We start from the raw sequence: 115,093 nt of genomic DNA on the forward strand, positions 1-115,093 counted from the left end.
GCCAGCGTGCAGCCAGTACCGTGCCCTTCGGCCTTGATGCGCGAATGGCTGAACCAGCGAGCACCACGCTTGCTCACCAGTACGTCGTGTACTTGCGACCCTGCAAGGTGTCCGCCTTTCAGCAGAACAGCGGCTGCGCCCAACTGATGCAGCTCCAGCGCGGCCTCAAGCAGACTGTCGCGGCTGTCCAGAGTGCGCCCCAGCAACTGTTCGGCCTCGGGAAGATTGGGTGTGAGCAGATCCGCGCGACCGACCAGATGTTGCCGGATCGCCGCCACCAGCCGGCCACGCGCAAGATTTGCACCGCTGGTGGCGACCAGAACCGGGTCGACAATGACTGGAACATGCCGGTGCCGGTCAAGCGATTCGGCGACACAACGGGCATTCGTGGCCGTCCCCAGCATGCCGATCTTGATCGCGGACACCGGAAAATCGTTCAGAACGGCGTCGATCTGGGCGCGAATGATACGCGCCGGGAGCATCTGCAAGTCATTGACTGCACAAGTGTTCTGGGCCGTGACGGCGGTGATTGCGCTGGTCCCGTGCACGCCGAAGGCGGCAAACGTGCGCAGGTCGGCCTGAATCCCCGCGCCCCCGCCCGAATCGGAGCCCGCGATGGTCAGTGCCACGGGGGGGTTGGATCGCTGCTCTGGCATGCCTGACCCTGTTGGTTTTACACAACATCATGGCCGGTTGGCCAGTCGCAGGATATTTCGATCCGCGCTTGAAAATTACTTGTGGAACCAAGCCACAGGGATGCGCATCCGATGATGTTGCGTGCTTGACCCGTTGTTGCTTTTACGCCAATATCCGAACTGAATTAGAACACACCTCCTTCCCCAACCGCAGCAACAGGGCAATGCAGCGGGCAAAAGCAGCAGCAGAAACAAGATTGATGGGAGTGCTCGGCATTGTGCTGACACTCCCGCTTTCCTTTTTGGCGAGTGCGGCAACTCCTTCAGGGATGCCGCAGCAGTCTTCTTTTGCCGTTTCCAGCAGCGAAACGGTGCCGCAGCGCTGGCGCAACTATGCCCTGTCCAGTATCACGCCCGGTTTCTCCTGGGCTCCCGCGCCGACGGTCGAGCCGCCGAGCGTGACCGACGCGAACGATATCGAAGCGCAGGTTGCGCTGGCCTTTGGTTCGACGAGCGGTCGGTCAGGCTCGAGTCTGAATCTTTCCGTGGCCGAAGTGCGGGTCGGGCAACGTGCCCACGCCTTGTCGAGCCCACAACTGGATGTCAGTTCACAAATACCGGGCGTCGGGCTTACCCGGACCGTAATCGCTCCATCCTGGGTTACGCGCTGGGGTGAACAGGGTCTGGTCGGTGTCACCGCCGTGCTCGCCTACCAGCGTTACGCATCGCTCGGAATGGGCGAGGCCTATCTCAACGAAGGAATGCCACTGTGGCCCGTGGTCCCGGGCGAGACATCCTACGGTGCGGGCTTGCGCGTAGACGTGGGCAATGCACTGGTCGACAAGCTGAGCTGGAATGCCAGCATCCAGTCGACCATCGACATGGATTCGCTGAATTCGCTTCGCGGTGTCTATTCGGATCCGGGCCAGTTCGATATTCCGGCCAGTGCCAGCCTGGGTCTGAGCTATGCCCTGTCGCCTGCGTTGAGTCTTGACGTCGGTGCGGAGCGTGTCATGTACAGTCAGGTGACCCCGTTCACGAGTCCGGCCTTGCCCCGTCACTTCCTGGCCTTGCTCGGAAGCGGCGCGAGCCCTGACTTCGCCTGGGAAGATCTGACCGTCTACTCGGCGGGATGGACTTTCGCCGATGCCCGCGCCGGCATTTTCGAATTGCGCTACACGACACGTCAGCAACCGCAACCGACCTCTGCGCTTCTGCGCACGGCGCTCGGCGTGGACACGGCTGACCACACGGTCGGGTTCGGCTATACGAAGATCACCGGGCCGCTCTCGAAATTCAGCGTGCAGGCCGTGTATTCCAGCGCTCCGTACTTCCTGGGCGTTCCGAGCTACCGGTCGAGCAATCGCTATACCGGCAGCCAGTTCGAATATGAGGCGGCCTGGACGATGCAGTTCTGAGCGATCGCTCGAACTCTCCCGTCGTTTCCGAAACAGAATCAGTAGCGGCTTCCGACCGGCGCAGCGCGCCGGGCAGATCTTCTTCGTTCCTGCCAGCCGCTTCGCGCAGACCAGCCGAGCAAGGCCAGGCCGGCTGCTGGGGCAACGCTGAACAAGTGGCGCAACCGTCACGACGTCTGTCTGCGCGCAGATCGCGGCGCGCTGACGCAGATGGACCGGCCGTCTCGGCAACTGCTCCTGCGTTGCTCTACCTCCTGCATCCATGCAGTCGCTTCAAGGCAGCGCAACAAGGAGCTGCGCGCAGACAGGCGCCGCCTGACCGATTGATTCTCTATTGAATCAGGTGGCTTTCAGAAGGCCCGCCAGCCGAACCGCGAGTCTTGCCAAGGCCACCAGCCTTCACTTCGCCTCGCAGCACGACTGGCAGACCTTCTGAATGCCATGACGATTGTGCCACTTGTTCAGCGTTGCCCTAAAGCACTTCCGAGGCGATGTCGGCCAGTCTTGAGCGCTCACCGCGACGCAGCGTCAGGTGTGCAGAGTGTTCCCAGTTCTTGAACCTGTCGACTGCATAAGTCAGGCCGGAAGTGGTTTCGGTCAGGTAAGGCGTATCGATCTGTTCGACGTTGCCGAGACACACGATCTTGGTTCCCGGGCCGGCTCGCGTAATCAGGGTCTTCATCTGCTTCGGCGTGAGGTTCTGTGCCTCGTCGACGATCACGTAACGATTGAGGAAGGTGCGCCCGCGCATGAAGTTCATCGCGCGAATCTTGATCCGCGACGCGAGCAGGTCGTTGGTCGCGGCACGGCCCCAGGCGCCACCTTCCTGCGGGGACGTCAGCACTTCAAGGTTGTCGGTCAAGGCGCCCATCCAGGGCGTCATCTTTTCCTCTTCGGTACCTGGCAGGAAACCGATGTCTTCGCCAACCGAGACCGTGGCACGAGTCATGATGATTTCCCGGTAGCGCTGCTGATCCATGACCTGCGCGAGTCCGGCTGCCAGGGCGAGCAGGGTCTTGCCCGTTCCGGCAGTGCCGAGCAGGCTGACAAAATCCACATCGGGATCCATCAAGGCATTCAGGGCGAAATTCTGTTCGCGATTGCGGGCCTGGATGCCCCAAACCGTATGTGAGCCATTGAAGTAGTCATCCACGATCTGCAGAATCGCCTTGCCATCGTTCAGCCCCAGCACGCGCAGTTCGATCTCGTTCTCGCCGGGCAGATACAGGAACTGGTGCGGATGCCAGTCCTCGTCTTCCGCCATCGATACTTCGTAATAGGTGTGGCCGCGTTCGGACCACGAGCGCAAGTCCGTATGACGGTCCCAGAAATCCTCCGGTAATTCGTTGTGACCGGCATAGAGCAGGCTGAAATCGTCGAGCGCGCGGTCGTTCTCGTAGTCTTCGGCGGTGATGCCTGCGATCGACGCCTTGATGCGCAGGTTGATGTCCTTGGTGACAAGGACGACGGGTACTTCCGGATGCGCTTCGCAAAGCGTCACGACCGAGGCCAGTATCAGGTTGTCGGGCAATCCGCGCTTCTTCCCGTGCCCGTTCCCGTTTTCCGAGGCCAGGGTCTGAAAATGGAGTCGACCGACCTTTGGGCTCTGGTCGAGTCGAAGGCCCTGGGGCAGGCGCAGGTCGAGGCCTTCGGCAATCTTTCGCCCGCTGTCGTTCTCGATCAGCTCGTTGATGAATCGACTGACCTGCCTGGCATTGCGCGATACCTCGGATTGCCCTTTTTTCGCCGCATCCAGCTCTTCTAGTACCGTCATCGGAATGAAGACATCGTGCTCCTCGAATCGGAACAGCGAGGTGGGGTCATGCATCAACACGTTGGTGTCGAGTACGTAAATGCGCTTGCCTCGAGTCATGCACGAGCCTCAATGGGAAATGGAAGGGTTGCGTGCCGGCTTCGACACGGAAATACATCGGGAAGAATGGTCGGCAGGCAGGTCACGCGGCAGCCAGTCGCTCCAGTACCGCCGCCGCGTGTCCGGGTACCTTGACGCCCCGCCACTCGGCGCGCAGGACACCATCAGGATCAATCAGGAAGGTACTGCGCACCACGCCGAGATGACGCTTTCCGTACAGCACCTTTTCGTGAATCACGTCAAAGGCCTTGCACCAGGCTTCGTCGACATCGGCGATCAGGTGAAATGGAAGTTCCTGCTTCTCGCGGAAGCGTGCGTGGGATGCTTCGGAGTCCCGCGAGACGCCAAGTATTTCGCAGTCCAGTTTCGCGAATTTCCTGTACAGCGAAGCAAAGTCGCGAGCCTCTGTCGTGCAGCCGGGGGTAGCGTCTCGAGGATAGAAATAGACCACCAGCCATTGGCCACGAAATGATTTCAGTTCAAGCGTATTGCCTTCATCGGTTTTTCCCTTGAGGGCAGGCACGCGCCTGTCGATCTTGATCGCTGTCTTTTCGCTCATTTGAGGTGGGTCAGCTCCTTCAGAATTTCATGGGGTCCATGATGGCATCGAGATTCAGTCCATCACAGAATTCGAGGAAGTCGTCGCGCAACGCGGCCAGGTGCATGGAATTTGGAATGCCGATGGTGATCTGGGCGGAAAACATGTCGGCACCCGTCTGCATGGCCCGGTAGCGGGTCGAGTGCAGCTGCTCGATACTGATATTGTGGTTGGCGAAGAATTCAGCCAGCTGGAAGAGGATGCCGGGCTTGTCTGCGGCGATCACTTCGACCACATAGGGCAGGAAGGTGACCTGCTGGGGCTTGGCGCTGGTACGGAAATGGGTCAGCCGCAATTCGCCGTCGCGATCAAGCTTGGCGAGTGCGTTCTCGAGTTTGGCGATGGCGTCCCACGAGCCCTGCGCGAGTACCTGGATGCTGAGTTCGGAGCCCAGCGCTGCAACGCGCGATTCGGCCACATTGCAACCGCAGTCGGTGACGCGCTTGCACAGCGCGAACAACGGGGAGTGTTCGAGATTGGCGAACACGCTGATCAACAAGTGATTGTCGTTCGCGGTAGGGCGTGGCGCGCGATCGCTCAAGATCTGCTTTCCTGCCTGCTTCACTGCTTCTTCGGCGCCATCAGGGTAACTGCATCAGGAGCATACTGGCCACTTCGTGGGGTAGCAAGGGAGCCTGGAATCAGGCCCGGGCGTCCTGTGGATTTGCGGATGGACTTCCACTGCGCTTCACCCTAACATCCCGGGATCAGCATGCGCTTTCACCCAACGCCTTGAATCTTTCCGGAAGCATCTGCGCTCTGGCCACGCCCTTCCATGCGGCCACTGAAGCGCTGGACCTTGACGCATTTGGCCGCCTTATCGAATTTCAGATCGGTGCGGGCACGCGTGGTCTCGTGGTTGCCGGATCTACCGGCGAAGGTGCGGCTCTGGAATCTGAGGAATTCTTCGAACTGGTCAAGTTCGCAGTGAATACCGTTGCCGGCCGCGTGCCGCTTCTGGCCGGATCCGGATTGCAGTCGACACGCAAGACGATTGCCCAGACCAGGCTGGCCGCCCGGGCCGGTGCCGATGCCGCCCTGGTTGTCACGCCGGCCTATGTGCGTCCGACTCAGGAAGGCCTTTATCGGCACTTTGGCGAAGTGGCCGATCAGGGCGGGCTGCCGGTCATGCTTTACAACGTGCCATCGCGTACCGGCTGCGACCTGTTGCCACAGACGGTTGCCAGGCTGCACGCGCAATCGGGCATCGTGGGAATCAAGGAAGCCCGACCGGAGGTCGAGCGCATGAGCGAATTGTTGGCGCTGAAGTCGGGCGAGTTCAGTATTCTCTCCGGCGATGACCCCAGCGCGGCACGCAGCATGCGAATGGGGGCCGATGGAGTCATTTCTGTCGTGGCCAACGTGGCCCCCGCGCAGATGCAGGAATTGTGCGACCTGGCCGGGAAGGGCGATGACGAAGCGCTTGCTCGGGCCGACAAGCGCCTCCACGGTCTGTATGATCTGGTCGGCGTCGAGCCCAATCCGATTCCGGTCAAATGGTGCCTGCAGCGCATGGGCTTCGGCTCCGAAGTCCTGCGATTGCCGCTGCTGGCCTTGAGCGCGGCGTATCATGCGCAAGCGGATCGTGTACTGGCCGACCTGGGTCTGGCTGTTGCGGCTTCATCCTGCGGATGAGCTGAAAAATTACAACGGAATCAAGAATGTGAAACGAAATCTGACCATCCTGATCGGCCTCGTCGCGATGCTGACACTTCTCAGCGGGTGCGCTTACATGCGCTCCAAATTTGGCAGCAAGAGCGAGGAATACAAGGTCGGCGCGCAGGTCAAGCCGCTTGAGGTGCCGTCAGATCTCGATGCCCCCAATAAGAGCGGGACACTTGTCATCCCGGAACCCAGCCCAAATGCGGCCACGGCGGCCGCCGATACCAGCGTGCCAACCGCCGTGATCACAACACAGGCAGCACCGCCACGCACCGCAGCGCCCAGCCTCGGTGGCGAAGGCATGAATGTTGCCGATACTCCGGCCAGTACCTTCAAGCGGGTCGGCCTTGCCCTGACGCGATCCGGCGTGGCCACGATCGAAAAGACCGACGAGAGCGCTCGAACCTACGAGGTACTGACCAACGGCAGTACCACGAAATCTCCCGGCTGGCTCAAGAAGACCGTTACGCTGGGCATGGCCGATGACAAGAAGATCCTGACCCCGGTCAGGCTGCGCATTCGCGTCAGCGGCAGTGGCAACGAGAGCCGGGTGACCATCGAGGGCACAACGTCCGAAGCTGCAACCAGCGCGGCACGCAACATTCTGGAGACGCTGGGGCAGCGCCTGAGCTGATCAGGCAGGATGGAACGTCAGCGCGCCGACCTTCGGGCCGTCGACGCTCAGCGCTCGAGCAGTCCCAGCTTGCCGGGCTTGCCTTCCCACTCCTTGGCATCGTCCGGCGCGTCCTTGCGTTCCGTCAGCACGGGCCAGATCGCCGAAAGATCGGCGTTCAGCTGGATAAAGGCCTCCTGGCCTGCCGGAACGTCATCTTCGGGGTAAATGGCGGTGATCGGACACTCGGGTTCGCAGAGCGTGCAATCAATGCACTCCTCGGGATCGATAACCAGGAAATTGGGGCCTTCGTGAAAGCAATCGACCGGGCAGACTTCGACGCAGTCGGTGTACTTGCACTTGATGCAGTTCTCGGTGACAACGAAAGGCATGGATGAGGCCGTTATTTCTTGGATCGCGGTCCGGAATGGCCGCTTCCTGGTTTCCGATGCCCCGTGGCAGGACCGGTTTGGCGCTCCCTACGAGGTTCGAACTCGTGTTCCCGCCTTGAGAGGGCGGTGTCCTGGACCACTAGACGAAGGGAGCGGTGTTTGGGACAACCGCACGGGGCGCGTAGTATAACCATTTCCCTGGAGTCTGGAAGGCGCGAATATTCGGGCTGCGATTGCGCTCTCATCCATGAGTTGCACCTCTTGGAGGGTGCGCATGGTGGTTCCATGCAAGTCCGACAAGAGCCGCAACTCAAGGCAATGGCACAATCGCGCCATGCACAGTTTCCACCGCCCAGACCCTGCCACCCACCCATGCCCGGCGACGCCTTTGAACTCGAATGTGACCACGGAATGAATCAGACTGCATCGGCTGCGCCTGAGACTGATTCCAGCGTAAAAAATCTTGTACCGCGCATCATTCCGCGAGCCGAACACGGCATCTCGCGCAAGAATATTTCCAACGGCGCGCTGCGGGTCCTCTACCGTTTGCATGAGGCCGGCTACAAGGCCTTCCTGGTGGGTGGCGCGGTTCGCGACCTGCTTCTGGGCGGACACCCCAAGGATTTCGACATCGCCACCGATGCGACCCCGGAACAGACGCGAGCGCTGTTTCGCAACTGTCGGCTGATCGGCCGCCGCTTCAGACTCGCCCATGTCGTGTTCGGGCGCGAGATTGTCGAGGTGGCGACCTTTCGCGGCATTGGTGAAGCCGGTGACAGCGACCGCCACGTCGTTGACGGGCGCATCGTGCGTGACAACGTCTACGGCAGCATCGAGGAAGACGCGATACGCCGTGATTTCACTGTCAATGCGCTGTACTACGACATCTCGGACTTCAGTGTGCGTGACTATGTCGGCGGCATCGCCGACCTGCAACACCGCACCATGCGCCTGATTGGTGATCCTGTGCAGCGCTACCGCGAGGATCCCGTACGCATGCTGCGCGCGGCGCGACTGGCGGCGAAACTTGAATTCAGCCTGGCCGAGGAAACCGAAGCGCCGATTGGCGAACTGGCTGGATTGCTGGCCGATGTGGCTCCAGCCCGCCTGTTTGACGAATCGCTGAAGCTGTTTCTTTCGGGCCACGGTCTCGAGAGCCTGCGCCGCCTGCATCACCTCGGGCTGCTGGGCGAGCTGTTTCCGGCAACAGCCAGGGCCCTGGCCGGACCCCGAAGCGCCGAGTTCGGACGCCTGCTTGGCTATACCTTCACCAGCACCGACGAACGCATTCGCAGCGACAAGCCGGTGACCCCGGCGTTTCTTTTCGCTGCGATGCTCTGGGAGCCGGTCCGAAGCCTCGCCGAGCGCCTTGTGCAAGAGGGCTCGGATGCGGGCGCAGCGTGGCAGATGGCAGTTGATCGTGTCGTGCATCAGCAAGCGGTCCGCGTCGCCATTCCGAAACGCTTCGTCATGGCCATGGAAGAAATCTGGTCGCTGCAACCGCGTTTCGAACAGCGCCAGAGAAAGCGTGTCCTGCGCCTGCTGGCACATCCCAAGTTTCGTGCGGCCTATGACTTCCTGGTGATCCGCTCCCATGATGAACCGGAGCTCCGCGAGCAGGTGGAATGGTGGACCGAAGCGCAGGAACTGGACGCGAAGCAGCTGTCGGAACAACTGCAGTCGACCACGGCAGCGTCGGCCATGGGTGAGCCGGCCAGGAAGCGCAAGCGAACGCGTCGGCGCAAGCGCAAGAATCCGGGCGCACAGGATGGGCCGGGGGCGGACGCGGAAACAGTCCTCGAGTGAGCGCGGTTCTTGCGTATGTGGGGCTGGGCAGCAACCAGAACGAGCCGCGTCGTCAAATCGCGAGTGCCCTCGACGCACTGGGCCAGATTCGCGACACGCGCCTGCTGCGCCGGTCGAGTTTCTACAGCAGCAGACCCTGGGGCATGCTCGAGCAACCGGACTTCCTCAATGCGGTTGCCGAGCTTGAGACGACACTCGGTGCGGCCGAATTGCTGGATGAATTGCTGATGGTGGAGCGCAGAGCCGGACGTCAACGCGACTCGACGCGCTGGGGCCCGCGCATCATTGATCTGGATCTTCTTCTATACGGTTCGCTGCAAATACGCGAAAAGGGCATCGAAGTGCCGCATCCACACATCCTCGAGCGCTCGTTTGTGGTTCTTCCGCTGGCAGAGCTTGCATACGACCTGATCGTGCCCGGACGGGGTTCGATTGCAGACGCGGTTGCGACCTTCGATCCGGAAAGCTGCCAGCGTCTTGCCGAAGGCCCCTGATTGCACAGTGGCGCCGGCACGCGTGATTTCATGCAATCTCGCCAAGGGTTCGGGTTAGGATAGAGGGCTTGTTGTCTTCGTCCACTCAGAACCGCAAGCCATGTACGCAAACCAGGCCAACACGCCAGAACGCGCAGCCATTACGGTCCCTGTTCTCAGGCAGCGCAAATCGGCTGGCGACAAAATTGTTTCCCTGACCTGCTATGACGCGAGTTTTGCCGCGCATCTGGAGTCGGCGGGGGTTGACGTCGTCCTGGTCGGCGACTCGCTCGGCATGGTCGTGCAGGGGCTCTCCAGCACCTTGCCTGTCACGCTGGATCAGATGGTCTACCACTGCGCCGCCGTAGCACGCGGATTGCGCTCGCCCCTGCTCATTGCCGACATGCCCTTCATGAGCTATCGGGATGTGCCGACGGCACTGGCCACGGCGACGCGCCTGCTTGCGGAGGGCGGCGCCGCCATGGTCAAACTCGAAGGCGGCGAATGGGTGACCGGAATCGTGCGCGCACTGGCCGAACGCGATGTTCCGGTCTGCGCACATATCGGCCTGACCCCGCAATCGGTGCACAAGCTGGGTGGCTATCGCGTGCAGGGCAAGCAACCCGCCGATGCAGAGCGCCTGCTGGCCGAAGCCGGTGCGCTGGCCGAAGCGGGCGCCGATTTGCTGGTGCTGGAGTGCGTGCCGGCCGAGCTGGCCTCGAAAATCACGAATGAAATTGCGATTCCCACCATCGGCATCGGTGCCGGTGTGGGCTGCGATGGTCAGGTGCTGGTGCTTTACGACATGCTCGGGATCACGCCCGGGCGACGACCGCGATTCAGCAAGGACTTCCTGCGCGGCCACGATTCCATCGACGCCGCGCTGGCGGCTTACGTCAATGCCGTGCGTCGGTCGGAATTCCCCGGTGTCGAACACTCCTTCTAGCCCGGACTGGCCATGGAAAACACTGGCCCTCTCCGGTCTCTCGAATCCGCACGCGTTTTCGCTCGCTCGCCGTTGGTGTCTGCGATGCGCTCGAGCGCGAAACTGTGTGCGAACCCGATATCTTGCGCAATCACCGCGCGCATTCGCGAATAGGCCGGGCCGGGCATCCCATGCAAGTCATTCGTGAAATCGACCAGCTGCGCGACCTGATTGGCAACGAACGCCGTCTGGGAAAGCGGATCGGTTTCGTGCCGACCATGGGGAATCTGCATGAAGGTCACTACTCCCTGCTGTCGATCGCGCGCGAACACGCGGAACTGACCGTCGCCAGCATTTTCGTGAATCCGACCCAGTTCGGGGTCGGAGAGGATTTCTCCCGCTATCCGCGAACGCCGGAGGAGGATCGGGCCGGTTTGTCCGGGAAAGGATGCGATGTCCTGTATCTGCCGGAGCAGGAGGCCATTTATCCGTTCGGATTGGAACGCGCAGTGAAAATCTGTGTGCCTGAATTGGGCGACATGCTTGAAGGTGCAAAACGTCCCGGCCATTTCGACGGAGTGGCAACGGTCGTGGCCCGCCTGTTCAACCTCGTTCAACCGGATCTGGCGGTCTTCGGCAACAAGGACTACCAGCAGCTGCTGGTGGTCAGGCGAATGACCCGGGATCTTGGCTTTCCGGTCCGGATCATCGGTGCGCCAATCATTCGCGAAGCCAATGGTCTGGCCATGAGTTCCCGCAACCAGTATCTGGACGGTCAGCAGCGTGAAACGGCCGGAGTCATCCACTCAACCCTGCAGCGCATGTGCGAGCGGGCAGTGGCAGGCATTGAGACGCTGGCACAAATAGAGGCCGATGCGTCTGCGAGTCTTTCCTCGGCAGGCCTGAGTCCTGACTATGCCCTGTTTCGTCGCGCTGAAGATCTCGGAGCGCCCTCGGACCGGCGCGGCGAGGATCTGGTCGCACTGATCGCGGCACGTCTGGGCCCGGTGCGACTGCTCGACAACCAGGTTCTCAGGCGCTGAATTGCCGGCTCCAATCCGGCGCATGCAGCGACCTGCTTTTCTTGTGTGACGGATATGGCACTTCGCAACAGTCTGTGGTACCGTTACAACCGTCCTCGGGGTTTTTGCAACGTTCTAGTTGCAACCTCGTGGCCACCAGGGCGCATTGCAGGTAATCGTCACTCCAATTGAACCCTCGCGCGAAACCGCTGCGAGGGTTTTTTTTCGCCTGGTTTTCGCAGGGGATTTACGCGTTATTCGACAATATTGCTCTTACTATCAATAACTTGAATCAATTTCCCGATCGAGCACTGCTTGCCGCCCGGAAGCCACTCGCCGCGGATGGGAACCTGGCCGCCTGGCGATACAGGCCGAACCTGCTCCCTGTATGTTGTGTTTGTGCAACAAGAGTTGGAGGCGCGACCCGCTCCAGGTGTAGCCGCTCAGCCTGTGCGGAATCGTGTCCGGGCGCAGGGCTCAGCTTGGGGGGCGTTTTCCGGCCTGCTCCTGCAGCGCCCAGAGCACATGTTCGCGGACCATTTCATCCGGATGTTGCCGGCGGGCGGCGAGGGCATCCGTCGCCTCTACGGACCACGGCGCGTTGCCGAGGGCAACGGCGATATTGCGCAGCCAGCCCGAGTGCCCCGTGCGTCGGATCGCCGACCCTTCGGTGCGCTTGAGGAATTCCTCTTCGCTCCAGCCAAACAACTCGACCAGGCGGCTGTCATCGAGGTCATGGCGCACGGCAAAGTCCGCTTCCGGACTGCGTTTGGAAAACTTGTTCCAGGGACAAATGAGCTGACAGTCGTCGCAACCGAAAATGCGATTGCCCATGGGGCGCCGCAGCTCCAGCGGAATCGAACCGCGCAACTCGATGGTCAGATAGGAAATGCAGCGTCGTGCATCAACCTGATAGGGACCGGTAATGGCCTGGGTTGGACAGATATCGATGCAACGCCTGCAGGTGCCGCAATGCTCCTTCGCGGGCTCGTCCAGGGGTAGCGGAAGGTCGGTATACAGCTCGCCGAGAAAAAACCACGAGCCGGCATCCTTGTTGATCAGGCAGGTGTGCTTGCCTATCCAGCCCAGGCCGGCGTCGCGGGCCAGGGCGCGTTCGAGCACGGGCGCCGAATCGACAAAGGCGCGATAGCCGAATGGACCGACCATGCCGGTTATCCGGTCCGCCAGCTTCTGCAGGCGATTCCGCATCAGCTTGTGGTAATCGCGCCCCATTGCATAGCGCGCGACATAGGCACTGTCCGGGTCGGCGAGCACCTCCCAGCCATCGCGCGCAGACGAGGGCAGGTAGTCCATCCGAACCGAAATCACGCGCAGGGTGCCGGGCACAAGCTCGGCTGGCCGGCTGCGCTTGCTGCCGTGGCTCTGCATGTAGTCCATTTCGCCGTGATGTCCCGCGTCGAGCCAGTTGAGCAGGTGGGTTTCATCGGCGCCCAGGTCGACGCCGGCAACGCCGAGCTGCTGGAAGCCCAGTTCGCGGGCCCATTCCTGCAACCGCGATGACAGTCTGGAATAGTCGATGGCTGGCATGGGCGAATGGCACTCGCTCGCGTTGTTTCCGGCTCCCTAGCATAGGGGTTCGGCGATTGCCGCGCTGTGCTCCGTATAATCCCGGGCATGCAAACAGGCAATCCTTCGATCGCGCTATTTTCCGTAGAACAGGTGCGCCGTCTCGACCGGATGGCGATCAGCGACCTTGGCGTTGCCGGAGCGGAATTGATGCGGCGTGCAGCAACGGCGGCCTTCGCCTGCCTGCAAGAACGCTGGCCGGATGCGCGCAGTGTCGTGGTGATTGCCGGCAATGGCAACAACGGTGGGGATGCGTTTCTGCTTGCCAGCCTGGCGCGTCAGGCGGGCATGTCGGTGACAGTGATCGCACTGGGCGACAGATCCAGCGGTGATGCAGCAACGGCGCGGGAATCCTGGCTTGCTTCAGGCGGAGAGGTCGTACTGGCGACCGCGAATGCCCGTATTCCTGTTGCCGATCTGCTCGTGGACGGCCTGTTCGGCACGGGACTGAGTCGCGCTCCGACCGGCCCTGCGGCTGACCTGATTGAACAAATGGAGCGCTTTCCCGGGCCCCGCCTGGCCCTCGACGTGCCTTCCGGCCTGGATGCCGACCGCGGCACGGCGCCAGGAATCGCCATGCATGCCGACGCGACGATCAGCTTCGTGGGCTGGAAGCGGGGCCTGTTCTGCGCGGACGGACCCGACTACTGTGGTGCCGTCGAATTGGCCACGCTCGAACTGCCCGGCAGCCTTTACCAGCGAATGCCAGCGGATGCCGAATTGCTCGACGAGCATTGCGTCGAGATTCCCGGAGCACGCAGGCGCAATGTAAACAAGGGTAATTTCGGACATGTGCTCGTCATCGGTGGCGATCGCAGCATGGCCGGCGCCGTGCGTCTGGCCGGAGAGGCGGCGCTGCGCGCTGGGGCGGGCCTGGTCAGCGTGGCGACGCGCGCCGAAAACGCCGTCTCGATCAATGCCGCGCGCCCGGAAATCATGGTGCACGGAGTGGACGGGCCGCAGTCGATCGCGCTCCTGCTGAATCGCGCCAGTGTCGTAGCCCTGGGTCCGGGCCTCGGTCAGACCTCCTGGGCCCACGCCTTGTGGGATGGCGCGTTGCGCGCAGGCAAACCGTTGGTGCTGGATGCGGACGGGCTCAATCTTCTCGCCGCGAAGCCACAACCGCTACCGCAAGCCTCGGTGCTGACACCGCATCCTGGTGAAGCGGCGCGGTTGCTGGGATGTGAGGTGAAAACGATTCAGTCGGATCGCTTTTCTGCCGTTCGCGAGCTCGCCGCACGCTACTCGGCTGTCGTTGTCCTGAAGGGGGCGGGCAGCCTGGTCGCCGACCCCGATGGTCAGGTTTCACTGTGTCCTTTCGGCAATCCCGGCATGGCCAGTGCGGGTATGGGCGATGTTCTCACCGGCGTGCTTGCAGGATTGCTGGCCCAGGGACTTGGACTCCGCGATGCGGCCCGGATCGGAGTGGTCGCGCATGCATTGGCTGGCGATCGTGCCGCAGGCGACTGCCCGCGAGGTCTGCTGGCCAGCGATCTGTTCGCGCCTTTGCGTGCCTGCCTGAACGGCGCATCGTCGTGAGCGCCTCGATGCGATGGAACCATCTCGACGAAGAACAGCTTGTCCAGTTGGCGCACAAGCTTGCCTCTGCAATCGGCAAGGGTGGGGTTGTTTTTCTGGATGGGGATCTGGGTGCAGGCAAGACGACTTTCGCGCGGGCGCTGCTTTCTGCGCTCGGTGTGGGCGAACGCATCAAGAGCCCGACCTACAGTCTGCTCGAGAGCTATGAAGCAGGCGATTTGCGCGCCCATCATCTGGATCTGTACCGGATCGCCGATGCCGAAGAGCTGGAATGGCTGGGGCTCTCCGACCTGTTGCAGGGAGACATGCTGATGCTGGTCGAATGGCCGCAACGCGCTCTTGCCGGGTTGCCGGCTCCGGATCTGCTGCTGCAGCTGCGGCACGCCGGTGCGGTGCGCGATGTTGAAATGAAGTCGTGTTCCGGGCGTGGCGACAGCTGGCTTGCCGCGCTTGCGTCGAATCGGTCCCTGGCCCCTGCCGATACTTGATGTTCATGTTAGGAACATCTCGCATATCGTGGATTTACAAAGGAAAAGACTTGAAATTCGTGGCCGTTTTGGGATTGAATGCAACCCCATGGACGTCCGCGCGCCAACACTGACCTGGTTTGCAGTTGCCTGTGCCTTGCTCCTGGCGGCCCTGCCGTCGGCTCACGCCGCCGAGATAAAGGCCTTGCGCATCTGGGCCGGGCCGGAATACACGCGCGCGGTGTTCGACGTTTCCGGTCCTCTCGAATACCGGATATTTGATCTCAGCGGGCCGGATCGCCTCGTTCTCGATATCGATTCCAGTTCCTTTTCTGCCGGATACGAGGCAGCGGAAGCGGCCGGATTGCTCAAGGCCGTGCGCAGCGGCAAGCAGGGCAAATCGGATCTGCGCGTCGTGTTCGATCTGGATGAAGGCGTTCGTCCGAAGAGTTTCCTGCTTCCTCCCGCCGAAAAATTCGGTTACCGACTGGTCCTTGACCTCTACCCGAAAACTCGGGTCGAGCCGGTCAAGACGGTCGAAGCCGTGCTGCCTCCCGGAACGTCGCGAAACGTGATCGTGACCATCGACGCCGGACACGGCGGCGAAGATCCCGGCTCCATCGGAGCGACGGGCAGTCGCGAGAAAGTGATCACCCTGGCCGTGGCGCGCGAACTCAAGCGCGTGATCGACAGCGAACCCGGCATGACCGCGATCCTGACCCGCGATGGGGACTACTTCATTCCGCACAAGCAGCGTTACCAGAAGGCGCGTGACGCCAAGGCCGACCTGTTCATTTCGGTGCATGCCGACGCCTTCACCAAGAGTTCCGCGCGCGGCAGTTCGGTCTGGGTCCTGTCGCCGCGAGGTGCAACCAGCGAGGCTGCGCGATGGCTGGCGGACAGCGAGAACCGCGCGGATCTGGTGGGCGGCGTGTCGCTGGATTCACGCGATGACACGCTCGCTGCGGTGCTGCTTGATCTCTCCCAGGGGGCGACGATGGAAGCCAGCAACGCCGTGGCCCATCAGGTCCATGCGGCCATGCGTCGGGTCGGTCCCACGCACAAGGATCATGTCGAGAGGGCCAATTTCGTGGTCCTGCGATCGCCCGACGTGCCATCGATCCTGGTCGAGACCGCCTTCATTTCGAACCCGGCAGAGGAGCGCCGGCTCAACGATCCGGCGGAACGGACCAAGCTTGCCGAGGCCATCCTCGATGGTGTGCGCAACTACTTCCGCTCGACGCCACCGCCGGGTACCTGGTTCGCGCTTGAGGAGAATCGTGCAAAGGCCAGTCGTCACGTGGTTTCTCGTGGCGAATCCCTGAGCATCATTGCAGCCAGGCACGGTACCTCGGTGGCAGCGCTGCGCAGCGTCAACAAGCTGAGCCGCGACCAGCTTCACGTTGGCGATGTGCTCGAAATCCCGCAGGGCTGACCCGGCCTGACAAGGTGTGCCCGATTTTGATCCGCTATGATCAGGGTCTCGCCCCGAGCTCTGGTTCCGCATGCCACGCATTCATCCCTTGCCCCCCGAGCTGGTCAACCAGATCGCGGCCGGTGAAGTCATCGAACGACCGGCATCGGTTGTCAAGGAGCTGGTCGAGAACAGCCTGGATGCCGGCGCGAAGCGCATCGAGATCGATATCGAGGAAGGCGGTGCCAGACTGATCCGTATCCGGGATGATGGCGTCGGCATCGATGGCGACGACTTGCAGCTGGCGGTTTCCGCGCACGCCACCAGCAAGATCTCCAGCTTCGAGGATCTTGAAAGCGTCGCCACCCTGGGTTTTCGCGGCGAGGCTCTGCCTTCGATCGCGTCGGTATCGCGCTTTGCCCTGACCTCGAGAACTGCCGAGGCAGAAACCGCTTTCCGAATCGAAGTGGATGGAGGCAAGCCGCAGCCCCGGCGTCCGGCCCAGCACTCGATCGGCTCCTGCATCGAGGTGCGCGACCTGTTCTACAACATTCCCGCGCGACGCAAGTTCCTCCGCGCGGAGCGCACCGAGTTCAATCACATCGACGACCTGGTCAAGTCGATTGCGCTTGCCAACGCCGGTGTCGAATTTCGCCTCGGCAACAACGGCAAGATCGTGCGTCTGTACAAGCCGCTCAGGAACAGCGGCGAAGCGGCGCGTCGCGTTGCGGACGTGCTCGGCGAGGAATTCGTCTCCAACAGTCTTCGCGTCGAACATGCCGGCGCGGGCATGAGTCTGACCGGTTGGGTAGGGTTGCCAACGGCTTCGAGATCGCAGGCTGACCAGCAATATTTCCACGTCAATGGACGCCTCGTGCGCGATCGTGTCGTCAGCCACGCCGTGCGTCAGGCCTACGCCGATGTGCTGTTCCATGGGCGCCATCCGGCCTTCGTTCTTTTCCTCGAAATGGATCCGAAGGGCGTTGACGTCAACGTGCACCCGGCCAAGAGCGAAGTGCGTTTTCGCGAATCCAGACTCATCCATGATTTCCTCTACCGCAGTCTTCACGAGGCGCTGGCGGACGCACGCGCCGGCTCGACGCTGCCCGCCGAAAGCACTCGCACGGGCGCACAGCAGGATATGACCGCCCCATTTCCGCTCCGACACCAGTCGGGCCTGAGGCTGGGCGTTGGCGAACCGCTGGCAGACTATGCCGCCGTGCTCGGCCGTCAATCGGAACCCGGCCATGGATTGGCTGATGCGAGTCAGGATGCGTCCCGTCCGGCACCGCAAGAGGCCGTCACTGACATTCCTCCACTGGGTTTCGCCATCGCACAATTGCATGGTGTCTTTGTGCTGGCCCAGAACGCTCAGGGTCTGATCCTGGTCGACATGCATGCGGCGCATGAGCGCATCACCTATGAACGGCTCAAGCGGGCTCAGCAAGGCGAGGGCATCCGCTCGCAGATGCTGCTGGTGCCGTTGTCGATCGCAGTCAGCGAGCGCGAAGCCGGCATCATCGAAGAACAGGCCGCGCGCTTCAATGAGCTGGGCTTCGAGATCAGCCGCAGCGGTCCGCAGGCCATCACCGTGCGCAAGGTGCCGAATCTGCTCGCCGCCGGTGATGTCACCCGACTCGTCCGCGACGTGATCGCTGACCTCGCCACCCATGGTTCTTCGCGCAGGGTCGAGGAAGCCGGCAACGAGCTGCTGTCGACGATGGCCTGTCACGGCTCGGTCCGCGCCAACCGGCGCTTGAGTTTGCCGGAAATGGACGCACTCCTGCGTGAGATGGAAGCCACCGAGCGATCCGGGCAGTGCAATCACGGCCGGCCCACCTGGGTGCAATTGACCATGCAGGAGCTGGACCGCCTGTTTCTGCGCGGACGCTGATCAAACCGAAAACTCAAGGGAACCTTCCATGTTGCTGACCCCACTGCTACTCGCCGCGAGCCTTTCCGGAGCCGAGCTTGTCTCGGCTCACGCCAGGGATCCCTACGTGGTCGAAATCGAGAAATGGCGCGCACAACGCGTTGAGCGCCTGACCGCGCCAACGGGCTGGCTATCCCTGGTCGGGCTGGACTGGCTCAAACCGGGGATCAGCACGATTGGCAGTGCCGACGACAATGACATCGTCATCGCCAGCGCGCCCGAGCACCTGGGTCAGATCGAGTGGAAAGACGATGTGGTGAGCGTGACATTGAAGCCTGATTCCGCCGCGACAATCGACGGCAAGGCCGCTACCAGTGCGATCCTGCTCGATGATTCGCATGAAAAGCCGACTACGGTGGCTTTTGGCACTACACGCTTTTACCTGATCGATCGCGCTGGCGGAAAAAAGGGCCTGCGCATCAAGGACAGCGAGGCCGAAACGCGCACGCATTTTGTGGGTATCGACTATTACCCGATCGATCCGGGCTGGCGCATCGAGGCCAGATGGATCGCATTCGATCCGCCGCAGACTATGGAAATTCCCAATGTGCTCGGCACCATCGACAGGAATACGGTTCTCGGCAAGGCCGTATTCGAACGCGACGGAGAAACTTTCGAACTGTTGCCGGTTCTGGAAACCGATGATGCGACCGAACTGTTCTATATCATCTCCGACAAGACCAGCGGCAAGGAGACCTACGGCGCGGGACGTTTCTTCTATTCGGACATGCCGAAAGACGGCAAGGTCGTGCTGGATTTCAACAAGGCCTACAACCCGCCCTGTGCATTCACGCCTTTTTCCACCTGCCCGCTGCCGCCGCCTGAAAACAGGTTGAAATTCGCAGTCACCGCCGGCGAGAAAAAGTATCGCGGTGCCGGGCACTGAGCAGGCAGGAATGGCGCGGCGTCAACTGCTGGACAGTCGCGCCGCGCAGGCTTTCAGGTTCCCTTGAAATCAGGCTTGCGCTTTTCCAGAAATGCGGCCGTGCCTTCGCGCATGTCATCCGTCGAAAAGCGCAATGCGAACGTCTTGCTCTCGAACTCCATGCCTTCGGCTGACGGGCATTCACCTCCGACGAGGATTGCATCGAGAATGCCGGCGAGGGCCTGCGGGGCGGACGCGGCCAGCTGATCGGCCAGCTCATTCACGTCCTTGTCCAGCGAGTCGATCGCGACGACCCGGTTGAGCAGGCCCAGATGCTCGGCGCGCGTCGCATTGACTGGCTGGCCGAGCAGGCAGAGTTCAAGCGCGGCTGCGCGTCCGGCCAGTCGCAACACGCGCTGGGTGCCTCCGAATCCGGGAAGCAACCCCAGCGTGACCTCCGGCAGTCCGAGTCTGGCCTTCTCGCTGCCGATGCGCAGATGGCAGCACATGGCCAGTTCGAGACCGCCCCCAAGCGCGAAGCCCTGGATGCGCGCGATGACCGGTTTGCCGAGCAATTCGATGGTGCGCATCATGGACTGACCGGCGCGCGAGAATGCCAGAGCCTCCATCGGTGACAGCGACTGCAATTCTGCGATGTCGGCACCTGCGACGAACGCCTTTTCACCGGCGCCGGCAAGAATGATCGCGCGCACCGAGTTGTCGTCGCGCGCCTCATCGAAGGCAGCGTGAAGTTCGGCAATGGTGGCCCGATTGAGCGCGTTGAGCTTTTCCGGACGGTTGATGGTCAGGGTGCGGACCGGGCCCCGATCGGTGCAGAGAAGATTCTGGTAGTTCATGGAAATCCGGTTCGCTGTCGTTCACATTGGGGCGGAAATGATAGCAGTGCCCGGGGTACGGGCTTTACTTCGGCCAGGAGCCGCCGCATTCGCGATATTCCTGCCAAGCCATTGATTGGAATCGCCCCTTTTGCGGCGCTGAAGAGCTTCCGCCAGGGCGGAATGCAGCGGCTGAAGGCCACATTTCGAACTTTCGGCGGCCTGCGGACTCTGTGGAGAGTGTTGTGCACGCGCCAATTGGAGCGCCGGCCCCGCTCAGGTACACTGATCGGCCTTTTTTGGCTGCCCGGGCCTGTTCCCGGTTTGGCACGGCACGTTCACGGTTTCGGATTCTCACTGGAGGCAGCATGAAATTTGGTTTGTCACTCGCCCTGGCGGCGTTGTTTGCGACAGGTAGCGCAGTAGCCCAGGACGTTACGTCCGAGAAGGGCAAGCTTTCGTATTCTCTGGGTTTCCAGATCGGCAAGGACTTCACCGATCGCGGAATCGCCATTGATATCAATACGGTCATCAAGGCCATGCAGGACGGTTACGCCAAGCGCAACCCGAGCGTATCGGAAGAGCAGATGCGCGAAACCCTCTCGGCATTCCAGACCAAGCTGATGGCCGAGGCCAAGGCCGAGTACGACAAGGTTGCCGGCGCCAACAAGGCCAAGAGCGATCAGTTCCTGGCACAGAACAAGACCAAGAAGGGCATTGTTACGCTGCCTTCCGGCCTGCAGTACCGCGTCATCGAGGATGGAACCGGCAAGCGAGTCGGGCCGACCAGCGAAGTGACCGTGCACTACCGTGGATCGCTGGCCAGCGGTCTCGAGTTCGACAGCTCCTTTGCGCGTGGCGAGCCGGTCAAGTTCAAGGTCAATGAAGTGATCAAGGGCTGGCAGGAATCGCTGTCGCGGATGAAGGTTGGCGACAACTGGCAGATCTTCGTGCCGGCGGACCTGGCTTATGGCGAGCGCGGCCAGCCGCCACGCATCGGCCCGAACGAGGCTCTGGTCTTCGATATCAAGGTTATCGATTCGAACTGATCGACCGGCTTCACCTGCTCGAGAGCGCCGCGGTCTTCCGCGGCGTTTTCTTTTTCACGAGTCTCATAGGTAGTCGCGCATCTCTTCAACGGCGCGTTCCATGTCGAGCTTGATGCGGTTGATGATGCGCATGGCCGGCTCGGCGCTTGCGTCGTCCGCGCCGGTTCCGGCTACGCTGGCCTGGCCGCGGCTGACCAGTTCGGCATCGTCGTCGGCGACAAACTGGGCCAGATAGACAAATCCCTGACGCAATCCCTCCTTGACTTCGGGGTGGTCGGGACCCAACTCCCTGAGCAACGTGAAGATGGCGAAGCGGATCGATTCTCTTGTGTGGGGCAGCAGGCTTTCCGGCAATCCATAGACACCGGGTTCGACCAGCGACAAGACCTTGCCATAGTCGCTCACTACCTTTGTCGCCATTCCAAGCATGCCTTGCACCATACGGACGATCCGTTGCTAATGTAACAGCAGGCTTCGGCTTCACGACAACCTTGAAGAGCGTATGCAGATCGAATTTCCCCAACCGGTTCTCAGTCCGTGCATCGGCATCTGCCAGCTGGACGACCGCGGATTGTGTGTCGGTTGCTTGCGAAGCGGTGACGAGATCGCCCGTTGGCTGGGCATGAGCGCCACAGAGCGCGAACACCTGATGGACAACGTGTTGCCACAGCGTCAGTCCGGGCAGACGTGAGCGAGCATGTCGACATCCAGCGATTGCGCCGCGCCGTGCGCCCGCTGCAGGACATTCCCCAGCCACCGGGTTGGAACGCCAACGAGTTCCCCGAGCTGTGGACCGAGAATACGCGTCTGCGGCAAGCAGCCGTTCTTCTGCCGGTGGTCTGCCGTGCGAATCAACTGAGCATGCTGTTCACGAGGCGCAATGAGGATCTCCGGCATCACGCCGGCCAGGTGAGCTTTCCGGGCGGCGCAGTGGAGCCGTCGGACACGGACGCCATCGCCGCGGCCCTGCGCGAGACGCAGGAGGAGACCGGCATCACTCCGGAATTCATCGAGCCATTCGGCTATCTGGATTGTCTCGACACGATTTCCGGTTTCTGCGTATCGCCGGTCGTTGCGGTCGTCAGCGATGGATTCCGGCTGGCACCGGATCCCGGTGAAGTCGCAGAAGTGTTCGAAGTTCCTTTGGACTTCATTCTTGAGCCTGGCCGCATGCGGCGGTCGGAAGTCGTCTGGCGCGGTCGAGGCCGCGAGATATACGAGTTCGATTACAGCGGCAAGCGAATCTGGGGAGCCACCGCAGCTATCCTGCAGAATCTGCTGCGCCGCCTGGAGGCCACGCGATGAGCGCCGGAACCCTGATCTCAGCCGAACATCTTGCCGCTCGGATCCCTGCGGACAACGTGCTGATCCTGGATTGTCGCTGGGAACTCGGCGATCCGGACAGCGGCCGTCGTGCCCATGAACAAGGTCATATTCCCGGCGCCATCCACGTCAATCTGGATACCGAGTTGTCTGATCTCTCGCGCCAGGGAATGGGTCGCCACCCATTGCCATCCGCCACCGACTTCGCGAACGTCCTGTCGAAATGGGGCTGGCAACCGGGCCGGCACGTCGTCGCTTACGACAATGCCGGGGGCGCGCTGGCTGCAGCGCGTCTGTGGTGGATGCTGCGCCTGGTAGGGTCCGATGTCTGCCGGGTACTCGACGGTGGATATTCCGCGTGGCAACGAAGCGGCCTGCCTGTCGCCACCGATATCGCGGATATCACGCCACGCAGGGTTTCAGTGGTCTTCGATGAGGACAAGGTGGTGGGCTATGACGCCTTGCAGCGGGGCCTGGCCGATGCGTCCATTTGCCTGGTGGACGCACGTGGAGGCCCTCGCTATCGCGGCGAAACCGAGCCACTGGATCGTCTGCCGGGCCACGTGCCCGGGGCGGTCAACCGCCCGTTCGCCGACAATCTCGATGACGACGGTTGCTTCAGGTCGCCTGACCGGCTGGCCAGGGAGTTTCTTGCGCTGATCGGAACTCACCCGGCGGAATCGGTCGTGCACATGTGCGGATCGGGGGTCACCGCCTGCCACAACCTGCTGGCGATGGAACATGCCGGATTGCACGGATCGCGCGTGTTTGCACCCTCCTGGAGCGGCTGGATCAGCGATCCGGCCAGGCCGGTCCGGACCGGGGCGGAGCCATGACGGGCGGCAGCGTTCCAGGCGCTCGGGTTCGAATGCCGGAATCTGTGCCGCAAACTGTCATCGGTTTGCCCCTATACTGCCGCTGCGCCTGCTTCGGCGTGAGCCCCGAGACGAGGTTGATTGCCCCTTGAGTACATCAGATACACGAGTCCGGCCGCGCCGGGCGGGAAACACGACTGCAGCAAAGAAATCCGCACCTGCCCCGCGCAAGACATCGGCCACGAAGGATTCTGCGCGCTTGCCCGCCAAGTCTCCGGCCAAGGCCATGGAGCCTGCCAGGAAGCGAGTCACCAAGCCGGCCGCGGCAAGAAAAGCGGTCGCCAAGCCCGCTGCGAAGGCGGCTGCCAAGGCGACGCGCAAACGGGTCAAGCCCGATCTGGAAAAAGACGTCTACCAGCAGCTTCACAAGGCCGTTGCCACGGCGCTCGATGACCTCAAGGCACGCGACACGCATGAAATAGACGTGCGTGGAAAGACGTCCGTGACCGACCTGATTGTCGTCACAAGCGGTACCTCGACCCGGCACGTGAAGTCGATTGCCGATGAGGTCGTGCGCGCGGCGAAGAAAATCGGATTGCCGCCGATCGGTGTTGAAGGACAGCGCGAAGCCGAATGGGTGCTGGTCGACCTGGGCGACATCGTCGTCCATGTGATGTTGCCGCGGACACGAGAATTCTACGGCCTGGAGCGTTTGTGGACTGTCGGCGACGATGAGCATCCTGAAACGCTGACCGGCTAGCCGGGGCGATTCATGCGGGGCATTGCGCCAGTGGGATATCAAGGGTCGGCGGCCCGGTCGATCGGGTCTCTGCAGGCAGCCAGGATCGGCATCGCATGCGTACGCGCCTGATATCGGTTGGCGAACGCATGCCCTCCTGGGTCTCGGAGGGATTCTCCGAATACGCCAAGCGCCTTTCGCGTGACCTTCCGCTGGAACTGATCGAGATTCCGCTGGGAAATCGCGGAAAGAGTCGCGATCCCGTACGTGCCAGGGCAGATGAGGGAAACGCTGTTCTGGCTGCCGTGGGCAGCGACGTCCACGTGGTTGCCCTGGATGGTCACGGCAAACCCTGGTCCAGCGAACAACTGGCGGAGAGCCTCGCAGCCTGGCGCATGCATGGGCGTGATCTGGCCATCCTGATTGGTGGGCCGGATGGCCACGCCAGCGAGGTGACGGCACGGGCCAACCAGAGCTGGTCTCTGGGCCCATTGACGCTGCCGCACATGCTGGTGCGCCTGATCGTGATCGAGCAGCTTTACCGGGCCAGCACGATTCTGGCCGGTCATCCTTACCATCGTTCCTGAGGCGAGAGGTACGATTCGCAGTCACTTCAATGATGACGTCGCCTAGATGCCGCGAGCATGGGCAATGCTCGCAGGTTCGACTGACCAGGGGTATTCAAGTCATGCTGTTTCTCGCCTCAAAATCACCGCGCCGTCGCCAACTGCTGGAGCAGATCGGCATCCGATTCGACATCGTGGATGTCGACGTGCCCGAAGTGCGCGCGGAGGGCGAGCCCGATGTCGACTACGTCAGCAGGGTCGCGAGAGAAAAGGCCGGTGCCGGACTGCTGCAGGTCGTGGCGGTTCCCGGAGCCATCGTCATGGGGGCGGATACCGAAGTCGAACTGGACGGCGAGATCTTTGGCAAGCCGGCCGACGCGGCCGATGCTGCAGCGATGCTGGGCCGCCTGGCCGGGCGCACGCATCGTGTCATCAGCGTTGTCTGGTGCATCGATGCGGGCAGGGAGGACCACGTCACTTCGATATCGGAAGTCAGCTTGGCCGCAATGGACAGGGCCAGCATCGATGCCTATGTGGCAACTGGCGAAGCCTTTGGCAAGGCCGGGGCCTATGCGATACAGGGCCGCGCGGCGGCCTTTGTCAGTCATCTGAGCGGAAGCCATTCCGGGGTCATGGGTCTGCCATTGCATGAGACCTCGCTGCTGCTGGGACGCTTCGGGCAGGGCGCAGAGTCGCGGGCTCACTGATTCATTCGACAAGGCCGGTCCGCGCCAGCTATAAAACACTTCAATTACTGGTGCTAACATCTTGTCGTGAGCGAAGAAATCCTGATCAATGTAACCCCGCGCGAGACCCGAGTGGCACTGGTCGAGAACGGCATGCTGCAGGAAGTCCACATCGAGCGGGCCAGTCGGCGTGGCTATGTCGGCAACGTCTACAAGGGCAAGGTCAGCCGGGTGATGCCCGGCATGCAGGCGGCATTTGTCGAGATTGGGCTCGATCGGGCCGCATTCCTGCATGCATCCGACATCATTCGTCCAAACTCCAATCTGCTCGGCGAAAACGGAGAAACGGCGTCGACGCCAACACCTCCGATCAATGAATTGCTGCGTGACGGACAGGAAATCGTCGTCCAGGTGGTCAAGGATCCCATCGGCACCAAGGGCGCCCGACTGACGACGCACCTGTCGATACCGTCGAGATATCTGGTCCTGCTTCCCTACAGCACCGTGCTCGGTGTATCCGTCCGCATCGAGGACGAAACCGAACGCATGCGGCTGAAGGAAATCCTGGCCGAGTCGATCGGCGAGAATCCACTCGGTTATATCGTTCGCACCAATGCGGAAGGCCAGACTCGCGAAGCGCTGGCTGAAGACATTGATTACCTCGGCAAGCTATGGGCGTCACTGCAGCAACGCATGGCGCAGGCGCGAATAGGAACCCGGGTCTACGAGGATCTTCCGCTGGCTTTGCGCTCATTGCGGGATCTGATGCGGCCATCGATCGAAAAGGTGCGCGTCGATTCGCGAGAAACGCTGGATCGCGCCATCGAATTCACCAGCCAGTTCATGCCCGACCTGGCAGAACGCATCGAGCACTATCCGGGCGAGCGGCCGGTATTCGACCTGTACGGCATCGAGGATGAAATCCAGCGCGCGCTGAAGAAGGACGTGCCACTCAAGTCCGGCGGCTACCTGATCGTCGACCAGACCGAGGCGATGACCACCATCGACGTCAACACGGGCAGCTACCTGGGCACGCGCAACCTCGAGGAAACCGTGTACCGGACCAACCTCGAGGCAGCGCAATCGGCGGCCCGGCATCTGCGCCTGCGCAATCTCGGTGGCATCATCATCATCGACTTCATCGACATGATCGACGAAGAACACAAGCGCCAGGTCATACGACAACTGGAAAAATCGCTGGCCCGCGACCACGCCAAGACAACGGTCTACGAAATGTCGCCGCTGGGCCTTGTCGAGATGACCCGCAAGCGAACCACCGAAAGTCTTGAGCGCCAGCTGTGCGAGCCGTGTCCGGGATGCGGGGGGCGCGGCTCGATCAAGACAGCCGAGACGGTGACCTACGAAATCTTCCGCGAGATCACCCGCGCCGTGCGCCAGTTCGACGCCGAGAAACTTCTGGTTCTGGCGGCGCCTGATGTAGTCGCACGCATTCTTGACGAGGATTCGACTGCCGTTGCCGAGCTCGAGGAATTCATCGGCAAGACCATTCGCTTCCAGCCCGAGGAGCACTATTCGCAGGAGCAGTTCGATGTGGTGCTGCTCTGAGCATCTGACCTGGCCGATCAATCAGTCGGCATCCTTGTTCCTTTGTCGTGCCGCGCATCGTTCGGAACTTCCGGGTCGCGTTCAATGACTCCTTTCCGCCGGCGTCTGCGCAAGTTCCGTTTTCTCGTGCAGGCGATATTCGTGGCGCTGGTCATTACCGCGGCAGTGCTGGTCGGGTTCGCCCAACTGGCCTTGCCCTGGCTGGCCGACAATCCGCAACGCATCGAGGGCTGGCTGACCGAACGACTTGGGCGCAACGTAACGATCGGCAAGGTTTCAAGCATGTGGACGCGAGGCGGGCCTCGACTGATCCTCGATGATCTGCGCATCGCAAGCGGTCCCGCCAGCGAGACCGAACTGCGCCTGCCTCGTGCCGAGCTGGCGCTTAACCTGTATGCCGCATTCCAGCGCAATCGCGCCTGGAACGAATTTCGACTGGTCGGCCTGGATCTGTCGCTGGTTCGCAACACCGATGGTGTCTGGAAATTGTTCGGTATCGATCCGGCAGCCCGCGCCGGACGAGACGGAAGCTCGATGGGCGTCCTCGGCGCTGTCGTGCTGGTGGATCTCAAGGTCCAGGTAGTGGATGCATCGCGGGACATCAACCTCGACTTTCAGGTGCCCGAGTTGCGCGTGGTCAACCTCGGCCGGATTACTCGCGTTCTTGGCCAGATCGGTCGCAGCACCAGCACCATGTCGCCGCTTGCCCTGGTTGCCGACATCGATGTCGAGGCGGGCTCCGGGCGCCTCTACGCGGGTGGTCAAAGAGTCGATATTGCGGAGCTGATTTCGGGACTTCCTGTCGGCGGCATCAAGCTGGTATCCGCGAATGGCGACTTCGAATTCTGGGCCGACTGGCGGGACGCGCGTGTCGACGAAATCACTCTCAAGATGGACCTCGCCGAAACGGTGCTGGAAGCGCAAACCGAGATCGATACGGGCGAGCAGGTTTCGGTCCGGCCGAGGACCGCGTTCGAGCGTCTTGCCCTGGGCGCCCGACTGCGCAGGCTAGGCGACGACTGGCGGCTTGATGTGGCCGATGCAACGGTAACCCGCCAGGGTGAGGCGACGCCGCCCGCCCACTTTGTGATCGAACAGGAGACGGGTGAGCCCGGCCAGTTCTCCCTGCTAGCCAATGCCCTGGATCTGAATGCGCTCGCCAGCGTCGCGATGCTGGCCGAGTTCGCTCCTTCCGGCTTGCGACGTTGGCTCTACCTCGGTAACCCGCGTGGACGGGTGTCCGCCATGGATGTGCACTGGGAGTCAGCCGGCGATTTTTCGATCGACATGCTGGTCGAGGGAATGTCCAGCAGCGCAGCCCACGCCATTCCCGGCATCGACTCGCTGGATGCGCGAATTCGCGGCGACTCCCAGTCCGTGATGCTGGAGATTCCGAGGCAGGCGACGCGCATCGACTACCCGATGGTCTTTCGCAAGCCATTCGAGCTGGTCCGTTTTGGCGGCGATGTACTGATCTGGCCGGAAGGCTCGGGATGGCAGGTGAAAACCAGTCTGTTCGATTTCAGCGCAATGGACTACACGGTCCAACTTCGCGGTGGACTGGTATTTCAGGGCGACGGGACCAAACCGCTGATAGATGCTGCAGCCCTCGTCAGCAACGCCGATGTGCAGGCAGCCAAGTTGTTCTGGCCGGTCAACACCATGCCGCCACCGGTAGTCGAGTGGCTCGATCGTGCGCTCGTCACCGGAACCGTGGTGGAGGGACGCGCCATTGCTCGCGGCGATCTGGACAACTGGCCGTTCGAGGACAATACGGGTCGCTTCGACTCGCGCGCCGAACTGCGTGGTCTGGAGTTGGCCTTCCTGCCGGACTGGCCGAATGGCGAAAATCTCGATGTGACCGCCCGTTTCATCAACGGTGGCATGCAGGCAAGCGTCGCGAAGGGTCAGTCGATGGGAGTCACGGTGGATGCGGCCGAGGCGACCATTGCCCGATTCAAGGATTCATTGCTGACGCTGTCGATTGATGCCAGCGGTCCGGGCGCCGGTCTTCTGGAATACTTGCGCGCCACTCCGGTGGGCAAGCAGCGTGCCGAATATCTCGACGGCCTTTCGATTGGCGGCAGCGGCGACGCCCACCTGCAGATCGATGTGCCACTCAACGACAACGAACGCATGACACTCGATGGTCGCGTCGATCTCACGGGGTCCGATCTGGCAGAGGCGAATTGGGGATTGCGCTTCGATCAGGCCAACGGTCGCGTCGCATTCAGCCGGACCAGCGTGCTGGCCAACGCCCTGCAGGCGGAATATGCCGGTTTTCCGGTCATGCTGGGCATTGCCATCGGCAGCTCGACGCTGGACACGCAAAACACCTTCGAAGCCAGTCTGCAGGGCGTGCTGCCGGCCGCAACGGTGTTCGGGCGGGCGACCGACCTGGCCTCGGCCATGCCCAGTTTCCCGGGTGAAGCGAACTGGTTGATCGATCTGCAGATTGGCGACGATGCGGGCGCAGCCAAGGGGCGCAAGAGCCTTCGTCTGCAGAGCGACCTGCAAGGCATCGACATGCTCCTGCCTGCGCCGCTGGACAAGCCGGCTGCAGTGGCGATGCCGTTTTCGCTGAACCTGGAAATGCCGATTGCTGGTCAGGAATTCAGTGCACGCCTTGGCGATGTGGTCCGTGCCACGGGTCGCTTGCCTGGCCCTCTGAATCCATTGTCGGCACGACTGGATTTCGGGCCCGGGGATCCTGCCGGAACCGTACCGCCTGCTGGCCTGCAGATTGACGGCAAGGTCGGCTCACTCGATGCCGGTGGCTGGATTTCCCTGTTCAGCGCCGGGGGGGGCGGGGGCGATCTGCTCAAGGGCGTGTCGCTCGATGTCGGCAACATGCAGATCGCGGGTCGCGATATTCCGGACCTTCATGTCGATCTGGTGCCGCAACAGGAGGACACGTCGATACGCATTTCGGGTGAGGCCATGGAAGGCGAGATCAGTGTGCCAGGAGCGGAACTGGACAAGCGCGGGATCACGGCACAGATGAGCCGCATCCTCTGGCCTGACCTTCCGGAAGAGAAAGAGTCCGGCCCCGATGCATTGTCCGACGTCGATCCGAAAGGCATCCCGCCCCTGCATCTGTGGGTGGGCGAGCTGCAGATGGGCGAAACGCGCATGGGTGAAGTGCGCCTCGAAAGCTTTCCTGCCGATACCGGCATGCGTCTGGACCTGCTTGAAGCCAGATCGGCCGACTTCGACCTGCGCGCCAGCGGCGACTGGTATGGCAGCGCCGGTGAAAACGAATCGCATCTGGTCATCGACATGAGCGCCGGGAGTCTTGGCAGCATGCTCGATGCGTTTGGCTATGCGGGCATCATCGAAGGTGGGGAAACCTTTTCCCGGATCGATGCGACCTGGCCAGGCGCGCCCACCGCCTTTGCCCTGGCCAAGACCACCGGAACCCTGGAGATATCGGTCGACAAGGGGCGAATCCTTGACGTCGATCCCGGAGCAGGGGGTCGCTTGTTCGGACTCTTCTCCTTGCGCGAAATTCCGCGTCGCCTTTCGCTTGATTTCAGCGACCTGTTCAAATCGGGCATGAGTTTCAATTCGATCAACGGCAGTTTCCAGCTGCGTGACGGCAGTGCCTACACCGACAATCTGCTGATCAACAGCCCGGCAGCCGATATTGAAATCAGCGGTCGCACCGGATTGCGAGAGAAGGTTTATGACCAGGAAATGGTAGTGACGCCACGCGCCGGGGTCGCCTTGCCGCTGGTGGGTGCGCTGGCTGGCGGACCTGTTGGAGCCGCCGCCGGCATTGTCGTGCAGACGCTGATAGGCAAGAAGATCAACCAGGCGGCGCGATCGCGGTATTCCGTCGAAGGCAGTTGGGAAGCCCCGAAAATCACTCTGGTGAGTCGGGAGGAATACGAGGCAGGAAAGGCGGCAACGGCGACGCAACCAGGCATGCCGGTTGACGGCACGACGGACTCCAGCAACGAGCCTCCTGCGATGCTGGCCCGGCCCGATCCGGCTTCGGAATCGACTGATGGCGATGGCGGTAGTGGCGCGCAAGAAACGGAACTCGAATCCGGCCCTGCGGAGACTGGTCTCGATCCGGTGCCGGAAAGGCCAACACCCGACCCGACTGGTGTGACTGGCGAAGAGCCAGACTCGGGCATCTGAGCCCGACGTCGTGCTACGACTTCGACTTGGACTTCGTTGCACGACGCAGAGGGTGTTTGCCAACCTCCGGCGCGTTGCAACCGCAGGGGGGGGCAGAACTTCCACGAGGCCTGCAATTCCTGCGCGAGGCGGCACTACCAGCAGGCATTCACACGCCTGCGGTGCGCGAGTACCTCCGTTTGCGGGCCCCCGCGCTGCGGGGGTGTGAATGCCATCCTTCATCCGCTCAGGGAAGAGGGCAAACCAGCCACATTCGCGCCGCTCGCCTGCATACCCAGAATGCCTGGAGTTCCCGGTGCATGCCCACTGGATGACGCGTGTCCAGTCCAGGGGATGCTTGCTTGCCGTGACCGGGGCATCCTCGGAAGTACGGCGAAATTTCCAGGCGCCCTTTCAGATGCGCGAATAGTTCCATGACTGCATCACCCCATCCCGATACGGCATGACGCCGTGGAAGAGGCGCGGATCCGCGTCAAACACGAGGGGCAGGAAGTGCGAGTCGCCCTCCCAAAGCGGCAGTTCGGACAGGCGCTCAAGGTCGACCCATTCGAGCAGGCCTTCTTCGTTGCCGGGAGGCGGGGTACCGGCAAACTTCTCGATCAGGAAGATGAAACACAGCCAGTCCTCGCCCTGCTTGCCGAAACCCGGCCAGCTGATCGTGCCGCGCAGACGAAGATCGATGCAGTCGATCGCCGCCTCTTCGGAAAGTTCTCGCCGCATGCAAGTGACCACATCCTCGTCCGGATCCATCTTGCCGCCGAGACCGTTGTACTTGCCGAAGTGCTGGTCAGTGGCCCGCGCATTTCTGTGCACGAGAAGGACCTGGGAGCGGTCCTCGGAAAGTACGTAGCCAAGCGTTGCAACAATCGGGGTGTAGGGCATGATTCGCGCATGAGTTTGCCGGAATCCGGCATTTTCGCAGATTGGTGGCTGATCCTCGAATGCCGAACGCCCGGCATGATCCGATGCGTGGGTCTGGCGACGCCGACAAGGCGCAAACATCGCGCCTTGATCCGGACCGTCGGCGCGATTTGCGAGCGCGGAACTTCCAAACTGACAGGACACTCGCGTTGCAAATCAGCTGATGAACTCCGATCAAACCACACGAATGGCGACCCTGAGCGGCGCGATGGCGATCCTGCTCTGGTCCTCGCTGGCACTGATGACGGTTTTCACGGCCGCATTGCCGCCATTTCAGGTTCTTGCAATCAGTTTTGCCGTCGGCGGAATCACCAGCATGTTCGCTGGGAGTCATGCCGTCGGACGCCTGCGCGGAATGCAGCAGCCCTGGCCGGGATTCGTTCTGTCCGTGGCCGCCCTGTATGGCTATCACGCGCTCTATTTCATCGCGTTTCGGAACGCGCCAGCCGTCGAGGTCAATCTGGTCAACTACCTGTGGCCACTGCTTATCGTGGTGTTTGCCGCATTCCTGCCTGCGGTGCGCCCGCAGCCCGCACAGTTTGCAGGCACTGCGCTTGGCCTTGCCGGAGTGGGCATCATGCTCGGCCACGACCGGGGTTTTTCGTTCGATAGCAGCTACTGGGTCGGATATCTGGCCGCTCTGGGAGCTGCATTGACCTGGTCGACCTATTCAGTGCTGAACCGGCGCTTCCGCGACGTGCCGAGTTCGGCTATTGGCGGTGCATGCCTGACCGTGGCCTTGCTTGCGGGGATCACGCACCTGACTTTCGAAAGCACCATCAGCCCCACTGCCGGGCAGTGGCTGGTCCTGATCCTGATGGGGCTGGGCCCGGTCGGCATCGCGTTCCGGTTGTGGGATCGTGGCACCAAGCATGGCGAAATCGCCGTACTCGGAACCCTCTCCTATGCAGCACCGCTGCTGTCGACCCTGCTTCTGTTGCTGAGCGGAGCGGTCTCCGCCCACTGGAGCCAGGCCGTGGCCGTGATATTGCTGATGATCGGAGCCTGGATCAGCGTGCGCACTCAGGGGTCGAGACCTCCAACCCGTTGAATCGCGGCGAACAATTCGTCATCACACCGCCTGTTTCATCTGTCTGTCTCATTGGCGTAATTCGGCAGCAACCTCGAGCCGTTACGGTTCAGGACTTTGGCCACGCGCTTAACGGCCCTGTCACTGAATGAAACCAGAAATGAAACATGATCTGAAACTGCCTCTTCGGCGCAGTGCCCTGCTGGCGGCCCTGATGCTGGCCCTGTCACCGGTTGCTGCCCGGGCCGACGTTGTTGCGGTCGAGAGTGAAGGCGAGGAATCGGCGGCTGCCCGCCCCGATACACTCGCCGAGGAAGAACTGGTGGCCGGCAGCGATGACCTCGTGGCGGCGGATGATCCGAATGCCGTGGAACTGCGCGGGGTTGAAGTGCAGGGCAAGGTAGGGAACGACAATCAGGTGCTCTATCTCGAGGAAAAGCGGGCGTCGCCGGAGATCGTCGAAGCGCTGAGTTCCGAACAGATCGCACGCACGGGAGATTCCGATGTGGCGACAACGCTGAAGCGCGTGCCCGGCTTGAGCGTCGTCAATGGTCGTTACGTCTATGTACGCGGTCTTGGTGAACGTTATTCAAGCGTGTTGCTGAATGGCGCACAGATTCCCAGTCCGGACTTCACCCGGCGCGTGGTACCACTGGATCTGTTCCCGACCGAGCTGCTCGACGGCATCATTGTGCAGAAGACCTATTCGCCGAATCTGCCCGGCGAATTCGGCGGCGGTGCGGTGATCCTGCGCACACGCGAAGCGCCACAGTCGCCGTTCTTCCGTATCCAGGGAACCATCGGCTATACCAGTGGCACGACCTTCCAGGACGGTCTGAGCTATCAGGGCGGCGACCGTGACTGGACCGGCGAAGACGACGGCACGCGTGCGCTGCCGGGCTCGCTGCAAGCGGCAATTGCAGGGGGCAGCTACCTGCGACCCGCCTCGGCCAACAACCCCGGTGGCGCGACGCCCGAACAATTGCAGGAATACGGTTGGGATCTTGCCGAATCAGGCTTTGCGATCGAGCCTGAACGCATCGGCCCTGATGGCGGACTCTCGATCGGGCTGGGCAACAGCTTCCAGCTCAGCGACGACGTACGTCTCGGACTGATCGGTGCCGTTCGCTATCGGCAGGACTGGGACTCGGTGGCCGAGGTCCGCAACATCTACTCGAACAGCAACAGTGGTTTGACCCAGGTCGGTAATCTCGAGGTCGATCTCACGGATCGCGAAGTCGATTCCAGCGCCTTCATCGGCGCAAACCTTGATCTGGGCAAGTACCACCGGATCGGATTGACCCTGCTCGACCTGCGCCAGACCCAGGACTTGACCCGGATCAGCGACGGTATTGTCGACAGCGTGGATTCGAGCTACTACGAGCTGCGCTGGACCGAGAACGAGCTGATCGCCGAACAACTGGTCGGCACGCATATGTTCCCGAGCATGCACGATCTCGAAATCCACTGGCAGTACACGCACTCCGATGCGAGTCGCGACCAGCCCAACCGTCGCACCTATCGCTACGATCGTGCCGACGACGTGCTCGAATACTCGCGACGTTCGGACGCCAATGCATCCAGCTTCGGCGAGCTCGATGACAGCCAGGACGACTTCGAGATCAGTGCAGTGCTGCCGTTCTACTTCGAGAGCGGGCCGTCCCTGCTGCTGAGCGGCGGCCTCGGACGCACCACACGCGATCGCGATTCCTCGATCCGCACGTTCTCGTATCTGCTCGCCTCGGGCTCGCCACTGAACAGCGAGCCCGGCTTCTTCGCCCAGCCGATTGACCAGATCCTCAATTCGGCAAACATTCGCCCGGACGGGTTCGTGTTGCGCGAGGTGACCCGACCGACCGACAACTATTTCGCCGACCAGACCGTCGACAACTATTTCGTCAATGCCGAGCTGGATCTGGGTACCTGGCGAATCAGCGCCGGCGCGCGCCATGAATCGAACTCGCAATCGGTGACGACATTCGACGTCGGCAATTCGAACTTCGACCCGATCGTCTCCAGCGACGATTCCGACATCTGGCTTCCTGCGCTGGCCGTCACATGGGCATACAGTGACGCTGCACAATTCCGGTTTGCCTACAGCAAGACGCTGTCGCGGCCGGATTTCCGCGAGCTCTCACCGGCGCCGTACACCGATCCCGATCTTGACATCGACACGATAGGCGATCCGGACCTGCTCTCCACGCGCATTCAGAATCTCGACTTGCGCTGGGAGTATTACTTCGGTGGCGCAGATACGTTTTCCGTTGCACTGTTCGAGAAGAAATTCGACAACCCCATAGAAAAGCTACGCATTCCCGGTTCGACGCCGTTGCTGCAATTGTCCAACGCCATGAGTGCCGACAACTACGGAATCGAAGTCGAACTGCAGAAGAACCTCGGCTTCATCGGCGAACGATGGATTGAAAGTCTCGATACCAGCCCGTACAGCATCGGATTCAACTACACGCGCGTGAAGTCCTCGATCGAGCTGGATTCGGAAAGCGCGGGCTTCCAGACCAATCTGTCGCGACCGATGCAGGGCCAGTCGCCCTATGTGGTCAATCTGAATCTCGGTTACACCACCGATCGAAATGAAGCGAACCTGCTCTGGAGCCGCTTTGGCAGCCGCATATCGGAAGTCGGCGTACAGGGTCAGCCCGATGTCTACGAGGAGTCCTACAACAGCCTCGACTTCATCTGGCGCCACTTCATCAACGACAACTGGCGCGCGACTTTCCGGCTGCGCAACCTGCTCGACTCCGAGGTCCGTTTCACCCAGGGCGGTCTCGACACACGCCTCTACCAGAAGGGGCGTGAAGTGCTGTTTTCGCTGGAGTGGCGGCCGCTGCAATAGGGTTGCAACACGATTCGTCGAATCGTAGTGAAAGCATCATTTGACGGAAAGGACGCTGTCATCGGTCTCTGTGCATCCTCTGGAAGCAGTCGCCCGTGCTCGATCCGGCATGCGGCGACGACGCTTCCAATCAACGGAGATCGAGCATGAGATTCAACAAAGCAGCAAGAGCAGCACTCCTTGCGACCTGCGTGGCGGGCGGATTCTTCGCTACCGCTGCAAACGCCGCCGTGACCATGACGGACGCATTTTCAGGCAACTGGAGCGATCTGGATCGTCAAGGCAAGGGTTGGGGCGTCGACGTCCTTACCCGACCCAATGGCGACAGGGTGATATTCCTTTTCGGCTCGACCTTCGATGCCGAAGGCAATCCGTTCTGGATCACCGCCAACTGGGATATCAAGGAATTCGAATTTGCCTGGTCCGGCAAACCGGTGGGCAAGGTGGAGGGAGCGACGTTCTCCGGATCCGAGCCGGTGACGGTCACGCCGATCGGCACCCTCGCGATGAGTGTCGAGAGCTGCGGCGAGATCACGATCAATGTCACGCCCAATGCCGAGAGCGGATTCCAGCCGATTTCACAGACCCTGACGCCGATCCAGTCGCTGGCGTCGGGCGTAGCGCAGAAAGGCTCCAAATGCGTGTACAAGAGGAAGTTCACCGGTTGTCCTGCAGGCACCACGCCCGGCGTGCAGCCGCGCAGTTGCGTGCTGAGTGGCGCGATCACGAGCGACCGTACCCTGACCAACGAGACGACCTGGGTGCTTGACGGCCTGGTCCGTGTGGGCGGCGACAACACCAACAAGACCGTGTTGACGATCGAGCCGGGTACCTTGCTGACCGGCAATGGCGCCACTTCGGATTATCTCTATGTGCAGCCGGGTTCGCGCATCATCGCGGATGGCGAGGCCTATGCGCCGATCATCTTCACCAGCTCCGACGACGGTGTCGACAGCGGCCGCGAACCGGCTCCCAAGGACTGGGGCGGTGTCGTGCTTTCGGGCAATGCTCCGAACAACAAGTGTCCGACTGCGCCGTACGATTGCCGCAGCGAGTTCGATCCGAGCCTGCGCTACGGCGGCAACGATCCGCACGACAGCTCGGGCATCATGCGCTACGTGCAGGTTCGCTACAGCGGTTACATCTTCACCGAAGGTCGTGAAGTCAACGCTTTCACGTTCCAGTCGGTGGGTGATGGCACCGTACTCGAGTACCTGCAGGCCTATCGCGGTGGCGACGATGGCGTGGAATGGTTCGGCGGCACCGTCAATGCCAGCCACCTTGTCGTGATCGACGGCGGCGACGATTCGTTCGACTGGGACGAGGGTTGGGCCGGGAAGGTTCAGTTCGCGTACTCGAAGACCGGCAACGGTTTCGGTGAGGACAACGGCTTCGAAGCCTCGAACCAGGCCGACAACCAGGACGCCACACCGCGCGCTCAACCGACGTTCGCAAACTTCACCTTCATCGGCGGCGCGACCGCCGGCAATGGCATCCTGTTCAAGGAAGGTACGGGTGGCAACCTGGTCAATGGCCTGGTCCGCGGTTATGACAAGGCCGGCAAGGCTTGCCTCAACATCACCAACACACCGACCTTTGCCGCAGCCGGCTCGCCGGCGGCACTGACGGGCACCCTGACCATCGATCACACGTATCTGAATTGCGCCACGGCGTTCGCCCAGTCGGCCGATGCGCCATGGACGGCAGAGGCCTTTTTCAACGCGCAGCCGGGCAACTCGATCGCCGATGCGATGGTCAACGGCTACCTGCCGATGGCCAATTCGCCGCTGCGCACGGGCGGTCGCATGATTCCCGATCCGTTCTTCGCGCCGGCTCCCTATGTCGGTGCGTTCAGCGGTCCGGATGACGACTGGATGCAGACCTGGACCTATCGGGCGCAGTAGCCGTCCGGAACCGGCGCATCGGATGATGTGCCGGTTCGCCACAGGCAGGACCAGCAGGCCCGTGTCACCCTCGGTGACGCGGGCTTTTTTTGGCAGCCGATTACAAGGGGCTGCTATTCATGCGGCGGATGCTTTTTCCTGGCCTCCGCCATGGCTGCCAGTTGTTCGGCACTGGCCTCGGCCTGGTAGCGAGCCTTCCATTCATCGAACGGTTGTCCGTAGATGCGTTCACGCGCCTGTTCGCGATCCAGGGTCAGACCTCGTTCGGCGGCCGCATCGCGGTACCAGTCTGCCAGGCAGTTGCGGCAGAAACCCGCCAGTATCATCAGGTCGATGTTCTGCACATCGTTGCGGGCCTGCAAGTGCCCGACAAGGCGGCGAAAGGCGGCTGCTTCGAGTTCGGTCGTGACATCTGGCATCGGTCGTGCTCCGGTTTGCGAGTGCTGTATCGACTCTAGCGCAGATCGACGTCGAGGCACGCCATGCCCGAGACGGGCTTCGATGATGGTGCTGGTGGCCCGATATGAAATCGCGAATGGAACAGGTCGCTCGCAGGCATTCCGTTTGAGCCTCTCTGGCTGTGCATGGATAATGCGCGGACTTGCCTGGAGACCCGATGAGCGCACGCCTGCTGGACGGCAAACGCATTGCCGCTGAACTGCTCGATCGTCTGGCGGAACGTGTGGACGCCCGCATCAAGGCCGGAAAGCCACGTCCGGGACTGGCCGTGATCCTGGTCGGTGACGAGCCGGCCTCGTCTGTCTATGTGCGCAACAAGCGCAAGGCCTGCGAGCGCGTCGGTTTTTCCTCACTGGCATTCGATTTGCCAGCCGCCACGCCGGAAGCCGATCTGGTCAGCCTCATCGAAAGGCTGAATGCGGATCCGGAGGTACACGGTATCCTCGTCCAGTTGCCCTTGCCCGCGCATGTGGATGCCAACGCCCTGATCAACCGGATTGATCCGCGCAAGGACGTGGACGGCTTCCAGGCCGAGAATGTCGGACGCCTGGTCCTGCGCCAGCGCGGCTTGCGACCGTGCACATCCAAGGGTGTGATGACCCTGCTCGCGAATACCGATCTGCCGGTGCGCGGCAAGCATGCCGTTGTGGTCGGCGTCTCCAACCATGTGGGCCGACCACTCATGCTCGAGTTGCTGCTTGCCGGCTGCACGACGACGGTGTGCCACCGATTCACGCGGGATCTGCCGGCATTTGTCGCCGAAGCCGACATCCTGGTGGTCGCCGTGGGCCGTCCCGATCTGGTCAGGGGCGAATGGGTCAAGCCCGGCGCCATCGTCATCGATGTCGGCATCAACCGGCGCGACGACGGCAGCCTGACCGGCGATGTCGAATTCGCGACGGCTGCCGAACGCGCGGCGTGGATCACTCCGGTGCCCGGTGGTGTGGGTCCGATGACCGTGGCGACGCTGATGGAGAATACGCTGGAGGCGGCAGAAACGTTTTTTGATTGACGCTTCCCTGCTTTCCGCAACGGGGAGGACCGGCCTTGTCGTTCATTTGCCTGTGGCTGCCGCTTCCCGGCCAAGCCTGGCGCGCTGAGCGGCCTCATCGCGCTTAACGTTGATCCAGGCGGCCACGCGATCGCCATCTGCGGGCGGCGTTCCCAGCCATCGGCTGTCGTCGCCATCAAGCAGATAGGCCGAATCCTCGCCGGCGCCGTGATAGACGTCGACCCGGTTGCGATCGTCGCCACGCGCGTGGAAGACCAGCTCCGGCGGCTCGGGATCGCTTCTGAGGAAACTGCCTGCATAGGGCGAACGACACCAGTTCACTCCGAATTGCCAGGCCAGGGAGGGCAGCAGGTCAGTTTGCTGGAAAGCCTCCTCGACCACCTTCGGCATCTGCACATTGCCGATCACGATCATCGGAACGCGAGCGAAGGCGCGTTCGCCAAACTGGCGATACTCGGCTTCATGCAGCGGAGTCATGGTGCGATGGTCGCCCATGATGATCAGCAGGCCGTTGTCGAAGAAGCCTCGTTGCCGGAGCGCCGCGTGCAGCTCGCCGAGCTGCTCGTCGACATAGCGGAACGAACCCTCGGGATCGATCTGGCGCGTGCGCGGGTTTACAAAGGGTGGATGGCTGGTGACGGTGAGCAGGACCGAGACAAACGGCCGGACTGGATCGCGCGTATCCAGCCAGTCAATGATTCGGTTGTAAAAGACCTCATCCGCGACCGCATTGAATTGCCAGCGTTCGTGGCCTTCGTACCAGGGTTCCTCGCTGCCATGCACTTCGGTATAGCCGATGCTGTTCAGCCATTCGCCGACACCCAGGAAGCCGGTGTCGCCCGGGGTCAGGAAGAGCGATTGATAATCCGCTTCGGCAGCCATGCCAGGCAATGAATCGGACCCGGTCCGGTAGTGGTCGAATGTGTACTCGAGCGCATTGGGCGGGTTTATCGGCAAGAGACCGCTGCCAATCGCCACTTCGGCTCCACTGGTGGTAAACCCGTTCGCATAGAAATGGGTGAAATAGTGGTTTTCGCGGGCGAGAGCATCGAGCCGGGGTGTCCAGTCCGCCGGCCCGCCAAGCAGCTTGCTATGCCAGGCCGAAAGCGATTCGGCCAGCACGACGATCACGTTCGGGCGCGTCGGCGAAGGGTTGTTCTCGCAGATCTCGGGCAGGCTCTTGATCTTCTCGCGTTCTCTCTCGATGAATTCGCGGCTGAACGGGCGACTGCTGCTTTGCGAAACATTGATTTCAAGAACGTTCCGGGTCAGCGAGGCATGTACATAGTGGACGGGCGTTATGGCCTGAATGCCGACCGCGGCAACCGCCGACAGCATGGCCAGCCCCCCCAGCCACATGGCCAGGTGCGGACGCCTGCGGTCGGGCAGGCAGGCAAGAACCAGCAGTACGAGCAGCACCAGGGTCGCAGCCAGCTTGAGCCAGCCTGTCGGAGAGGCAAGGCTCGCGCGCAGGACGCTCCAGTTGGCCTCCGTTTCGCCACCGAACCGGATCACGTCGGCGAAATACAGGCGATGGGTCAGCAAGTCGAACAGAATCACGTCCACGGTCGCGACAAGGACAAGGGCCGCGAATGCCACGCGCAGCGAACACTGGACCAGGGCCGATCGGACCAGCCAGGCCACGGCCAGCAGGCCGAGAGCCGCGGCAAGCAGCCAGGCGTCGTGGCCCATGGCCGGCAGGCGGACGCACTCCCTGCACCCGGTATAGGCCCCGACGACCGTGTCGACCCGGTCGGCCCGCAGGCCGAGCACGAGGGCAAGGACCAGGGCCAGCAGCAGCGTGGCAACAAGCCGGCAGTGCGAGCAAAAGCGGACGGATCCCGGGTCACCGGGCGAGGGTGGGGTCGATCGCATTGGCGGCTGGGTGCGGGAAAACGATAGAATAACCGACTTGCTCAGAACCCCATCGCGCCCATGCGTCTTCTCGCCGAAGCCCTGACGTTTGACGACGTCTACCTAGTCCCCGGTCACTCCGTTGTTCTGCCTCGCGACGTCGAGACTTCGTCTCGACTGACACGTACGCTCAACGTGAACGTGCCGATTATCTCCGCCGCCATGGATACGGTGACCGAAGCCCGCCTCGCCATCGTCATGGCCCAGTGCGGCGGGATCGGCATCATCCACAAGAACATGAGCCTTGAGCAGCAGGCCGCCGAAGTCCGCCTGGTCAAGAAATTCGAGGCTGGCGTGATCCGTGATCCACTGACCGTGCACCCCGACGCGACGATCAGCGATGTCATGCGAATCACCCGCGAGCACGGTATCTCGGGCGTGCCGGTGGTCGACAAGGAAGAGCTGGTCGGCATCGTCACCAGTCGCGACATGCGCTTTGAAAAGAAGCACGACGATCCGGTCAAGAACATCATGACCCGCAAGGATCGCCTGATCACGGTCAAGGAAGGTGCCAGCGAAGACGAGGTGCTGGCCCTGCTGCACAAGTACCGCATCGAAAAGGTACTGGTCGTGAACGACGCCTTTCAATTGCGCGGGCTGATCACGGTCAAGGATATCCAGAAGGCCCGCGACAACCCGCACGCCGCCAAGGATGCGCACGAGCGCCTGCGCGTTGGCGCCGCAGTCGGTGTGGGCGGCGATACCGAGCGTCGCGTTGCGGCCCTCGTCGAGGCGGGTGTCGATGTCATCATCGTCGATACCGCCCATGGTCATGCGCAGTCGGTTATCGATCGCGTGGCCTGGGTCAAGAAGAACTTTCCGGATACGCAGGTCATCGGCGGCAATATCGTTACCGCAGAAGCTGCATTGGCGCTGCGCGATGCGGGGGCCGATGCAGTCAAGGTCGGCGTCGGCCCGGGCTCGATCTGCACGACACGCATCGTCACCGGTGTTGGCGTGCCGCAGATTACCGCGATCGACCTGGTTGCCAATGCATTGCAGGACGAGATTCCCCTGATCGCCGACGGCGGCATCCGCTACTCGGGCGATCTGGCCAAGGCCATCGTTGCCGGGGCCTCGACGGTCATGCTTGGCAGCATGTTCGCCGGCACCGAAGAGTCGCCGGGAGAGGTCGAGCTGTTCCAGGGTCGCTCCTACAAGAGCTATCGCGGCATGGGTTCGATGGGTGCGATGGAGAAGGGGTCCAGCGACCGCTATTTCCAGGACGCATCCGACCCCGAGAAACTTGTCCCTGAAGGCATCGAAGGCCGCGTTCCGTATCGCGGTCCGCTGCGCAGCATCATCCATCAGCTGGTCGGAGGATTGCGCGCCTCGATGGGTTACTGCGGCTGCGCCAACATCGAAGAGATGCGCACGCGGCCCCAGTTCGTGCGCGTCACCAGCGCCGGCGTCCGCGAGGCCCACCCGCACGACATCCAGATCGTCAAGGAAGCACCGAATTACCAGTTGAGTTGATTCGGGCAGGGATTCGAGATTCGGAATTCGTCGAAGCGGTACTTCGCGAATTGCCGGGCCCAGCCTGAAATCCGGCTTCTTGCTGTTGCGAATCCCCAATCCCGAATCCCATTGCATGACCAACATCCACCACGACAAGATCCTGATCCTCGATTTCGGTGCGCAGTACACCCAGCTGATTGCGCGGCGCATTCGTGAAATCGGGGTGTACTGCGAGATCTGGGCCTGGGATCATGATCCGGCCGAGATCGCTGCCTACGGGGCCAGAGGCATCATCCTGTCCGGTGGGCCGGAGTCGACCACGCTGCATGGCGCTCCGAGCGCACCGCAGCAGGTGTTTGATTCAGGCTTGCCGATTCTCGGCATCTGCTATGGCATGCAGACCCTGGCGGCGCAGCTGGGCGGCTCGACCGAAGCGGCCGATGCGCGCGAGTTCGGCCACGCCGAAGTCGAGGTTGTTGCCCGCGACGAGTTGTTGCACGGGCTCAACGATCATCCGGGCCAGCCGCCACGCCTGAATGTCTGGATGAGCCACGGTGATCACGTCGCCACGGCACCGCCCGGATTTGTCGTCACGGCACGCACCGATCGCATTCCTGTGGCCGCCATGGCCAACGAGGAAAAGCGCTGGTACGGCGTGCAATTCCATCCAGAAGTGACCCATACCCGCCAGGGCGAGACCTTGCTGCGTCGATTCGTCGCCGAGATCTGCGGCTGTCGCACCCTGTGGACAGCGGCCAACATCATCGACGACCAGATCGCACGCGTGCGCGAAACGGTGGGCAAGGATGAAGTCATCCTCGGCCTCTCGGGCGGGGTTGATTCCTCGGTGGTCGCCGCGCTGCTGCATCGCGCGATCGGCACGCAGTTGACCTGCGTATTCGTCGACACCGGCCTGCTGCGCTGGCAGGAGGGCGACCAGGTGATGGCCATGTTTGCCGAGCACATGGGCGTCAAGGTCATTCGCGTGAATGCGGCAGAGCGCTACTTCAGTGCGCTCAAGGGGATCAGCGATCCCGAAGCGAAGCGCAAGGTGATCGGCAATCTGTTCATCGAGATTTTCGACGAAGAGTCCTCGAGGCTGGCCAATGCGCGCTGGCTGGCGCAGGGCACCATTTATCCGGATGTCATCGAGTCGGCCGGCAGCGGGACCGGCAAGGCCCACGTCATCAAGAGCCATCACAACGTCGGCGGGCTGCCGGCGCACATGAAGCTCGGTCTGGTCGAACCCTTGCGTGAATTGTTCAAGGACGAGGTGCGCCGTCTCGGCGTCGAGCTTGGCCTGCCACGGGCCATGGTCTATCGGCATCCGTTCCCCGGCCCCGGTCTTGGCGTGCGCATCCTCGGCGAGGTCAAGCCCGAGTACGCAGAACTGCTTGCACGCGCCGACGCGATCTTCATCGAAGAGCTGCGCAAGGCGGACCTCTACGACAAGACCAGCCAGGCCTTTGCCGTGTTTCTGCCCGTGAAGTCGGTCGGTGTTGTCGGCGACGCACGCGCCTATGAGTGGGTGATCGCGTTGCGCGCGGTGGAGACCATCGATTTCATGACCGCACATTGGGCGCATCTGCCGTACGAATTCCTCGGTACGGTCTCCAATCGCATCATCAACGAGTTGCGCGGCATCTCGCGCGTGGTCTACGACATCAGCGGCAAGCCACCGGCCACGATCGAGTGGGAGTGATCGCGTTCTGCCGATTCGCGACCGCCGGTCCGGGTTGCTGAGCCTGGAAGGGCGGGTTTCGGCCGACTCTCCTGTCGCAGGGATTCATGCCACCTCCGAGGCACCTCATGTACCTGATTCTGCACATACTGATTGTTGCCGCCGTGGTCGCACGCGTGCTCTTGCGCCGACATCGGGATCCGACTTCGCGGGTCGCCTGGATCGTCGTGGTCCTTGCCCTGCCGTTTCTGGGTGTGCTGGCCTACGTGTTGCTGGGAGAGACCAGCATCGGCAGGAAACGCGCAGAAAGGCTGTACAAGGTCATGTCCGACATGCCGGGCATGGATGAAGTGCCGGGCTGGTCCGGAGCGACCGGAAAGGTTGGAACCGATCCACAGCATGAGTCCCTGTTCCGCGTCGGTGAACACATCAGCGGATACGCTGCGACAGCCGGCAACCAGGCCAGATTGATGGCGAGTTCGGATGCCGCGATCGAAAGCATGATCGCGGACATTGAGTCGGCCGCCGACCACGTGCACCTGCTGTTTTACATCTGGTTGCCCGACAACAACGGGTCGCGCATGGCCAGAGCACTGATTCGCGCAGCCGCACGAGGCGTCAAGTGTCGGGCTATGGTCGACGACATGGGATCGCGGCTGCTGATCAAGTCGACCCTGTGGACGGAGATGGAATCCGCAGGCGTGGCCTTGTGCCGCGTACTCAAGGTCGGCAATCCCTTGCTGCGCATCTTCAATGGCCGCATTGACTTGAGAAACCACCGCAAGATTGTCGTGATCGACAACCGGGTCACCTATTGCGGCAGCCAGAATTGCGCCGACCCCGAATTCCTGGTCAAGAAGAAGTTCGCCCCCTGGGTGGACGTGGTAGTGCGCTTCACCGGTCCCGTCGTCCGGCAGAACCAGCACCTGTTCGCGAGCGACTGGATGGCCTACGCGAATGAGGACATCAGGGAAATCCTGTTGCAACCCCTGGCAACTGTCGGTCCCGGATTCGCAGCCCAGGTGATCGCGAGCGGGCCGACTCTGCGGCACTCGGCCATGCCGGAAATCTTCGAGAGTCTCATTTATGCGGCACGTCGCAGGCTGTTCATAACAACGCCGTACTATGTTCCGCTCGAGTCGCTGCAGGCAGCCATCTGCGCTGCAGGAAACCGGGGCGTGGACACCTCGATCATTTTCCCCGCGCGCAATGACGACTTCGCGGTGGGGGCTACCTGCAGGAGCTACTACGAAGACCTGCTTGCCGCCGGAGTCAGGGTCTACGAATACCAGGCCGGTCTGCTGCATGCCAAGACGTTGACCGTGGACGACGAGCTGACGCTGGTCGGGTCCGCGAACATGGATCGTCGCAGTTTCGATCTGAACTATGAAAACAACATCCTGTCTTGCGACAGGGAGCTTACCCTGCAGGTGCTCGGGCGGCAGCAGGAGTTCCTGGCCGATTGCAGGGAGGTGACTGCCGAGGAGGTCGCCGGTTGGGGTTGGTCAAGGCGGTTGCTGCACAATGCACTCGCGATCGTGGGGCCAGTCCTCTAATGTGGTGGCTTGAAGGTCCGAACAGCTCCGTTGTCAACATGCATTTCACATCGACGGGCCGAAGCCCCGAAACTCCACACATGTCCCGTTGCCACTCACCACGCCGGAATGGCTGTTCGCAGTATGGAAGCTGAAAACGACGGCGCCAAGAGCTCGCCAGGACCAGGCCCGATGGTGGAATTCACGCCCGAGGCCGAGCGCTGGATGCGTCGCGCACTCGAACTGGCGACCCATGCGCGCGATGTCGAGGCGGAAGTTCCCGTGGGTGCGGTTCTGGTCGTCGCCGGCGAAATGATAGGAGAGGGATGGAACCGCAATATCAGCCTGAATGACCCGAGCGCCCATGCGGAAATACTTGCCCTGCGCGCAGCCGGGGCCAGGCTTGGCAACTACCGTTTTCCCGGTTCGACCCTGTATGCGACGCTGGAGCCTTGTGCGATGTGCGCGATGGCGCTGGTACACGCGCGTGTCGGCCGGGTCGTTTATGCAGCGGCAGATCCGAAGACCGGTGCTGCCGGCAGCGTTTTCGACACCCTGATCTCGGAACGACACAACCACCGAATCGCAGTGTCGGCGGGGCTGCTCGCCGAAGAGAGCGCGAGCCTGCTGCGCGAGTTCTTTCGCAGCCGGCGCTGAATCGGTCGCTAGTCGATCGCGCGGCGGAAATCGAGATCGAACCGGGCCCCGCCGGTCAATGAATGCAGGCGCATGTTGGTGATGCGGATCGGCGCACCTGCTTCGACATCGGCGGCATTGGAATCGGCCATTTCACTCGGATCGATGATCGTGACGCCGCCACTGCCGAGGACTTCCAGGGCATTGTCCGGACCGATGATCGCAACGGTCGATGCGTCGATGCCGAGACCCAGTGCGAACGGATTCAGCGCCAGTGCCGCCAGCAATCGGCCGAGACGATCGCTGGCATGGCCGCCCTGGTCGATCACGACACGATTGGTCAAGCCGAGACCCGGCGCCAACGAAGCGCTTCCGACACGCGGTGTCGGGCCGTGGGTGCCCGACGCGAGCATGTGCTCGCAGAGGACCGCGGCGCCGGCGCCGATGCCGCACACGGGCATGCCGGCGGCATTGCGCCGACGCAGCAGACGGGCCAGCGTGCTTCCGCCGATCAGCGTGCTCAGCTTGAGCGGCTGGGCCGCGTTCAGGATGACCATTTCTGCCTGTTCGACCAGGTCGAGCAGGTGTCGATTTTCCGCTTCGGCCCGCGCGGACAATGCATGACGGTGCAACTGCGAACTGCCGGCAGCCACCAGCATCGCCTCGAGTTCGATATCGTCGTCGTCGGTTTGGTCGGGCGCCGAAACCAGGACCACGCGAGGCGAGTCGCCCACGAGTCCAATCAGGCGAGCGAGCAATTGCGGGGTGCGCTGGTTGGCTGGCAGTTCGCCGCAGGCGATGATGGAGCCACGGCTGCGGTCCGGACCGAGTTTGGCGGGCACGAATTCACTCCGCTTGAGAAAGGCCGATAGTACACGCGTCCGGCGGCATGTGGTCCGCGCAGAAGCCCGCGCCCGTTCGCAACAGCGCCGGATGCCGGGCGCGGAGCTCCAGCCGGACCGTACGTTCGGCTGGGAAATTTCTGTGGTCGAGTGCCCTGTTGCGCATCATGGCGACGAATCGAGCGGCGCGCCGGGAGTCTCGGCAGTAATGTCCTTGAGCGTTCCGAACACGCCATGCGCCCTTTCGCCGGATTGCAAGAGGCGCATTCGAATGCGGACGCGTCGCTTGCGGCCAATGGAAGTGGTCAGCAGCGCTTCAAACTGGTCGAAACCGTGCTCGCGCACACTGGCCAGGGCAATGCGAAAGCGGTCGAGATCGCGACCCTGGAAGTGGTCGAGAAATCGTTCTCGCGACAGCGGAATCGCATTGGGTACATCGAGTATCGCGTGCAATTGCGCGGAGCAAAGCAGGGTCTGCGTCTCGAAATCGAGTTCCCAGGTGCCGATCATGTTGAGCGACTGGGAATGGGCAAACATCAGGGCGTCGCGTTGCAGCCGGGTCACCTCGGTGAATACGGTCGCCGCCCTGTCCGGCTCCTCCTGGCCCGGACTGAAGTGCGGGACTGCGCTGACCGAAAGCCAGATCGTCGAAGGCATGTGCGACAGTTGCAAGCCACACATGACTGATTCCTGAGCCCTGCCTGTCTCGAGCGCGCGGATCCAGGGCATTTCCGACCTCGGAATCGGATCCCCTTGCGCGTCGATGATGATCCAGCGTTCCAGTTGATCCGGGGTCAGCGCGAGCAGTTCGGCTTCATTGATCTGAAACGTCCTGCATGCAAACGGATTGCTCGAGAGTATCTCTCCACGTCGGCCCCATACGACCACGCCCTTGTCGATCTCGAGTATCAGCTGGCGCAGCCAGGTTTCCGAATCGCTGAGCTGTTGAATAGCGACTTCACGCGGACCCAGGTCGCGTATCACGGCAATGATTCGGATTCGTCCTGCGTCCAGGTACTCGCGAGCGTGCAGCTCGAGTTGTGAAATGCTGCCGTCGTCGCGCAGGATTTGCGAGCTGGTCGTCAGGCTGCAACCGTTCGCCTGGGTTTCGTGAAGACTGGCCAGGAAATCGGTTCCGAGCTCAGGATTCAGTTCAAGCATGGAAGACTGCAGCAACGAGTCGCGACTTCGGCGATAGAGTTGGCAGGCCGCCTCGTTGGCATCGAGAACATTACCGGCCTCGTCGTGGATGATGACGGCGTCCGGAACCGCATCGACAAGCGCCCTGTAGCGGGAGGCGATCGTTGCGGTAACGCCGCGCAATTCCTCGAAACGGGCAATGGCCTCGCTGACGAGAAGGCGCAATACGGGATCCGATTCGCTGCGTGAAGCCAGCGTGGTCAGTTGGGTCCATATGTCGGCGTCGGCAGCGTTGGCGTTCTGCTGTGCAGCCTGCACTGCCTCGTCTGGCGCCCCCTGTTTCCTCTCCATCGCGCATATCCTTCCGCGAGCCCGTTCGGGCGTCCATCAATCCGATCAGCATAGCATCGTCGTGAACCCTGTCCAGCCCGGATTTCGGAATGGATTCAGGCGCTTGCGCGGGCTACCCGACTCGAGGTTTCGCGTCCGAGTTGCGAGGACAGCCAGAGTCCCGTATCGATCAACCGGTCCAGATCCAGACCGGTCGTGATGCCCATGCCCTGGAGCATGTAGACCACGTCTTCGGTGGCGACATTTCCAGTCGCACCCTTGGCATATGGGCAGCCACCGGTACCGGAAATGGCACTGTCGACCACGGACACCCCTTCTTCGAGGCAGGCCAGCACATTGGCCAGGGCCTGGCCCCGGGTATCGTGAAAGTGAACGGCAAGCGCCTCCATCGGCACCGCTGCGGCCACGGCGCGCAGCATTTCGCGTGCCTTGCGCGGAGTGCCGATGCCGATCGTGTCGCCCAGCGATATTTCGTAGCAGCCCAGCCGGTGCATGCGTTCGGCGACGCGTACGACGTCACTGAGCGGTACCTCGCCCTGGTAGGGGCAACCCAGCACGGTGGATACATAGCCCCGAACCTTGACCTTGTCGGCGGCAGCCCTGTCGAGAATCGGCCGAAAGCGCTCGATCGACTCGTCGATGGAGGCGTTGATGTTCTTCCGGTTGAAGGCCTCGGATGCAGCCGAAAAAACGGCAACTTCGGTGGCCCCGACCTTGCGCGCCCGTTCATAGCCCTGTTCATTCGGAACCAGGACCGGGTAGCTGACACCGGGCAATCGGGTGATTGCAGCGAAAACCTCGGCCGCGTCGGCCAATTGCGGCACCCACCTGGGGCTGACGAAGCTGGTTGCCTCGATGCTGCGCAAGCCGGTCGTGCCAAGCCGGTTGATCAGTTCGATCTTGGTAGCCGTGGGAATGACCGTTTTTTCATTCTGCAGTCCGTCGCGTGGCCCCACTTCGACGATTCGAACGCTGCTTGGTTGTCCGCTCACGGCTTGCTCCGCTCGCGTCTGGCGCTGTAGCTGGCCTCGTATTCGTCGAGGCTTTGCGTGCTGCGTCTGGCCACTGCCTCGGCCTCGGCGTCGAAGAGGTCGTGCTTGCGCAATATCTCGAGGATCTGGGACCGGTCTCCCTTGACGAAAACATGCAGCTCCCTGTCGCCGCTGTCGACCGTGCCGTCGATGGCATCGTCGACAACCAGGTGGGCAACGCGCGTTGTATCGATGTCGAAGAGAGACAGCTTGTCCCCGTTCAATTCGTAGCGCGCAATGAAGAAGGCCTTGGCTGGCGCCGGCTTCATGCGATGTATCGGTCCGACATCGACCACCCCGGCCAGCTGGTTATCGGCAATGACCAGGTAGTGCTTGCCGCGGTCATGGACGAAATTCAGCGGTATGTGGATCTGCTTGAGCGGCCCGTCCTTTTCCGGCCGCTCAAGCAGCAGGAAGCGGCACTCCTGATCGACCAGGAATGCGGCGTTCTCCGCGTCGTCCCGGTTGGCATTTTCGGATGCATCCACCCAGAAGCCCTTCCAGCCGGGGTCGCAGGCTTCGATCTTGTCGCCGGGCGGTGATTCGAAGCGGGTCTCGGTGCAAGCGGACAGCACCAGGAATGCGAACGCGCTGACAAGCAACGGCAGTTTCATACGATCGGCTCCAGACGAACCAGGATGGCATCGGCTTCGACAAAGTCGCCGGCTTCTGCCTGAATGGCCTCGACGCGTCCATCGCGCGGTGAGCGCAGTGTGAGTTCCATCTTCATGGCCTCCATGACAAGCAATTCCGTACCTTCCGCAACGTCCTGACCCGGCTCGGCCTTGATCATCACGATGCGACCCGGCATCGGCGCTACAACGCGATCGGTATCCTCGCTGGTGGCGCCGACAAAGGCGAATGCCGGCGCATGATCAAACTGGCTGCGGCGTTCGCCATCGTGCAGGGTGATGCGCGCTCCATCGACGAAGGCGCGGTGGCGCTTCGAGACGCCATCGTAGTGCGCGCTGAGCCATCCTTTCGACAGCCTTGCGTGGCTGACGTCGATCCGGGTTTCTCCAGTGGCCAGATGGTAGTCGCCGTTGGCACCGCGTGCGGATATCTCGATGCGCTCGTCCCCGTCCAGCAAGACGATCACGCGCTTGCCCGGATGCCCATGGCGCCAGCCGTCGGCGCGGTTCCATGGCGAGTGCGGATCATTGCTGCCGCGAGCAGCCGACATTGCTTCGGCCTCGTCATCGAGGAGGGAAACAATGGCAGCACTGAAACGCGGATCGCTCGAAGGATCTCCTCCTGCCCGCTCAGCGTCTGCACCCACGAGGAACTCGTCGAGGTGACGATCGAGATAGCCGGTATCGATGCTGCCATCGACAACGGCAGGATGCCGCACCAGGCGTTCCAGAAACGCGACATTGGATTTCGGCCCGATCACGATGACCTCGGCCAGGGCGTCGCGCATGCGTTGCAGTGCGGAAGCGCGATCGACATCCCAGGCGATCATCTTGGCAATCATCGGGTCGTAGAAGACGCTGACGTTGTCGCCTTCGATCACACCCGAGTCGATGCGCACATGACTTGAGGGTTCGGGCAGGCGCAAGGTGCGCAATGCTCCCGATCCCGGCAGGAATCCCTGATCGGGATCTTCGGCGTAGAGGCGAACCTCGATGGCGTGGCCATTGGCCGGAATCGACTTGTTGCGGATCAGCGAAGCAGGCAGGGACTCTCCCGCGGCGACACGCAACTGGAGTTCGACCAGATCGAGCCCGAGCACCATCTCGGTGACGGGATGCTCGACTTGCAGGCGCGTATTGATTTCCATGAAATAGAAATCGCCTTGCTGGCCAACGATGAATTCCACCGTACCGGCATTCACATAGTCGAGCGCACGCGCGGCGCCTATGGCGGCTTCGCCCATCCGGGTGCGCAGGTCCGGAGTCAGGAACGGCGACGGGGTTTCTTCAAGCACCTTCTGATATCGACGCTGCGCCGAGCACTCGCGTTCGTTGAGATGGACGATGTTCCCGTGGCTGTCTCCGAAAACCTGGAATTCGATGTGTCGAGGTTTTTCGACGTAGCGCTCGAGCAAGACGCGGTCGCGACCGAATGCGTTGCCAGCTTCCCGCTGGCAGGATTCAAGGTTTGCAGAAAACTCTTCCGCGCTGCGCACGATGCGCATGCCCTTGCCGCCGCCCCCGTAGGCCGCCTTGATCATCAGCGGAAAGCCGATGCGCCGTGCCTCGCGGGCCAGCAGGGCAGGGTCCTGGTCTTCACCGGTATAACCGGGCACAACCGGCACGCCATGCGAATCCATCAGGTCCTTTGCACCGGCCTTCGATCCCATCTTTCGCATCGATGTGCCGGAAGGGCCGATAAACGCAATCCCCGCCGCAGCGACCGCGTCGGCGAAATCGGCATTCTCGGACAGGAATCCGTAGCAGGGATGAATCGCCTGTGCACCGGACTTGAGGGCGACTTCGATGATGGCTTCGCCACGCAGGTAGGAGTCCCTGGGCGCCGGCCCGCCGATCGGATAGGCCGCATCCGCCAGGCGCACGTGCTGCGCCGTGGCATCCGCCACGGAATAGACCGCGACCGTGCGAATGCCGAGCCGGCGGCAGGTTCGAATCACGCGGCAGGCGATTTCTCCGCGATTGGCGATCAGGATCGTGCTGAACATCTGTTGTGGAATCCTTGTATCCGTGACTCGTTGCGGCGACATCGAACCGACTGCGCGGGTCGATCCTGCATCCGCTTCAGCCTTCCGAGATCCAGCGCGGCGGACGCTTCTCCAGGAACGCGGTGAGGCCTTCCTGACCTTCCTCCGAAACGCGCAGGCGTGCAATCAGGGCTGCATTTTCAATGTCGATTCTGAGCGATTCTTCGCGGGTCAGTCCGGCGACTCGCAGGGCCAGAGCCTTGGCCTCGGCCTGTGCATGTGCTCCGCACTTGCGCAGGTGGTGCAGGGTGTGGGCAACCGCGTTGTCGAGCTCGGAGCGTGAAACGGCCTTGTGCAGCAAGCCGATGCGAAAGGCTTCTTCGCCATCGATGATCTCGGCACTTACAAACAGGCGGCGCGCGTGTCGGACGCCAATGGCAGCAACCACATAGGGCGATATCACGGCGGGCACCAGACCGAGCTTGGCTTCGCTCAGGGAAAACTTCGCATCGTCGATGCCGATGGCGATGTCGCAGCAGGCAATCAGGCCGACGCCGCCGCCATAGGCCGAGCCATTGACCCTGGCTACCGTGGGCTTGGGCAGGAAGTTGAGCGTGCGCATCAACTCCGCAAGACGCAGCGAATCGTTGCGATTCTCCAGCTCGCTGGCACTGGCCATGGAGCGCATCCAGTTGGCGTCGGCTCCGGCGGAAAAGGTCTTGCCTTCACCGGTCAGGACGACGCCCCAGATCGATGCGTCGTTGTTGGCGGCCTGCAGGGCAGCAGTGAGCTCGCTGATCAGGCCGTCATCAAACGCGTTGTGCGTATTGGGCCGATCGAGGCTTATCTCACAAATGCCATTGCGGTTGGCGACGCGGATTGAATCACTCATGCCTGCTTTCCATTGTCTGCTCGAATTGTTGGGGCGTCCGGCGCCAATGCCGACCCCCGGCGCCTGGATCGAGAGTCTCCGGGATATTCCCGACCGATCCCGGATTGCGCGGCTGGCCCTGTTGCGCCAGCGCATGTCGATCATAGAGTTTCCGGCGAAAACCTGCAGAGGCGGAGGGCTGGGAGGGATCGCCGGAACGTGATGTTAGGAGTATAATGCGAACCATTCTTATTTGACGTGGCCTTTCCATGCGGTTGTCCGAGCTGGCCCAAGGGTCCGATGCGGTGGTACTGGAAGTCAAAAATGTGGGCGAAAACGACGCGATAGCGCGTCGTCTGCGCGACTATGGCTTTGTCCGCGGCGAGCCGGTCAAGCTGGTCGGGCGGGGGCCCATCGGTGCCGATCCCCTGTTGGTCCAGATCGGTTTCACGCGCTTTGCACTTCGTAAAGCGGAAGCGGCACGCGTCATCATCGAGTTGCCGGCATGAGCGAGGCCGTATCCAGTCTGCGTCTCGCCCTGGTGGGTAATCCGAATTGCGGAAAGACCGCCTTGTTCAACCAGCTCACGGGCGGTCACCAGAAGGTCGCCAACTATGCCGGCGTGACCATCGAGCGCAAGGAAGGTCGATTCAGCGGTCCTTCCGGACGCCAGTTCCAGTTGCTGGATTTGCCCGGTGCCTACAGCCTGCAGGCTGCCAGTCCCGACGAGGTCATCACCCGCGATGTCTGCCTCGGACATTTCCCGGGGGAAACGGCGCCCGATGTGATCGTCTGCGTCGCCGATGCGACCAATCTCCGCCTGCATCTGCGATTCGTGCTTGAAGTCCGCCAGCTGGGTCGACCGATGGTGCTGGCGCTGAACATGATGGACGCAGCGCGCAGACGGGGCATCGTCATCGACGTGCAGAAGCTCGAAGCCGCGCTGGGCATGCCGGTGGTCGAAACGGTGGCCGTGCGCCGCGGGGGTGCTGCCAACCTGGTTGCGCGGCTCGATGCCGACATCCCGGCGATCAGCAGCGTGCAAGGCGGCGATGACCTGCATGCCGAGGTGCGCAGCATGATTGCCGATGCCGTGCAGATGCCGCGGCGTACCGCCGAAATCGATGACGCGATTGATCGCATCGTGCTGCATCCCCTGCTCGGACTCGGCCTGCTTGCCGTGATCATGTTTCTGATTTTCCAGGCCGTGTTCTCCTGGGCGGCTCCGCTGATGGACGGCATTGATGCCGGCATCGGCTTGCTCGGCGGCTGGGTCGGTTCCGCGCTGGGCTCGATGCCTCTGCTGCAAAGCCTGGTGGTCGACGGCATTTTTGCCGGTGTCGGCGGGGTACTCGTGTTCCTGCCGCAGATCCTGATCCTTTTCCTGTTCATTCTTGCGCTGGAGGAGTCGGGCTATCTGCCGCGTGCGGCATTCCTGCTCGATCGATTGATGCTCAAGGCCGGCCTGACCGGGCGCTCATTCATTCCGCTGCTGTCGAGTTTTGCCTGCGCCATTCCCGGCATCATGGCGACGCGCAGCATCCAGGATCCGCGCGATCGCCTGACCACCATCCTGATCGCGCCCCTGATGACCTGCTCGGCACGTCTGCCGGTGTACGCCTTGCTGATCGCCGCCTTCATTCCGGACCGCACGGTGGCCGGCGTATTCAATCTTCAAGGTATCGTGCTGTTCACGCTCTATGTGGCCGGCATCGTCAGTGCGCTTGTCGTCGCCTGGATCATCAAGCTTCTGCGTCGGGACAAGAGCGAGCATGCGCTGCTGATGGAGCTGCCTTCCTACCGCGTGCCGCATCCGCGCGATATCGCGATCGGGCTCTGGGAGCGCGCCAGCATTTTCCTCAAGCGTGTCGGCGGCATCATCCTTTCCCTCACTATCATCCTGTGGTTCCTGTCGAGTTTTCCGGCACCGCCCGCAGGCGCCCAGGATCCGGCCATCAACTTCAGCTATGCGGGGCAGCTCGGACATCTGCTGCACACGGTGTTTGCGCCGATCGGATTCAACTGGCAGATCTGCATCGCGCTGGTGCCCGGTCTGGCTGCGCGCGAAGTGGCGGTTTCGTCGCTGGCGACGGTCTACGCGCTGTCGGGCAACGAAGATGGCTTGCAGGCGGTTGTCGCCACGCAATGGTCGATGGCTACCGCACTGTCGCTGCTGGCCTGGTACGTGTTCGCGCCGATGTGCCTGTCAACCCTGGCCACGGTACGGCGCGAGACGAACTCCTGGCGACAGGTCTGGATCATGGCGGGCTACCTGTTTGCGCTGGCCTATCTCGCCTCGCTGCTGACCTATCAGATGGCCCTGGCGGTGGGCTCATGAACGCCCACGCACTGCAGACCCTGTTGCTGGTGCTGATCCTGCTGGTCAGCGCCGTGGTTGCCGTGCGCCATCTGCTGCCGCAGGCGTTCCGGCGAGCGCAGAGCGGGATAGCCCGTTCGCTTGGCAGACCCGGGCGCCATCGAGTGCTCAGAGAGTGGGGCCGGAGGATGCAGCCGGCCGAGGCCAGGAGAGGCGGATGTGGCAGTGGCCTGGGCTGTGCCAGTTGCGCTGGTTGTGCATCGACCGGCGCTGAATCCGCGGCGGCCATCCCGCTGAAATTCAGTCGACCGCCCATTCGCCCGGCTGGCTGAGTGCGCTGCCGATCTCTCTTGCTCTGAATTCCAGCGACCTCGTGGAGTGTTCGGGCTAGACTGCGGGCATGAACACTTTCACGTTGCACCCCGGCAGCGAAGCGCTGCTGATCAGCCTGCCTCACGATGGCGAGGCGATTCCCAGGGAAATGCTCGGCCGGATGACTGCATCGGCGCGGCGTGTTCCGGATGCCGACTGGCATGTTTCAAGGCTGTACGCGTTTGCGCGCGGGTTGGGTGCGTCGATTCTGGCGCCGCGCTTTTCGCGCTACGTCGTTGATCTGAACCGACCTCCTGATGACGTTTCACTCTACCCCGGCCAGAACACCACGGGTTTGTGCCCGGTCGTGCAGTTCTCGGGCGAGCCGGTGTACCAGGACGGCATGCAACCGACGGCGCAGGAAATCGGCGAGCGGGTCGACACCTATTGGCGTCCCTACCACGAGGCGCTGGCTGCCGAGATCGAGCGCATTCGAGGCGAGCACGGTCGCTGCGTGCTCTGGGAGGCGCATTCGATACGCAGCGTGGTTCCATTCCTGTTCGAAGGCAGGCTGCCGGATTTCAATCTGGGTACTGCCAGCGGGGCGAGCTGCAGCGTGCAACTCGAGCAACGCCTGCTCGGCGTGCTCGAAGCGCAGTCGGAATACAGCTTCGTCGCCAATGGCCGTTTCAAGGGTGGCTACATCACTCGAAACTACGGCAACCCCGAGCAGGGCATCCATGCCGTCCAGCTTGAGCTGGCGCAGTGCAACTACATGGACGAGGATTCATTCGCCTATGACGCCGCACTCGCTGCACCAACCCAGGCTCTCATACATCGCCTTCTTGAGGCGGCACTGGAACTGGAGTAGGTGGGTACTGCCGAACGGGCAGTGGCGCAGTCGCCTGCGCTGACCGGTGTCTTTCTTGCCGCGCTGGGCGCGATCGCGTTTTCCGGCAAGGCCATTATCGTCAAACTCGGATTCCGCTACGGCGCAGACGCAATCACCTTGCTGGCCTTGCGCATGCTGGTCGCCATGCCGTTCTTCCTGCTGCTCGGCGCGTGGTCGTCGCGGCGCCAGGTCGAACCGGTGTCCGCTGCCGACCGCTGCAGAATCGTGCTGCTCGGAATACTTGGCTACTACCTTGCCAGCTTTCTCGACTTCCTCGGTCTGGCCTACATCACGGCAACGCTGGAACGGCTGATTCTCTACCTCACGCCCACCATCGTCCTGTTGATCGGCGTGCTGGTGTTCAGGCGATCCGTCACGCCCCGCCAAGTACTGGCGCTGGCGATCAGCTATGCCGGTGTACTGCTTGCCTTCGCGCACGACTTCTCGATCGGCGGCAGCAATGTCGTGCTTGGTGGAGGGCTGGTCTTCCTCAGCGCGCTGAGCTATTCGCTGTACCTGGTCGGAGTCGGCGAAATCGTTGCCAGAGTCGGTGCGATCCGTCTGACTGCCTATGCCAGCACGGTTGCCTGCATCCTGTGCATTGGCCAATACCTGTTGCTGCGGTCGCTGGACACCGCGATGCAGCTGCCCGTCGAAGTGTGGTGGCTGTCCCTGTTGAACGGGACCTTGTGCACCGTCGTTCCGGTTCTGGCGGTGATGATGGCTGTAGCCCGGATCGGACCTGCGACCACGGCGCAAATCGGCATGCTGGGCCCGGTCTCGACCATCGTGCTCAGCATGCTGCTTCTCGGCGAGCCCATGGGTCCCTGGCAGGTGGCGGGAACACTTCTGGTCCTGGTCGGTGTCTGGGTTGTATCAAGGAAACCGTCGGCCTGAGCTGACGGAGCTGCCGCTCGAATCAGGACCTGGCCGCTTGAGGTCGGTGCGGAAGAAACCAGGCGAGCAGCCCGATCGCCGGCAACCATGCGCAGATCCCGTACACCGCCTCGATGCCGATGCGGTCGGCCAGCTCGCCAAGAATGGCGGCACCGATCCCACCCATGCCGAATGCAAAACCGAAGAACAGGCCCGAAATCATTCCGGTGCGGCCGGGCACCAGTTCCTGGGCGAACACCAGGATGGCGGAAAACGCGGAGGCCAGGACCACGCCGATGACCACGGTCAGCAAGGTTGTCCAGAGCAGGTTGGCGTGCGGCAACAGAACGGTGAAGGGCAGTACGCCAAGGATGGATCCCCAGATCACGTAGCGTCGGCCAATCCGGTCGCCAATCGGCCCGCCGATGATCGTGCCTGCCGCAACCGCACCCAGGAATACGAACAGGTGCAGCTGGGCGCTCTGCACGCTGATGCCGAACTTGTGCATCAGGTAGAAGGTGTAATAGCTCGACAGACTGGCAAGGTAGAAGTACTTGGAGAAGATCAGCATGCCGAGCACGAGCAAGGCCACGATGATTTTCTTTCTGGAAAGCCGGATGGCCGTTTCCGACTGGCTTCTGTCGTGCGACCGGATCGGCAGTTGTGCCCGATACCAGTGTCCGATGCGGGTCAGCAGGGCGATGGCAATCGCTGCGGCAACGGCAAACCAGGCAATGCTGGACTGACCGCGCGGCATGATGATGAAGGCGGCCAGCAGGGGGCCGGTCGCCGAGCCGACGTTACCGCCCACCTGGAACAGCGACTGCGCCAGCCCGTGGCGGCCACCGGACGCAAGCCGCGCAATGCGCGAGGATTCCGGATGAAACACCGCAGAGCCGGTGCCGATCAGCGCTGCCGCGACAAGCAACAGGGCGAAGCTTGGCGCTTGCGAAAGCAGGATCAGGCCGAACAGGGTCGAGCCCATGCCGAGCACCAGCGAGTAGGGCTTCGGATGCCGGTCCGTCAGCGTCCCAATCAGGGGTTGAAGCAGCGATGCGGTGATCTGGAACGTCAGCGTGATCAGGCCGATCTGGCCAAAGTCGAGCGCGAAGCCGCTTTTCAGCAAAGGGTAGATCGCCGGCAACAGCGACTGGATCATGTCGTTGAGCAGGTGACACACACTGAGGCTGAGCAGGATCGGAAATGCCGTCTGCGGCACTTCAGGTGCCGGTACCTGCGTTTCCGATGCGATGACTTCTGCCGGGATGGACATCGTCCTGTTCTGATTCCTGCGCCGGTGCCGGACCGGAAACCCTGTATTGAATCATGCCCGCATCCGCTTCGCCCACAGGGAATGCAGGCTGGCAACTGGATGCCCCACCGGGGAAGTCACAAAACGCCGGACGAACTCGAATACCATGGTGGGATACCTGGCCGGATCGAGGCCCGGTTTTCCGAAATTCCCCTAAAGGAGTCACGCGTGCAGGAGACCGAGCAACAAGCCATCATCGGCCTATGCCTGAAGGCGGCGTATGCAGACAGCAGCAAGCATGAGCGCGAACGCGACAAGATCCGAGAGATCGCCGAGTCGCTCAAGACGCAAGCAGACCTTTCTTCGACGCTGATGTCCGGGTCAGGCATGGACGGCCTGATCCAGTCACTGAAGTCGACTGAATCGAGAAAGCTGGCCTACGAAATGGCGGTGTGTGTCTGCGATGCCGATGGCGTCCATTCGGCAGCCGAGCGCGAGTTCCTCGATCAGCTGCGCACGGCGCTGGGTCTCGACACGAATCTTGTCGAGAGCCATGCGCGCGAGGCGGATGCCATCGCAGCAACGCCGCTGGATGGAGGGCAGGTCGCCGGGTCTTCGATGTCAAGGGCGCAACAGGACAAGCTCATCCTGGATGCCGCCATTCTGAATGGCGCCCTCGAACTGTTGCCGGAGTCACTCGCCAGCATGGCCATCATTCCGCTGCAGATGAAGCTTGTCTATCGGATTGGGCAGACCTACGGATACGAACTGGACCAGGGCCACGTCAAGGATTTCCTGGCCACGGCGGGCGTCGGCCTGACTTCGCAATTTCTCGAGCAGGCCGGTCGTCGCCTGCTGGGCGGAGTGCTCGGAGCGATCGGCGGTCGCCTGCTGGGAGGGATTGGTCGCCAGGCCATCAGTTCCGGCATGAGTTTTATCAGCACCTATGCGCTCGGACATCTCGCGCGACGCTACTACGAGGCAGGCCGCCAGCTTGATGCCGAGTCGCTTCGCGCCAGTTATCGGGACTTGCTCGAAGACGCCAGGAGGCTGCTGGGTCGCCACAAGACCGAGATGCAGAACAAGGCCGGTTCCCTTGATATTGGCGAGCTGGCCAGGCTGGTCAGGGGCCGCTGAGGCGATCTCCGGGCCGGTCACCCTGCAGCTGCTCGATGTGCTGCAAATAGAGCACGTGCTCGACCCGATCCTGCTATCTCTGTTGACTGAGAAGACCGCGTCCAGCCAGGAATCGACGAGCCATGCTCAAGTTCTCCCCGATTCGTGCCGCCGACCTGCGTGCCTACAATCGCATGGCCATCGACGCCACGATCGCCGTTACCGACCTCCTCGAAAACATGCACCACAACATCACTCGCTTGCCGAGTGTGCGGGGGGCGGCATCGGAAGAACCTGCGCGTGGCATTACCGGATTCGTCTACCGCTGCGTGCGCGGCGTGACCCGCTCGGTTGGCCATGGCGTCGATCTGGTCCTGAGCAAGGTCGCACCGTCCGAGTTGCCTGCCGATCCCGGCACCCAGCGCGAGACCCTGGTCTCGGCACTGAATGGCCTGGTCGGAGACTATCTGGCGCAAACCGGCAATCCACTGCAGATTCGCATGAGCCTGCGTCGGGATGGCGTCCCGCTGGTCCTTGAGCCCGAGACACTGGGCGAGGCCATCCCCGATGCAACCGGCAAGATCGTCGTGCTCGCCCATGGCTTGTGCATGAGCGACCTTCAATGGACCCGCAAGGGCCACGATCACGGTCAGGCGCTGCGCGCGGACGGTGGCTTCACGCCGGTCTATCTGCACTACAACAGCGGCTTGCACGTTTCGACCAATGGTGCCGGGTTTTCCACCTTGCTCGAAACACTGGCCCGCTCCTGGCCGGTGCCGGTCGAACAGATCACGATCATCGGCTACAGCATGGGCGGACTGATTGCCCGTAGTGCCTGCGAGCACGCCCGGCGCGAGGGCCATACCTGGCTCGAATGCCTGCGTGAAATCGTCTTCATCGGAACACCGCACTACGGGTCACCGCTGGAGCGCAACGGCAACAGGCTGGATGCGCTGCTCGGTGCGAGCCCGTATACCGCCGCCCTTTCACGCCTGGGCAAAGTCCGCAGTGCCGGCATCACCGACTTGCGTCACGCCAATCTCATTGATGACGACTGGCAGAACCAGGACCGATTCAAGCCCAAGACCCGCAAGCACGATGTACTCCCGCTACCGGATGGCGTGCGCTGTTTTGCAATCGCCGGATCGATTTCCAAAAGGGCAGGATCGCTGGGAGAGCGCCTGGCGGGTGACGGACTGGTCCCCCTGTACAGTGCACTCGGCTTGCACAGGGACCAGGCACGAAACCTCGGTTTGCCCGAATCCAGGCGCTGGATCGGTTATCGGACCAATCATCTCGGTCTGCTCAGCAGCCGGGATGCCTACGAGCGCATTCGCGGCTGGCTGCTCGAAGAGCCGCAGGGCGAATCCGCCCTGGCCAGGACCGCCTGATCACCGTCAGGCGGTCCGAACTTGCGCGGGAACTTCTCAGGCGATCGCCTCAAGCATGGCTTCCGCGCTGGAAACCTTGAACTCGCCTGGCGCCTCGACGTTCAACACCTTGACCACGCCATCATCGGCGTAGAGGGCAAAACGCTTGGCACGCTCGCCCATGCCGAACGCGCTGGCGTCGAACTTTAGGCCGAGCAATTCGGCGAAGGCACCGTTGCCGTCAGCCAGCATGGTCAGTCCGGCTGGCACATTCTGCTGTTTTGCCCAAGCATCCATCACGAAGGCGTCATTCACAGACATGCAGGCCACATCGACACCCCTGGCCTTGAACTCGTCCATTTTCTCGACGTAGCCGGGCAGGTGCTTGGCGGAGCAGGTCGGGGTGAATGCGCCGGGTACGGAAAAGAGGACGACCTTGCGTCCCTTGAACAGCTCGTCTGTGGTCACGGCCTGGACGCCATCCTTCAGGGTGTTCAGCGTTGCCAGGGGAATCTTTTCGCCAACTTGTATGCTCATCTGGGGGTCCTTTCACGCGTGGTGGGTTGGGCCGGCCATCATACGTCGATTGCCTGAATATTCGCATTCGAGACTCTTGAAAGTGCTCTGGACAACCCTACCTATTTGTCATCGCGGCCGTGGGGCCGCACCCAGATAAAAGGTGATCATCATGAGCATTTCCCGTCAGTCTCCCTGGAACGCCGGCAATGGCCTGCAGCTCGACCTGCGTCAGGTTTTCGACCGTTTCATCAACAACGAGGAGTCGGATCAGTCCAACGTCGTGACCAGCCAGTGGGCACCGCGGGTCGACATCCGCGAAGAGCCCAAGCGCTTCGTGATTCTTGCCGATATCCCCGGTGTCGATCCCAAGGACATTGAAGTCAACATGGACAAGGGCATCCTGACCATCAAGGGTGACCGGGTCGCCGAAGTCACCGAGGAAAACGGCCAGTTCACGCGCGTCGAGCGTTCACATGGCACTTTTTACCGGCGCTTCGCACTGCCGGACAGCGCCGATGCCGACAGCATCAGTGCTTCAGGCAAGCATGGCGTTCTCGAAATCTCCATTCCGAAGAAGCCCGAGACCACGCCACGCAGAATCACGATCAACGCCTGATTACCGTTCACGGGAGCGGAACTCCAATGGCCTGCGGCGGGTACACGTGTAGACTCGCCGCAGGCTCCGTTTGTTTGCAATCAGGGTGAGGCATGCAGTTCAAGGATTACTACGACACCCTTGGCGTGAAGCCCGATGCCACGGACGCCGAAATCAAGCGCGCTTACAGGAAACTGGCGCGCAAGTACCATCCGGATGTCAGCAAGGAAGCCGATGCCGAAAACAGGTTCAAGGCGGTCAATGAGGCCTACGAGGCGCTCAAGGATGCCGAGCGCCGCAGGGAGTACGACAACCTGCGTGCCGGCGGCTACCGGGCCGGCGACGAATTCAGGCCCCCGCCAAACTGGCAGGGTCGGCAGGGAGGCGGCCACGGCGGGTTCCAGGGTGAGGATTTCAGCGACTTTTTCGAATCGATCTTCGGTCGAGGCCGTGCGGGTGGCGGACCCCGGGGGCAGAGTGGCCCGCGCCGGGGCAGTGACCTGCAGGCCCGGGTCCAGATCGACCTGGCATCGGCATTCAATGGCGCCAAGGAGCGCATCACTCTGCGTGACCCCGTGCAGGGCGAACGCACCCTGGAAGTGAAGATCCCGGCCGGCATCGAACCCGGGCGCACGATCCGTCTGAGCGGGCAGGGCAATCCGGGCACGCAGGGCGGACCTGCGGGTGACCTGTTGCTTGAGGTGGGTGTTCGCGAAGACAGTCGCTTCAAGCTCGAAGGACACACGATCACGCATGTGCTGCCGATTGCCCCCTGGGAGGCAGCGCTGGGAGCGACCGTGCCGGTGCCGACTCTGGCAGGCAACGTTGACCTGCGCATTCCGGCCGGATCGGACAGCGGGCGCAAGTTGCGCCTGCGCGGACGCGGCTGGCCCGGCAAGACACCGGGCGACCAGATCGTGGTTCTCGAGATCCACACGCCGAAGGCCGAGACCCCCGAGCAGCAGGCCTTCTACGAGAACATGGCCTCGACGTTCGAGTTCAATCCTCGGCGGTAGCGCCGAGGATTGAGAATGGTGAATAGGGAATGGGGAATAGGTAAAGCGGTGAGGGGTGGGAAAGTTGGGACAAGATTGGCGGGCTGCAGCCCTTGTTGAGCGCGAAGCGCAGCGTTTGGCTTCAACACGCGATTCGCCTTCTTTCCCCTATTCCCTATTCCCGACTCTCGATTCCCGGTTTTTCAGGGCAAATGCTCGTTGATCGCCTTGATCAACTCGTCTTCGTTGATCGGCTTGGTGACGTAGGTCTTCGCGCCCTGCCGCATGCCCCAGACGCGATCGGTTTCCTGATCCTTGGTCGTCACAAGAATGATCGGTATGTGGCTGGTCTTTGGATCTTTTGCCAGCGTTCGCGTGGCCTGGAATCCATTGAGGTTGGGCATCACCACGTCCATGAGGATGAGATCGGGCAGTTCGCGCTTGGCCGTTTCGACCCCCGCTGAACCGTCTTCCGCTGTGATCACCTCGTGGCCCAGCTTTTCAGTGATGCGCTTGAGGCCAATCAGTTGCGAAGGTGAATCGTCGACGATGAGTACTCGCGCCATAGTAGTTCCGTGGTCCCCTGGTGCCGGATGGCTCCTGCATTCTAAACAGGAGTTTGCCGCGCGACCAGCGAACGCGATCACCCTATGCGCAGCAGCGTGCGGCCAAACGACGCTCCGGCCAGCATTTGCTCGAAAACGGACGGAAGTTCGTCGAAAACCACCTCTTTTGTCGCAATCTTGTCGAGCCCCCGTGGTTTCCAGTCATCCGCCAGGTGTGCCCAGATCGCATCGCGCTGGTTCCTCGGCGTTCCGGCCGATGCGATTCCAAGCAGACTGACCCCCCGAATGATGAAGGGCATGACCGTCGTGGCCAGGTCGATGCCACCGGCATTGCCGCAAATGGCGATATTGCCGTACGGATGGATCACGCGGGTCAGTCCGGCCAGCATGTCGCCGCCGACATTGTCGATGGCGCCCGCCCAGTGGGCCGATTCCAGCGGCCGCTGGCCCCAGTAGAGGTCCTTGCGCGCAATGCATTGCTCGGCGCCCAGATCAATCAGAAAGTCGAACTGGTCGGCCTTGCCGGTGATGGCGTGTGGCGTGTAGCCGGCGCGACTCAGAATATTGATTGCCAGCATGCCGACACCACCGGTCGCGCCGGTCACCACGATCGGCCCCTGATCCGGAGTCTGCCCGTTCTGCTGCATGCGATAGAGCGACAGCGCAGCCGTGAAACCGGCGGTACCAAGAATCATCGATTCGCGCAGACTCAAGCCGGTCGGCAATGGAATTGTCCATTTCGATTCCAGCCGGACATATTCGGCATAGCCGCCGTCGCGTGTTTCGGACAGACCACAACCAGTGCAAAGCACGGCATCGCCTTCCTTGAATGCCGGATCACGCGATTCGGCCACATAGCCGGCGGCATCGATGCCGCCATTCATCGGATAGCGCCGCAGAATCTTGCCCTTGCCGGTACCGGCCAGCGCATCCTTGTAGTTGACCGACGAGTAGGCCAGCTTGACCAGGACGTCGCCCGGCGAGAGTTCATCGGCACGCATCTCCTCGATGCCGGCGCGGTAACCCTGATCGTCGTTATGGATGCGGAAGGCGCGGAAGGATGTGTTCATGGGCTGAGACTACTTGGATTCGGCGATCCTGTGATGCTGATTTTATGGAATGGGGGTTCGATCTTTTGCTAGCTATGTGAGTAAGAACTGGATGACCAGCCATTCAGCTGTTGAGAGGCGCTTCCAGCCTTTGCCGGGATGACGAACAGAAATAGGATGATTTCATATGGCTCTCGGCCCCTTGCAATTCTTCAAACACGGAAACGCCAGCGGAACCAAAATAATTCCCAACCTCGAATCACTTCTGCCGTCATCCCAGCGAACGCTGGGATCCAGTTCTTATTCGGGACGGCAGGGCCTGCGCGGGATGAGTCCATCCTGGACTCAGTTGGCTTTGTGGATGGCGCGCTTGTCGACGGCGAGGGCGGCTTCGTGGACGGCTTCGCTCAGGGTCGGGTGGGCGTGGCAGATACGGGCGAGGTCTTCGGCACTGCCCTTGAATTCCATCGTGACCACGGCCTCGGCGATCAGTTCGGATACGAGCGGTCCAACCATGTGCACGCCGAGTATGCGATCCGTTTCGGCATGCGCGATCACTTTTACCTGGCCCGCCGTCTCGTTCATCGCAACCGCACGGCCGATGGCCGCGAACGGGAACGAACCGGTCCTGTAAGGGATGCCCTCTGCCTTGACTTCGGCCTCGGTCTTGCCGACCCAGGCCAGTTCGGGTTCGGTGTAGATCACCCAGGGCACGGTATCGAGATTGACGTGGCCGGCCTTGCCTGCGATCAGTTCGGCGACCGCGATGCCTTCCTCGGAGCCCTTGTGCGCAAGCATCGGGCCGCGCACGCAATCACCCACGGCCCAGACGCCATCGACACCGGTCCAGTTGTGCTCGTCGACATCAATCCTGCCCTTGTCATCCAGCTTCACGCCGGAATCGTCGGCCAGCAGTCCCTTCGTCGCAGCGCGGCGACCCACGGCAACGAGCAACTTGTCGACTTCCAGGGTCTGTTCGCCCTTGGCGTCGGAATAGGTGAGCTTGACGCCCTTCTTTCCGGTCTCCGCCTTGCTCAGCTTCGCGCCAAGGCGGATGTCGAGGCCCTGCTTCTTGAACTCGCGCGCGGCAACCTTGGCGATGTCGGCGTCGGCGGCCGCGAGAAAGTCGGGCAGGGCTTCGATAATGGTGACTTCGGAGCCCAGACGTTTCCAGACACTGCCGAGTTCGAGGCCGATCACGCCTGCACCGATCACGCCGAGGCGTTTCGGCGTCTCTTCGAAATCCAGTGCGCCGGCGTTGTCGACGATGTGCTTGCCATCGAACTTCGCAAACGGCAATTCGATCGGCACCGAGCCGGTCGCGATGATCACGTTGGTTGCGCTGTAGTCGGTGATCTTGCCGTCTGCAGCCTTGACCGAAACGACACGGTCGGCCTTGAGGGATGCGTGGCCGGCAATCGCAGTGACCTTGTTCGCCTTGAACAGGGAGGTGATGCCACCCGTGAACTGCTTGACGATCTTGTCCTTGCGCCCGACCATCGTGGCGACGTCGATCTTCGCGTCTTTCGCGCTGATGCCGTGTGCCTCGAAGCCATGCGTGAGGTTATGGAACTGCTTGGAGGAATCAAGCAGGGCCTTTGACGGTATGCAACCGATATTGAGGCAGGTTCCGCCCAGTGCCGGCTTGCCGTCCTTGCCGATGAAGTCGTCGATGCAGGCCGTCTTCATGCCCAGTTGCGCGGCGCGTATCGCAGCCACATAACCGGCCGGACCGGCTCCGATAACGATGACGTCGTAGGTTTGTTCACTCATTGCATTCGCTCACGGTAATCGGGAGTTGGGATTCGGGATTCGGGATTAGACAGAGCGGGCATCGGTGGACGCGGCGAATTCCGCTTGTCCGAATCCCGAATCCCGAATGCCGAATCCCGGATGGCGCCTGGCATTACATGCCAAGCACCATCCGATGCGGATTCTCGAGCTGGTTCTTGATGTCGACAAGAAACAGCACGGCGTCCTTTCCGTCGATGATGCGATGGTCGTAGCTGATCGCGATGTACATCATCGGTGCAGACACGACCTGGCCGTTTTCGACGATCGCGCGATCCTTGATCGTGTGCATGCCGAGGATGGCGCTTTGCGGCGGATTCACGATCGGTGTCGAGAACAGCGATCCGAACGTGCCACCGTTGGTGATCGTGAAGGTGCCGCCCTGCAGATCATCGAGGCTGAGACCGCCTTCGCGCGCCTTGGTCGCGTAGTCGATGATCGCTTTCTCGATATCGGCGAAGCTCATGTTCTGGGCATCGCGAAGCACCGGCGTGACCAGGCCCCGATCGGTGGATACGGCGATCGAAATGTCCTGATAGCCGTGATAGATCACGTCGTTGCCGTCGACCGAGGCATTCACCACCGGATAGCGCTTGAGCGCTTCAACGGCGGCCTTGACGAAGAAGCTCATGTAGCCGAGCTTGACCCCGTTGGCCTTCTGGAATTCCTCGCCAAGCTGCTTGCGCATCTTCGCGACCTGGCCCAGGTTGACCTCATTGAACGAGGTCAGCATCGCGATGGAGTTCTTCGAATGCATCAGGCGTTCGGCGATCTTCGCCCTCATGCGCGTCATCGGCACGCGCTCCTCCGGACGATCGCCCGGGGTCGGAGCAGCTGATTTGCTGGCCGAAGGGGCAGGTGACCTCGCATGCGTGACCAGATCTTCCTTGGTCACACGACCATCACGCCCTGTACCCTTGACTTGCGAAGGGTCGATTTTTTCCTCGGTCGCAACGCGGCGTCCTGCCGGAGACAGTTCATCGACAGCGCTGGACCTGGTCGCTGAGCCGGATGCAGCCCTCTCGGCCTTCTTGTCATCTTTCTTGTCGTCAGCCTTCTTCTCGCCTTCGGCCGGGGCCGCAGCGGCGGCGCCCTCTTCGATGACGCCGAGCAATTCGCCGCTGGTCACGGTTGCACCGGTTTCGGCATTGATCGACTTGAGCACGCCATCCGCGGGGGCCGGTACCTCCAGTACCACCTTGTCCGTTTCCAGATCGACCAGATTCTCGTCGCGCTTGACCGCGTCGCCGGGCTTCTTGTGCCAGGTGGCAATGGTCGCGTCGGAAACGGATTCGGGGAGAACCGGAACTTTGATTTCAAGGCTCATGAGTGCTGTCCTGGGGCGTTGGTGCTGTTCGGAAAAATTCGGGAAAAGCGGTTTGACGTGCCGACATCATTCCAGAGCGTAGTCGCTGCTGATCGGCGAAACCAGCGCAAGCTCGACCAGGGCGGCCTGTTCGGCGAGGTGGCGCGCCAGATGCCCGGCTGCCGGGGCCGGGGATCTCGGCCGGCCGGCATAGGCAATGGTGTGCTTGTCGGAAACAACCGCCTGGAAATGATGCTTGATCTGGTACCAGGCGCCCTGGTTCATCGGCTCTTCCTGGCACCAGACGATTTCCTTCGCTGCGGGGAAATTCTTCAGTTCCGCCTTCACTTCGGTTCGCGGGAACGGATAGAGCTGTTCGATACGCAGAATGGCGACATCCTTGATTTCGCGCTTGCCGGCTTCCTCGACCAGGTCGTAGTACACCTTGCCGGAACAGAAGACCACGCGCTTGACCTTCTTCGCATTGCTCGACGTGACATCGGGAATGACAAGATGGAATCGGCCATTGACCAGGTCATCCAGCGAGGACACGGCCATCTTGTGGCGCAGCAGTGATTTGGGCGTCATCACGATGAGCGGCTTGCGGCAGGCGCGCAGCATCTGCCGACGCAGCATGTGGAACATCTGCGCAGGTGTGGTCGGCACGCAGACTTGCATGTTCTCCATGGCGCACAGCTGCAGGTAGCGTTCGAGGCGCGCCGACGAGTGCTCCGGCCCCTGGCCCTCGTAGCCATGCGGCAGCAGCAGGACAATGCCGCACAGGCGTCCCCACTTGGCTTCGCCAGAGGAGATGAACTGGTCGATGACGACCTGGGCGCCATTGGCGAAATCGCCGAACTGCGCTTCCCAGATCACCAGGGTGTTCGGCTTGGCCGTGGCGTAGCCGTACTCGAATGCCATCACCGCTTCTTCACTGAGCAGGGAGTCGATGATCTCGACGCTGGCATCGGCGCGGATGGTCTTCAGCGGCACATGGTGCGAGCCGCTGTTCTGGTCGTGCATGACGGCGTGGCGATGGAAGAACGTGCCGCGGCCGGAATCCTGGCCGACCAGACGCAGGTTGTAGCCGTCGGCAATCAGGCTTCCATACGCGAGGTTTTCGGCAAATCCCCAGTCGATTTCCTGCTTGCCCGCGGCCATCTTGTCGCGATCGGCGTAGATCTTGGCTACGCGCGAATGCAGGGTGACGCCTTCGGGAATCTTGAGCAGGTGGGCGTTGGCGGCTGCCAGCTCCTTCTTGCTGATGCCGGTCTTGACCACTTCGAAAATGTCGTTGGCGAGGTGCTTGGACCAGTCGACGCCATGCGGGTCGTGGTAATCGGCGTCAACGCCCGGAATCGGCGCGCCCGCTTCGAGCAGTTTGCGGTAGTCGTCGACCATGCCCTTCGCGTCATCCGCCGACAGCGTGCCTTCGGCGACCAGCTTGTCGCTGTAAAGCTCGCGCAAGGGCGGACGCGCACGAATGACCTTGTACATCAGCGGCTGCGTTGCGGCAGGTTCGTCGGCCTCGTTGTGGCCATGGCGGCGGTAGCAGACCAGGTCGATGACGACGTCACGCTTGAATTTCTGTCGATAGTCGAATGCCAGCCTCGAAACGAACAGCACGGCCTCCGGATCGTCACCGTTCACGTGGAAGACCGGCGCGTTGACCATCTTGGCCACGTCGGTGCAATACAGCGTGGAACGTGCATCGTGCGGATTCGAAATCGTGAAGCCGACCTGATTGTTGACCACGATGTGCACGGTACCGCCGACGCAGAATCCGTTCGCCTGCGACATGTTGAACAGTTCCATGACGACACCCTGGCCCGCGAACGCGGCATCACCATGGATGAGCACCGGCACGACATGTTCGCGTTCGGTGTCGGCGCGATGGGTCTGGCGCGCGCGTACCGAACCGGCGACCACCGGGTCGACGATTTCCAGATGCGAGGGATTGAATGCCAGCGCGACATGTACGGTGTTGCCGGGCGTACGCACGTTGGCACTGAAGCCCATGTGGTACTTGACGTCTCCGGAGTGGGCCGGGTCTTCCTGATGCTCGAAGCGCCCCTCGAATTCGTCAAACAGTTTGGACGGAGGCTTGCCGAGAATATTGACCAGCACGTTGAGTCGGCCGCGATGGGCCATGCCGATGACCATGTCCTTGAGCCCGGCGCTGCCGCCCCGGCGCAGCATTTCATCGAGCATCGGAATCAGGCTGTCGCCGCCTTCGAGGGCGAAGCGCTTCTGACCGACATACTTGGTGTGCAAGTAGCGCTCGAGGCCGTCGGCCTGGGTCAGCTTGCCGAGCAGGCGGACCTTCTCGTCCTTGCTGAGGCCGAACTTGCCACCAGCCCCTTCCATCTTTTCATGCATCCACTGGCGCTGGCTGGCGTCGGATATATGCATGAATTCGACGCCGATGCTGCTCGCATAGGTCGCCTTGAGCAGGTCGACAAGGTCACGCAGCTTGAGCCGCTTCGGGCCGGACAGGGAGCCCGTATTGAACTCGGTATCGAGATCCGACTTTGACAGTCCGTGGAAGTCGAGCTCGAGATCGGGCGCGGCCGGACGTGGCAACAGCCCCAGCGCCTGCAGTTCCTCTTCGCCAAACGTGTTGGCCAGGTCCAGCGGATCGAGATTGGCGGCGAGATGGCCGCGCGAACGGTAGGCGGTGACCAGCTTGAGGACACCAGCCTGCTTCTGCGCCTCGACATTGTCGACCGCCGAACCCGCCGCCGCCGAGCGCCGCGAAGGGCCCTGACGCTGTGCGGCCTCGATGCGTGCGATCGCCTCGGAGTGGGCCACTTCGCTATCCGGACTTCCGCTCAGACCCTTGAAGTAGTCGTTCCACGCCGGGGCCACGCCGCCGGGGTCGCGCAACCAGATCTCGTAGAGGCCTTCAATGAAGGCCGCATTGCCGCCGGAGAGTGCTGAAGTGCTCTGGAATTGCTGCAGTAGGGTCAGGGAATTCACGCGGGCTCCGTGTGGGCGGGAGGGCCGGAAAAGAGGATGTGGTCAGGGATTGGGTCGAATGAGCAGATGAGCATCGAAATCATCTGCGCATAACCTTTGATTATAGCCACTGAACGGGACAATTGCTGCAATGCGGCAGCATCCCGGGTCAGGATTCAAGCCCGCGATTCAGTTGCCAGACATGCGACGGCAAGGTTTCATGCGTCAGCAGCCTGCCGCGATTGCTCAGATTTCAAGGCGCCGCATTTCCGCGCTTTCCTCGCTGCGCTCCCAGATCGCGTTGAACATGTCCTGCAGCTGGGCCCTGCGGCCGGGTCCGTGCGTGCTGCCTTCACCATCGAAGCGGCTGGCCAGCGAGCGCTCGAACCAGGCACCACGGTCGCTGACCACAAAGCAGCCGGCGTACTGGCGGTCGATTTCCTCGACCGGTGAGCGGAAGGCGAAGCAGCTCGTCAGCCGCTGCGAAAGGGCGACCAGCCGGTGCGCATCGGCTCGCGCGCCGGCAGGTTCCTGTATGAGGATGCGAATGCTCGCTTCCGGGCCGGAAATCGCGACCTGCTTGAGTGCTTCGATCACATCGGCATGGTCGTAGATGTCGGCCTCGAGCTCACGCATGTAGATACTCACGTCGCGACGGGCAGTGGCGATCACCGCGAGCACGGCGGCACGAGCGCTTTCGCGATCGACACTTTCCAGCAGGGTGTCATCCTGCGCAGGGACAGCTGCGCGCTTGGGCACCTCTGCGGCCGGGATCGCGATTCGCATATGCTGGTGGCGGATTCCGCACTCAACGAATTCCTCGCCATAAGCCTCGAAACCGGCCCGCTCATAGAATGCCAGGGCGTGCGATTGCGCATGAATGACGATTTCCCTGAAATGGCGGGCCCGCGCGATTTCGAGCAGTACCCGAAGCATCGCCTCCCCAACGCCGCGCCCGCGCCAGTCCCGCAGTACCGCCATGCGGCCGATCGTGCCTTTCGGCGTGAGCCGGCCCGTTCCGATCGGACGCCCCTCGGCACTGCGGGCGATAACGTGCTGCGAGCCCTCGTCCAGATCGTCCCATTCGTCTTCTTCCGGCACGGCCTGCTCGATGACGAAGACTTCATTGCGAATGGCCCGCAATTCGGTCATGTCGGCAGGCCACGTGGCCGGTTCAACGATGAAGTCAGTGGGAATCATGATTTCCTCCTTGCTCGGCCAGGGGCCAGGTGACCGCGGTTGACCAGTTCGACCAGCAGCCCGATTGCCTTCGGATCGGAGGCTGCCGGTTCGTTCGCTCCGAACGGTTCACGGCGGCACAGTTTTTCGGCGAGCGTTTGCGGGCAACGGTGCGACTCTCCGGACACGAACAATATCGCGTTCCGGCCATCGCGGGACCAGGCAAACCGCGACCACGGATTGAATTCGAGCAACGCGCCCGCCTCCAGCCGCCGTTTCAATTCATCGGCCGTGATCGGCTTGCCACGGGGAACCGCTTCGTGAGCCGCACGATAACGCGTGATGAACGGGCCGAACCAACCCCGTAGCGGCAATGCATTTGCCGACAACGAATCCCGCAACGCTTGTGAGATTTTCTCCATGGCAAAGTCATCAATCTCCCCAACCGACCGGGCCACGCCCATTCCGGCATCCGAATAGCGCAACTCCTCCGGCAGCTGCTCGGCAACATGGCCGGCGAAATCGGTCAGCATTTCGGCGACGGATGGCGCGCGCATGCCAATCGACAGGGTCAGGCAGGCGCCCTCTGCCACCCCGTGATGGGCAATTCCTGGCGGCAGGTAGAGCATGTCGCCGGGTTCGAGCAGCCACTCGTGCGTGGGCGTGAATTCGCGCAGCAGTTTCAGTTCCACGTCGTCACGAAATGCCTTCGGCGTCTGCGGATCGATGCTGATCTGCCAGCGCCGGCGTCCGCGGCCCTGGAGCAGGAAGACATCGTAGTTGTCGACATGCGCGCCTACCGATCCACCGTCCTCGGCGTAACTGACCATGACGTCGTCAAGACGCCAGCTGGGCAGAAATCCGAAGCGCGGGAGCAGGGCGGCAACATCGGCATCCCATTTGTCCACATCCTGGACCAGCAGGGTCCAGTGGGACGCGGGCAGCTCGGCAAATACGGCTTCCGTGAACGGGCCGCTGCGCAGGGTCCAGGAGTCGTCGGTCGGGTCATGCAGGACCAGTCGGGACAGCGCATGGTCCTCGCAGGCCAGTCCGGCAAGATCGTCGGGGCTCAGCGGACTCGAGAAATCCGCGAAGGCGTTGCGAATCAGCAATGGCTGTTGCTGCCAGTAGTCGCGCAGAAACCTGGCGGCTGGCATGCCGAGAAACTGTTTCGATGTGGCCTCGACTTCGATCATGACGTGGCGACGGCTCTCCTCCTGTTCGGCGGCGTGCCAGGGTGCTCGCGCCGCGGGTCTCGCAGGCCGGCGATCAGGATGATCTGGCGAGCGATTCCGCGAGGCCGGTATAGCCGGCGGGTGTCAATGCCAGCAGACGCTGCTTGTCGGCCTCGGGCAGATCCAGCGACTGCACGAAGTCGCGCATCGATTCCCGCGTAATGCCCTGGCCGCGGGTCAGTGCCTTGAGTTGCTCGTAGGGGCTTGGCAATCCATGTCGGCGCATCACGGTCTGCACGGCTTCTGCCAGCACTTCCCAACTGGCATCGAGGTCGGCGTCGAGACGGGCCGGGTCCATCTGCAACTTGGCGACACCCTTGCTCAGCGAATCGATTGCAACGAGGCTGTGTCCGAACGCCGTGCCGAGCGCGCGCAGCACGGTCGAGTCGGTCAGGTCGCGTTGCCAGCGGCTGATCGGCAGCTTCGCGCTGAAATGTTCGAACAAGGCATTGGCAATGCCGAAATTGCCTTCCGCATTTTCGAAATCGATCGGATTGACCTTGTGCGGCATGGTCGAGGAACCCACTTCCCCGGCCTTCAGCGTTTGCCGGAAGTAGCCGAGTGAAATATAGCCCCAGATATCACGCGCGAAGTCGATCAGAACGGTGTTGGCGCGACGGCCGGCGTCGCCGATTTCCGCAATGCAGTCATGCGGCTCGATCTGCGTCGTCATCGGATTGAAGTCGAGCCCGAGGCTCTCGACGAAGCGGCGCGAAAACGCCGGCCAGTCGACTTCGGGATAGGCGACCACGTGCGCGTTGTAGTTACCCACGGCGCCGTTGATCTTGCCGCGCAACTCGACACCGGCAATCTGATTGCGCTGGCGCTCGAGTCGCGCCACGACATTCGCGAATTCCTTGCCGAGGGTTGTCGGCGAGGCCGTCTGGCCATGCGTGCGCGACAGCATCGGTTGCGCGGCGAAGGCCACGGAGAGTCCGCGAAGCCGCTCCAGCAACTGGTCCAGGGAAGGCAGCAGGACCTGCTCTCTCGCATCGCGCAGCATCAGTGAATAGGCGAGATTGTTGATGTCTTCCGAGGTGCAGGCGAAGTGCACGAACTCCAGCACAGCGACGAGTTCGGGAGTCGCCTGCAGGCGTTCCTTGATGAAGTATTCGATCGCCTTGACGTCGTGATTGGTTTCGCGTTCGATGGCCTTGACGCGTTCGCCATCGGATACGCTGAAGGCATCGGCGATGGCCTGCAGGGTGTCCCGGGCCGCCGCGGAGAACGGGGCGACTTCGGGGATGCCCGGTTCGTCGGACAGGGCGATCAGCCAGCGCACCTCAACGAGCACGCGTCTCTGCATGAGGCCGAATTCGCTGAAGATGGGACGCAGCGCTTCAACCTTGGCGGCATATCGACCATCCAGCGGCGACAGGGCAAGCAGGGCGTGGTTCATTTCGGTTTCTGTCCAGTGGCTGGTGGGCGATCGGGCGTGACCGTAATGGCCTGTGCCCTGGCGCCCTTCATGGTTCGCACGGTGACGGTGAAGCCATCGAATTCCAGCGACTCGCCTTCGGCCGGCAACCGCTCAAGTCGGTGCACGATCAGGCCGCCGACCGAATTGACCTCGTCGGGGGAATCGATCTCGAGGTCGAGCAGGCGCTCGAGTCGATAGATCGGCATGCTGCCGGGAATGGTCAACGAGCCATCCGCGGCACGCTGATGCGAGTGCCCCGGCGTGCTGCGATGCTCGTCTTCAATGTCGCCGACAACGATCTGGACGACGTCGAACAGGGTAAAGAACCCGACCACGCGTCCACTTTCTTCGGTGACCAGGGCGAACTGGGTACGCCCGGTGCGAAAACGTCGCAGCATCTCGAGGACCGGTGTATCCAGCGGGACCACGATCGCCGGGCGCAACAGGGTGGTCATGTCCTCGATCGTGCCCTTCTCGGCCATGGCCAGCAGCAGGTCCTTGACATGCAGGATGCCGCGCACGTTTTCCATCGCCGCATCAAACCAGGGGTAGCGGCTGAACTGCGACTTTCGGATTTCCGCGAGGACTTCGGTCTGATCCTGGCCGTCGTGCAGCGCGCCGAGCTGGTCGCGCGTGCGCAGCAGATCGCCGGCGACCAGTTCAGGCAGATCCAGTGCGTGACTCATCATGGCGAAAGTTTCGCTGGAGTCGCGTACGGCGCGATTGGCATGCAGGATGAGCTTGAGTTCGTCGCGCGAATAGTGGTGTTCGTGCCCGTGGGTTCCATCCAGGCCGGCTACACGCAGCATCCAGTTTGCGCTGGCATTGAGGAGCCAGATGGCCGGATACATGATCCAGTAGAAAACGTACAGCGGCGTTGCGGTCCATGCCGACATTTGTTCCGGACGCCGGATAGCCATTGATTTTGGCGCGAGCTCGCCAAGCACGATGTGCAGGTAGGAAATGACCGTGAATGCGAAAATGAACGAGATGATGTGGACGGTATCCGGCTCAAGCCCGCCAAAATGATCAAACACGGGTTCCAGCAGCGCGGCGAATGCCGGTTCGCCGATCCAGCCAAGACCCAGAGAAGACAGTGTAATGCCGAGCTGGCAGGCGGAAAGATAGGCATCCAGGCGCTCGTGAACGCTGAGCAGGATCTTGCCGCGCCAACCGATGCGCTCTGCCAGTCCAACCGCCTGGGTGTGCCGGAGTTTGACCAGGGCGAATTCCGCCGCGACGAAAAAGCCGTTCAGGATGACCAGCACGAAGGCGGCGAGGATGTAGATAACGTTGGTGAGCATCACTCGATTGGGCGGCGAAGGACTGCGAAGTCTAGCATTCGAGGCAGCGCGGCTGTGCGGTCCGGGGGGCCTAATGAAGGGAGGGCAGGGTCGCCAATTCAGGCAGGGCTGATCAAGTGGCCGATTTGCGGGTCGGATCCCGATTGGCCAGGCCATGCATGCCTCAGCAGGGCACTTTCCCTGCTCTCGATCGCGCCGTCCGATTGCGTTGGGGTGCAACGTTTCGGCACTCCGGACCGTCTACAACTCTTCGCGAGTGGGGTTTCTGCGTCAACTTGGCGCAAGACTTTGCCCGGGCTGTGAGCCGCTATAATCGCCGACCCTACACTGACTACCAATCGGGATCCCGAGATGAGCGAATTTCGCATCGAACGCGACAGCATGGGCGAGCTCAAGGTGCCGGCTGATGCCCTGTATGGCGCACAGACCCAGCGAGCCGTGCAAAACTTCCCCATATCCGGGTTGACGATGCCGCGCGAGTTCATCCGGGCACTGGGGCTGATCAAGTCTGCAGCGGCCCAGGCCAACGCCGACCTGGGCCATTTGAGCAAGAACCGCGCGAAAGCCATCCGCAGGGCTGCCGAGCGGGTCGCCAAGGGCGAATTTGATGCGCATTTCCCGATCGACGTCTTCCAGACGGGTTCGGGGACATCCTCGAACATGAATGCGAACGAGGTCATTGCCCACCTCGCCGCCGCGTCCGGCACCAGGGTCCACCCCAACGACGACGTCAACAACGGCCAGTCGTCGAATGATGTCATTCCGACTGCAATTCAGGTCAGCGCTGTCCTTTCGGTCAGCGAGCGATTGCTGCCAGCGCTGACCCATCTGAAGAAGACCCTCGACAAGCGGGCCAGAGAACTGAAGCGGGTCGCAAAGACGGGCCGCACTCATCTGATGGATGCGATGCCGGTGACGTTCGGTCAGGAACTTGGCTGCTGGTCCGCCCAGATTGCATCGAATATCGAAAGGTTGAATGACGCGCTCAAGCGCGTGCGCAAGTTGCCGCAGGGTGGTACGGCAGTGGGTACCGGTATCAATGCCGATCCCAAACTCGGCGCGGCGGTTTGCGCCGAGCTCAAGCGGATGACCGGGGTTCGTTTCGAGACCGCGGAAAACTATTTTGAGGGCATCAGCACCCAGGACGCGGCAGTCGAGCTGTCCGGCCAGCTGAAAACACTGGCTGTCGGCCTGATGAAAATGGCCAACGATCTGCGCTGGATGAATTCGGGCCCGCTGGCCGGCCTTGGCGAAATCGAATTGCCGGCCCTGCAGCCGGGGTCGTCGATCATGCCGGGCAAGGTCAATCCGGTCATTCCGGAGGCGTTGGCGATGGTCTGCGCCCAGGTCATCGGCAATGACACCACCATCACGATCGCCGGGCAGAGTGGCAATTTCCAGCTCAATGTCATGTTGCCGGTAGTGGCACTGAACCTGCTGCAATCTGTCGAGATCCTTGCCAATGCCTCGACAGCGCTTGCCGACAAGGCAATCGCCGGATTCACGGTCCGCGAGGACAACATACGACAGGCGCTGGATCGCAATCCGATTCTCGTCACTGCGCTCAATTCGGTCATTGGCTATGACGTGGGTGCTGCGACGGCCAAGCAGGCCTACAAGGAGGGCAGGCCGATCGTGGACGTGGCCCTCGAAACGACCGGAATGTCGCGCAAACAGCTCAAGGCGTTGCTCGATCCGATGGCCCTGACCAAGGGTGGCATCCACGGTGGCTCGGCAGGAGGCTGATGACCGGCTCGCCGGGAAACGCCCGCGAGACCCGGCGGCTGAATGCAGATGAGGCGCGAAACTTGCATAGCGGTGGGCGAGCGCAGGCCATGTGGCACATGACTGCAGCTCGCCAACGAATTGAGTATTGACAGTTGGCTTTCGATTTCAGAACCGGATAGTGGAGTGATCAGATGAAAAAGTGTTTCCTGCTGCTGATGGCGGCGTGCGCCGGTAGTGCCATGGCGCAACAGAATACGGACATCAGTGCCGAGCAGTTCAACAGTGGCAGCGCCAATTCCACCCTGTCGACACTGGGTCGCCAGGCTGCGGCTTCCGGCAAGCAACTTGTCGTGACCGCTCCGCAGCATTGGCATGCAAGGATTGCTGCAAGCATCCGTGCGGGTGGCGACGCCAAGGTCGTGCTCAAGGATGGTTTCTACGAGACGGTACTGGTGCGTGTGGCAGAGGTACAGGAAGAACCCGCCAAGCCCGAGCCGGCACCTGCGCCGCCGCCGAAGCCTCAGCCGAAACCAGCTCCCGCACTGCCGCCGCCGCCACCGCCGGCTCCAGTGGTACAAACGCCGCCGCCAGCACCGGCACCTGTTCCGGCCCCGGAGCCCGAGCCTGTCGTGCAGGCGCCACCGCCGGCTCCGCCGGCACCCGTTGAAACCGAAGCGGCGCCGGAGGTTGCGGAGGAACAGCCCGCGAACGCTGATGCCACTGCCGTGGTCGACCCGAATGCACCGGTCATGCTGGTCAGCGCCGAGCCCGGTGATACCGATCCGGTACGCAAGTCGCTCCAGGACCGCTACAACGATGGCAAGCGCATCACTGAACTGGTTTCACCGTCAAAGCTGCAGATTGGCGATACGATCTATACCGGCAAGGGAGCGGCAGTCGTGGTGCGCCGTGATGGCAAGTTCCTGGTTCGCATGTGGCTGGACGGCTCGATCAATCTGAACCAGATCGGCATCAGTGCCGATGGCGTCAACAAGTACAAGGTGATCAACAGCGTCCTCGAGTAGGGGCCTGCCCCTGTTCTCGCAGGCTCGCTGAAAAGCGCAAGAAAAAGGCGGCGCCCGCAATGGGCGTCGCCTTTCCTTTTTGCAGCAGGTCGAAGCCCCTGCTGCACCAACCGAAATCAGATCCCTATCAGGTTGAAGTCTCGATGCGTGAACGGCGCAGCCAGATAGCTGCAGCGATCAGGGCTATTCCGGCCACCGCACCGATCCAGATGCCAGGCGTTGCCAGCATGCCGTAGACGTTGGAGGGATCGAAGGTAGCGACCACGTCGTCGCCGCGCATGAACTCGCGGATGACGCGGCGCTCGCCCATGTCCTCCAGCCACCAGCCGGGGAAGATGCCGAACAGCAGGCGGGCAATGACTTCCTTCAGCAGGAAATCCCGATTGAAGCTCGGCAATCCCATCATTCCGATCCAGCCGTTCGCGATCCACGCGAACAGGGGGACGAGAACCGCCCAGAGGAAGGGCTTGCTGCGCGCATAGGCAGACCAGAACAACAGCCAGCCGGCGGTCGGCAGGGCGATCATCGCGTCGAGCGGAATGGTCAACAGCAGGCGCCAGAACAAGCCGAGCGTATGCGAAGCGCCGATCGCCGGCAGTGGATTGATGCCATGCAGGAGCGCCCAGATCGCCACGATGACGAGCAATGCGACGTACGCGACGGTGGCAACCACGAACGCAATCAACGGCGCCAGCAGGATCGCAGCAGCGACCTTGGACAATACGGTGGACGTGTCCGACACCGGCAGCGATTTCCAGAACAGCACGCTGCGATCGCGGCGGTCGTCGTAGAGGGCACCGAGCAGATAGAAGAAGAGGACGAAGAACAGGCCGATGCAAAGCACGCCGGCGAGTGCCACATAGGCAACATCAAGGCCCGTGCCGGCATGCACAAAATCGCCCGAATTCATCCTGCTCGCGATCTCGCTCCAGGGAATGCCGCCGTTGATCTTGACCCTGGACGTGAACACTTCGGCACTGATGATGCCGAGCAGGGTTATCGTCAGCATGGCCACGCTGATCCAGACCGGTGTCCAGAAGAATCCGCCCTTGTGTTCCCAATACTCGCGTTTGACCAGCCATCCAAACGTGTTCATGCGTAGGTTCCTTTCATGGTGGCGACGAACAGGTCGGCGATACTCGGTTTGTGCAATTCACCGAGCTCCGCCAGGCGCGCCTTGTCGACGCCGTCGTAGAGAAAAATGGACTTGCCGAAGATCTGACGCTCGTTGAGCGGACCCAGGGCGCGCGCCGCATCTGCCTTGTCGGGATTCACCATCACTTCGGCGTAGCGCTCGCTGATCTCGTCCATCGAGGCATTCAGCACGAGTTCCCCGTTCCGGATGAAGATGAGGTCGGTCAGGATATGCTCGACTTCCTCGACCTGATGGGTCGTGACGATGATGGTCTTGTTCTCGTCGAAGTATTCCGAGAGCAGGTTCTCGTAGAAGGTCTTGCGATAGAGGATGTCGAGTCCCAGCGTAGGTTCGTCGAGGACGAGGATGCGCGCATCGATGGCCATCACCAGGGCCAGGTGCAACTGCACGATCATGCCTTTCGACAGTTCGCGTACGCGCATCTGCGGCTTGATCTTGGTGTTCGCGAGAAAAGCCTCGCACTTCGTGCGGGAAAATCGCGGGTGCACGCCAGCGACGAAATCGATCGCCTGACCGACACGGATCCAGCGTGGCAGAACCGCCACGTCGGCAATGAAGCAGACCTGTTCCATCAGCGCCGGGCGCTGTGTCTTCGGGTCCAGTCCGAGTACCGACAGCTCGCCGTCGTATTCGCTCAGGCCGAGAATGGCCTTGAGCGCCGTCGTCTTTCCGGCGCCATTCGGGCCAATCAGGCCAACAATGCGTCCCGTTTCGATCTCGAAGTTGACCGCATTCAGTGCGACGGTCGCTCCGTAGCTCTTGCTCAATCCGCGTGCGTGGACAACAGCGCTCATTTTGAATCTCCCTCGGTTCTGGGTGCTTGCCTGAGCAATGTTTCAAGATCGAGCCCCATGCGCTCCAGTCGTGCATACAACATGGGCCACTCCTCGTTGAGGAAGTGATCACGCTCGGATTTCAGCAGTGCGCTGCGCGCTCCTTCGGTAACGTACATTCCCAAACCCCTTCTTTTTTCCACCAGATTTTCGTCGACCAGTTCCTGATAGGCCTTGGATACCGTGATCGGATTTATCTGGAAATCCGCGGCGACCTGTCGCACTGAAGGCAAGGCATCCCCCTGCTTCAGCGCACCGTCGAGAATCATTGCCACGACGCGATCGCGCAGTTGGCGATAAATCGGCGTGTTGTCATTCCATACCATGCTCATCGGCTTATTCCTTGGTCGCGCCAGGCATCAATTTGCCAAACGAGTAATAGGGCATGTCGAGTCGTACCCTGGGCAGAAGGTCGGGAATCGAGAGCGCCGGAGCGCTGCTGGAAATCGCGGACAACAGCTCCGCGCTTTCGGCATCCAGCAAATCCTCGTAGGACGGCTTGACCACGATCAGGGGCAGCATGGGCGGCGCGCAACTGTCGCTGACAGAGGCGGCGGGCGGTGTGATGCCAACCAGCGCCGCGGTCTCGGCGCCCGCAAAGGCATCGTCCTGGGCCACGATGTTGCTCAGTTCCGCGATGCAGATGCCGAAAGCGATAGCCAGGGCCAGGCCAAGGCGGGTGTGGATAAGGCGGTTCATGCGACGACCTCCCGGAGGTCAGTTGATGAGTTAGTGTTGTAGGCAACTATAACACCTAAACTCAGGGTGTCAATAGGGGCGGGATTCGGGATGGGGGATTGGAGATTCGGAGGCTTGCGAAGTCGCCGGAGCGCGCCGGGGGATGGTGCATCGGCTCTGAACAGGCTCTTGAGAGCAAGACTGAAGGTCGCCTGGAAGGCCCGATCTGTAGCAGACTGCGAAATATCGGCTGTTGCCAATCCCGAATCCCGAATCCCGGAGTAAAAAGCCATGCGCCGTCTGTTTCTCGCACTGATCCTGCTCGCCGCCAGTGTTGGCGCCCATGCCTGCGAGGGGGTACTGGATGCCAGATTCAGGCCCCTGGCCGGAAAGGGCGAGGTGGATCTGTGCAAGGAATACGCGGGCAAGGTGCTGCTTGTCGTCAACACGGCCAGCAAGTGCGGCTACACAAAGCAGTACGAGGCGCTCGAGGCGCTGTACGCGAAATATTCCGATCAGGGCTTTGCCGTACTTGGTTTTCCTTCGAACGATTTCATGGGGCAGGAGCCTGGCACCGAAGCCGAGATCAAGGAATTCTGCACGCTGACCTACGGAGTCAAGTTCCCGATGTTCGAGAAGGTGGAGGTCAAGGAAGGCAAGGCCAATCCGTTCTACGTGAAGCTGGCCACCGAGTCTGATGGCCGCTACCCGAGCTGGAATTTCTACAAGTACCTGATCGATCGCAACGGCAAGGTCGTCGCCGACTACCCGAGCAAGGTGAAGCCCGACGACAAGGAACTGGTGGAGAAGATAGAGACCTTGATCGCAGCGCCGGTTCCGATGAAGCCAGCCCAGTCGAACTAGTTTGTTTCAGGCGCCTGAGTGCGATAGACGCCAGCGATTTTTCGGGAAGCGGCTCCAGCCGCGATGCTCTTGATTCGGCATCTGGAACAGAAGCATCACGGCTGAAGCCGCTTCCTACAGTTGCGGTGCCTTCCAGTGTTGACTATGAGCGCAATACAAAGTCTTGTCGCCATTCGCTGGACGCGCTCGATCAGGACCGGCTCTTGCGAATCCCCAATCCCCAATCCCGATTCCCGGCCTTTCAACCCGCCGGTCGAATCAACCCCAGCGCTTCGAGCTTGAGCACGATCTGCTGTACGGCCTGATCGGGCGGCAGGTTTGTCGTGTCAATACGCATTTCCGGGTTTTCCGGGATTTCATACGGATCGCTGATACCGGTGAATTCCTTGATTTTGCCGGCGCGGGCGAGTGCGTAGAGGCCCTTGCGATCACGACCTTCGCAGGTCTCGATCGGCGTGGAGACGTGAATCTCGACGAAGACGCCGCCGACGCTGACATTCTCGCGCACGATTTCACGCGAGCCCTTGTACGGTGCGATCGGAGCGCAAATCGCGATGCCGCCGTTCTTGGTGATCTCGGCGGCGACGAAACCGATGCGCTGGACGTTCAGATCGCGGTGTTCCTTTGAAAAGCCGAGCTCGCTGGACAGGTTCTTGCGCACGATGTCGCCGTCGAGCAGGGTCACCGGGCGGGTTCCCATTTCAAGCAAGCGCACCAGCAGGGCATTGGCAATGGTGGATTTTCCCGAGCCGGACAGGCCGGTGAAGAACACCGTGAAGCCCTGCTTGTGGCGCGCCGGATGGGTGCGGCGCAATTCCTCGATCACTTCCGGATAGGTGAACCACTCCGGGATCTCGAGGCCTTCCTGCAGGCGGCGGCGCAATTCGGTGCCGGAAATATTGAGCACGCTGTCGCCGTCCCTGACCTCGTCGGCCGGCATGTACTGAGCGCGTTCCTGCACGTAGACCATTTCCTGGAACGGCACCATCCGGATGCCAAGCTCGTCCTGGTGTTCCTCGACCAGGGTCTGTGCATCGTAGGGGCCATAAAACGGCTTGCCCGAACTGTCGTTGCCAGGCCCGGCATGGTCGCGGCCGACAATGAAGTGCGTGCAGCCGTGGTTCTTGCGGATGATCGCGTGCCAGAGTGCTTCGCGCGGCCCGCCCATGCGCATGGCAAGGTGGAGCAGGGACAGCGTGGTGGTCTGGTCCGGGTAATGGCGCAGCAGCTTTTCATAGCAGCGCACGCGCGTGTAGTGATCGATATCGCCGGGCTTGGTCAAGCCGACGACCGGATGGATCAGCAGATTGGCTTCGGCAATCTGGGCAGCACGGAAGGTCAGTTCCAGATGGGCCCGGTGCATCGGATTGCGGGTCTGGAACGCGACAACGCGAGACCAGCCAAGTTTGGCGAACAGCGCGCGCAGTTCCGCTGGCGTCGAGCGCAGGTGGCCGAAATCATAGTGTCGCGGCAATTCAAGGCCGCGCAACTTTCCGCCCACATACACCGGATGGCTGCGATCGAGCAGGTGGCTGACCCCCGGGTGTTTCTTGTCGGTGGTACCGAAAACCTGTTGTGCCTCCAGGGCACGATCCGGTTCCCAGCTTTCTTCGACATCGAGGATGGCCAGGATCACGCCTTCCGGGTCGCGCAACGCGATCTGCCTTGCATCCTTGATCGACTCGGCGAACTTCTGGTCGACATCGAGCGTGACCGGCATGGGCCACAAGTTGCCGTCTGTCAGGCGCATGGTGTCGCGCACCGCTTCGTAGTCGGCCCGGTTCATGAACCCCTGCAGCGGCGAGAAGGCGCCCGTCAGCAGCATTTCGAGATCGCACAACTGACGCGGGCTCAGGTCCCACGATGGCAGTGCTGCAGCCTCGTGTTTCAGCGACTGTGCCTGGTCGGCCGGGACCAGGCCATCGACAAGGCGGCCACCGTGGGGTGCGATCATCTGGGACATCGGTTTTCCTGATTGTTGGGGCATGTTGTTCGGGTCAAGGCCATGCTGGCGACGATCGGACAAGGCCGGACGCCGACATGAACCCGGAACGCGGGCGAAGCATGGAGGTGTGCCGGACCAGCCGAAAACCTGCATTCGATATCCGGAACCTCGTGAATTATAGGGCTTCAGGCAATCGAGGGGGACATCCGCCTTTGCCGTGGTGCGGCGGCGCCTGGCCGCAGGGTTGACAGACGGGCGCGCTGGCTCCCGGTCTGTCGACCCTCGAGCCGATGGGGGAGGGAGCGGGTTCCTGTCGTGCCTGGCGCTCGGTGGCGAACTCCCGAGGCCTGAAAAGCGGCTTCCATGAACAGAAAAACCCGAACTGTTCAGCAGTTTCAGGGAACCACGACCCCGTTCCGTGTTCCTAGTTCGCAGCATGGCGCCCATTTCCGGGAACAATGAACCCACTTGCGGGTCGTGCAGGAAAACTGGTCTTCCGTTTGCCATCAGGGGCGCTCAACGCCACAATATGCGGCCCGCTTGATGCGGCAGATTCCGTCGGGCGACCAGCAGACGTCCTCAATCGTTTCACCCAGGAGTTCTAATAAATGACACGTTTCGCGCGCAAGACCCTTATCGCCATGGCGCTGACCGCCGCATTCGGTGCCGGCAATGCCTTCGCCATGGACCCATCGCTGAAGACCGAGAAAGACAAGGTCAGCTACATGGTCGGTGCAGACGTCGGTCGCGGCCTCAACCAGATCAAGAGCGAGCTCGATCTGAAGATCGTGATCCAGGCGCTGCAGGACGAGTTCAATGGCGGCAAGAGCCTGATGACCCAGGAAGAGGGTCAGGAAGTGCGCCAGGAATTCATGCAGAAGCTGCAGGCCAAGCGCGTTGCCGAAGAAAAGGTAGCCGCCGAAAAGAACAAGACCGAGGGCGCCGCATTCCTCGCCAAGAACAAGACCAAGGCCGGCGTGAAGACCACCGCCTCGGGTCTGCAGTACGAAGTCATCAAGCAGGGTACCGGCCCGAAGCCGAAGGAAACCGATACGGTCAAGGTGGATTACACGGGCACCAAGATCGACGGCACCAAGTTCGACAGCTCGGTTGATCGCGGCCAGCCGGCTACTTTTCCGCTGAATGGCGTGATCAAGGGCTGGACCGAAGGCCTGCAGCTGATGCCGGTCGGTTCCGAGTACAAGCTGGTCATTCCGGCCGAATTGGCTTACGGCGAAAACGCGCCGCCGACCATTGGTCCGAACGCCACGCTGATTTTTGACGTCAAGCTGATTTCGATCGAGACGGCCGCTGAAGCGGCTCCGGCGACCGAAAAGAAGTAATTCGACGATCGAGTGTGCAACAGAGGGCGTGTCGGTATCCGGCACGCCCTTGTCGTTTCTGGCGGGCCATGCGGTCCCCGTGCCCACGGGTACAAGGCTGCACGGTATGAAAGCCGGCGTGACTCGCGGGGTCGCGCTGATCGGGAGTTGAAGGAATGCGTGTAGCGATTTTCGGAACCGGCTATGTCGGGCTGGTTACCGGCACCTGTCTGGCCGAGGTCGGCAACGACGTGATCTGCGTCGATGTCGATGCCCTCAAGGTGGCCCGTCTTGAACGTGGGGAAATCCCCATTTTCGAACCAGGCCTGACCCCGCTCGTAGTCGAGAATCATGCGCTGGGCAGGCTGCATTTCACGACCGATGCGGCGAGGGCCATCGCCCATGGCGAGATCATCTTCATTGCTGTCGGTACACCGCCCGAGGAGGACGGCAGCGCCGATCTTTCCCATGTGCTCGATGTTGCGCGGACGATAGGCCAGACCCTGTCCTCGCATGCAGTCATCGTCAACAAGTCGACGGTTCCGGTCGGAACGGCCGATCGCGTACGCGAAACCATTGCGGCAGAACTGGCTGCGCGCGGCAGCGATGTCGCCTTCGAAGTCGTTTCAAACCCGGAGTTCCTCAAGGAGGGCGATGCGGTACAGGACTGTCTGCGCCCCGATCGCATCATCATCGGCAGCGACAGCGCGCAGGCCATCAACATGCTGCGAAGCCTTTACGCGCCTTTCAATCGAAATCACGAGCGCATCGTGCTCATGGACGTGCGCTCGGCAGAGCTGACCAAGTACGCCGCCAACGCAATGCTGGCAACCAAGATCAGTTTCATGAACGAGATCGCCAACATCGCCGAACGCGTAGGGGCAGACGTCGAGCAGGTCAGACTCGGCATCGGATCCGATCCGCGCATCGGCTACCACTTCATCTATCCCGGAGCGGGCTACGGCGGTTCGTGTTTTCCCAAGGACGTCAAGGCGCTGGAACACATCGCGCGCAGTCACGATTACGAGCCGCGGGTACTGAGTGCGGTCGAGGCAACCAACGCGGCGCAGAAGGAGCGCCTGCATGCGCTGGTGTCGCGCCACTTTGGCGGCAACCTCACGGGGAAAACCATTGCTGTCTGGGGTCTGGCCTTCAAGCCCAACACGGATGACATGCGCGAAGCACCGAGCCGCACCTTGCTTGAAAGGCTCTGGAGCGATGGCGCCAGCGTGCGCGCCTACGATCCCGAAGCACACGAGGAAGTGCGCCGCATCTACGGAAACCGTGACGACCTGCATCTGTGCAAGTCCCAATATGCAGCACTTGAAGGGGCCGATGCACTGGTGGTCGTGACCGAATGGAAGGCGTTCCGAAGCCCCGATCTCGGCAGGATTCGTTCCGCACTCTCGGATCCGGTCATTTTCGACGGGCGCAACATCTTTGAACCTGCGGCCGTTGAAGCGGCAGGTCTGGCCTACTACGGCATCGGGCGCGGGCGCAGCGTGCAGGCGCCGACATCGGGCTGAGGAATTTTTCAGGCTGTACCTCTGGTGCAGCCGCGGCTACCATCGCCGACCTTGAGTCGACTTCCGACCGACATCCATTCCAGAAAAAGCAGATCGATCCATGGAAAAGAAACGTGCATTGGTAACCGGCATTACCGGACAGGATGGCGCCTATCTGGCCGAATTGCTGCTTGCCAAGGGCTATGAAGTCCATGGACTCAAGCGCCGCGCCTCATCGTTCAACACCGAGCGGATTGATCACCTCTACAGCGAACTGGACGAGTCCGGCCCTGCGCTCACATTGCACTACGGCGACCTGACCGATTCGACCAGCCTGACTCGCGTGGTGCAGGAGGTCGAGCCGCACGAGATCTACAACCTGGCCGCGCAGAGTCATGTCGCCGTGTCGTTCGAGGAGCCCGAATACACGGCGAATGCCGATGGTCTCGGCACGCTGCGCCTGCTGGAGGCAATGCGCATTCTCGGGATGCAGGATCGCTGCCGCATCTATCAGGCTTCCACCTCGGAGCTGTACGGGCTGGTCCGGGAGACGCCGCAGCGCGAAACGACGCCCTTCCATCCGCGCTCGCCGTATGGCGTCGCCAAGCTGTACGCCTACTGGATCACGGTGAACTACCGCGAGGCCTACGGGATGTATGCCTGCAACGGCATCCTGTTCAATCACGAATCTCCGATCCGCGGTGAAACCTTCGTCACGCGCAAGATCACGCGCGGACTGGCCCGTGTCATCCACGGGTTGCAACAATGCCTGTATCTTGGAAATCTCGATGCACGACGCGATTGGGGACATGCGCGCGACTATGTCGAGGCGCAATGGCTGATCCTGCAGCAGGACACGCCGCACGACTACGTGATTGCTACGGGCATCCAGCATTCTGTGCGCGAATTCGTCGTCCTGGCGGCTCGCGAGATGGGCGTCGAGATCGAGTTCAGGGGCGAAGGTGCAGAGGAAGTGGCCGTGGTCGCCGAGGTACGCACGCCCGGGGCGCGCATCTCAGTGGGCGACACCCTGCTGCGCATCCATCCGCAGTACTACCGGCCTGCCGAAGTCGAGACCCTGCTGGGCGACCCGACATTTGCACGCGAGAAACTGGGCTGGTCGCCCAGGACCAGCTTTGCCGATCTTGTGCGTGAAATGGCTGCGGCCGATCTGGCACTGGCGGTGAGCGAAGCTGCCGGCAATGTTGGCGCGCGTCATGGGCGTCACCTCATCGAAGCGCTGCCGGAAGGATGAGCACGCTGGAGGAAAGACTGACCGAGCTCGAGGTCAGACTCGCCTTTATCGATGACGGTGTCACCGCGTTGAATGCCGCCGTGGCGATGCAGGATCAGACCATGCTGAGCATGCGTCGCGAGCTGGACCGCATGCGCGAAGACCTGCTTGGACTGCGCTCCGCGCTGGGCAACGACACCAGCAACGAGCCCCCTCCACCGCACTACTGAGCAATCGTCGAACAAGACCGGACCATGGCTGATTCCCTGCGCGACCAGTTGTTGAAGAGCGGCCTCGTCAAGAAGCTGAGGGACGAGGCGCGCCCCAGCGAGCGACCCGTGCGCCCGGCGCGTTCGGAGAACAAGGGACGTCCGCCTGCTTCCCGACCGGGGCAGGGCAAGTCAGGCCAGAAGAAGCGCTCCGACGAAATGGATCTCGCGCGCGCCTACGGGCTGCGCGATCGTGCCGAGCGCGAGCAGAAGGCGCTCGAGAAGAAGCAGGCCGAACAGCGTGCCAGGGAAAAGGCCGAGCGCAAACAGAAACTGGCGGCCCTGCTCGCCGACAAGGCGCTGAACAAGCCGGATGCCGAGATCCCGCGTCATTTTCCGCATGCGGACAAGATCCGCCGGATCTATTGCACGGCCGAGCAACTGGCCGAAGTCAATACAGGCACGCTCGCCGTGGTCCAGTACCGCGGACGCTATCTGCTGGTGAGCCGGGACGTAGGCCTGAAGGCCGGCGAGATCAGCCCTGAAGTCCTGATCCTTCTGTGCGATCCGAATGCGCCGCCCGAAGACGATGTGCCGGATGATCTGGTCTGGTGAACTCCCGAAGCGACCGGTCGCAATCAGAAATCCATGAAGTAGCCGCCATTGACCGGAATATTCGCGCCGGTAATGAAGGCGGATTCTTCCGCGCAGAGAAAGTCGACGACGCGGGCGATTTCGCTGGGCTTGCCGAGGCGGCCGACGGGGATGTTGGCGATGATCTGGTTGCGTACGGTTTCAGGCACGGCCATGACCAGGGCGGTCTCGCAGTATCCGGGTGACACGCTGTTGACGGTGACACCTTTCCTCGCGACTTCGCGAGCCAGCGCCATGGTGAAGCCATGCATGCCGGCCTTGGCGGCCGAGTAGTTGGTCTGGCCGAACTGGCCGGTCTGACCGTTCACCGAGGAGATATTGACGATGCGGCCGTAGCCACGCTCGGTCATGCCGTCGACCACCGCCCTGCAGGTATTGAAGACGCCGCTCAGATTGACCGTGATGACATCGTCCCATTGCTGCACGGACATCTTGCGCAGGCTGGTGTCGCGGGTGATCCCCGCAGCATTGACGAGCACCGAAATCGGTCCGTGATCGGCTTCGATGCGGGCCAGGTCCGCCGTACAGCCGGCATGGTCGGCCACGTTCAATGACTCGAAGTGGATGGTGTCGCTGTGCTCTGCGACTTCTCTCCTGAACTGCTCGACGCGATCCGTGCGCGAGCCGAGGTCGCCGGCAATGACGCGATGACCGGAACGGGCCAGGTAGCGGCAGATTTCCGTACCAAGGCCACCAATGCCGCCGGTGACAAGGGCGATGCGCGGTTTCACTTGAGCGTTCTCCTGGGATGGTTCTGGAAGCCGGAACATGGCTTCGCCCGCTGCCGGTGCTGGAGGCAGTGCGGAGTATCAGGGGGTTGAAATATGCGGCTGCGCGATGCGTGCGGCTCAGGACTTGTCTTTCTTGGCCTTTTGCGAAGGATCGGCGCCCTGGCGCACCTTGTTCGCGGCATCATTGAGGAAGCCCTGCTGGACCGACTTCCAGACATCCATGTTGCGCTCGGTCATGTCATTGAGCATCGACCAGGGTGTACGCCCGATGATGTTGTTGAGCTGGCTGCGAAACTGTTGCTGCTGGTCAAGAAAGGCCTGCAGGCTCTTTTCCAGGTAGCTGCCCATGAATCCCTGCAGGGAATCGCCGTAGAAGCGGATGACCTGTGAAAGAAGCTGGGTCGTGAACATGGGCTGGCCACGTTCCTCATGCTCGGAAATGATCTGCAACAGCACGGATCGGGTCAGGTCGTCGCCGGACTTGGCGTCCCTGACTTCGAATTTCTCGCCATCCACAACCAATTGGCGGACTTCCTCGAGTGTGATGTAACTCGAGATCTCGGTATCGTACAGACGACGATTCGGGTACTTCTTGATGATGCGGGATTCGGCCATTCGGCAACGCTAACAGATCGTGCGGCGCTGCACCAGTTTCATGCTGCGCAGCATCGAAGGGCAGGCCTCGCAGCGATCTGTTGCCACCGCAGGGCCCGGTCTGCGGGCATTGCCGCCGAAAGTCCCGTCATTCAACTCATGCTGCAACACGGTGGACGCAGTGCAGCGTCCACCGCCAGATGCGGTCGCATACAGGACGCCGTCCGGATCATCGAACGCTGCCTGCGCGCCAAAGCCAGGGCTCTCGAGCGCGCCCGATCCTCGGACTCACCAGCCCATGTAGTGGCCGCCATTGATCGAGAGGTTGGCGCCGGTGATCCAGGAGGCCTGTTCTGCGGTCAGGAAGCCTACGGCATAGGCGATTTCCTCGGGTTCTCCGAGTCGCCCGACCGGTATCTGCGCAGCAATCTTGGCCCGGACGTCCTCCGGAACGGCCTTGACCATTTCGGTCAGCACGTAGCCCGGCGACACCGTATTGACGGTGATGCCGAACTTGGCATTTTCCTGGGCCAGGGAAATGGTGAAGCCATGCATGCCGGCCTTCGAGGCTGCATAGTTGGCCTGACCATACTGGCCCTTCTGCCCGTTGATCGAGCTGATCTGGACGATGCGACCCCACTTGCGGGCGCGCATGCTGTCGATGACCGGCCGGGTCACGTTGAAGCACGAGTTCAGATTGGTGTTGATGACTTCCTGCCACTGCAGGGCAGACATCTTGTGGAAGGTGGTATCGCGCGTGATGCCGGCGTTGTTGATCAGGATATCGATCGGGCCGAGCTGTTTTTCGACTTCCTTGACCATGGCTTCCGCCGAGGCCACGTCAGACACGTCGCCTGCAGCCAGGGCGAAGTTGAATCCGTCGGCCTTCTGGGCTGCCTGCCAGGCCTTGGCCTTGCCCTCATCGCGATAGTTGGTGGCAACGCGGTGGCCGGCCTGGGCGAGGTGTCGGCAGATGGCCGTGCCGATGCCGCCAATGCCGCCCGTAACAAGTGCGACTCGTGCCGTCATGGTGTTCTCCTTGTCAGAAATGGGAAAGTTCGCGCAACACAATGCTGACCCATGATTGTGCCTGCATGCGGTGTATTAGTCCTTCTGCATTGCGGCATCGAAGGGGACGCTGTAGCGGATTCCCCGAATGTCGAAATGCTCCACGGCTTCGCGCAGCAAGGCGTCGATGTTGCCGGTTGCCGGAACGCGCTGGCCAAGAAACGCCAGTGCGGTTTTCAGGGCCGGAGCCGGGTCGGACGAATCCACGGGGCGAGCCTGGTCGTGCTTGCTGAGTTTGCGCCCAAGTTCGTCCAGGGCCAGAGGAAGGTGCATGTAGGCAGGTTCCGGCAGCTGGAGCAGGCGCTGCAGGAAGATTTGCCGGGGTGTCGAATCGAGCAGGTCCGCCCCGCGAACGATCTCGTTGATGCCCTGATCGGCGTCGTCGATCACGACGGCCAGCTGGTAGGTGAACTGGCCATCCGCACGGCGCAGTACGAAATCACCGACATGCTCGGCCAGCACCTGGGTCTGCCTGCCGCAGACAGGATCATCGAACGAGATGACTTCGCTGCCGACGCGCAGGCGCCAGGACGGCGGATGCTGCCCTTTGGTCGGGTTGGCCACGCATCGGGCCGGATGGATACCGCCATGCGCTGTCAGATCGCTTCGGCTGCAGGCGCAGGGGTAGACCAGGCCGCGCGACTCCAGCAGGGCAAAGGCCTGGGCATAGAGATCGCCGCGCTGGCTCTGGAAGACAACCGGCTCATCGGATTCGAGACCGAAGGCGCTCAGTGTTTCCAGGATGTCGGTGGCTGCTCCGGAAACTTCGCGGGCCCGGTCGAGGTCTTCCATTCTGACAATCCAGCGTCCGCCACTGGCTCGGGCACGCAACCAGCTGCCGAGCGCGGCGACCAGCGAGCCAAAATGCAGGCGGCCACTCGGCGAGGGCGCGAAACGACCCCGATGCCCAACCGAGGATGCGTTCATTGAAATGGATGGATTCGGTTCAGGGAAGCGGTTCCTGGAACATCGTTGCAGGTGCTGCTTGAAAACGCTGGCAGTTTACCCAAACATCAGGGGTCGAAGGTGCAGGTCTACGGCGGAATTCAGCCGCCAGCGACTGCCCCGGTGCCAACTCCCTATCTGACCAGAGAGAAACATCCATGCGTCGCATCCTGTTGTTTGTGCTGACCAACCTGGCCGTACTCACACTGCTGACGATCATCGTCAAGGTGTTCGGCATCGATACCTACACCTATTCGCAGACCGGGATCAATTTCAAGGGAATCCTGATCCTGTCTGCCGTGGTTGGATTTGGCGGTTCGTTCATTTCGCTGCTGATGTCGAAATGGGTTGCCAAGTGGCAGACCAAGGCCCACGTCATCGAGAATCCGTCCAACCCCACCGAATCCTGGCTGCTTTCGACCGTGCGCAGACAGGCCGAAGGTGCCGGCATCGGCATGCCCGAAGTGGCGATCTATGACGCTCCCGACATGAACGCTTTCGCCACGGGCGCAAGCCGCAACAATGCCCTCGTTGCGGTCAGCACCGGCTTGCTGCAGAACATGAGCAGGGACGAGGTCGAGGCGGTTCTGGCGCATGAGGTCAGCCATGTGGCGAATGGCGACATGGTCACGATGACCCTGCTCCAGGGCGTGCTGAATACCTTCGTGATTTTCCTGGCCAGGGTCATCGGTACGGTGATCGATCGCGCCATCAGCGGCGGCCGGGACGGCGGCGGTGGACTGGCCTATTTCGCGATCGTCATCGTCCTGCAGATCGCGCTCGGCGCGCTCGCGTCCATTGTCGTGTTCGCGTTTTCACGCTGGCGTGAATTCCGTGCGGATGCCGGAAGCGCGAGGCTGGCCGGCAAGGAAAAGATGATTTCCGCGCTTTCGCGACTGGCCCAGGGGCACGGCGAAAGCAGCCTGCCGCAGGCCATCCAGGCATTCGGCATTGCCGGCGGTGGCATGCGCAAGCTGTTTTCCAGCCATCCGCCGATCGAGGAGCGAATCGCCGCCCTTCGCGCAGGCCAGTAATGCGCTAGAAAAAAGAAGGCCCCGCAATGCGGGGCCTTTTTCATGGGATATTCCGCAACGCTTGCCTTGCGTCAACCGTTGCCGAATTCGTAGGACATGACCTGCTCGGGTTCCTGCAGGAAGTTGCCCTGAACGAAGTTGATGCCGCAGGAAAACAGGATCGACATGCTGGCCGCGTCCTCGACGAACTCGGCGACGGTGAGCTTTCCGGCGCTGTGGGCCTGCTCGCACATCGCCTTGATGCGCTCCTGGTTCTCCTTGTTCTTCGGCAGCTCGGCCATGTAGCTGCGGTCGACTTTCAGGTAGTGCGCGGGTATGTGCTTGAGCAACTGGAACGAATTGAGTCCGGAGCCGAATTGCTCGAGGGCGAATCCGCAGTGCAGCTGCTCGAGTCCGCGCACGAAGGCGCGCGCGGGTTTGAGGTTGGTCACGACCTTGCTTTCGGGCATTTCGAAAACCAGCGCATCGCCGCGCAAGCGCGAATTCTTCAGCTGCAGGGCAATCCACGGAAGGAGTCCCTGATCCTCCAGCGACTGTGGCGCCAGCTTGACGAAGAACGTGGACTTCTGGCCGGCCTGTTCGCGTTCCGCCAGCGCACGAATTGCATTGGCGATGACCCAGCGATCCAGTTGCGGCAGCAGCCCATGCTGCTCGGCGATCGGCATGAAGAACCCGGGCAGGATCTCTCCCTTGGGGCCCTTCATGCGCAACAGGATTTCATAGAACTCGCCCTCGGCTCCCTGCAGGCTGATGATCGGCTGGTAATAAAGGACATAGCCGTCGTTTTCGAGTCCTTCCTTGATCAGCTTGATCCAGTGCCGGTTCTTTTCCGCATCGGCCTTGTCCTTGGCCGAGGGGTCGAAGACGCGGGCCTGGTTGCCGCCTTCGGCCTGGATGGCGCGCAAGGTGACGGCGGCCTGGTCGAGTACGGTGTTGCCGTTGGCGGTTTTTTCGCCAATCAGGCTGCCGGCCACGCTGATGGTCAGGTTGATCGAGTTCTTGCCGACTTCGAAAATGCGTTCCTCGAAGGCCTTGCGCAGGTTTTCGGCCAGCTCGGACACGGCCTCGGCCGAGTGGTCGTGAACGAGAATGCCGAAGGTGTGCTCGCCGAGTCGGCCCGGAATGTCGGTTTCCTTGAGGTGCCGCCGCAGCAGGTTGGCCATGTCGCCAAGCAGCAGGTCGGTGTTGCCAAGGCCGATGCCGTCGAGCACGGTCTTGTAGTTGTCCAGCTCAAGCAGGACCAGAGCCTGATCGGCCTTGCCCTTGGTGGCTGCGGCGGCGGCGCGGTCGAGCTCGATGATCAGGTGCTGGCGATTGAACAGGTCGGTGATCAGATCCTTGCTGCGCAGGGCCTCGAGCTCTTCGGAATTCGTGGAATCGGCCAGCTGCTGGCGGAACACGATTTGCTGGCAGGTTTCGCCCTCGTAGATCGCCTCGGCGAACTCCATGACGGCATCAAAGGTTTCGCCGTCGCCGCGCTGGGCCTTCAGGTTCAGCTTCTGCGGCGGACGCTCGCCCTTGGACAGTCGCTTGAGCAGTGACTTGAAGTCGTCCGCATCCTCGGGGGCGATCAGGTCGAGGATGGACAGCCCTTCGATGTCCTCGAAGTCGTCGTAGCCGAAGGTCTCGAGGTAGGCCTTGTTGGCCCGCACATGCATGCCTTCGTGCACATAGGCGATGGGATCGCGGGAGGAATCCAGCAAATCGCTGCAGCGGCGCTCGGATTCGCGCAGGGCACCTTCGAGGTGGCGCACGCTGCGGCGCATGGCCAGCGCCTCGAACTCGCGGCGTACGATGATCTGCAGATGATCGGCGCGGCTGTGCAAGGCGAGTGCTCGCGCTCCGCCCAGAAACGCGTCGACCACCTGCGTGTCGGAAAGGTTTGCGCCGTACACGACCACGGCAATGTCCTTGCCGGTCTTGTTCACCGCTTCGGTCGTCTGGCGCAGGGGCAGATCACTGCTGCCGAGGTTGGCCAGGATCAGGTCCGGCGTCTGGCGCTCGAGCAAATCCTCCAGTTCGGCCTCGTTGGCCGCTCGCGAGGGGCGAACGGCAATGCCGCCGTTCCGCAGCATGCTGATGATCTGCTCCGCTTCGTCGGCGGAGTCCTCGATCAGCAGCAGCTTGATCACATTGTCTGTCTTGGTCATGAATATGGCGCTTTCGGGGAGGTGCGCGTGGCACGGCTGGTCGTCATGCGAGTAACAACCAAGGCTGGGACTTGTACCGGAATCACCGGTTTATTTCCATACCGGAGAGTGTTTATCGGATCGTGGAAGAAGAATCTGAACAAGGATTGCCACCTCATCAGGAACATGGGGGTCGTATGGGCGCCTCGACAGCTCTGCCACCCGGTTTGAACTCCCTGGCAATCACAACGGGCGCTTGCTGGCGTCGCCGGCGACCTCGCGAACCAGTTTCGGGACGAGATAGCCCGGTAACTGACAGCGCATCGAATCGACCAGTTCGACTGCATTCGCGTCTTCCACCTCGAAGTGCGAAGTGCCCTGCACGCGATCCAGCTGGTGCAGGTAGTAGGGCAGAATGCCCGCGGCAATCAGCCGCTCTGACAAATCGCAAAGCGCCTGCACCGTATCGTTGATCCGGCGCAGCAATACCGACTGATTGAGCAGGGTCAGGCCGACGCCGCGCAAGGCCTCGCTGGCGGCAATCACCGCTTCGTCGATCTCGTTGGCATGGTTGGCGTGCACGACCATCACCTTCTGCATGGGTAATGCGTCGAGCCAGTCCAGCAATTCCCGGTCGACCCGTTCAGGCAGGACGATCGGCAGGCGGCTGTGGACACGCAGTCGTCGAATGTGCGGTATCCGCTGCAGCGCGTCGGTCAGTTCGGCAAGCCTGGGGGTCGACAGCGACAGCGGGTCGCCTCCGGACAGGATGACTTCATTGATCGAGGATTCGCCGGCCAGATGCTCGAGTGCCGCTCGCCAGCGTCCTGCGGCCGCAGTCTCCTCGGCGTAGGGAAAGTGTCTGCGAAAGCAGTAGCGGCAATTGATCGCGCAGGATCCCGTCGCGATCAGCAGGGAGCGGCCGGCATATTTCTGCAATACACCGCTCGCCGCTCTCGAATCCAGGTCACCCACGGCATCCGTCGCGTATCCGGCGGGGTTGAGCAGTTCGCCCGGGCCCGGCAGAACCTGCAACAGCAAGGGGTCGGCAGCGTCACCATGACGCATGCGGGCGATGAATCCGCGCGGCACGCGCAGGGCGAATCCGGTATCGGCAGTGGCCAGCAGCTCATCCGCCCTGTGCGAAAGGCCAAGCAAGGCCAGCAGTTCCTTCGGATCGGTCACGGCGTCGCGCCAGACTTGCTGCCAGCGCCGGCCGGAAGCTGCCGTCACGGGGATGGGAATCTGGGAGAAACGCGGGCTTGCAGGTATCATTGTCGATCGGTTCCGGGTCGCCCGGTCAACGAATTGCCCATTCTAGCCGCTTTCACTGGCGGCTTATCCTCTAGCTACAGGAGCACTCCATGGCTTCGCATGGAATGAACGACGTCAAGAACGGCCTCAAGATCATTGTTGACGGCTACCCGTGCACGATAGTCGACACGGATTTCATCAAGCCGGGCAAGGGCCAGGCGTTTACCCGGGTCAAGTACCGCAACCTCAAGACTGGCCGCACGGTTGAAATGACCATGAAATCGACCGACACGGTCGAGGGCGCAGACGTCATGGATACCGACATGGAGTTCCTCTACACGGACGGCGAGTTCTGGCATTTCATGCATCCGGAAAATCACGAGCAGATTGCTGCCGACGAAAACGCCGTGGCCGATGCAGCCAAATGGCTCAAGGGCAATGAAATGGTCATGGTGACGCTCTGGAATGGCGCGCCATTGACGGTGACGCCGCCCAATTTCGTCGAACTTCAGATTGTCGAAACCGATCCCGGCGTGCGCGGCGACACCTCGGGCGGTGGCGGCAAGCCGGCCAAGCTTGAAACCGGTGCCGTGGTGCGCGTTCCCCTTTTCGTCAACCAGAACGAGATCATCAAGGTCGACACCCGCACCGGTGAGTATGTCGGTCGAGTCAAGTGACAGCAACGGCCTGAATGCACCGCGCGCCGTCGATCTGCTGATCGAAGCGCGCTGGGTCATTCCGGTCGAGCCGCATGCGGTCGTGCTCGAAGGGCATGCGGTTGCGGTCGACGCCGACTGCATCGTCGCGGTGCTTCCGATCGCCGAGGCGCGACGGCAGTTCGTGCCGCGTGAACGTGTCGAACTGCCCGAACACGCGCTGATACCGGGACTCGTCAACGGGCATACCCATAATCCGATGACCCTGATGCGGGGTCTGGCCGACGACGTGGCCCTGATGCCCTGGCTTCAGGAGCACGTCTGGCCAGCCGAAGCGCGTGCGGTCGGGCCCGAGTTCGTGCGCGATGGCGTGGAACTGGCCATCGCCGAAATGCTTCGTGGTGGCACGACCTGCTGCAACGAAAACTACTTCTTTCCGGATGTGCAGGCGGCAACCTATCGCCGGTACGGCTTTCGCGCGCGCATCGGATTGCCGGTGATCGAATTTCCGACGCCATGGGCCAGCAGCCGCGATGAATATTTCGACAAGGCGCTGGAAGTCCATGACAGCCTGCGCGGCGAGACCTTGCTGGGCACGAGTTTTGCGCCGCATGCGCCTTACACGGTGTCGAACGAGAGTTTCGAACGCATCCAGTTGCTTTCGAACCAGCTCGATCTGCCGGTACATCTCCACCTGCATGAAACCGCGGGTGAAGTCAGCGACAGCCTGCGAGATTTCGGCATGCGTCCGTTCGCCAGGATCAGGCAGCTGGGTCTGGTCAACGAACGCCTGATCGCCGTGCACATGACCCAGATCACCGAAGCCGAGATCGCCGAATGTGCGCAGTCAGGCGTGTCGATCGTGCACAACATCGAATCGAACATGAAGTTGCTGAGCGGCTTCTGCCCGGCCGAAGCGATCCGTCGTGGTGGCGTGAACCTGGCTATCGGTACGGATGGCTGCGCTTCGAACAACGACCTCGACATGTTCGGTGAAATGCGCTCGGCTGCCATGGTCGGAAAGATGATCGCCAACGATGCCACCGCTCTCGATGCCGCGACCATTCTTCGCGCAGCCACGCTGGGCTCGGCGCGCGCCCTCGGCTGGCACGAGCAGATCGGTTCAATCGAATCCGGCAAGCAGGCCGATATGGCGGCCGTGCGTCTCGATGCAATCGAGACACAGCCGATCTACAACGTGATCTCGCAACTGATCTATGCGGCGGGACGGCACCAGGTCAGCGATGTCTGGATCGCAGGTCAGCACAAGCTGCGCGATCGTCAGCTCGCCGATATCGACACCGTCGAAGTTCTCGCCAGGGCCCGACGCTGGCGTGAACGAATCGCGGCTGCCTGATGCCATGAGCACCCACAACGTCAATCCCGCCGAAGTTGCAAAGTTCGAACGTCTGGCCAGTCGCTGGTGGGATGCCGATGGCGAGTCACGGCCTCTGCATGATCTCAACCCCGTGCGTTTCGGCTACATCGCAGGGCGCGTCGCGCTGAAGGGCAGCCGTGCACTCGATGTCGGCTGCGGCGGCGGACTGCTCAGCGAATCGATGGCTGCTGCTGGTGCAGAGGTGGTCGGCATCGACATGGCGCCTGCCGTGATCGACGTGGCCCGTCTGCATCTCATGGAGAGCGGCTTGCAGGTCGACTATCGGGAGACCAGCGTGGAATCGCTGGCCGCCGAAATGCCGGCGCAGTTTGATGTGGTCACCTGCATGGAAATGCTCGAGCACGTGCCTGATCCGGCCAGTGTGATCCGCGCCTGCGCCGACCTGCTCAAGCCGGGTGGTCGACTGTTCCTGTCAACCCTCAACCGCACGCCACAATCGTTTGCCGCAGCCATTGTCGGCGCCGAGTACCTGCTGCGACTGCTGCCAAAGGGCACCCATCACTACGCCCAATTCATCAAGCCATCCGAACTGGCCGGCGCGCTGCGCGGGGCAGGATTCGAACTGGAAGACCTGCGCGGCATGGGCTACAACCCGCTGACGCGCAAGGCCTGGCTAAGCGACTCGGTAGCGGTCAACTATCTTGCCTGCGCCGTGAAATCCGAATGAGCCGTTTCACGGATCCCCAGGCAGTCCTGTTTGATCTGGATGGAACCCTGGTGGATTCCGCACCGGATCTGGTCGCTGCACTGGCCACCCTGTGTGCCGAAATCGGTCGAGCCGCCCCTGATCCGGTGGCCGTGAGTCGCGTCGTTTCAGCGGGCGGCCGCGCCATCCTGCGTCGCGGATTGCCTGACCTGGATGAGGCCGGCGTCGAGGCACTGTTGCCGCGCTATCTGGATCTCTATTCCGCGCGCGGCAATGCATCGACTGCGCTTTACGAGGGCATGGAGGAGGTCTTGCGCGATCTCGAGTCGCGCGCCATTGCCTGGGGCATCGTTACCAACAAGGCCGGCTGGCTCGCCGCGCCGATGCTGGAACAGCTGAATCTGGCCAGTCGCTGCGGCGCGCTGGTTGCAGGTGACACACTCGAGCATCGCAAGCCGCATCCGGCGCCGGTGCTGCATGCCTGCGCACTGATGAAGGTCGATCCGGCACGCACCCTGTTCGTCGGCGACGACCTGCGTGACATCGAAGCAGGGCAGGCCGCCGGAACGCGCACGATCGCGGCAGCCTGGGGCTACCTGAACGGTGGCGATCCACATGCCTGGGGCGCCGATGACGTCGCCGCGAGCGTTGCCGACCTGACTTCCAGTCTGCGACTGGGCTGAGTTCGATGGTGGCCCCCACCGACGCCGTGGCGAGTTTCGAGGCCAAGTGGTCGCTGGCGCATCCCGAGTTGCCGCTGGCCCTTCGCTTCGTGACGCCAGCGGCTCGTCCCATGGTCTCTGCCCTGGTCTGCGTGTCGCTCGAAGTCGGTCTTGCCACCTACGGCGCAGGCGAGGCCGCCGTGGCAGCCAGCAAACTGCAATGGTGGGCTGAAGAACTGAGCCTGATGCCATCGGGCATGGTTCGGCATCCCCTGACCCGGGTGCTGGCCGAATCACCTGCGTTGAAGGCATTGCCAGCCGACGCATGGCGGACATGGACAGACGCGGCATTTGCGCAGCGTGAAGCGGCCCCCGCGCGTGGGTTGTCCGAACTCCTGGCCGGTTATCGCTGCTACTACGCTGCGCTGGTCCGGATCGAGTCGACGGTCTATCCGGGCCAGTCGGTCGAGAGCAGCAGCCAGGCCGGCGCCCTTTCACGGATCCTGCTGGAAACCGTTCGATTGCCGGAGTCCATGGCTGCCGGGCGCTTGCCTGTGCCGCTTGACTTGCTGGCCGGCCATGGCATTTCGAGCAATGCACTGGGCAGCGCGGGCCCGCAGCGCGACAGGGTATTGAGAGAGCACTTTTCCGCGCTTGCCGAGGCCATGAAATCGGTGGACCGTCGTGGCCTGCCACCGATACTGGCGGCAGGTCTGACCGCCGACCTGAGGCGTTGCCGGGATGCCGCGCACGCCGAAAATCCACTGGAATGCAGTGCCAGCAACCTCGACAGGCTTCCGCTTTCCGCGCTTTGGGCCTGTTGGCGGGCAGCGCGACGAGTGCAGCCAAGCTTCTGATTTTGTACCCTGATCGCACTTGATCTGCGCCCCAGACTGCCCAACATGGCTTGTTCGGGCAGATTCATTGCGGCTCGACACCAGGTGGCCACCGGAAATACCAGATGACTGCAACGACCAACACCGCCCGACTCATGCCCGACATCGCAAGCCAGGCCGATGCCGACAATGCAGGTCCGCTGGACTGGGTCGGCATGGATGAAATCGCCGTGCCGATCCGGATTGCCGATGCCGATGGCGTGCTCGTTCAGTCGCCGGCGCGGGTGGCCGCCCATGTCAATCTGAACCAGGCCGAAGCGCGCGGCATCCACATGTCGCGCCTATACCTGCATGTGGATCAGCATCTGTCGCGCGAACCGCTTTCGCCGTGTTCCTTGCGCCGGCTTCTGCGCGACTTTCTCGAGTCGCATGCCGACCTGTCCGATCGGGCACGCATCAGCGTGCGTTTCGATCACATGGTCAGACGGCCGGCCCTGGCCAGCGACAACAGCGGCTGGAAGACCTACCCGGTCGTCATCAATGCCAGCATGCACGATGGTGCGTTCGCCTTCGAACTGGAAACGGAGATCCTCTACTCGAGCACCTGTCCGTGTTCGGCCGCGTTGGCACGCCAGCTGATCCAGGAACAGTTTGCGAATGACTTTGCAGACGACCGACCGATTGATCGCGCCGCCGTACTCGAATGGCTGGGCAGCGAGTCCGGCATCTGTGCGACGCCACACAGCCAGCGCAGCAGCGCCCGCGTCCGGGTGCGCCTCGGCAACGGCTTCGAATTCCCGATCATCGATCTGATCGACCTGATCGAGGGCGCCTTGCAGACGCCGGTGCAGACCGCGGTAAAGCGCGAAGACGAACAGGCTTTCGCCCTGCTCAATGGCCAGAACCTGATGTTCTGCGAGGACGCCGCTCGGCGCATGCGCAATGCGCTGGACCACGACGAACGCATCGTCGATTTCTGGGTACGCGCCTCGCATCTCGAAAGCCTGCATCCGCATGATGCAGTGGCTTACGCAACCAAGGGCATCGATGGCGGGTTTGTGGCGTAGCGGACTTCAGCACTCGCGTCCCGTTGAGCTGGGCGCTTGAAACATTCCGTGCTCTGCCAACCTTGCAGAAAAATGCCCGTTTTCCCAGCGTTGCCCCAGACTTCAGCCAGTCGAAGCATCCCGGCATTCAGTTGCGTGACACCGTTCGGCAAGATTCCGCGGCATGCCGTTCATGCTTCGGCAGGCTCGGCACGAACCGGATTCGATTCGCTTCTTCGACGTCGAATCTCAAGTGATCCCTCAAGGAACGAGCGCCCAAACCAGGATTCAGGGGCGCGCAGTCAGTATTTCTTGCCCGGTTTCTTGCCCTTGTGCGGCGGTCCGATTCGGGAGTGCTTCGGTGTCGGCTTGCTTCCGGGAAACGAGGGTCGCGGACCGCGATCGGATGCATCCTCCTCCTTGGCTCTCGGCTCACCGGCCGTTCCGCGCGTGATGCGCAGTCGCTGACCGGCTACCCAGGATTTCTTCAGGATCTGCAGGACTTCGCTGGGCATGCCTTCGGGCAGGTCGACCAGGCTGTGGTCTTCGCGGATCGTGATGCGGCCGATGTACTTGCTGTCGAGTTCGGCTTCGTTGGCGATGGCGCCGACGATATTGCCCGGCTTGACCCCATGCATGTGCCCGACTTCCACGCGGAAAGTTTCCATGCCGGTTTCGGGCGGGCGATGTTCGGAGGCCGCATGCGCGCGCGGCTCGCGAGCTTCCGGGATGCGCTTGCGGCCATCCTCTGCGGGATTGCTGAACGCTTCGGTGCGTGCGGCACGCGGGTGCGGCGGACGATCGGCGCGTGGTCGCTCGTTGCGTTCGCCGCGTTCTGGGCGTTCGCTGCGACTGCGATCACTGCGATTGGCGAAGTCCTTGCGTTCACGGCTGGCAGTCGGATCGAATTCGCGGCGTTCCGGACGCGCCTTGGGATCGAGTAGCAGCGGCTTGTCGCCCTGGGCGAGTCGGGCCAGGGCGGCGGCGATTTCGATTGCCGGAACGTCGTGCTCGACTTCGTACTGTTCGATCAGGCTGCGGAACGTGCCGAGGTCGCTGGCCGCGAGTGCGGTCGTGATGCGGTCCTTGAAGCGGGTGATGCGCAGATCATTCACGGTCTGCACCGAGGGCAGTTCCATGATCTCGATCGGCTGGCGCGTCGCGCGTTCGATCTGGCGCAGCATGTTGCGCTCGCGCGGCGTCACGAACAGGATCGCATCGCCTTCCCGGCCGGCGCGGCCAGTGCGACCGATGCGGTGCACATAGGATTCGGTATCGTAGGGAATGTCGTAGTTGAGTACGTGGCTGATGCGATCGACATCGAGTCCGCGCGCGGCAACGTCGGTGGCAACCAGGATATCGAGCTTGCCGTCCTTGAGTTGCTGGATCGCTCGTTCGCGTTGAGGCTGGGCGAGATCGCCATTGATCGCGGCGGCAGCCAGACCACGCGCCTGCAGGCGCTCGGCGAGCTCTTCGGTGGCGACCTTGGTGCGCGTGAAGATGATCATCGCGTCGAAGGGTTCGGCTTCGAGGATGCGCGTGAGTGCATCGAGCTTGTGCATGCCGCTGACCAGCCAGTAGCGCTGGCGGGTCTTGGCCGCGGTGGTAGTCTTCGACTTGATCGTGATCTCGACCGGCTCGCGCAGATGGATTTGCGCAATGCGTCGGATCTGCGACGGCATGGTGGCCGAGAAAAGTGCAACCTGACGCGTCGGCGGGGTTTTCTTGAGCACGGCCTCGACATCGTCGATGAAGCCCATGCGCAGCATTTCATCGGCCTCATCGAGGACCAGGCAACTCAGCTCGGAAAGATCGAGCGAGCCGCGATCCAGATGATCGATGATGCGGCCGGGCGTACCGACCACGACGTGCGCGCCGCGGCGAAGTCCGCTCAGCTGCGGGCCATAGGACTGGCCGCCATAGATCGGCAACACATGGAAGCCCGGGATATGCGTGGCGTAGCGCTGAAATGCCTCGGCGACCTGAATCGCGAGTTCGCGGGTAGGCGCCAGCACGAGGGCCTGCGGCTTCGATTTGCGCAGATCCAGATTGTTCAGAATCGGCAAGGCAAACGCGGCGGTCTTGCCGGTACCGGTCTGGGCCTGGCCCAGAACATCCTTGCCTGCAAGCAGATGTGGAATTGTTGCCGCCTGGATCGGCGACGGTGACTCGTATCCGAGTTCGGCGAGAATGCGCTCGAGAGGCTCGCGTAGGGCGAGATCCCTGAAGGAAATATCGGTTGGCGTGACGTCGGTCGCCGGGTCGGACATGGGATTCTCGATGCGTCGACGGCCGGAGACGGCAGGTCGGCGTTGAAGGAAGGGCGCGTATTGTAGCGGCTTGTCTGCCCCGCTGCGCGGTGCGGCGTACGTCATGTCCAGCCGGGTCGACTGCGATTCAGGACTTGTCGGCGTGATTCTTCCTGCCCGAACCGGACTTGTTGCCGCCACCGTCTTCCTTGTTGACCGTGGCCCAGGCCCTTTTCTCGGCCTCTTCCCTCGAAACGCCGCGCTCCCGATAGGTTTCCTCGATATGCTCGGCCTTGCGCTTTTGCTTGTCGGTGTAAGCGGATTTGTCTCCTCGTGACATGATGGTCTCCTGCAGACGCGTGAGGCTTGAGGATGAACCGTCCTTGCTGAGCCGTTCCCGAATATTCGGGGGCTGAATTGATAATGAAATCAGCCGTTTGCAGCCATTCATCTTGTTTCACGCAACTTCAGCCCCCACTACGGGGTCCAGCTCCCTACCGACTCGAATTCCGACATGACCGAATTGATTGCGCTGGCCGAACAGCGTCTGCTGAGTCCGGGCGGCCTCGCTGCCTCTGACCTCGATCGTGTGTTCGCGCGGCTGATGACGCCGGCGGTGGACTATGCCGACCTCTATTTCCAGCATTCGCGTAGCGAGTCATGGGTGCTCGAGGATGGCATCGTCAAGGACGGCAGCCACGCGATCGAACAGGGCGTCGGCGTGCGCGCGCTGTCTGGCGAGAAGACCGGGTTCGCCTATTCCGACGATATCGTGATGCCGGCCCTGCTCGAGGCCGCCGGTTCGGCGCGGGCGATAGCGCGCGAATCGAGCGGTGGCAATGGCAGGCCGCTGGTCTCCTCAGCGGCGCGCGCACTCTATCCGGCGCTCGATCCGATCGACTCGATGGGCAGTGAAGCCAAGGTGCGCCTGCTGCGTGAAACCGATGCCTATGCGCGCTCGCTTGATGCGCGTGTCCGCGAGGTGATCGTCAGCGTCGCCTCAACCGTGGACACGATCATGGTGGCTGCCTCCGATGGCACCCTGGCCGCCGACGTGCGCCCGCTGGTGCGCTTCAATGTCCAGGTCATTGTCGAACAGAATGGTCGTCGCGAAAGCGGTAGCAGTGGCGGCGGCGGCCGCTACGATCTGGTCGAGTTGCTCGAGAATGACCGCGCCCGGCGGTCCGCTCGCGAAGCCGTGCGCGCGGCCCTGGTCAACCTTGATGCCGTGGCTGCTCCCGCCGGCAACATGACCGTGGTGCTCGGTCCCGGTTGGCCCGGCGTGCTGCTGCACGAAGCGATCGGGCACGGATTCGAGGGCGACTTCAATCGCAAGGGTACCTCGGCGTTCTCCAACAGCATGGGTCGGCGCGTCGCCGCGCCGGGCGTGACCATCGTCGACGATGGCACCATGGCCGGACGCCGCGGTTCGCTCAGTGTCGATGACGAGGGCACGCCGACGAACTGCACGGTACTGGTCGAGGACGGCATCATGAAAGGCCTGATCCAGGACAAGTTCAACGCGCGCCTGATGGGCATGAAGGCCACCGGCAACGGGCGTCGCGAATCCTTCGCGCACTTGCCGATGCCGCGCATGACGAACACCTACATGCGTGCGGGCGAGCGCGATCCCGAGGAAATCCTGCGCTCGGTCAAGAACGGGCTGTATGCCGTCAATTTCGGCGGCGGCCAGGTCGACATCACCAATGGAAAGTTCGTGTTTTCGGCCAGCGAGGCCTATCTGATCGAGGATGGCAAGGTCACTCGCCCGGTCAAGGGCGCAACCCTGATCGGCGCAGGTCCCGAAGTGCTCAAGCACGTATCGATGATCGGCAATGACCTCAAGCTCGACGAGGGTGTCGGCGTATGCGGCAAGGACGGGCAGAGCGTGCCGGTCGGTGTCGGCCAGCCGACCTTGAAGATCGACAATCTTACCGTGGGCGGAACGGCGGCCTGATGGGCAGTACCGGCAAGCCTCGGCCTTTCGCGTCAGCCCGTCTGACCCAGCATGTCGCGCAGCGTGCGGAACAGCTCGCGTGAGGCCTTCGGGGGTTTCTGCTTCTTCGCCTCAAGGTTTGCCTGGCGGATCAGATTGCGCAGCTGCTGGCGGTCAGCATCGGGATGCTCGAGGATCACTTCCTCAAGCGCGCTGTCGCCTTCGGCGATCAGGCGGTCGCGCAGGGCCTCCAGTTGATGCAACTGGGCGGTTTCCCGGTACGACTGCTGGCGATCGATCTCGAGCACAAGGCGGATCGCATCGATCTCCTCGGGCTCGAGTCGACGCATCAGCTTGGCAAGGTACTGGGTTTCGCGCTTGCGCGCGATCGGCTGGTGGATGGCGCGCGTCCTGCGCACCTCCACGAGCAGGTCGTCGTCCAGTGGGACGCGTTCCAGCTGGGCATCGGTCAATGTGACCAGAGACTCGGCCAGTTTGAAGATCGCCGTGGCATCACGGCGTCGCTGGCTACGGCTGGGGCCGTCGAAGGCCACATCGGTTTCATCGTTGGACATCAGGATTCTGCAAGTGGATGCCGCATTCGGAGATCGAGTCGGCGCATCGGACAACAAGAGGATAAGGCGTGAATCAGGCAATCACCAACCGCGATGACAGCTTGGCCGAACTGGACAGGCTGTCCGAGCTGACCGAGGACGTCCTGCGTCGCTGTCGCGCCAAGGGCGCCAGTGAAGTGGATGTCGGCGTGGGTGTCGATGTCGGTCTCGACGTCAACGTGCGCCTCGGAGAGGTCGAATCGATCGAGCATACGCGTGATCGGGGTCTTTCGCTGACGGTCTATTTCGGCAAGCGCAAGGGTGCGGCAAGCACGGCTGACCTCAATCCTGATTCCATCGAAAAGACCATCGAACATGCATGTGACATCGCGCGCTTCACCGAGGAGGATCCCTGCAATGGCCTCGCCGATGAGGATCTGCTCGCCCATGATTTCCCGGATCTCGACTTGTGGCATCCCTGGGATATCACGGCCGAAGAGGCCTCCGAGCTGGCCCGACGCTGCGAAGCGGCAGGGCGCAGCCATGATCCACGCATCAGCAACTCGGAAGGCGCCACCGTCCAGATCGGCTCGTCACTGGCGGTCGGCGCGACATCGAATGGCTTCTTTTCGCGCGAACGCGATACGCGGCACATGATTTCTGCTGCATTGCTTGCCGAAGATGGCGCCGGCATGCAGCGCGACTACTGGTACGAATCCGTGCGCAGCGCCAGCGATTTCCCGGATGTGGAATCGATCGGTCGCAAGGCCGCCGAGCGTACGCTTGCGAGACTCGGTGCGCGCAAGATCGGTACCCGGCAGTGCCCGACGCTGTTCTCGCCTTCCGTTGCGCGCAGCCTGATCGGGCATTACCTGTCCGCGGTCAGCGGCGGCGCCCTGTACCGGCGCGCGAGTTTCCTGGTCGACCACATCGGCAAACCGGTGTTTCCGAACTTCGTCCAGATCGTCGAGCGCCCGCATATCAGGCGCGGCCAGGCCTCGGCATCATTCGACGCCGAGGGCGTGGCGACCAGGGATTCCGATATCGTCCGTGATGGACACGTCGCGCGCTATCTGCTTGGAAGCTACGCCGCACGCAAGCTTGGCCTGCGCAGTACCGGCAATGCCGGTGGCGTGCACAACGTCATCGTCAATACCGGTGAAGACGATTTCGCTGGCTTGCTCAGGCGCATGGGCACCGGCCTTGTCGTCACCGAACTGATGGGGCAGGGCGTATCCCTGCTGACCGGAGACTATTCACGCGGCGCGTCGGGCTTCTGGGTGGAAAACGGTGAAATCGCTCACCCGGTCGAGGAAATCACGATCGCATCGAACCTGCGCGACATGTTTGCGAATATCGTCGCCATCGGAAATGACGTCGATCCGCGCTCGCACATCCTGACCGGATCCATCCTGCTCGATCGGATGACCGTGGCCGGATCATGACTTTCCGGCCTTGATCCCTGGTGTCAATGGTCCCATCTTGAGGATGAGACTCGGAACTGGAGAGCAGCATGAATGTCGAAACCGAAGCGCATGTCGAGCCGCAGCCCGATCCTGGAGAAGTCGTTGCTCCCGTCGGAGATGAGCGCACCTGGGCCCTGATCGGCCACTTGTCGGCATTCAGCGCCTTCATCGTCACCGGCCTGGGTTGCGTGCTGGGCCCATTGATTGTCTGGCTGATCAAGCGCGATACACTGCCGTTCGCCGGCGATCAGGCCAAGGAAGCGCTCAACTTCAACATCACCGTCCTGCTGGCCGGACTCGCGCTCTGGATTGTCACCATCGTGACGTTGGGCATCGGGCTGTTGTTGACCGTTCCGCTGGGTCTTGCCCTGTTTGCCTATTGGCTGGTGTTCACCATCGTCGCCGCCGTGAACGCCAACAACGGAATTCGCTACCGTTATCCGTTCACGCTGCGCCTGGTCGAGTAAGCAGGCAGTTCAGGGTGGGCCGACCTGGCTGGCTCAGCTCTTGCGCTCGGCGACGAAGCGGGCCAGATCGCGCAGACAGGCCGCTGATTCGCCAAGGGGCTGGATTGCCGCGAGCGCCTGCTCGGTAAGCTCGTCCAGATGGGCAGCGGATGCCTGCAGGCCGAGTATGGCGGGGTAGGTCGGCTTGTCGCTGGCTGCATCCTTGCCCACGGTCTTGCCGATCTGGTCGGGGTCGCCTTCCACGTCAAGAATGTCGTCGCGAATCTGGAAGGCAAGCCCGACGCAGTGCGCGTAGCGATCCAGCGAATCGAGCAGAGTCCGATCGGTGCAACCGGCGGCAAGTGCGCCGAGGCGCACCGAAGCACGAATCAGGGCGCCGGTCTTGTAGACGTGCATGCGTTCGAGCTCGTTCGCATCGAGGCGTTGACCGACGGCACTCAGGTCGAAGGCCTGCCCGCCGGCCATGCCCTGTGAGCCGCAGGCCCGGGCCAGTACGTGCAGCATCTCCAGACGGGTCCGGCTGTCGATTCCCGCGGAGGTTTCCGCTGTCAGCACTTCGAATGCAAGTGCCTGCAATGCATCGCCGGCGAGTATCGCCATGGCTTCGCCAAATTCGATGTGACAGGTCGGGCGGCCACGGCGCAGTGCGTCATCGTCCATCGCCGGCAAGTCATCATGCACCAGCGAGTAGGCATGGATGACTTCCACCGCTACAGCGGCCGCGTCGAGACGTTCAAGCGGCGCGCCAAATGCGCTGCCGGTTGCATAGACGAGCAGCGGGCGCATGCGTTTGCCGCCGCCCATCACTGCGTAATGCATCGCGCGATGCAATTCGAGCGGGGGCTGCTGCAGTGGCGGCAGGGCGGTTGCCAGCGCCTGGTCGGCATGCGCCGCGAAGGCACGCAGCGCCGGCGTCAGGTCGGTCGCGGATGTGGGAGCGATGATGATGGTTTCCTGCTCAGGCACCGATGGCGCTGCGTACGGGTGCTAGGGCGTATCGGGATCGAAAGGCTCGGCGGATTCGGGCTTGCCCGGATCGATCAGCTGTTTCACGCGCAATTCGGCCTGTTCGAGTGCGCTCTGGCAGCTGCGGTAGAGGGCAACACCGCGTTCGAAGGACTTGAGTGAATCATCCAGACCCATCTCGCTTTCTTCCATGCGCGTCACCAGCTGTTCGAGCTCGTCCAGGGACTGTTCGAATTCGGCGACCTGGTTCGGATTCTTTGGGCTGGATGCGGGCATGCGGCGAAGGCTAGCCTGCCATCAGGCAGGGGTCAATGCGTGTTCCCATGCCAGGTGCGCAGCGTGCCGGGCAAGGCAGGTGCGTCCGGCATCGCTGATCCACAGATCACCCACGGCGAGCAGTTGATCTTCGGCGTCGACCACGACGGGAATTCGACCACGCTCCCAGGGTGGAATGCCGGCCTCCTGGAACAGATCGCGCAGCTCGCGCGTGTAGCCGTTGGCTGCCACTCGAAGCGACTCCCCGCCGCGGCGAAAGCGCACGTGAAATGAAAGGCTGGCGGCAGGCGTCAGGTCCTCGCCACGATTGTCGACCAGTCGCAGGGTTCCGAGCCCTGCCGGAAGTGGCAGCGGTTTTCCATCCCAGGCCACACGCCATTGCGCCTCCGGCATCTGCAATGGACGCAGTGCGTAGACAAGATCCCGGTAACGCCGGATTTCTGCGCCAGGCCAGCGAATGCAAGGCAGCTTGTGCTCGGCTGCTTCAGCCAGCTGGCGCACGAGCTCGCCGACCTGATAGCGATTGGGTTCGGGCAGGTCGATGGCTCGCAGCCATCGGCGCAAGACCGGGTCACGCAGCGCATCGGGCAGTTCCAGCCATTGCAAATAGCGCAATGTGGCCGGATCGAGGCCCTGCACTCGGGCCAGAGCCAGGTTGGACTCATGCTCGATGAAATCTGCCGCAGCGCGCACCCAATCGGCACTCTGGGTAATGCTTGCGTCCGCTTCGGGCCAGCGCTTGCGCAAGCGCGGCAGCACATCCATGCGCAGATAATTGCGATCGATCACGGTGTCGGCGTTGCTGGGGTCGCTGATCCAGTCCAGCCCGACTTGCTCGGCATAGCTGCGCAAGGTAGTGCGCGAAGTGCCGAGCAGAGGTCGCCAGGCATGGCCGACGCCGAAGCGGCGAAGCTTGCGCATGGCCGAGAGTCCTTCGGGTCCCGCACCGCGGAGCAGTTTGAGCAGGACCGTTTCGGCCTGGTCGTCGCGATGATGAGCAAAGGCAACGACTTCATCTTCGGCCAGTGTCGATTGAATGGCGGCAAACCGGGACCGTCGTGCAGCCGCCTCAAGGCCAAAGCCGCTGGAGCGCTCGACGTCGACGGACATCACCGTCAACGGTACGTCGAGGTCGGCACAGACGCTCTTGCATACGGAGCCCCACTCGCGGCTCGAAGTCTGCAAACCATGATCGACGTGAATGGCGCGCAGGCCGCGTTCGCGGGCCGCCGGCAGGCCAGCCAGCGCGTGCAGCAGAACACTCGAATCCAGGCCGCCGCTGTAGGCCACGGCGATCGGGCCAGGCGGCAACGAGGCCAGCGCGGCAACAAGCAGATCGCGCATGCGGCCTGTGTGCACGGGATGCTCCGTCAGCCGCGGCGCTGCCGCTGGTTCAGGCCGCGCCTCAATTCCATGAACACACCACCTTGCCGCAATGACCGGACTCCATCAGGTCGAATCCCTTCTGGAAATCGTCAATCGGAATCTGATGCGTGAGCACTTTCTGTAGCGGGAATCCGCTCAGTACCATCTGCGTCATCTTGTACCAGGTTTCATACATGCGGCGACCGTAAATGCCTTGCACGGTGAGTCCCTTGAAGATGATCTTGTCCCAGTCGACGCCGGCGCCGCGCGGGAGGATGCCGAGCAGGGAAATCTTGCCGCCGTGGTACATGCATTCGAGCATGTCGTTGAAGGCGCGCGGGTTGCCGCTCATCTCCATGCCGACATCAAAGCCCTCGATATGCAGATCCTTGACCACATCGAGCAGCGACTGCTTGGATACGTTCACCACGCGTGTGGCACCCATGTCCGCGGCAAGCTTGAGGCGATAGTCGTTCACATCCGTGACGACCACATTGCGCGCACCTACATGCTTGGCAATGCCGGCGGCGATGATGCCGATGGGGCCCGCGCCAGTTATCAGAACATCCTCGCCGATCAGGTCGAACTCGAGCGCGACATGCGCGGCATTGCCATAGGGATCGAAGAACGCAGCCACTTCCGACGGAATCTGATCGGGAATCGGCCACAGGTTGGAGGCAGGTACGGCGACATATTCGGCGAACGCGCCATTGCGGTTCACCCCTATGCCCACCGTGTGCGGGCAAAGGTGTTGCTTGCCGGCACGACAGTTGCGGCAGACGCCGCAGACGATATGGCCTTCGGCTGACACGCGCTGGCCGATTTCGTAGCCACGCACGCCGGCACCGATCTCGACGATGCGACCGACGAATTCATGGCCGATCACGAGGCCGGGCTTGATCGTGCGTTGCGACCAGTCATCCCACAGGTAGATATGCAGGTCGGTACCGCAGATGGCCGTTTTCTCGAGCTTGACCAGAACGTCGTTCGGGCCGATTTCGGGAATGGGAACCTGCTCCATCCAGATACCCTTTTCCGCTTCGCGCTTGACCAGCGCCTTCATTACATTGCTCATTTCATGATCCTGGCGAGACCGGTGCATTATACGGTCAAAGGGCAGGGTACCCGTGCGGTTCAGCCGGCAACGCGGCCATTCGATCGGTTGCTGCAGTTCAGCGTCGTTGTGCCGTCGTCGGGCTCAGGAAACCGGGAGCTGGTGCGACGGCACCACGACTTCATTCAGGCCCAGCAAGTCGATTGCCGAATCCTGGTCCATCGAGCGATGAAAATGGAAGCCTTGCAGGCGGTCGCAGCCGGCGGACTGGAACCAGGCCAGCTGGGCGGCGGTTTCGATGCCCTCGGCAACCACTTCCAGGCCCAGGCTGTGGGCAAGGGCGAGCATGGCCCGCACGATCGCTGCATCGCGAGGATCGATGAGCACGTCGACCACGAAGCTGTGGTCGATCTTGATGCCGTCGAACGGCAATTGGCGCAGATGCTTGAGGGAAGAGAAGCCGGTTCCGAAATCATCCAGCATCACGCGTACGCCGAGATCGCGAAGGCGATCGATGCTCAGTGCCGCACGTTCGGGGCGTTCCAGTGCGATGGACTCGATGATCTCTATCTCCAGACAGGTCGCTTCGAGGCCGGTGCGCTCGAGAACGGAGTGGACGAGATCGGGAAAGTCGCGGCGCTGGAAACTGTAGGCGGACACATTCACGGCCACGGTCAGCGGCTCGCGATCGCTGCGCTGCCAGCTGCAGGCGCTGACGCAGGCCTGGTTGAGCACCCAGACATCCAGTGCCTCGACCAGTCCAAGCGGTTCCAGCTCCCTGATGAAGGCATCGGGAAGCAGGCGCCCCATGGTGGGATGTTGCCAGCGGACCAGAGCCTCGAAGCCGCAGATTTCCAGACTCCAGCCATCGAGAATCGGCTGGAACTCGAGCACGAATTCGTTTTTCGAAAAGGCCGTGCGCAATTCCGACTGCAGAACCAGGCGGCTGCGTGCCTCGGCATCAAGATCGGGTGCGTAGAAGCGATAGCACATCGCCCCTTCCCGGTGGGCTCGCGCCCTGGCCATTTCGGCGAAAGACTGCAGCGCTTCGGGGCTGGTGGCATCCTGTGGCGAAAGGGCGATGCCGACGCTCGCTTCGAGGGCCAGTTCCCTGCCGCTCCAGATGACCGGCATGGCGAGCGAAGCGAGAATCTCCTCGGCCACACGCGAAGCGCCGGGTTCCGCACTCAATCCCGTTCCGTGAACAGCAATGTGGTCGGCACCGGGACGTGCGGCTACCAGTCCGTTCTTGCGCGCGACTTCCTCGATGCGTTCCGCACTGGCAGCCAGGGCGATATCGACGCCGTCCATGCCCGATGCAACAGCGATGTTGCCCAGATTGTCCAGTCGCACCAGCAGCAACGCAGCTCCTTGCGGGTTCTGCATCTGCTGGCCCAGATGGCTGATCATCTGGGCACGATTCGGCAAACCGGTCAGTTGATCGAACAGGCGCAGCCGCTCTGCGGCATCGGATGCGCTTTCGGCGCGATCCCGCTCGCTTTCCAGCAGCCAGATCACCAGCCCGTAACCGATAAAGATCTGCGTGACCAGGCTGGCGATGCTGGTATAGCGCAACCACGGCCAGGCGCCGACGCCGTTGGCCTGGGCGAGATAGGCGGAAAAGATGTGCAGTTGGTCAAGGCCGTAGAGACTCAGGGCCACGCCGGTCAACTGTTGGCCGAGCCGACCGCGTGGCCACTGCCTGGCGATGGCCAGCCCCATGGCAAGCGCGGCCAGTCCAATGACCAGATAGCGCAGGCCGACGCGCAGGAAGTGGCGTTGCATGGCGAATTGCGGGTCGAACGCAAAAGCCAGACCACTGAGCAGGCCGATCAGGGTGGCCAGGACCAGCGCCTGCCGAATCTGCTTCCGGGTCCAGCGCCGTGTGCGCCAGATCGCGAGGGTCCCCATGACCAGCGCAATGACCTGGGTATAGGCAGCGGCCAGCGACAGACAGGAGATGCCCAGACGCAAGGGGTGTGATGAGGGGAGAACGCCCAGCAACATCCAGGAGGTGCCGGCCGTTGCCAGATACACGAACAGGGCGAAGAAACTGATGGACCAGAGCAGCAGATGGTCGCGTCTGAAGATGCGGTAGTAGTGCGCGAAGACGATGCTCTGGGTCAGAGCGATCAGCGATCCCGCAAGGTAGATCACGAGGTCGAGTTTCGCCCACTCATCCATTTGTCAGCGTCCGCGGAAAAAGCCGTGAATCGCTATGGGAGCCCAGCCGGGGCATGTTTGTCAAAGTTTATGAATTCAACGGGCCGATTCGCTTGTGTTCGTCGACCCCGTCAGTTCTGTTCGCATGCAATCCCGCATGTCGGACAGGATCAGCCGACCTGCGCGGG

101 protein-coding genes, 1 tRNA gene and 1 pseudogene are annotated in these 115,093 nt (G+C 62.1%); 55 read left to right on the forward strand and 48 right to left on the reverse strand.

The genetic code is table 11. The annotated features are described in order from the left end of the window. A partial coding sequence (thiD, locus tag R3F00_RS06660; protein WP_371280973.1) for a bifunctional hydroxymethylpyrimidine kinase/phosphomethylpyrimidine kinase occupies positions 1-629 on the reverse strand: 629 nt, incomplete at its 3' end. A 377-nt stretch (positions 630-1,006) separates the two neighbouring features. Between thiD and R3F00_RS06665 the strand changes: the two genes are divergently transcribed. Then, a complete protein-coding gene (locus R3F00_RS06665) occupies positions 1,007-2,053 on the forward strand; it encodes a hypothetical protein (RefSeq protein WP_371280974.1) in 1,047 nt (348 codons plus the stop codon). A 472-nt stretch (positions 2,054-2,525) separates the two neighbouring features. Here R3F00_RS06665 and R3F00_RS06670 read toward each other — a convergent pair whose 3' ends face one another. The 3 genes from R3F00_RS06670 to R3F00_RS06680 form a co-directional block, all read right to left on the reverse strand. After that, positions 2,526-3,926 carry a PhoH family protein gene (locus R3F00_RS06670; RefSeq protein WP_371280975.1) on the reverse strand — a complete coding sequence of 467 codons (1,401 nt, stop codon included), beginning with the start codon at positions 3,924-3,926 and terminating at the stop codon, positions 2,526-2,528. Positions 3,927-4,008: 82 nt separating this feature from the next. Next, positions 4,009-4,485, reverse strand: coding sequence for a peroxiredoxin (locus tag R3F00_RS06675; RefSeq protein WP_371280976.1), 477 nt, complete (start codon positions 4,483-4,485; stop codon positions 4,009-4,011). Positions 4,486-4,504: 19 nt separating this feature from the next. Continuing rightward, on the reverse strand, positions 4,505-5,065 hold the full coding sequence (locus tag R3F00_RS06680; RefSeq protein WP_371280977.1) for a glycine cleavage system protein R: 561 nt from the start codon (positions 5,063-5,065) through the stop codon (positions 4,505-4,507). A gap of 191 nt (positions 5,066-5,256) precedes the next feature. On the opposite strand from R3F00_RS06680, the gene dapA reads away from it, so the two are divergent. Beyond that, entirely contained in the window at positions 5,257-6,159 is a 903-nt protein-coding gene (gene dapA / locus R3F00_RS06685; protein WP_371280978.1) for a 4-hydroxy-tetrahydrodipicolinate synthase, read from the forward strand. A gap of 28 nt (positions 6,160-6,187) precedes the next feature. Then, positions 6,188-6,820, forward strand: a complete 633-nt coding sequence (locus tag R3F00_RS06690; RefSeq protein WP_371280979.1) for a hypothetical protein — start codon at positions 6,188-6,190, stop codon at positions 6,818-6,820. Positions 6,821-6,867: 47 nt separating this feature from the next. On the opposite strand, the gene fdxA is transcribed toward R3F00_RS06690, so the two are convergent. Together fdxA and R3F00_RS06700 are read right to left on the reverse strand one after the other, a co-directional pair. Further along, the gene (gene fdxA / locus R3F00_RS06695; protein ID WP_371280980.1) at positions 6,868-7,191 is read right to left on the reverse strand and encodes a ferredoxin FdxA; all 324 of its coding nucleotides are present in this window, start codon (positions 7,189-7,191) and stop codon (positions 6,868-6,870) included. Between the two features lie 78 nt (positions 7,192-7,269). Further along, positions 7,270-7,345: transfer RNA gene (locus R3F00_RS06700), tRNA-Glu, on the reverse strand. A 257-nt stretch (positions 7,346-7,602) separates the two neighbouring features. On the opposite strand from R3F00_RS06700, the gene pcnB reads away from it, so the two are divergent. From pcnB to panC, 4 genes are all read left to right on the forward strand, one after another. After that, positions 7,603-8,997, forward strand: coding sequence for a polynucleotide adenylyltransferase PcnB (pcnB, locus tag R3F00_RS06705; RefSeq protein ID WP_371280981.1), 1,395 nt, complete (start codon positions 7,603-7,605; stop codon positions 8,995-8,997). Then, on the forward strand, positions 8,994-9,491 hold the full coding sequence (gene folK, locus R3F00_RS06710; protein WP_371280982.1) for a 2-amino-4-hydroxy-6-hydroxymethyldihydropteridine diphosphokinase: 498 nt from the start codon (positions 8,994-8,996) through the stop codon (positions 9,489-9,491). Before pcnB ends, folK begins: the two co-directional genes overlap by 4 nt. A gap of 100 nt (positions 9,492-9,591) precedes the next feature. Continuing rightward, on the forward strand, positions 9,592-10,416 hold the full coding sequence (gene panB, locus R3F00_RS06715; RefSeq protein WP_371280983.1) for a 3-methyl-2-oxobutanoate hydroxymethyltransferase: 825 nt from the start codon (positions 9,592-9,594) through the stop codon (positions 10,414-10,416). A gap of 170 nt (positions 10,417-10,586) precedes the next feature. Beyond that, positions 10,587-11,438 (forward strand): pantoate--beta-alanine ligase, encoded by an 852-nt coding sequence (gene panC, locus R3F00_RS06720; RefSeq protein ID WP_371280984.1) that lies wholly within the window; start codon positions 10,587-10,589, stop codon positions 11,436-11,438. Positions 11,439-11,894: 456 nt separating this feature from the next. Here the strand turns inward: panC and queG are convergent, their stop codons facing one another. Beyond that, positions 11,895-12,965 (reverse strand): tRNA epoxyqueuosine(34) reductase QueG, encoded by a 1,071-nt coding sequence (queG, locus tag R3F00_RS06725; protein WP_371280985.1) that lies wholly within the window; start codon positions 12,963-12,965, stop codon positions 11,895-11,897. Positions 12,966-13,031: 66 nt separating this feature from the next. Here queG and R3F00_RS06730 point away from each other — a divergent pair, with 66 nt between their 5' ends. From R3F00_RS06730 to R3F00_RS06750, 5 genes are all read left to right on the forward strand, one after another. Beyond that, positions 13,032-14,543, forward strand: a complete 1,512-nt coding sequence (locus tag R3F00_RS06730) for an NAD(P)H-hydrate dehydratase (RefSeq protein WP_371280987.1) — start codon at positions 13,032-13,034, stop codon at positions 14,541-14,543. Then, positions 14,540-15,031 (forward strand): tRNA (adenosine(37)-N6)-threonylcarbamoyltransferase complex ATPase subunit type 1 TsaE, encoded by a 492-nt coding sequence (gene tsaE, locus R3F00_RS06735; RefSeq protein ID WP_371280990.1) that lies wholly within the window; start codon positions 14,540-14,542, stop codon positions 15,029-15,031. Before R3F00_RS06730 ends, tsaE begins: the two co-directional genes overlap by 4 nt. A gap of 88 nt (positions 15,032-15,119) precedes the next feature. Then, positions 15,120-16,445, forward strand: a complete 1,326-nt coding sequence (locus R3F00_RS06740) for an N-acetylmuramoyl-L-alanine amidase (RefSeq protein ID WP_371280992.1) — start codon at positions 15,120-15,122, stop codon at positions 16,443-16,445. A gap of 70 nt (positions 16,446-16,515) precedes the next feature. Next, positions 16,516-18,318: a DNA mismatch repair endonuclease MutL gene (mutL, locus tag R3F00_RS06745; protein WP_371280994.1), complete on the forward strand. Its 1,803-nt coding sequence runs from the start codon at positions 16,516-16,518 to the stop codon at positions 18,316-18,318. Between the two features lie 28 nt (positions 18,319-18,346). Continuing rightward, on the forward strand, positions 18,347-19,243 hold the full coding sequence (locus R3F00_RS06750; protein ID WP_371280995.1) for a DUF1684 domain-containing protein: 897 nt from the start codon (positions 18,347-18,349) through the stop codon (positions 19,241-19,243). Between the two features lie 53 nt (positions 19,244-19,296). On the opposite strand, the gene R3F00_RS06755 is transcribed toward R3F00_RS06750, so the two are convergent. Continuing rightward, the gene (locus R3F00_RS06755) at positions 19,297-20,079 is read right to left on the reverse strand and encodes an enoyl-CoA hydratase/isomerase family protein (protein WP_371280996.1); all 783 of its coding nucleotides are present in this window, start codon (positions 20,077-20,079) and stop codon (positions 19,297-19,299) included. A 347-nt stretch (positions 20,080-20,426) separates the two neighbouring features. Between R3F00_RS06755 and R3F00_RS06760 the strand changes: the two genes are divergently transcribed. After that, the gene (locus R3F00_RS06760; RefSeq protein WP_371280997.1) at positions 20,427-21,107 is read left to right on the forward strand and encodes an FKBP-type peptidyl-prolyl cis-trans isomerase N-terminal domain-containing protein; all 681 of its coding nucleotides are present in this window, start codon (positions 20,427-20,429) and stop codon (positions 21,105-21,107) included. A 63-nt stretch (positions 21,108-21,170) separates the two neighbouring features. Here R3F00_RS06760 and R3F00_RS06765 read toward each other — a convergent pair whose 3' ends face one another. Continuing rightward, positions 21,171-21,527, reverse strand: coding sequence for a hypothetical protein (locus R3F00_RS06765; RefSeq protein ID WP_371280998.1), 357 nt, complete (start codon positions 21,525-21,527; stop codon positions 21,171-21,173). 82 nt (positions 21,528-21,609) lie between these two features. Here R3F00_RS06765 and R3F00_RS06770 point away from each other — a divergent pair. The 7 genes and pseudogenes from R3F00_RS06770 to R3F00_RS06800 all read left to right on the forward strand — a co-directional run bounded on the left by R3F00_RS06770 (position 21,610) and on the right by R3F00_RS06800 (position 30,948). Continuing rightward, positions 21,610-22,412 (forward strand): annotated as a pseudogene (locus tag R3F00_RS06770) (CoA pyrophosphatase). After that, positions 22,409-23,266, forward strand: coding sequence for a sulfurtransferase (locus R3F00_RS06775; RefSeq protein WP_371280999.1), 858 nt, complete (start codon positions 22,409-22,411; stop codon positions 23,264-23,266). The pseudogene R3F00_RS06770 and the gene R3F00_RS06775 overlap by 4 nt, the downstream one beginning before the upstream one ends. 376 nt (positions 23,267-23,642) lie before the next feature. Next, positions 23,643-24,005 (forward strand): ribosome silencing factor, encoded by a 363-nt coding sequence (gene rsfS / locus R3F00_RS06780; RefSeq protein ID WP_371281175.1) that lies wholly within the window; start codon positions 23,643-23,645, stop codon positions 24,003-24,005. A gap of 95 nt (positions 24,006-24,100) precedes the next feature. Next, positions 24,101-24,571, forward strand: a complete 471-nt coding sequence (gene rlmH / locus R3F00_RS06785) for a 23S rRNA (pseudouridine(1915)-N(3))-methyltransferase RlmH (protein WP_371281000.1) — start codon at positions 24,101-24,103, stop codon at positions 24,569-24,571. Between the two features lie 101 nt (positions 24,572-24,672). After that, positions 24,673-25,257, forward strand: a complete 585-nt coding sequence (locus R3F00_RS06790; protein WP_371281001.1) for a nucleoside triphosphate pyrophosphatase — start codon at positions 24,673-24,675, stop codon at positions 25,255-25,257. A gap of 66 nt (positions 25,258-25,323) precedes the next feature. Continuing rightward, complete coding sequence (rng, locus tag R3F00_RS06795) at positions 25,324-26,802, forward strand: ribonuclease G (protein ID WP_371281002.1); 1,479 nt, start codon at positions 25,324-25,326, stop codon at positions 26,800-26,802. Positions 26,803-26,886: 84 nt separating this feature from the next. After that, positions 26,887-30,948, forward strand: coding sequence for a YhdP family protein (locus tag R3F00_RS06800; RefSeq protein WP_371281004.1), 4,062 nt, complete (start codon positions 26,887-26,889; stop codon positions 30,946-30,948). 393 nt (positions 30,949-31,341) lie between these two features. Here R3F00_RS06800 and R3F00_RS06805 read toward each other — a convergent pair whose 3' ends face one another. After that, the gene (locus R3F00_RS06805; RefSeq protein WP_371281005.1) at positions 31,342-31,830 is read right to left on the reverse strand and encodes an NUDIX domain-containing protein; all 489 of its coding nucleotides are present in this window, start codon (positions 31,828-31,830) and stop codon (positions 31,342-31,344) included. A gap of 202 nt (positions 31,831-32,032) precedes the next feature. Between R3F00_RS06805 and R3F00_RS06810 the strand changes: the two genes are divergently transcribed. The 3 genes from R3F00_RS06810 (at position 32,033) to R3F00_RS06820 (ending at position 37,657) form a co-directional block, all read left to right on the forward strand. Then, entirely contained in the window at positions 32,033-32,920 is an 888-nt protein-coding gene (locus R3F00_RS06810) for a DMT family transporter (protein WP_371281006.1), read from the forward strand. 139 nt (positions 32,921-33,059) lie between these two features. Beyond that, positions 33,060-35,753 (forward strand): TonB-dependent receptor domain-containing protein, encoded by a 2,694-nt coding sequence (locus R3F00_RS06815; RefSeq protein ID WP_371281007.1) that lies wholly within the window; start codon positions 33,060-33,062, stop codon positions 35,751-35,753. Positions 35,754-35,899: 146 nt separating this feature from the next. Next, positions 35,900-37,657: a hypothetical protein gene (locus R3F00_RS06820; RefSeq protein ID WP_371281008.1), complete on the forward strand. Its 1,758-nt coding sequence runs from the start codon at positions 35,900-35,902 to the stop codon at positions 37,655-37,657. A 113-nt stretch (positions 37,658-37,770) separates the two neighbouring features. On the opposite strand, the gene R3F00_RS06825 is transcribed toward R3F00_RS06820, so the two are convergent. Further along, positions 37,771-38,076: a DUF1244 domain-containing protein gene (locus R3F00_RS06825; RefSeq protein ID WP_371281009.1), complete on the reverse strand. Its 306-nt coding sequence runs from the start codon at positions 38,074-38,076 to the stop codon at positions 37,771-37,773. Between the two features lie 197 nt (positions 38,077-38,273). Here R3F00_RS06825 and folD point away from each other — a divergent pair, with 197 nt between their 5' ends. Continuing rightward, the gene (gene folD / locus R3F00_RS06830) at positions 38,274-39,128 is read left to right on the forward strand and encodes a bifunctional methylenetetrahydrofolate dehydrogenase/methenyltetrahydrofolate cyclohydrolase FolD (RefSeq protein ID WP_371281010.1); all 855 of its coding nucleotides are present in this window, start codon (positions 38,274-38,276) and stop codon (positions 39,126-39,128) included. A gap of 42 nt (positions 39,129-39,170) precedes the next feature. Here the strand turns inward: folD and R3F00_RS06835 are convergent, their stop codons facing one another. Next, positions 39,171-41,003, reverse strand: a complete 1,833-nt coding sequence (locus R3F00_RS06835; protein WP_371281011.1) for an LTA synthase family protein — start codon at positions 41,001-41,003, stop codon at positions 39,171-39,173. A gap of 60 nt (positions 41,004-41,063) precedes the next feature. Between R3F00_RS06835 and guaB the strand changes: the two genes are divergently transcribed. The 4 genes from guaB to tadA all read left to right on the forward strand — a co-directional run bounded on the left by guaB (position 41,064) and on the right by tadA (position 46,373). Continuing rightward, positions 41,064-42,518, forward strand: coding sequence for an IMP dehydrogenase (gene guaB / locus R3F00_RS06840; RefSeq protein ID WP_371281012.1), 1,455 nt, complete (start codon positions 41,064-41,066; stop codon positions 42,516-42,518). Positions 42,519-42,633: 115 nt separating this feature from the next. Further along, entirely contained in the window at positions 42,634-44,202 is a 1,569-nt protein-coding gene (gene guaA, locus R3F00_RS06845) for a glutamine-hydrolyzing GMP synthase (protein WP_371281013.1), read from the forward strand. 107 nt (positions 44,203-44,309) lie between these two features. Beyond that, on the forward strand, positions 44,310-45,737 hold the full coding sequence (gene cls, locus R3F00_RS06850; protein WP_371281014.1) for a cardiolipin synthase: 1,428 nt from the start codon (positions 44,310-44,312) through the stop codon (positions 45,735-45,737). Positions 45,738-45,908: 171 nt separating this feature from the next. Then, positions 45,909-46,373, forward strand: a complete 465-nt coding sequence (gene tadA / locus R3F00_RS06855) for a tRNA adenosine(34) deaminase TadA (RefSeq protein WP_371281015.1) — start codon at positions 45,909-45,911, stop codon at positions 46,371-46,373. An 8-nt stretch (positions 46,374-46,381) separates the two neighbouring features. On the opposite strand, the gene R3F00_RS06860 is transcribed toward tadA, so the two are convergent. The 6 genes from R3F00_RS06860 to R3F00_RS06885 all read right to left on the reverse strand — a co-directional run bounded on the left by R3F00_RS06860 (position 46,382) and on the right by R3F00_RS06885 (position 53,225). Further along, positions 46,382-47,194, reverse strand: coding sequence for a cyanophycinase (locus tag R3F00_RS06860; protein WP_371281016.1), 813 nt, complete (start codon positions 47,192-47,194; stop codon positions 46,382-46,384). A 165-nt stretch (positions 47,195-47,359) separates the two neighbouring features. Further along, positions 47,360-48,685 (reverse strand): PAS domain-containing protein, encoded by a 1,326-nt coding sequence (locus R3F00_RS06865; RefSeq protein ID WP_371281017.1) that lies wholly within the window; start codon positions 48,683-48,685, stop codon positions 47,360-47,362. A gap of 95 nt (positions 48,686-48,780) precedes the next feature. Continuing rightward, entirely contained in the window at positions 48,781-49,677 is an 897-nt protein-coding gene (locus R3F00_RS06870; protein ID WP_371281018.1) for a hydroxymethylglutaryl-CoA lyase, read from the reverse strand. Further along, positions 49,674-50,330: a hypothetical protein gene (locus R3F00_RS06875; protein WP_371281019.1), complete on the reverse strand. Its 657-nt coding sequence runs from the start codon at positions 50,328-50,330 to the stop codon at positions 49,674-49,676. Before R3F00_RS06875 ends, R3F00_RS06870 begins: the two co-directional genes overlap by 4 nt. Continuing rightward, the gene (locus tag R3F00_RS06880) at positions 50,327-52,354 is read right to left on the reverse strand and encodes a biotin carboxylase N-terminal domain-containing protein (RefSeq protein WP_371281021.1); all 2,028 of its coding nucleotides are present in this window, start codon (positions 52,352-52,354) and stop codon (positions 50,327-50,329) included. Before R3F00_RS06880 ends, R3F00_RS06875 begins: the two co-directional genes overlap by 4 nt. Before the next feature lie 76 nt (positions 52,355-52,430). Continuing rightward, complete coding sequence (locus R3F00_RS06885) at positions 52,431-53,225, reverse strand: enoyl-CoA hydratase-related protein (protein WP_371281022.1); 795 nt, start codon at positions 53,223-53,225, stop codon at positions 52,431-52,433. Positions 53,226-53,473: 248 nt separating this feature from the next. On the opposite strand from R3F00_RS06885, the gene R3F00_RS06890 reads away from it, so the two are divergent. From R3F00_RS06890 to R3F00_RS06910, 5 genes are all read left to right on the forward strand, one after another. After that, positions 53,474-53,713, forward strand: a complete 240-nt coding sequence (locus R3F00_RS06890) for a ferrous iron transport protein A (RefSeq protein ID WP_371281023.1) — start codon at positions 53,474-53,476, stop codon at positions 53,711-53,713. Continuing rightward, complete coding sequence (locus R3F00_RS06895; protein ID WP_371281024.1) at positions 53,710-55,542, forward strand: ferrous iron transporter B; 1,833 nt, start codon at positions 53,710-53,712, stop codon at positions 55,540-55,542. The genes R3F00_RS06890 and R3F00_RS06895 overlap by 4 nt, the downstream gene beginning before the upstream one ends. Then, complete coding sequence (locus R3F00_RS06900) at positions 55,539-55,853, forward strand: DUF6587 family protein (RefSeq protein WP_371281025.1); 315 nt, start codon at positions 55,539-55,541, stop codon at positions 55,851-55,853. The genes R3F00_RS06895 and R3F00_RS06900 overlap by 4 nt, the downstream gene beginning before the upstream one ends. A 68-nt stretch (positions 55,854-55,921) precedes the next feature. Further along, positions 55,922-56,704, forward strand: coding sequence for an N-formylglutamate deformylase (gene hutG, locus R3F00_RS06905; protein ID WP_371281026.1), 783 nt, complete (start codon positions 55,922-55,924; stop codon positions 56,702-56,704). Next, positions 56,705-57,622, forward strand: a complete 918-nt coding sequence (locus tag R3F00_RS06910; protein WP_371281027.1) for a DMT family transporter — start codon at positions 56,705-56,707, stop codon at positions 57,620-57,622. A gap of 22 nt (positions 57,623-57,644) precedes the next feature. Here the strand turns inward: R3F00_RS06910 and R3F00_RS06915 are convergent, their stop codons facing one another. After that, positions 57,645-58,874 (reverse strand): MFS transporter, encoded by a 1,230-nt coding sequence (locus tag R3F00_RS06915; protein ID WP_371281028.1) that lies wholly within the window; start codon positions 58,872-58,874, stop codon positions 57,645-57,647. Between the two features lie 207 nt (positions 58,875-59,081). On the opposite strand from R3F00_RS06915, the gene R3F00_RS06920 reads away from it, so the two are divergent. Together R3F00_RS06920 and R3F00_RS06925 are read left to right on the forward strand one after the other, a co-directional pair. Beyond that, complete coding sequence (locus R3F00_RS06920) at positions 59,082-59,990, forward strand: DUF533 domain-containing protein (protein ID WP_371281029.1); 909 nt, start codon at positions 59,082-59,084, stop codon at positions 59,988-59,990. 122 nt (positions 59,991-60,112) lie between these two features. Beyond that, positions 60,113-61,360: a hypothetical protein gene (locus tag R3F00_RS06925; RefSeq protein WP_371281030.1), complete on the forward strand. Its 1,248-nt coding sequence runs from the start codon at positions 60,113-60,115 to the stop codon at positions 61,358-61,360. 36 nt (positions 61,361-61,396) lie between these two features. On the opposite strand, the gene R3F00_RS06930 is transcribed toward R3F00_RS06925, so the two are convergent. After that, positions 61,397-61,876 carry a peroxiredoxin gene (locus tag R3F00_RS06930; RefSeq protein WP_371281031.1) on the reverse strand — a complete coding sequence of 160 codons (480 nt, stop codon included), beginning with the start codon at positions 61,874-61,876 and terminating at the stop codon, positions 61,397-61,399. Positions 61,877-62,027: 151 nt separating this feature from the next. On the opposite strand from R3F00_RS06930, the gene R3F00_RS06935 reads away from it, so the two are divergent. Both R3F00_RS06935 and R3F00_RS06940 read left to right on the forward strand, forming a co-directional pair. Then, positions 62,028-62,474, forward strand: a complete 447-nt coding sequence (locus R3F00_RS06935) for an Hsp20/alpha crystallin family protein (protein ID WP_371281032.1) — start codon at positions 62,028-62,030, stop codon at positions 62,472-62,474. A 92-nt stretch (positions 62,475-62,566) separates the two neighbouring features. After that, positions 62,567-63,469 (forward strand): DnaJ C-terminal domain-containing protein, encoded by a 903-nt coding sequence (locus R3F00_RS06940; RefSeq protein WP_371281033.1) that lies wholly within the window; start codon positions 62,567-62,569, stop codon positions 63,467-63,469. 182 nt (positions 63,470-63,651) lie between these two features. Here the strand turns inward: R3F00_RS06940 and R3F00_RS06945 are convergent, their stop codons facing one another. The 9 genes from R3F00_RS06945 to R3F00_RS06985 all read right to left on the reverse strand — a co-directional run bounded on the left by R3F00_RS06945 (position 63,652) and on the right by R3F00_RS06985 (position 76,256). Then, positions 63,652-64,014, reverse strand: coding sequence for a PleD family two-component system response regulator (locus tag R3F00_RS06945; RefSeq protein ID WP_371281034.1), 363 nt, complete (start codon positions 64,012-64,014; stop codon positions 63,652-63,654). A 77-nt stretch (positions 64,015-64,091) separates the two neighbouring features. Further along, entirely contained in the window at positions 64,092-65,084 is a 993-nt protein-coding gene (locus R3F00_RS06950) for a YhdH/YhfP family quinone oxidoreductase (RefSeq protein ID WP_371281035.1), read from the reverse strand. A gap of 324 nt (positions 65,085-65,408) precedes the next feature. Next, positions 65,409-66,836: a dihydrolipoyl dehydrogenase gene (lpdA, locus tag R3F00_RS06955; RefSeq protein WP_371281036.1), complete on the reverse strand. Its 1,428-nt coding sequence runs from the start codon at positions 66,834-66,836 to the stop codon at positions 65,409-65,411. Between the two features lie 133 nt (positions 66,837-66,969). Further along, complete coding sequence (gene odhB, locus R3F00_RS06960; RefSeq protein ID WP_371281037.1) at positions 66,970-68,181, reverse strand: 2-oxoglutarate dehydrogenase complex dihydrolipoyllysine-residue succinyltransferase; 1,212 nt, start codon at positions 68,179-68,181, stop codon at positions 66,970-66,972. Between the two features lie 66 nt (positions 68,182-68,247). Continuing rightward, positions 68,248-71,139, reverse strand: coding sequence for a 2-oxoglutarate dehydrogenase E1 component (locus R3F00_RS06965; protein WP_371281038.1), 2,892 nt, complete (start codon positions 71,137-71,139; stop codon positions 68,248-68,250). Positions 71,140-71,364: 225 nt separating this feature from the next. Continuing rightward, positions 71,365-72,318 carry a GNAT family N-acetyltransferase gene (locus tag R3F00_RS06970; RefSeq protein WP_371281039.1) on the reverse strand — a complete coding sequence of 318 codons (954 nt, stop codon included), beginning with the start codon at positions 72,316-72,318 and terminating at the stop codon, positions 71,365-71,367. Continuing rightward, the gene (locus R3F00_RS06975) at positions 72,315-73,493 is read right to left on the reverse strand and encodes a JmjC domain-containing protein (RefSeq protein ID WP_371281040.1); all 1,179 of its coding nucleotides are present in this window, start codon (positions 73,491-73,493) and stop codon (positions 72,315-72,317) included. Before R3F00_RS06975 ends, R3F00_RS06970 begins: the two co-directional genes overlap by 4 nt. Positions 73,494-73,566: 73 nt before the next feature. Further along, positions 73,567-74,931 carry an adenylosuccinate lyase gene (purB, locus tag R3F00_RS06980; RefSeq protein WP_371281041.1) on the reverse strand — a complete coding sequence of 455 codons (1,365 nt, stop codon included), beginning with the start codon at positions 74,929-74,931 and terminating at the stop codon, positions 73,567-73,569. Further along, positions 74,928-76,256 (reverse strand): hemolysin family protein, encoded by a 1,329-nt coding sequence (locus R3F00_RS06985; protein WP_371281042.1) that lies wholly within the window; start codon positions 76,254-76,256, stop codon positions 74,928-74,930. Before R3F00_RS06985 ends, purB begins: the two co-directional genes overlap by 4 nt. 351 nt (positions 76,257-76,607) lie before the next feature. Here R3F00_RS06985 and R3F00_RS06990 point away from each other — a divergent pair, with 351 nt between their 5' ends. Both R3F00_RS06990 and R3F00_RS06995 read left to right on the forward strand, forming a co-directional pair. Beyond that, on the forward strand, positions 76,608-78,002 hold the full coding sequence (locus R3F00_RS06990) for a class II fumarate hydratase (RefSeq protein ID WP_371281043.1): 1,395 nt from the start codon (positions 76,608-76,610) through the stop codon (positions 78,000-78,002). Between the two features lie 173 nt (positions 78,003-78,175). Then, a complete protein-coding gene (locus R3F00_RS06995; RefSeq protein WP_371281044.1) occupies positions 78,176-79,009 on the forward strand; it encodes a hypothetical protein in 834 nt (277 codons plus the stop codon). Between the two features lie 127 nt (positions 79,010-79,136). Here the strand turns inward: R3F00_RS06995 and R3F00_RS07000 are convergent, their stop codons facing one another. Genes R3F00_RS07000 through R3F00_RS07015 form a run of 4 tightly spaced genes read right to left on the reverse strand, consistent with a single transcriptional unit; the run spans position 79,137 to position 81,697 of the window. After that, positions 79,137-80,105: a hypothetical protein gene (locus R3F00_RS07000; RefSeq protein WP_371281045.1), complete on the reverse strand. Its 969-nt coding sequence runs from the start codon at positions 80,103-80,105 to the stop codon at positions 79,137-79,139. Beyond that, positions 80,102-80,959 (reverse strand): ABC transporter ATP-binding protein, encoded by an 858-nt coding sequence (locus tag R3F00_RS07005; RefSeq protein ID WP_371281046.1) that lies wholly within the window; start codon positions 80,957-80,959, stop codon positions 80,102-80,104. Before R3F00_RS07005 ends, R3F00_RS07000 begins: the two co-directional genes overlap by 4 nt. After that, positions 80,956-81,330: a GntR family transcriptional regulator gene (locus R3F00_RS07010; protein ID WP_371281047.1), complete on the reverse strand. Its 375-nt coding sequence runs from the start codon at positions 81,328-81,330 to the stop codon at positions 80,956-80,958. Before R3F00_RS07010 ends, R3F00_RS07005 begins: the two co-directional genes overlap by 4 nt. 4 nt (positions 81,331-81,334) lie before the next feature. After that, complete coding sequence (locus tag R3F00_RS07015; RefSeq protein WP_371281048.1) at positions 81,335-81,697, reverse strand: hypothetical protein; 363 nt, start codon at positions 81,695-81,697, stop codon at positions 81,335-81,337. 270 nt (positions 81,698-81,967) lie between these two features. Between R3F00_RS07015 and R3F00_RS07020 the strand changes: the two genes are divergently transcribed. Continuing rightward, a complete protein-coding gene (locus R3F00_RS07020; protein WP_371281050.1) occupies positions 81,968-82,540 on the forward strand; it encodes a glutathione peroxidase in 573 nt (190 codons plus the stop codon). Positions 82,541-82,781: 241 nt separating this feature from the next. On the opposite strand, the gene R3F00_RS07025 is transcribed toward R3F00_RS07020, so the two are convergent. Continuing rightward, on the reverse strand, positions 82,782-84,503 hold the full coding sequence (locus R3F00_RS07025; protein ID WP_371281051.1) for a bifunctional sulfate adenylyltransferase/adenylylsulfate kinase: 1,722 nt from the start codon (positions 84,501-84,503) through the stop codon (positions 82,782-82,784). 590 nt (positions 84,504-85,093) lie between these two features. Here R3F00_RS07025 and R3F00_RS07030 point away from each other — a divergent pair. From R3F00_RS07030 to R3F00_RS07050, 5 genes are all read left to right on the forward strand, one after another. Beyond that, the gene (locus R3F00_RS07030; protein ID WP_371281052.1) at positions 85,094-85,828 is read left to right on the forward strand and encodes an FKBP-type peptidyl-prolyl cis-trans isomerase; all 735 of its coding nucleotides are present in this window, start codon (positions 85,094-85,096) and stop codon (positions 85,826-85,828) included. Positions 85,829-85,983: 155 nt separating this feature from the next. Beyond that, positions 85,984-87,333 carry a UDP-glucose/GDP-mannose dehydrogenase family protein gene (locus R3F00_RS07035; RefSeq protein ID WP_371281054.1) on the forward strand — a complete coding sequence of 450 codons (1,350 nt, stop codon included), beginning with the start codon at positions 85,984-85,986 and terminating at the stop codon, positions 87,331-87,333. Positions 87,334-87,433: 100 nt separating this feature from the next. Next, positions 87,434-88,567, forward strand: coding sequence for a GDP-mannose 4,6-dehydratase (gene gmd, locus R3F00_RS07040; RefSeq protein WP_371281055.1), 1,134 nt, complete (start codon positions 87,434-87,436; stop codon positions 88,565-88,567). Continuing rightward, positions 88,564-88,776 carry a SlyX family protein gene (locus R3F00_RS07045; protein ID WP_371281056.1) on the forward strand — a complete coding sequence of 71 codons (213 nt, stop codon included), beginning with the start codon at positions 88,564-88,566 and terminating at the stop codon, positions 88,774-88,776. The genes gmd and R3F00_RS07045 overlap by 4 nt, the downstream gene beginning before the upstream one ends. Positions 88,777-88,800: 24 nt before the next feature. Continuing rightward, the gene (locus R3F00_RS07050) at positions 88,801-89,370 is read left to right on the forward strand and encodes a DUF2058 family protein (RefSeq protein ID WP_371281057.1); all 570 of its coding nucleotides are present in this window, start codon (positions 88,801-88,803) and stop codon (positions 89,368-89,370) included. Positions 89,371-89,393: 23 nt separating this feature from the next. Here R3F00_RS07050 and phbB (R3F00_RS07055) read toward each other — a convergent pair whose 3' ends face one another. The 4 genes from phbB (R3F00_RS07055) to gluQRS all read right to left on the reverse strand — a co-directional run bounded on the left by phbB (R3F00_RS07055) (position 89,394) and on the right by gluQRS (position 92,729). Further along, the gene (gene phbB, locus R3F00_RS07055) at positions 89,394-90,140 is read right to left on the reverse strand and encodes an acetoacetyl-CoA reductase (RefSeq protein ID WP_371281058.1); all 747 of its coding nucleotides are present in this window, start codon (positions 90,138-90,140) and stop codon (positions 89,394-89,396) included. A 117-nt stretch (positions 90,141-90,257) separates the two neighbouring features. Beyond that, the gene (gene phaR, locus R3F00_RS07060; protein ID WP_371281060.1) at positions 90,258-90,755 is read right to left on the reverse strand and encodes a polyhydroxyalkanoate synthesis repressor PhaR; all 498 of its coding nucleotides are present in this window, start codon (positions 90,753-90,755) and stop codon (positions 90,258-90,260) included. Positions 90,756-91,022: 267 nt separating this feature from the next. Next, a complete protein-coding gene (gene phbB, locus R3F00_RS07065) occupies positions 91,023-91,763 on the reverse strand; it encodes an acetoacetyl-CoA reductase (protein WP_371281061.1) in 741 nt (246 codons plus the stop codon). A 75-nt stretch (positions 91,764-91,838) separates the two neighbouring features. Continuing rightward, a complete protein-coding gene (gluQRS, locus tag R3F00_RS07070) occupies positions 91,839-92,729 on the reverse strand; it encodes a tRNA glutamyl-Q(34) synthetase GluQRS (protein ID WP_371281062.1) in 891 nt (296 codons plus the stop codon). Positions 92,730-92,905: 176 nt separating this feature from the next. On the opposite strand from gluQRS, the gene htpX reads away from it, so the two are divergent. Continuing rightward, on the forward strand, positions 92,906-93,781 hold the full coding sequence (gene htpX, locus R3F00_RS07075; RefSeq protein ID WP_371281063.1) for a protease HtpX: 876 nt from the start codon (positions 92,906-92,908) through the stop codon (positions 93,779-93,781). 71 nt (positions 93,782-93,852) lie between these two features. Here the strand turns inward: htpX and R3F00_RS07080 are convergent, their stop codons facing one another. Together R3F00_RS07080 and epmB are read right to left on the reverse strand one after the other, a co-directional pair. Further along, positions 93,853-95,931: an EAL domain-containing protein gene (locus R3F00_RS07080; RefSeq protein WP_371281064.1), complete on the reverse strand. Its 2,079-nt coding sequence runs from the start codon at positions 95,929-95,931 to the stop codon at positions 93,853-93,855. 222 nt (positions 95,932-96,153) lie between these two features. Next, entirely contained in the window at positions 96,154-97,185 is a 1,032-nt protein-coding gene (gene epmB / locus R3F00_RS07085) for an EF-P beta-lysylation protein EpmB (protein ID WP_371281065.1), read from the reverse strand. Positions 97,186-97,274: 89 nt separating this feature from the next. Between epmB and efp the strand changes: the two genes are divergently transcribed. The 6 genes from efp to folE2 all read left to right on the forward strand — a co-directional run bounded on the left by efp (position 97,275) and on the right by folE2 (position 102,430). Further along, the gene (efp, locus tag R3F00_RS07090; protein WP_371281066.1) at positions 97,275-97,841 is read left to right on the forward strand and encodes an elongation factor P; all 567 of its coding nucleotides are present in this window, start codon (positions 97,275-97,277) and stop codon (positions 97,839-97,841) included. Continuing rightward, entirely contained in the window at positions 97,822-99,177 is a 1,356-nt protein-coding gene (locus tag R3F00_RS07095) for a TRZ/ATZ family hydrolase (RefSeq protein ID WP_371281067.1), read from the forward strand. The genes efp and R3F00_RS07095 overlap by 20 nt, the downstream gene beginning before the upstream one ends. A 4-nt stretch (positions 99,178-99,181) precedes the next feature. Next, positions 99,182-99,886 carry a bifunctional 2-polyprenyl-6-hydroxyphenol methylase/3-demethylubiquinol 3-O-methyltransferase UbiG gene (gene ubiG / locus R3F00_RS07100; protein WP_371281068.1) on the forward strand — a complete coding sequence of 235 codons (705 nt, stop codon included), beginning with the start codon at positions 99,182-99,184 and terminating at the stop codon, positions 99,884-99,886. Further along, positions 99,883-100,548, forward strand: a complete 666-nt coding sequence (locus tag R3F00_RS07105) for an HAD family hydrolase (protein WP_371281069.1) — start codon at positions 99,883-99,885, stop codon at positions 100,546-100,548. The genes ubiG and R3F00_RS07105 overlap by 4 nt, the downstream gene beginning before the upstream one ends. 8 nt (positions 100,549-100,556) lie before the next feature. Further along, positions 100,557-101,384 (forward strand): hypothetical protein, encoded by an 828-nt coding sequence (locus R3F00_RS07110; protein ID WP_371281070.1) that lies wholly within the window; start codon positions 100,557-100,559, stop codon positions 101,382-101,384. 104 nt (positions 101,385-101,488) lie between these two features. Beyond that, a complete protein-coding gene (folE2, locus tag R3F00_RS07115) occupies positions 101,489-102,430 on the forward strand; it encodes a GTP cyclohydrolase FolE2 (RefSeq protein WP_371281071.1) in 942 nt (313 codons plus the stop codon). 281 nt (positions 102,431-102,711) lie between these two features. On the opposite strand, the gene R3F00_RS07120 is transcribed toward folE2, so the two are convergent. Together R3F00_RS07120 and R3F00_RS07125 are read right to left on the reverse strand one after the other, a co-directional pair. Continuing rightward, positions 102,712-104,679: a DEAD/DEAH box helicase gene (locus tag R3F00_RS07120; protein ID WP_371281072.1), complete on the reverse strand. Its 1,968-nt coding sequence runs from the start codon at positions 104,677-104,679 to the stop codon at positions 102,712-102,714. A gap of 127 nt (positions 104,680-104,806) precedes the next feature. Beyond that, positions 104,807-104,998 (reverse strand): hypothetical protein, encoded by a 192-nt coding sequence (locus R3F00_RS07125; protein WP_371281180.1) that lies wholly within the window; start codon positions 104,996-104,998, stop codon positions 104,807-104,809. A gap of 174 nt (positions 104,999-105,172) precedes the next feature. On the opposite strand from R3F00_RS07125, the gene tldD reads away from it, so the two are divergent. Next, positions 105,173-106,615, forward strand: coding sequence for a metalloprotease TldD (gene tldD, locus R3F00_RS07130; RefSeq protein WP_371281073.1), 1,443 nt, complete (start codon positions 105,173-105,175; stop codon positions 106,613-106,615). 32 nt (positions 106,616-106,647) lie between these two features. Here the strand turns inward: tldD and yjgA are convergent, their stop codons facing one another. After that, entirely contained in the window at positions 106,648-107,169 is a 522-nt protein-coding gene (gene yjgA / locus R3F00_RS07135; RefSeq protein WP_371281074.1) for a ribosome biogenesis factor YjgA, read from the reverse strand. A gap of 68 nt (positions 107,170-107,237) precedes the next feature. On the opposite strand from yjgA, the gene pmbA reads away from it, so the two are divergent. Together pmbA and R3F00_RS07145 are read left to right on the forward strand one after the other, a co-directional pair. Next, a complete protein-coding gene (gene pmbA, locus R3F00_RS07140; protein WP_371281075.1) occupies positions 107,238-108,593 on the forward strand; it encodes a metalloprotease PmbA in 1,356 nt (451 codons plus the stop codon). Positions 108,594-108,661: 68 nt separating this feature from the next. Further along, positions 108,662-109,081: a DUF4870 domain-containing protein gene (locus R3F00_RS07145; protein WP_371281076.1), complete on the forward strand. Its 420-nt coding sequence runs from the start codon at positions 108,662-108,664 to the stop codon at positions 109,079-109,081. 33 nt (positions 109,082-109,114) lie between these two features. Here R3F00_RS07145 and ispA read toward each other — a convergent pair whose 3' ends face one another. The 5 genes from ispA to R3F00_RS07170 all read right to left on the reverse strand — a co-directional run bounded on the left by ispA (position 109,115) and on the right by R3F00_RS07170 (position 114,926). After that, positions 109,115-109,999, reverse strand: a complete 885-nt coding sequence (ispA, locus tag R3F00_RS07150) for a (2E,6E)-farnesyl diphosphate synthase (protein ID WP_371281176.1) — start codon at positions 109,997-109,999, stop codon at positions 109,115-109,117. Between the two features lie 69 nt (positions 110,000-110,068). Continuing rightward, on the reverse strand, positions 110,069-110,323 hold the full coding sequence (locus R3F00_RS07155; protein ID WP_371281077.1) for an exodeoxyribonuclease VII small subunit: 255 nt from the start codon (positions 110,321-110,323) through the stop codon (positions 110,069-110,071). A 21-nt stretch (positions 110,324-110,344) separates the two neighbouring features. Further along, a complete protein-coding gene (tilS, locus tag R3F00_RS07160; RefSeq protein WP_371281078.1) occupies positions 110,345-111,682 on the reverse strand; it encodes a tRNA lysidine(34) synthetase TilS in 1,338 nt (445 codons plus the stop codon). A 46-nt stretch (positions 111,683-111,728) separates the two neighbouring features. Then, positions 111,729-112,751 (reverse strand): L-threonine 3-dehydrogenase, encoded by a 1,023-nt coding sequence (gene tdh, locus R3F00_RS07165; protein WP_371281177.1) that lies wholly within the window; start codon positions 112,749-112,751, stop codon positions 111,729-111,731. 135 nt (positions 112,752-112,886) lie between these two features. Further along, entirely contained in the window at positions 112,887-114,926 is a 2,040-nt protein-coding gene (locus R3F00_RS07170; protein WP_371281079.1) for a putative bifunctional diguanylate cyclase/phosphodiesterase, read from the reverse strand. Positions 114,927-115,093: the final 167 nt, after the last annotated feature.

Origin of the sequence: Dokdonella sp. (genome assembly GCF_041395345.1) — a bacterium.
GTDB lineage: Bacteria > Pseudomonadota > Gammaproteobacteria > Xanthomonadales > Rhodanobacteraceae > Dokdonella.

What these genes read in the sequence shown, in the direction of transcription:
- phbB (WP_371281061.1), bottom strand. Translation starts at nt 91,763, where the DNA reads ATGACGGCACGAGTCGCACTTGTTACGGGCGGCATTGGCGGCATCGGC.
- R3F00_RS07105 (WP_371281069.1), top strand. Translation starts at nt 99,883, where the DNA reads ATGAGCCGTTTCACGGATCCCCAGGCAGTCCTGTTTGATCTGGATGGA.
- R3F00_RS06820 (WP_371281008.1), top strand. Translation starts at nt 35,900, where the DNA reads ATGAGATTCAACAAAGCAGCAAGAGCAGCACTCCTTGCGACCTGCGTG.
- R3F00_RS06865 (WP_371281017.1), bottom strand. Translation starts at nt 48,685, where the DNA reads ATGGAGAGGAAACAGGGGGCGCCAGACGAGGCAGTGCAGGCTGCACAG.
- R3F00_RS07030 (WP_371281052.1), top strand. Translation starts at nt 85,094, where the DNA reads ATGACACGTTTCGCGCGCAAGACCCTTATCGCCATGGCGCTGACCGCC.
- lpdA (WP_371281036.1), bottom strand. Translation starts at nt 66,836, where the DNA reads ATGAGTGAACAAACCTACGACGTCATCGTTATCGGAGCCGGTCCGGCC.
- phaR (WP_371281060.1), bottom strand. Translation starts at nt 90,755, where the DNA reads ATGGCCGAATCCCGCATCATCAAGAAGTACCCGAATCGTCGTCTGTAC.
- R3F00_RS07035 (WP_371281054.1), top strand. Translation starts at nt 85,984, where the DNA reads ATGCGTGTAGCGATTTTCGGAACCGGCTATGTCGGGCTGGTTACCGGC.
- R3F00_RS06810 (WP_371281006.1), top strand. Translation starts at nt 32,033, where the DNA reads ATGAACTCCGATCAAACCACACGAATGGCGACCCTGAGCGGCGCGATG.
- R3F00_RS06750 (WP_371280995.1), top strand. Translation starts at nt 18,347, where the DNA reads ATGTTGCTGACCCCACTGCTACTCGCCGCGAGCCTTTCCGGAGCCGAG.
- R3F00_RS06925 (WP_371281030.1), top strand. Translation starts at nt 60,113, where the DNA reads ATGCTCAAGTTCTCCCCGATTCGTGCCGCCGACCTGCGTGCCTACAAT.
- R3F00_RS06950 (WP_371281035.1), bottom strand. Translation starts at nt 65,084, where the DNA reads ATGAACACATCCTTCCGCGCCTTCCGCATCCATAACGACGATCAGGGT.
- R3F00_RS06800 (WP_371281004.1), top strand. Translation starts at nt 26,887, where the DNA reads ATGACTCCTTTCCGCCGGCGTCTGCGCAAGTTCCGTTTTCTCGTGCAG.
- R3F00_RS06970 (WP_371281039.1), bottom strand. Translation starts at nt 72,318, where the DNA reads ATGATTCCCACTGACTTCATCGTTGAACCGGCCACGTGGCCTGCCGAC.
- R3F00_RS06880 (WP_371281021.1), bottom strand. Translation starts at nt 52,354, where the DNA reads ATGTTCAGCACGATCCTGATCGCCAATCGCGGAGAAATCGCCTGCCGC.
- R3F00_RS07020 (WP_371281050.1), top strand. Translation starts at nt 81,968, where the DNA reads ATGCGCCGTCTGTTTCTCGCACTGATCCTGCTCGCCGCCAGTGTTGGC.
- pcnB (WP_371280981.1), top strand. Translation starts at nt 7,603, where the DNA reads ATGAATCAGACTGCATCGGCTGCGCCTGAGACTGATTCCAGCGTAAAA.
- R3F00_RS06815 (WP_371281007.1), top strand. Translation starts at nt 33,060, where the DNA reads ATGAAACATGATCTGAAACTGCCTCTTCGGCGCAGTGCCCTGCTGGCG.
- R3F00_RS06670 (WP_371280975.1), bottom strand. Translation starts at nt 3,926, where the DNA reads ATGACTCGAGGCAAGCGCATTTACGTACTCGACACCAACGTGTTGATG.
- R3F00_RS07005 (WP_371281046.1), bottom strand. Translation starts at nt 80,959, where the DNA reads ATGAGCGCTGTTGTCCACGCACGCGGATTGAGCAAGAGCTACGGAGCG.
- hutG (WP_371281026.1), top strand. Translation starts at nt 55,922, where the DNA reads ATGAACACTTTCACGTTGCACCCCGGCAGCGAAGCGCTGCTGATCAGC.
- R3F00_RS06990 (WP_371281043.1), top strand. Translation starts at nt 76,608, where the DNA reads ATGAGCGAATTTCGCATCGAACGCGACAGCATGGGCGAGCTCAAGGTG.
- queG (WP_371280985.1), bottom strand. Translation starts at nt 12,965, where the DNA reads ATGCCAGCCATCGACTATTCCAGACTGTCATCGCGGTTGCAGGAATGG.
- guaA (WP_371281013.1), top strand. Translation starts at nt 42,634, where the DNA reads ATGACCAACATCCACCACGACAAGATCCTGATCCTCGATTTCGGTGCG.
- R3F00_RS06940 (WP_371281033.1), top strand. Translation starts at nt 62,567, where the DNA reads ATGCAGTTCAAGGATTACTACGACACCCTTGGCGTGAAGCCCGATGCC.
- R3F00_RS06835 (WP_371281011.1), bottom strand. Translation starts at nt 41,003, where the DNA reads ATGCGATCGACCCCACCCTCGCCCGGTGACCCGGGATCCGTCCGCTTT.
- R3F00_RS06930 (WP_371281031.1), bottom strand. Translation starts at nt 61,876, where the DNA reads ATGAGCATACAAGTTGGCGAAAAGATTCCCCTGGCAACGCTGAACACC.
- R3F00_RS06775 (WP_371280999.1), top strand. Translation starts at nt 22,409, where the DNA reads ATGAGCGCCGGAACCCTGATCTCAGCCGAACATCTTGCCGCTCGGATC.
- R3F00_RS07155 (WP_371281077.1), bottom strand. Translation starts at nt 110,323, where the DNA reads ATGCCCGCATCCAGCCCAAAGAATCCGAACCAGGTCGCCGAATTCGAA.
- R3F00_RS06985 (WP_371281042.1), bottom strand. Translation starts at nt 76,256, where the DNA reads ATGCTCACCAACGTTATCTACATCCTCGCCGCCTTCGTGCTGGTCATC.
- R3F00_RS07000 (WP_371281045.1), bottom strand. Translation starts at nt 80,105, where the DNA reads ATGAACACGTTTGGATGGCTGGTCAAACGCGAGTATTGGGAACACAAG.
- yjgA (WP_371281074.1), bottom strand. Translation starts at nt 107,169, where the DNA reads ATGTCCAACGATGAAACCGATGTGGCCTTCGACGGCCCCAGCCGTAGC.
- R3F00_RS06805 (WP_371281005.1), bottom strand. Translation starts at nt 31,830, where the DNA reads ATGCCCTACACCCCGATTGTTGCAACGCTTGGCTACGTACTTTCCGAG.
- R3F00_RS06875 (WP_371281019.1), bottom strand. Translation starts at nt 50,330, where the DNA reads ATGAAACTGCCGTTGCTTGTCAGCGCGTTCGCATTCCTGGTGCTGTCC.
- odhB (WP_371281037.1), bottom strand. Translation starts at nt 68,181, where the DNA reads ATGAGCCTTGAAATCAAAGTTCCGGTTCTCCCCGAATCCGTTTCCGAC.
- R3F00_RS06945 (WP_371281034.1), bottom strand. Translation starts at nt 64,014, where the DNA reads ATGGCGCGAGTACTCATCGTCGACGATTCACCTTCGCAACTGATTGGC.
- R3F00_RS06915 (WP_371281028.1), bottom strand. Translation starts at nt 58,874, where the DNA reads ATGTCCATCCCGGCAGAAGTCATCGCATCGGAAACGCAGGTACCGGCA.
- tdh (WP_371281177.1), bottom strand. Translation starts at nt 112,751, where the DNA reads ATGAAGGCGCTGGTCAAGCGCGAAGCGGAAAAGGGTATCTGGATGGAG.
- R3F00_RS07095 (WP_371281067.1), top strand. Translation starts at nt 97,822, where the DNA reads ATGTCGGTCGAGTCAAGTGACAGCAACGGCCTGAATGCACCGCGCGCC.
- R3F00_RS06760 (WP_371280997.1), top strand. Translation starts at nt 20,427, where the DNA reads ATGAAATTTGGTTTGTCACTCGCCCTGGCGGCGTTGTTTGCGACAGGT.
- gluQRS (WP_371281062.1), bottom strand. Translation starts at nt 92,729, where the DNA reads ATGAACGCATCCTCGGTTGGGCATCGGGGTCGTTTCGCGCCCTCGCCG.
- purB (WP_371281041.1), bottom strand. Translation starts at nt 74,931, where the DNA reads ATGAACCACGCCCTGCTTGCCCTGTCGCCGCTGGATGGTCGATATGCC.
- tldD (WP_371281073.1), top strand. Translation starts at nt 105,173, where the DNA reads ATGACCGAATTGATTGCGCTGGCCGAACAGCGTCTGCTGAGTCCGGGC.
- R3F00_RS07010 (WP_371281047.1), bottom strand. Translation starts at nt 81,330, where the DNA reads ATGAGCATGGTATGGAATGACAACACGCCGATTTATCGCCAACTGCGC.
- R3F00_RS07125 (WP_371281180.1), bottom strand. Translation starts at nt 104,998, where the DNA reads ATGTCACGAGGAGACAAATCCGCTTACACCGACAAGCAAAAGCGCAAG.
- R3F00_RS07170 (WP_371281079.1), bottom strand. Translation starts at nt 114,926, where the DNA reads ATGGATGAGTGGGCGAAACTCGACCTCGTGATCTACCTTGCGGGATCG.
- htpX (WP_371281063.1), top strand. Translation starts at nt 92,906, where the DNA reads ATGCGTCGCATCCTGTTGTTTGTGCTGACCAACCTGGCCGTACTCACA.
- gmd (WP_371281055.1), top strand. Translation starts at nt 87,434, where the DNA reads ATGGAAAAGAAACGTGCATTGGTAACCGGCATTACCGGACAGGATGGC.
- R3F00_RS06885 (WP_371281022.1), bottom strand. Translation starts at nt 53,225, where the DNA reads ATGAGTGATTCAATCCGCGTCGCCAACCGCAATGGCATTTGTGAGATA.
- R3F00_RS06790 (WP_371281001.1), top strand. Translation starts at nt 24,673, where the DNA reads ATGCTGTTTCTCGCCTCAAAATCACCGCGCCGTCGCCAACTGCTGGAG.
- R3F00_RS07045 (WP_371281056.1), top strand. Translation starts at nt 88,564, where the DNA reads ATGAGCACGCTGGAGGAAAGACTGACCGAGCTCGAGGTCAGACTCGCC.
- R3F00_RS07080 (WP_371281064.1), bottom strand. Translation starts at nt 95,931, where the DNA reads ATGACCAAGACAGACAATGTGATCAAGCTGCTGCTGATCGAGGACTCC.
- panB (WP_371280983.1), top strand. Translation starts at nt 9,592, where the DNA reads ATGTACGCAAACCAGGCCAACACGCCAGAACGCGCAGCCATTACGGTC.
- R3F00_RS06675 (WP_371280976.1), bottom strand. Translation starts at nt 4,485, where the DNA reads ATGAGCGAAAAGACAGCGATCAAGATCGACAGGCGCGTGCCTGCCCTC.
- R3F00_RS06755 (WP_371280996.1), bottom strand. Translation starts at nt 20,079, where the DNA reads ATGAACTACCAGAATCTTCTCTGCACCGATCGGGGCCCGGTCCGCACC.
- R3F00_RS07050 (WP_371281057.1), top strand. Translation starts at nt 88,801, where the DNA reads ATGGCTGATTCCCTGCGCGACCAGTTGTTGAAGAGCGGCCTCGTCAAG.
- R3F00_RS06890 (WP_371281023.1), top strand. Translation starts at nt 53,474, where the DNA reads ATGCGGTTGTCCGAGCTGGCCCAAGGGTCCGATGCGGTGGTACTGGAA.
- rlmH (WP_371281000.1), top strand. Translation starts at nt 24,101, where the DNA reads ATGCGTACGCGCCTGATATCGGTTGGCGAACGCATGCCCTCCTGGGTC.
- R3F00_RS07145 (WP_371281076.1), top strand. Translation starts at nt 108,662, where the DNA reads ATGAATGTCGAAACCGAAGCGCATGTCGAGCCGCAGCCCGATCCTGGA.
- cls (WP_371281014.1), top strand. Translation starts at nt 44,310, where the DNA reads ATGTACCTGATTCTGCACATACTGATTGTTGCCGCCGTGGTCGCACGC.
- folD (WP_371281010.1), top strand. Translation starts at nt 38,274, where the DNA reads ATGAGCGCACGCCTGCTGGACGGCAAACGCATTGCCGCTGAACTGCTC.
- tadA (WP_371281015.1), top strand. Translation starts at nt 45,909, where the DNA reads ATGGTGGAATTCACGCCCGAGGCCGAGCGCTGGATGCGTCGCGCACTC.
- R3F00_RS06740 (WP_371280992.1), top strand. Translation starts at nt 15,120, where the DNA reads ATGGACGTCCGCGCGCCAACACTGACCTGGTTTGCAGTTGCCTGTGCC.
- R3F00_RS06900 (WP_371281025.1), top strand. Translation starts at nt 55,539, where the DNA reads ATGAACGCCCACGCACTGCAGACCCTGTTGCTGGTGCTGATCCTGCTG.
- R3F00_RS07120 (WP_371281072.1), bottom strand. Translation starts at nt 104,679, where the DNA reads ATGTCCGACCCGGCGACCGACGTCACGCCAACCGATATTTCCTTCAGG.
- panC (WP_371280984.1), top strand. Translation starts at nt 10,587, where the DNA reads ATGCAAGTCATTCGTGAAATCGACCAGCTGCGCGACCTGATTGGCAAC.
- R3F00_RS06995 (WP_371281044.1), top strand. Translation starts at nt 78,176, where the DNA reads ATGAAAAAGTGTTTCCTGCTGCTGATGGCGGCGTGCGCCGGTAGTGCC.
- efp (WP_371281066.1), top strand. Translation starts at nt 97,275, where the DNA reads ATGGCTTCGCATGGAATGAACGACGTCAAGAACGGCCTCAAGATCATT.
- R3F00_RS06765 (WP_371280998.1), bottom strand. Translation starts at nt 21,527, where the DNA reads ATGGCGACAAAGGTAGTGAGCGACTATGGCAAGGTCTTGTCGCTGGTC.
- R3F00_RS07015 (WP_371281048.1), bottom strand. Translation starts at nt 81,697, where the DNA reads ATGAACCGCCTTATCCACACCCGCCTTGGCCTGGCCCTGGCTATCGCT.
- folE2 (WP_371281071.1), top strand. Translation starts at nt 101,489, where the DNA reads ATGACTGCAACGACCAACACCGCCCGACTCATGCCCGACATCGCAAGC.
- epmB (WP_371281065.1), bottom strand. Translation starts at nt 97,185, where the DNA reads ATGATACCTGCAAGCCCGCGTTTCTCCCAGATTCCCATCCCCGTGACG.
- ubiG (WP_371281068.1), top strand. Translation starts at nt 99,182, where the DNA reads ATGAGCACCCACAACGTCAATCCCGCCGAAGTTGCAAAGTTCGAACGT.
- R3F00_RS07025 (WP_371281051.1), bottom strand. Translation starts at nt 84,503, where the DNA reads ATGTCCCAGATGATCGCACCCCACGGTGGCCGCCTTGTCGATGGCCTG.
- R3F00_RS06975 (WP_371281040.1), bottom strand. Translation starts at nt 73,493, where the DNA reads ATGATCGAAGTCGAGGCCACATCGAAACAGTTTCTCGGCATGCCAGCC.
- R3F00_RS06895 (WP_371281024.1), top strand. Translation starts at nt 53,710, where the DNA reads ATGAGCGAGGCCGTATCCAGTCTGCGTCTCGCCCTGGTGGGTAATCCG.
- guaB (WP_371281012.1), top strand. Translation starts at nt 41,064, where the DNA reads ATGCGTCTTCTCGCCGAAGCCCTGACGTTTGACGACGTCTACCTAGTC.
- R3F00_RS06825 (WP_371281009.1), bottom strand. Translation starts at nt 38,076, where the DNA reads ATGCCAGATGTCACGACCGAACTCGAAGCAGCCGCCTTTCGCCGCCTT.
- R3F00_RS06935 (WP_371281032.1), top strand. Translation starts at nt 62,028, where the DNA reads ATGAGCATTTCCCGTCAGTCTCCCTGGAACGCCGGCAATGGCCTGCAG.
- mutL (WP_371280994.1), top strand. Translation starts at nt 16,516, where the DNA reads ATGCCACGCATTCATCCCTTGCCCCCCGAGCTGGTCAACCAGATCGCG.
- fdxA (WP_371280980.1), bottom strand. Translation starts at nt 7,191, where the DNA reads ATGCCTTTCGTTGTCACCGAGAACTGCATCAAGTGCAAGTACACCGAC.